Source organism: Stenotrophomonas sp. YJH_SMC_32, assembly GCF_059369975.1.
On sequence record NZ_JCAFTE010000007.1, the window covers coordinates 1 to 115,343 of the forward strand.

93 protein-coding genes, 1 tRNA gene and 2 pseudogenes (1 of these 96 running past the window's edge) are annotated in these 115,343 nt (G+C 67.0%); 30 read left to right on the forward strand and 66 right to left on the reverse strand.

The annotated features are described in order from the left end of the window. Window positions 1–115 (forward strand): annotated as a pseudogene (locus tag AC5P7S_RS10960) (IS110-like element ISStma4 family transposase); the annotation flags it as partial. Window positions 116–145: 30 nt separating this feature from the next. On the opposite strand, the gene AC5P7S_RS10965 reads toward AC5P7S_RS10960, so the two are convergent. Next, window positions 146–1,696, reverse strand: a complete 1,551-nt coding sequence (locus tag AC5P7S_RS10965; RefSeq protein ID WP_005416395.1) for a BCCT family transporter — start codon at window positions 1,694–1,696, stop codon at window positions 146–148. Between the two features lie 170 nt (window positions 1,697–1,866). Between AC5P7S_RS10965 and betI the strand changes: the two genes are divergently transcribed. The 5 genes from betI to AC5P7S_RS10990 all read left to right on the forward strand — a co-directional run bounded on the left by betI (window position 1,867) and on the right by AC5P7S_RS10990 (window position 8,686). Further along, window positions 1,867–2,457: a transcriptional regulator BetI gene (betI, locus tag AC5P7S_RS10970; RefSeq protein WP_005416394.1), complete on the forward strand. Its 591-nt coding sequence runs from the start codon at window positions 1,867–1,869 to the stop codon at window positions 2,455–2,457. A gap of 38 nt (window positions 2,458–2,495) precedes the next feature. Next, the gene (betB, locus tag AC5P7S_RS10975; RefSeq protein ID WP_095378851.1) at window positions 2,496–3,968 is read left to right on the forward strand and encodes a betaine-aldehyde dehydrogenase; all 1,473 of its coding nucleotides are present in this window, start codon (window positions 2,496–2,498) and stop codon (window positions 3,966–3,968) included. 101 nt (window positions 3,969–4,069) lie between these two features. Continuing rightward, a complete protein-coding gene (gene betA / locus AC5P7S_RS10980; protein WP_061479282.1) occupies window positions 4,070–5,752 on the forward strand; it encodes a choline dehydrogenase in 1,683 nt (560 codons plus the stop codon). Window positions 5,753–5,975: 223 nt separating this feature from the next. Next, a complete protein-coding gene (locus AC5P7S_RS10985; RefSeq protein ID WP_095378849.1) occupies window positions 5,976–7,652 on the forward strand; it encodes a long-chain fatty acid--CoA ligase in 1,677 nt (558 codons plus the stop codon). 161 nt (window positions 7,653–7,813) lie between these two features. After that, window positions 7,814–8,686: a crotonase/enoyl-CoA hydratase family protein gene (locus AC5P7S_RS10990; RefSeq protein ID WP_095378847.1), complete on the forward strand. Its 873-nt coding sequence runs from the start codon at window positions 7,814–7,816 to the stop codon at window positions 8,684–8,686. Between the two features lie 70 nt (window positions 8,687–8,756). On the opposite strand, the gene AC5P7S_RS10995 is transcribed toward AC5P7S_RS10990, so the two are convergent. From AC5P7S_RS10995 to recJ, 9 genes are all read right to left on the reverse strand, one after another. Then, window positions 8,757–10,931, reverse strand: coding sequence for a response regulator (locus AC5P7S_RS10995; RefSeq protein ID WP_053499435.1), 2,175 nt, complete (start codon window positions 10,929–10,931; stop codon window positions 8,757–8,759). Beyond that, the gene (rpfG, locus tag AC5P7S_RS11000) at window positions 10,928–12,073 is read right to left on the reverse strand and encodes a cyclic di-GMP phosphodiesterase response regulator RpfG (protein ID WP_032954148.1); all 1,146 of its coding nucleotides are present in this window, start codon (window positions 12,071–12,073) and stop codon (window positions 10,928–10,930) included. The genes AC5P7S_RS10995 and rpfG overlap by 4 nt, the downstream gene beginning before the upstream one ends. 204 nt (window positions 12,074–12,277) lie before the next feature. Beyond that, window positions 12,278–13,789 carry a lysine--tRNA ligase gene (gene lysS, locus AC5P7S_RS11005; RefSeq protein WP_053499438.1) on the reverse strand — a complete coding sequence of 504 codons (1,512 nt, stop codon included), beginning with the start codon at window positions 13,787–13,789 and terminating at the stop codon, window positions 12,278–12,280. Window positions 13,790–13,949: 160 nt separating this feature from the next. Then, window positions 13,950–15,590, reverse strand: a complete 1,641-nt coding sequence (locus AC5P7S_RS11010; RefSeq protein WP_095378844.1) for an acetolactate synthase large subunit — start codon at window positions 15,588–15,590, stop codon at window positions 13,950–13,952. Between the two features lie 63 nt (window positions 15,591–15,653). After that, the gene (locus AC5P7S_RS11015; protein ID WP_005416385.1) at window positions 15,654–17,039 is read right to left on the reverse strand and encodes an NAD-dependent succinate-semialdehyde dehydrogenase; all 1,386 of its coding nucleotides are present in this window, start codon (window positions 17,037–17,039) and stop codon (window positions 15,654–15,656) included. Between the two features lie 727 nt (window positions 17,040–17,766). Continuing rightward, window positions 17,767–18,549 carry a helix-turn-helix transcriptional regulator gene (locus tag AC5P7S_RS11020; RefSeq protein ID WP_065177619.1) on the reverse strand — a complete coding sequence of 261 codons (783 nt, stop codon included), beginning with the start codon at window positions 18,547–18,549 and terminating at the stop codon, window positions 17,767–17,769. Window positions 18,550–18,594: 45 nt separating this feature from the next. Beyond that, a protein-coding gene (gene prfB / locus AC5P7S_RS11025) for a peptide chain release factor 2 (protein ID WP_111008336.1) occupies window positions 18,595–19,720 on the reverse strand; the annotation gives its coding sequence in 2 pieces (ribosomal slippage) (window positions 18,595–19,644 and window positions 19,646–19,720; 1,125 coding nt in all). 252 nt (window positions 19,721–19,972) lie between these two features. Then, window positions 19,973–22,885, reverse strand: a complete 2,913-nt coding sequence (locus AC5P7S_RS11030; protein WP_095378839.1) for a DUF2135 domain-containing protein — start codon at window positions 22,883–22,885, stop codon at window positions 19,973–19,975. A gap of 143 nt (window positions 22,886–23,028) precedes the next feature. Beyond that, window positions 23,029–24,786: a single-stranded-DNA-specific exonuclease RecJ gene (gene recJ, locus AC5P7S_RS11035; RefSeq protein ID WP_095378836.1), complete on the reverse strand. Its 1,758-nt coding sequence runs from the start codon at window positions 24,784–24,786 to the stop codon at window positions 23,029–23,031. A 158-nt stretch (window positions 24,787–24,944) separates the two neighbouring features. Here recJ and AC5P7S_RS11040 point away from each other — a divergent pair, with 158 nt between their 5' ends. After that, window positions 24,945–25,985, forward strand: a complete 1,041-nt coding sequence (locus AC5P7S_RS11040) for a DUF1176 domain-containing protein (protein WP_095378833.1) — start codon at window positions 24,945–24,947, stop codon at window positions 25,983–25,985. A 424-nt stretch (window positions 25,986–26,409) separates the two neighbouring features. Here AC5P7S_RS11040 and AC5P7S_RS11045 read toward each other — a convergent pair whose 3' ends face one another. The 5 genes from AC5P7S_RS11045 to dapB all read right to left on the reverse strand — a co-directional run bounded on the left by AC5P7S_RS11045 (window position 26,410) and on the right by dapB (window position 33,378). Further along, the gene (locus AC5P7S_RS11045; RefSeq protein WP_095378830.1) at window positions 26,410–27,327 is read right to left on the reverse strand and encodes a phosphoglycerate mutase; all 918 of its coding nucleotides are present in this window, start codon (window positions 27,325–27,327) and stop codon (window positions 26,410–26,412) included. 4 nt (window positions 27,328–27,331) lie between these two features. Beyond that, window positions 27,332–27,796, reverse strand: a complete 465-nt coding sequence (gene greA, locus AC5P7S_RS11050) for a transcription elongation factor GreA (protein WP_026347191.1) — start codon at window positions 27,794–27,796, stop codon at window positions 27,332–27,334. A gap of 8 nt (window positions 27,797–27,804) precedes the next feature. Further along, the gene (carB, locus tag AC5P7S_RS11055) at window positions 27,805–31,047 is read right to left on the reverse strand and encodes a carbamoyl-phosphate synthase large subunit (RefSeq protein WP_065177614.1); all 3,243 of its coding nucleotides are present in this window, start codon (window positions 31,045–31,047) and stop codon (window positions 27,805–27,807) included. A 148-nt stretch (window positions 31,048–31,195) separates the two neighbouring features. Beyond that, window positions 31,196–32,323: a glutamine-hydrolyzing carbamoyl-phosphate synthase small subunit gene (carA, locus tag AC5P7S_RS11060; protein WP_095378827.1), complete on the reverse strand. Its 1,128-nt coding sequence runs from the start codon at window positions 32,321–32,323 to the stop codon at window positions 31,196–31,198. A 335-nt stretch (window positions 32,324–32,658) separates the two neighbouring features. Further along, window positions 32,659–33,378, reverse strand: a complete 720-nt coding sequence (gene dapB / locus AC5P7S_RS11065) for a 4-hydroxy-tetrahydrodipicolinate reductase (RefSeq protein ID WP_080375120.1) — start codon at window positions 33,376–33,378, stop codon at window positions 32,659–32,661. Window positions 33,379–33,522: 144 nt separating this feature from the next. Between dapB and AC5P7S_RS11070 the strand changes: the two genes are divergently transcribed. Next, entirely contained in the window at window positions 33,523–33,984 is a 462-nt protein-coding gene (locus AC5P7S_RS11070) for a DUF4304 domain-containing protein (RefSeq protein WP_065177640.1), read from the forward strand. 85 nt (window positions 33,985–34,069) lie between these two features. Here AC5P7S_RS11070 and AC5P7S_RS11075 read toward each other — a convergent pair whose 3' ends face one another. The 3 genes from AC5P7S_RS11075 to AC5P7S_RS11085 are packed head-to-tail and all read right to left on the reverse strand — an operon-like array spanning window position 34,070 to window position 36,431. Beyond that, a complete protein-coding gene (locus AC5P7S_RS11075) occupies window positions 34,070–34,315 on the reverse strand; it encodes a DUF6587 family protein (RefSeq protein ID WP_065177612.1) in 246 nt (81 codons plus the stop codon). Further along, window positions 34,315–36,180: a ferrous iron transport protein B gene (gene feoB / locus AC5P7S_RS11080; protein ID WP_095378825.1), complete on the reverse strand. Its 1,866-nt coding sequence runs from the start codon at window positions 36,178–36,180 to the stop codon at window positions 34,315–34,317. Before feoB ends, AC5P7S_RS11075 begins: the two co-directional genes overlap by 1 nt. After that, window positions 36,177–36,431 carry a FeoA family protein gene (locus tag AC5P7S_RS11085; protein ID WP_005416370.1) on the reverse strand — a complete coding sequence of 85 codons (255 nt, stop codon included), beginning with the start codon at window positions 36,429–36,431 and terminating at the stop codon, window positions 36,177–36,179. The genes feoB and AC5P7S_RS11085 overlap by 4 nt, the downstream gene beginning before the upstream one ends. A gap of 119 nt (window positions 36,432–36,550) precedes the next feature. On the opposite strand from AC5P7S_RS11085, the gene AC5P7S_RS11090 reads away from it, so the two are divergent. The 5 genes from AC5P7S_RS11090 (at window position 36,551) to yeiP (ending at window position 40,123) form a co-directional block, all read left to right on the forward strand. Then, window positions 36,551–37,339, forward strand: coding sequence for an enoyl-CoA hydratase/isomerase family protein (locus AC5P7S_RS11090; protein WP_005416369.1), 789 nt, complete (start codon window positions 36,551–36,553; stop codon window positions 37,337–37,339). A gap of 2 nt (window positions 37,340–37,341) precedes the next feature. Next, window positions 37,342–37,743: a VOC family protein gene (locus AC5P7S_RS11095; RefSeq protein WP_095378822.1), complete on the forward strand. Its 402-nt coding sequence runs from the start codon at window positions 37,342–37,344 to the stop codon at window positions 37,741–37,743. Beyond that, the gene (locus AC5P7S_RS11100) at window positions 37,740–38,636 is read left to right on the forward strand and encodes a hydroxymethylglutaryl-CoA lyase (RefSeq protein WP_095378819.1); all 897 of its coding nucleotides are present in this window, start codon (window positions 37,740–37,742) and stop codon (window positions 38,634–38,636) included. Before AC5P7S_RS11095 ends, AC5P7S_RS11100 begins: the two co-directional genes overlap by 4 nt. Window positions 38,637–38,737: 101 nt before the next feature. Beyond that, entirely contained in the window at window positions 38,738–39,508 is a 771-nt protein-coding gene (locus AC5P7S_RS11105) for an SDR family oxidoreductase (protein ID WP_049396115.1), read from the forward strand. Window positions 39,509–39,556: 48 nt separating this feature from the next. Further along, window positions 39,557–40,123, forward strand: coding sequence for an elongation factor P-like protein YeiP (yeiP, locus tag AC5P7S_RS11110; RefSeq protein WP_005409468.1), 567 nt, complete (start codon window positions 39,557–39,559; stop codon window positions 40,121–40,123). A gap of 162 nt (window positions 40,124–40,285) precedes the next feature. Here yeiP and AC5P7S_RS11115 read toward each other — a convergent pair whose 3' ends face one another. From AC5P7S_RS11115 to AC5P7S_RS11130, 4 genes are all read right to left on the reverse strand, one after another. Then, a complete protein-coding gene (locus tag AC5P7S_RS11115) occupies window positions 40,286–40,978 on the reverse strand; it encodes a COG3650 family protein (RefSeq protein ID WP_005416365.1) in 693 nt (230 codons plus the stop codon). 83 nt (window positions 40,979–41,061) lie between these two features. Further along, window positions 41,062–41,454, reverse strand: a complete 393-nt coding sequence (locus tag AC5P7S_RS11120; protein ID WP_095378816.1) for a nuclear transport factor 2 family protein — start codon at window positions 41,452–41,454, stop codon at window positions 41,062–41,064. Then, entirely contained in the window at window positions 41,435–44,584 is a 3,150-nt protein-coding gene (locus AC5P7S_RS11125; protein ID WP_495213631.1) for a multidrug efflux RND transporter permease subunit, read from the reverse strand. Before AC5P7S_RS11125 ends, AC5P7S_RS11120 begins: the two co-directional genes overlap by 20 nt. A gap of 36 nt (window positions 44,585–44,620) precedes the next feature. After that, window positions 44,621–45,769 carry an efflux RND transporter periplasmic adaptor subunit gene (locus AC5P7S_RS11130; protein WP_032954143.1) on the reverse strand — a complete coding sequence of 383 codons (1,149 nt, stop codon included), beginning with the start codon at window positions 45,767–45,769 and terminating at the stop codon, window positions 44,621–44,623. A 129-nt stretch (window positions 45,770–45,898) separates the two neighbouring features. On the opposite strand from AC5P7S_RS11130, the gene AC5P7S_RS11135 reads away from it, so the two are divergent. After that, the gene (locus tag AC5P7S_RS11135) at window positions 45,899–46,615 is read left to right on the forward strand and encodes a response regulator (RefSeq protein ID WP_005416361.1); all 717 of its coding nucleotides are present in this window, start codon (window positions 45,899–45,901) and stop codon (window positions 46,613–46,615) included. Then, the gene (locus tag AC5P7S_RS11140) at window positions 46,615–47,691 is read left to right on the forward strand and encodes an ATP-binding protein (RefSeq protein WP_095378810.1); all 1,077 of its coding nucleotides are present in this window, start codon (window positions 46,615–46,617) and stop codon (window positions 47,689–47,691) included. Before AC5P7S_RS11135 ends, AC5P7S_RS11140 begins: the two co-directional genes overlap by 1 nt. On the opposite strand, the gene AC5P7S_RS11145 is transcribed toward AC5P7S_RS11140, so the two are convergent. The 3 genes from AC5P7S_RS11145 to AC5P7S_RS11155 all read right to left on the reverse strand — a co-directional run bounded on the left by AC5P7S_RS11145 (window position 47,669) and on the right by AC5P7S_RS11155 (window position 51,255). Continuing rightward, a complete protein-coding gene (locus tag AC5P7S_RS11145) occupies window positions 47,669–49,465 on the reverse strand; it encodes a DUF7844 domain-containing protein (RefSeq protein ID WP_095378808.1) in 1,797 nt (598 codons plus the stop codon). The two genes, AC5P7S_RS11140 and AC5P7S_RS11145, sit on opposite strands and share 23 nt — an antisense overlap. A gap of 39 nt (window positions 49,466–49,504) precedes the next feature. Next, complete coding sequence (locus AC5P7S_RS11150; protein WP_095378805.1) at window positions 49,505–49,804, reverse strand: DUF2388 domain-containing protein; 300 nt, start codon at window positions 49,802–49,804, stop codon at window positions 49,505–49,507. 62 nt (window positions 49,805–49,866) lie between these two features. Beyond that, window positions 49,867–51,255 carry an FAD-binding oxidoreductase gene (locus AC5P7S_RS11155; protein ID WP_005416357.1) on the reverse strand — a complete coding sequence of 463 codons (1,389 nt, stop codon included), beginning with the start codon at window positions 51,253–51,255 and terminating at the stop codon, window positions 49,867–49,869. 169 nt (window positions 51,256–51,424) lie between these two features. On the opposite strand from AC5P7S_RS11155, the gene serA reads away from it, so the two are divergent. After that, a complete protein-coding gene (gene serA / locus AC5P7S_RS11160; protein ID WP_005416356.1) occupies window positions 51,425–52,666 on the forward strand; it encodes a phosphoglycerate dehydrogenase in 1,242 nt (413 codons plus the stop codon). 68 nt (window positions 52,667–52,734) lie between these two features. Here serA and AC5P7S_RS11165 read toward each other — a convergent pair whose 3' ends face one another. Beyond that, a complete protein-coding gene (locus AC5P7S_RS11165; protein ID WP_095378802.1) occupies window positions 52,735–53,349 on the reverse strand; it encodes an NUDIX hydrolase in 615 nt (204 codons plus the stop codon). A gap of 132 nt (window positions 53,350–53,481) precedes the next feature. Here AC5P7S_RS11165 and AC5P7S_RS11170 point away from each other — a divergent pair, with 132 nt between their 5' ends. The 5 genes from AC5P7S_RS11170 (at window position 53,482) to mtnC (ending at window position 59,014) form a co-directional block, all read left to right on the forward strand. Next, on the forward strand, window positions 53,482–54,957 hold the full coding sequence (locus AC5P7S_RS11170) for an amino acid permease (RefSeq protein ID WP_005416354.1): 1,476 nt from the start codon (window positions 53,482–53,484) through the stop codon (window positions 54,955–54,957). Window positions 54,958–55,040: 83 nt separating this feature from the next. Beyond that, window positions 55,041–56,468: an amino acid permease gene (locus tag AC5P7S_RS11175; RefSeq protein WP_095378800.1), complete on the forward strand. Its 1,428-nt coding sequence runs from the start codon at window positions 55,041–55,043 to the stop codon at window positions 56,466–56,468. A 555-nt stretch (window positions 56,469–57,023) separates the two neighbouring features. Further along, entirely contained in the window at window positions 57,024–57,665 is a 642-nt protein-coding gene (locus tag AC5P7S_RS11180) for a methylthioribulose 1-phosphate dehydratase (protein WP_005416352.1), read from the forward strand. A 92-nt stretch (window positions 57,666–57,757) separates the two neighbouring features. After that, on the forward strand, window positions 57,758–58,315 hold the full coding sequence (locus AC5P7S_RS11185) for a 1,2-dihydroxy-3-keto-5-methylthiopentene dioxygenase (RefSeq protein ID WP_049402829.1): 558 nt from the start codon (window positions 57,758–57,760) through the stop codon (window positions 58,313–58,315). Between the two features lie 3 nt (window positions 58,316–58,318). Beyond that, window positions 58,319–59,014 (forward strand): acireductone synthase, encoded by a 696-nt coding sequence (gene mtnC / locus AC5P7S_RS11190; protein ID WP_005416350.1) that lies wholly within the window; start codon window positions 58,319–58,321, stop codon window positions 59,012–59,014. Window positions 59,015–59,137: 123 nt separating this feature from the next. Here the strand turns inward: mtnC and AC5P7S_RS11195 are convergent, their stop codons facing one another. From AC5P7S_RS11195 to AC5P7S_RS11220, 6 genes are all read right to left on the reverse strand, one after another. Further along, a complete protein-coding gene (locus AC5P7S_RS11195) occupies window positions 59,138–61,756 on the reverse strand; it encodes a beta-mannosidase (protein WP_095377672.1) in 2,619 nt (872 codons plus the stop codon). Between the two features lie 90 nt (window positions 61,757–61,846). Further along, window positions 61,847–63,073 carry an AGE family epimerase/isomerase gene (locus tag AC5P7S_RS11200; protein WP_005416348.1) on the reverse strand — a complete coding sequence of 409 codons (1,227 nt, stop codon included), beginning with the start codon at window positions 63,071–63,073 and terminating at the stop codon, window positions 61,847–61,849. Further along, window positions 63,070–64,065, reverse strand: a complete 996-nt coding sequence (locus AC5P7S_RS11205) for a carbohydrate kinase family protein (protein ID WP_095377673.1) — start codon at window positions 64,063–64,065, stop codon at window positions 63,070–63,072. The genes AC5P7S_RS11200 and AC5P7S_RS11205 overlap by 4 nt, the downstream gene beginning before the upstream one ends. A 7-nt stretch (window positions 64,066–64,072) precedes the next feature. Continuing rightward, entirely contained in the window at window positions 64,073–65,386 is a 1,314-nt protein-coding gene (gene fucP / locus AC5P7S_RS11210; protein WP_005416346.1) for an L-fucose:H+ symporter permease, read from the reverse strand. 60 nt (window positions 65,387–65,446) lie between these two features. Beyond that, window positions 65,447–66,496, reverse strand: a complete 1,050-nt coding sequence (locus AC5P7S_RS11215; RefSeq protein ID WP_005416345.1) for a LacI family DNA-binding transcriptional regulator — start codon at window positions 66,494–66,496, stop codon at window positions 65,447–65,449. A gap of 96 nt (window positions 66,497–66,592) precedes the next feature. Continuing rightward, window positions 66,593–69,058 (reverse strand): GH92 family glycosyl hydrolase, encoded by a 2,466-nt coding sequence (locus AC5P7S_RS11220; protein ID WP_069138655.1) that lies wholly within the window; start codon window positions 69,056–69,058, stop codon window positions 66,593–66,595. A gap of 1,083 nt (window positions 69,059–70,141) precedes the next feature. Here AC5P7S_RS11220 and AC5P7S_RS11225 point away from each other — a divergent pair. Together AC5P7S_RS11225 and AC5P7S_RS11230 are read left to right on the forward strand one after the other, a co-directional pair. Beyond that, window positions 70,142–73,216 carry a TonB-dependent receptor gene (locus AC5P7S_RS11225; protein WP_053500459.1) on the forward strand — a complete coding sequence of 1,025 codons (3,075 nt, stop codon included), beginning with the start codon at window positions 70,142–70,144 and terminating at the stop codon, window positions 73,214–73,216. A 187-nt stretch (window positions 73,217–73,403) separates the two neighbouring features. After that, entirely contained in the window at window positions 73,404–73,598 is a 195-nt protein-coding gene (locus AC5P7S_RS11230; RefSeq protein WP_095377675.1) for a heavy-metal-associated domain-containing protein, read from the forward strand. An 80-nt stretch (window positions 73,599–73,678) separates the two neighbouring features. Here the strand turns inward: AC5P7S_RS11230 and cueR are convergent, their stop codons facing one another. From cueR to hisS, 19 genes are all read right to left on the reverse strand, one after another. Continuing rightward, the gene (cueR, locus tag AC5P7S_RS11235) at window positions 73,679–74,134 is read right to left on the reverse strand and encodes a Cu(I)-responsive transcriptional regulator (protein WP_065177589.1); all 456 of its coding nucleotides are present in this window, start codon (window positions 74,132–74,134) and stop codon (window positions 73,679–73,681) included. A gap of 11 nt (window positions 74,135–74,145) precedes the next feature. Then, window positions 74,146–76,647 (reverse strand): heavy metal translocating P-type ATPase, encoded by a 2,502-nt coding sequence (locus AC5P7S_RS11240; protein ID WP_262232898.1) that lies wholly within the window; start codon window positions 76,645–76,647, stop codon window positions 74,146–74,148. Window positions 76,648–76,808: 161 nt separating this feature from the next. Then, on the reverse strand, window positions 76,809–79,766 hold the full coding sequence (locus AC5P7S_RS11245; protein ID WP_095377677.1) for a TonB-dependent receptor plug domain-containing protein: 2,958 nt from the start codon (window positions 79,764–79,766) through the stop codon (window positions 76,809–76,811). A gap of 295 nt (window positions 79,767–80,061) precedes the next feature. Beyond that, a complete protein-coding gene (locus tag AC5P7S_RS11250; protein ID WP_095377678.1) occupies window positions 80,062–80,604 on the reverse strand; it encodes a hypothetical protein in 543 nt (180 codons plus the stop codon). Window positions 80,605–80,855: 251 nt separating this feature from the next. Further along, window positions 80,856–81,593, reverse strand: a complete 738-nt coding sequence (locus AC5P7S_RS11255) for a copper homeostasis protein CutC (protein WP_095377679.1) — start codon at window positions 81,591–81,593, stop codon at window positions 80,856–80,858. Then, entirely contained in the window at window positions 81,590–82,588 is a 999-nt protein-coding gene (locus tag AC5P7S_RS11260; protein WP_095377680.1) for a glycosylasparaginase, read from the reverse strand. The genes AC5P7S_RS11255 and AC5P7S_RS11260 overlap by 4 nt, the downstream gene beginning before the upstream one ends. A gap of 51 nt (window positions 82,589–82,639) precedes the next feature. Continuing rightward, entirely contained in the window at window positions 82,640–83,662 is a 1,023-nt protein-coding gene (locus tag AC5P7S_RS11265) for a glucokinase (RefSeq protein WP_095377681.1), read from the reverse strand. An 84-nt stretch (window positions 83,663–83,746) separates the two neighbouring features. After that, window positions 83,747–84,031 carry a hypothetical protein gene (locus AC5P7S_RS11270; RefSeq protein WP_005409434.1) on the reverse strand — a complete coding sequence of 95 codons (285 nt, stop codon included), beginning with the start codon at window positions 84,029–84,031 and terminating at the stop codon, window positions 83,747–83,749. Window positions 84,032–84,066: 35 nt separating this feature from the next. Then, complete coding sequence (locus AC5P7S_RS11275; RefSeq protein WP_095377682.1) at window positions 84,067–85,656, reverse strand: calcineurin-like phosphoesterase C-terminal domain-containing protein; 1,590 nt, start codon at window positions 85,654–85,656, stop codon at window positions 84,067–84,069. Between the two features lie 77 nt (window positions 85,657–85,733). Next, window positions 85,734–86,354 carry a bifunctional phosphoribosyl-AMP cyclohydrolase/phosphoribosyl-ATP diphosphatase HisIE gene (gene hisIE / locus AC5P7S_RS11280; protein ID WP_095377683.1) on the reverse strand — a complete coding sequence of 207 codons (621 nt, stop codon included), beginning with the start codon at window positions 86,352–86,354 and terminating at the stop codon, window positions 85,734–85,736. Further along, window positions 86,344–87,120, reverse strand: a complete 777-nt coding sequence (hisF, locus tag AC5P7S_RS11285) for an imidazole glycerol phosphate synthase subunit HisF (RefSeq protein WP_053499875.1) — start codon at window positions 87,118–87,120, stop codon at window positions 86,344–86,346. Before hisF ends, hisIE begins: the two co-directional genes overlap by 11 nt. Further along, on the reverse strand, window positions 87,114–87,848 hold the full coding sequence (gene hisA, locus AC5P7S_RS11290) for a 1-(5-phosphoribosyl)-5-[(5-phosphoribosylamino)methylideneamino]imidazole-4-carboxamide isomerase (protein WP_095377684.1): 735 nt from the start codon (window positions 87,846–87,848) through the stop codon (window positions 87,114–87,116). The genes hisF and hisA overlap by 7 nt, the downstream gene beginning before the upstream one ends. Continuing rightward, window positions 87,845–88,447, reverse strand: a complete 603-nt coding sequence (hisH, locus tag AC5P7S_RS11295; protein WP_005416331.1) for an imidazole glycerol phosphate synthase subunit HisH — start codon at window positions 88,445–88,447, stop codon at window positions 87,845–87,847. The genes hisA and hisH overlap by 4 nt, the downstream gene beginning before the upstream one ends. Beyond that, complete coding sequence (hisB, locus tag AC5P7S_RS11300) at window positions 88,444–89,517, reverse strand: bifunctional histidinol-phosphatase/imidazoleglycerol-phosphate dehydratase HisB (RefSeq protein WP_065197009.1); 1,074 nt, start codon at window positions 89,515–89,517, stop codon at window positions 88,444–88,446. The genes hisH and hisB overlap by 4 nt, the downstream gene beginning before the upstream one ends. After that, a complete protein-coding gene (hisC, locus tag AC5P7S_RS11305; protein ID WP_095377685.1) occupies window positions 89,514–90,608 on the reverse strand; it encodes a histidinol-phosphate transaminase in 1,095 nt (364 codons plus the stop codon). The genes hisB and hisC overlap by 4 nt, the downstream gene beginning before the upstream one ends. Continuing rightward, entirely contained in the window at window positions 90,605–91,900 is a 1,296-nt protein-coding gene (hisD, locus tag AC5P7S_RS11310) for a histidinol dehydrogenase (RefSeq protein ID WP_095377686.1), read from the reverse strand. Before hisD ends, hisC begins: the two co-directional genes overlap by 4 nt. Beyond that, complete coding sequence (hisG, locus tag AC5P7S_RS11315) at window positions 91,897–92,808, reverse strand: ATP phosphoribosyltransferase (protein WP_053499888.1); 912 nt, start codon at window positions 92,806–92,808, stop codon at window positions 91,897–91,899. The genes hisD and hisG overlap by 4 nt, the downstream gene beginning before the upstream one ends. Before the next feature lie 34 nt (window positions 92,809–92,842). Further along, window positions 92,843–93,151 carry a YerC/YecD family TrpR-related protein gene (locus AC5P7S_RS11320; RefSeq protein ID WP_005416326.1) on the reverse strand — a complete coding sequence of 103 codons (309 nt, stop codon included), beginning with the start codon at window positions 93,149–93,151 and terminating at the stop codon, window positions 92,843–92,845. Window positions 93,152–93,555: 404 nt separating this feature from the next. After that, a complete protein-coding gene (gene hisS, locus AC5P7S_RS11325) occupies window positions 93,556–94,950 on the reverse strand; it encodes a histidine--tRNA ligase (RefSeq protein ID WP_005416325.1) in 1,395 nt (464 codons plus the stop codon). 127 nt (window positions 94,951–95,077) lie between these two features. Here hisS and AC5P7S_RS11330 point away from each other — a divergent pair, with 127 nt between their 5' ends. Further along, complete coding sequence (locus tag AC5P7S_RS11330; protein ID WP_095377687.1) at window positions 95,078–95,830, forward strand: Crp/Fnr family transcriptional regulator; 753 nt, start codon at window positions 95,078–95,080, stop codon at window positions 95,828–95,830. A 100-nt stretch (window positions 95,831–95,930) separates the two neighbouring features. Here the strand turns inward: AC5P7S_RS11330 and thrC are convergent, their stop codons facing one another. From thrC to thrA, 3 genes are read right to left on the reverse strand one after another with little or no spacing between them, the layout of a single operon-like run. Beyond that, window positions 95,931–97,217: a threonine synthase gene (gene thrC, locus AC5P7S_RS11335; RefSeq protein WP_095377688.1), complete on the reverse strand. Its 1,287-nt coding sequence runs from the start codon at window positions 97,215–97,217 to the stop codon at window positions 95,931–95,933. 29 nt (window positions 97,218–97,246) lie between these two features. After that, complete coding sequence (locus AC5P7S_RS11340) at window positions 97,247–98,161, reverse strand: homoserine kinase (RefSeq protein ID WP_095377689.1); 915 nt, start codon at window positions 98,159–98,161, stop codon at window positions 97,247–97,249. Then, entirely contained in the window at window positions 98,158–100,662 is a 2,505-nt protein-coding gene (thrA, locus tag AC5P7S_RS11345; RefSeq protein ID WP_095377690.1) for a bifunctional aspartate kinase/homoserine dehydrogenase I, read from the reverse strand. Before thrA ends, AC5P7S_RS11340 begins: the two co-directional genes overlap by 4 nt. 27 nt (window positions 100,663–100,689) lie before the next feature. On the opposite strand from thrA, the gene AC5P7S_RS11350 reads away from it, so the two are divergent. After that, window positions 100,690–101,013 carry a hypothetical protein gene (locus AC5P7S_RS11350; protein WP_170944910.1) on the forward strand — a complete coding sequence of 108 codons (324 nt, stop codon included), beginning with the start codon at window positions 100,690–100,692 and terminating at the stop codon, window positions 101,011–101,013. 9 nt (window positions 101,014–101,022) lie between these two features. On the opposite strand, the gene AC5P7S_RS11355 is transcribed toward AC5P7S_RS11350, so the two are convergent. Both AC5P7S_RS11355 and AC5P7S_RS11360 read right to left on the reverse strand, forming a co-directional pair. Beyond that, on the reverse strand, window positions 101,023–101,973 hold the full coding sequence (locus AC5P7S_RS11355) for a DMT family transporter (RefSeq protein ID WP_005416320.1): 951 nt from the start codon (window positions 101,971–101,973) through the stop codon (window positions 101,023–101,025). Window positions 101,974–102,140: 167 nt separating this feature from the next. Beyond that, window positions 102,141–102,836 carry a helix-turn-helix domain-containing protein gene (locus AC5P7S_RS11360; RefSeq protein WP_005416319.1) on the reverse strand — a complete coding sequence of 232 codons (696 nt, stop codon included), beginning with the start codon at window positions 102,834–102,836 and terminating at the stop codon, window positions 102,141–102,143. An 81-nt stretch (window positions 102,837–102,917) separates the two neighbouring features. Between AC5P7S_RS11360 and AC5P7S_RS11365 the strand changes: the two genes are divergently transcribed. Continuing rightward, the gene (locus AC5P7S_RS11365) at window positions 102,918–103,697 is read left to right on the forward strand and encodes a DUF6491 family protein (RefSeq protein ID WP_005416318.1); all 780 of its coding nucleotides are present in this window, start codon (window positions 102,918–102,920) and stop codon (window positions 103,695–103,697) included. On the opposite strand, the gene AC5P7S_RS11370 is transcribed toward AC5P7S_RS11365, so the two are convergent. From AC5P7S_RS11370 to AC5P7S_RS11380, 3 genes and pseudogenes are all read right to left on the reverse strand, one after another. Beyond that, entirely contained in the window at window positions 103,694–104,746 is a 1,053-nt protein-coding gene (locus tag AC5P7S_RS11370; protein WP_095377691.1) for a linear amide C-N hydrolase, read from the reverse strand. The two genes, AC5P7S_RS11365 and AC5P7S_RS11370, sit on opposite strands and share 4 nt — an antisense overlap. Before the next feature lie 43 nt (window positions 104,747–104,789). Next, window positions 104,790–105,227, reverse strand: coding sequence for a DUF6691 family protein (locus AC5P7S_RS11375; RefSeq protein WP_005416316.1), 438 nt, complete (start codon window positions 105,225–105,227; stop codon window positions 104,790–104,792). Beyond that, a pseudogene (locus tag AC5P7S_RS11380) lies at window positions 105,224–105,664 on the reverse strand (YeeE/YedE family protein); the annotation flags it as partial. The pseudogene AC5P7S_RS11380 and the gene AC5P7S_RS11375, both read right to left, overlap by 4 nt. Before the next feature lie 83 nt (window positions 105,665–105,747). Between AC5P7S_RS11380 and AC5P7S_RS11385 the strand changes: the two are divergent. After that, window positions 105,748–106,068 carry an ArsR/SmtB family transcription factor gene (locus AC5P7S_RS11385; protein ID WP_005416314.1) on the forward strand — a complete coding sequence of 107 codons (321 nt, stop codon included), beginning with the start codon at window positions 105,748–105,750 and terminating at the stop codon, window positions 106,066–106,068. A 15-nt stretch (window positions 106,069–106,083) separates the two neighbouring features. On the opposite strand, the gene AC5P7S_RS11390 is transcribed toward AC5P7S_RS11385, so the two are convergent. The 5 genes from AC5P7S_RS11390 to AC5P7S_RS11410 all read right to left on the reverse strand — a co-directional run bounded on the left by AC5P7S_RS11390 (window position 106,084) and on the right by AC5P7S_RS11410 (window position 112,229). Beyond that, on the reverse strand, window positions 106,084–106,512 hold the full coding sequence (locus AC5P7S_RS11390) for a BLUF domain-containing protein (RefSeq protein ID WP_005416313.1): 429 nt from the start codon (window positions 106,510–106,512) through the stop codon (window positions 106,084–106,086). A gap of 83 nt (window positions 106,513–106,595) precedes the next feature. Continuing rightward, window positions 106,596–107,729 carry a hybrid sensor histidine kinase/response regulator gene (locus AC5P7S_RS11395; RefSeq protein ID WP_095377692.1) on the reverse strand — a complete coding sequence of 378 codons (1,134 nt, stop codon included), beginning with the start codon at window positions 107,727–107,729 and terminating at the stop codon, window positions 106,596–106,598. Next, window positions 107,726–108,301: a chemotaxis protein CheB gene (locus AC5P7S_RS11400; protein WP_049413816.1), complete on the reverse strand. Its 576-nt coding sequence runs from the start codon at window positions 108,299–108,301 to the stop codon at window positions 107,726–107,728. The genes AC5P7S_RS11395 and AC5P7S_RS11400 overlap by 4 nt, the downstream gene beginning before the upstream one ends. Further along, on the reverse strand, window positions 108,301–109,125 hold the full coding sequence (locus AC5P7S_RS11405) for a CheR family methyltransferase (protein WP_005416310.1): 825 nt from the start codon (window positions 109,123–109,125) through the stop codon (window positions 108,301–108,303). The genes AC5P7S_RS11400 and AC5P7S_RS11405 overlap by 1 nt, the downstream gene beginning before the upstream one ends. Then, window positions 109,122–112,229, reverse strand: coding sequence for a response regulator (locus AC5P7S_RS11410; protein ID WP_095377693.1), 3,108 nt, complete (start codon window positions 112,227–112,229; stop codon window positions 109,122–109,124). The genes AC5P7S_RS11405 and AC5P7S_RS11410 overlap by 4 nt, the downstream gene beginning before the upstream one ends. Window positions 112,230–112,380: 151 nt before the next feature. Here AC5P7S_RS11410 and AC5P7S_RS11415 point away from each other — a divergent pair, with 151 nt between their 5' ends. Together AC5P7S_RS11415 and AC5P7S_RS11420 are read left to right on the forward strand one after the other, a co-directional pair. After that, the gene (locus AC5P7S_RS11415; protein ID WP_428993464.1) at window positions 112,381–113,544 is read left to right on the forward strand and encodes a two-component system sensor histidine kinase NtrB; all 1,164 of its coding nucleotides are present in this window, start codon (window positions 112,381–112,383) and stop codon (window positions 113,542–113,544) included. After that, window positions 113,534–113,893 carry a response regulator gene (locus AC5P7S_RS11420; RefSeq protein WP_049413819.1) on the forward strand — a complete coding sequence of 120 codons (360 nt, stop codon included), beginning with the start codon at window positions 113,534–113,536 and terminating at the stop codon, window positions 113,891–113,893. The genes AC5P7S_RS11415 and AC5P7S_RS11420 overlap by 11 nt, the downstream gene beginning before the upstream one ends. A gap of 26 nt (window positions 113,894–113,919) precedes the next feature. Here the strand turns inward: AC5P7S_RS11420 and AC5P7S_RS11425 are convergent, their stop codons facing one another. Together AC5P7S_RS11425 and AC5P7S_RS11430 are read right to left on the reverse strand one after the other, a co-directional pair. After that, a complete protein-coding gene (locus AC5P7S_RS11425) occupies window positions 113,920–114,384 on the reverse strand; it encodes a GNAT family N-acetyltransferase (RefSeq protein WP_095377695.1) in 465 nt (154 codons plus the stop codon). A 78-nt stretch (window positions 114,385–114,462) separates the two neighbouring features. Then, a tRNA-Arg gene (locus AC5P7S_RS11430) sits at window positions 114,463–114,539 on the reverse strand. A 183-nt stretch (window positions 114,540–114,722) separates the two neighbouring features. Here AC5P7S_RS11430 and amaB point away from each other — a divergent pair. Further along, on the forward strand, window positions 114,723–115,343 hold the start of the coding sequence (gene amaB / locus AC5P7S_RS11435; RefSeq protein ID WP_005416301.1) for an L-piperidine-6-carboxylate dehydrogenase. The gene runs 912 nt beyond the window's last position; the window shows 621 of its 1,533 coding nt (coding positions 1–621); it begins with the start codon at window positions 114,723–114,725; its stop codon lies beyond the right edge, outside the window.

A 115,343-nucleotide genomic window follows, 5' to 3' on the forward strand; every position in this document is an offset into this window, starting at 1 on the left:
GAAAGGAAAGCCCTTCAAGGTCGTCATGTGTGCGGTGATGCGCAAGCTCATCCATCTGGTTTGGGGCGTACTGAAAAGCGGCCGCCCATTTGAGCCTGACGGCGCCCTTGCCTAGGCAAGGGCAACACGGTATCTACAGAAGCGCTCACCGGCGCGGCGCATCCGGGTCGGTGCGCAGGGCCTTCAACAGGCCCCACATGTAGAACGCCAGGGTGAACGAGAACGGCAGGCCGCACAGCACCACCGCCGTCTGCATCGCGCTGAAGTTGCCGGCCAGCAGCAGGCCGACGCTGGCCACGGTGATGCCGGCGGCCCAGAACACGCGCAGCCAGATCGGCGCGTCATGGCCATCTTCCACGCCATCGTCAACGCGACGGGTGCACAGGTTGGCGATCATCAGCGTGCCCGAGTCGACCGGGGTCAGGAACAGCACGAAGCCGATCACCACCGCAGCACCGGCCACGTACGGCGCCGCAGGCAGGTATTCCAGCAGCTTGAACAAGGTCATCGCTGCATCATGCTGGGCCACGTCACCCAGGATCGCCTGGCCATGGTTGAGCACCAGGTCGATGGCGGTATTGCCGAAGATCGACAGCCAGGCCAGGGTGAAGCCGAGCGGAATCAGCAGCACGCCCATGATCACTTCGCGGATGGTGCGGCCACGCGAGATGCGCGCCACGAAAAGTCCGACGAACGGCGCCCAGGCGATCCACCACGCCCAGTAGAACAGCGTCCACGAACCCATCCACTCACGGCCCTTGGGGTCGTTGAGGTACATGTCGAAGCTCTTGCGCACGAACGCGCCGAGGTAATCGCCGGTGTTCTGGATCAGGCCATCGAACAGGTGCAGGGTCGGGCCGGTGACCAGCACGAACAGCAGCAGGCCACACAGCAGGCGCACGTTGAGGTTGGACAGCCAGGCAATGCCCTTTTCCACGCCGGCCACCACGCCGATGGTGGCCACGACCATCATCACCAGCACGATCACCACCAGCACCTGCGGCGTATCCGGGATGTGGAACAGGTAGACCAGGCCGGACTGTACCACCAGGGCGCCGATGCCGAGGTTGGTCACCATCGAGATCAGCGTGGCCAGGATGCCGAAGCCATCGACCATGTCGCCGATGCGGCCGTGGATGCGCTCACCGAAGACCGGGTACAACGCAGAGCGCAGCGCCAGCGGCAGGTCCCGGCGATAGGCGAAATAGCCCAGTGCCACGCCGACCAGCGCATACAGCGCCCAGCCATGCAGGCCCCAGTGCAGGAAGGTCAGCACCATCGCTTCACGGCCGGCGGCCACGGTGCCGCCGGGCTGCCCGGGTGGATTGAGGAAATGATCCAGCGGCTCGTAGGCGCCGTAGTACAGCAGCGCGATGCCGATCCCGGCCGAGAACAGCATCGAAACCCAGGCGACATAGCCGAAGGCCGGTGATTCCTCGTTGTGGCCCAGGCGGATGCGGCCGTACGGCGAGAACGCCAGCCACAGCACGAAGCCCAGGCACAGCACGATCAGCAGCATGTACCACCAGCCGAACGCGGCCGACACTTCGGCCTGCGCCCATTGCAGCCAGTGCTCGCTGCCTTCGGGATAGAGAACGGTGAGCAGCCCGAGGATGCCGATCGACACCGAGGAGCTGAGGAAGACAAAACGGTTCAAGCGCAGGGGCGAACGCTTGGGATGAGCCAGGGAAGACATGGGGTCGTCTCATCAAGTCCGAGGGAGCACATGGGCGGGGCCGGACCGGTAAACCGGGCCCATGGCGTGGGGCGCGAGCGCATCCTAGGGTTTATTGATTGAACGTTCAATCAATAAAAAGCATAATGGCGGGCAGCCCGATCCTTCGGGTCGCAAACCGTGGAGAGACAATGCCGAAGAAAGGCGTGGAACCGGTACGGCGCGAACAGCTGATCCGGGCCACTTTCCAGACCATCGACGAGATCGGCATGGCCGATGCCACTGTCGCCACCATCGCGAAGAAGGCGGGCTTGTCCAGCGGCATCGTCGCCCACTACTTCGGCGACAAGGACGGCCTGCTCAATGCTGCAATGCGGCAGATCCTGCGCGAACTGAAGGACGCCGTCGCCCGCTACCGCGCAGACGCCGGCGACGATCCGCGCGAGCAGCTGCGCGCCATCGTCGATGGCAACTTCGACGACAGCCAGATCAACGGCACCGCGATGCGCGTCTGGCTCACCTTCTGGGCCGCCAGCATGCACCAGCCGGAACTGGCCCGGCTGCAGCGCGCCAACGACCAGCGCTTGTTCTCCAACCTGTGCCACCAGTTCAACCGCCTGCTGCCCCACCCGCAGGCCCGCCTGGCTGCCCGCGGCCTGGCCGCGATGATCGATGGCCTGTGGCTGCGCGGCAGCCTGGTCGGCGGCCAGTTCAACGCCGAGAAGTCCCGGCGCATCGCTTACGGCTACATCGACTTCCAGTTGCAGGCTGTCGCGCTATAAGCGCTCCAGCACCCGCCCCCTTCCAAGGAGTACGCCCCATGACCACCCTGCCCGTCCAACAGCTCTACATCCACGGCCAGCGCGTCGATGCCACCAGCGGCAAGACCTTCAAGACCGTCAACCCGGCCACCGGCGAGGTGATCGCCGAGGTGCAGGTCGCCAGCCAGGCCGACGTCGAACGTGCCGTGCAGAGCGCAGCCGAAGGCCAGAAGGTGTGGGCCGCGATGACCGCCATGGAGCGCTCGCGCATCCTGCGCCGCGCCGTCGAGCTCCTGCGCGAGCGCAACGACGAACTGGCCCACCTGGAAACCCTGGACACCGGCAAGGCGCTGGCCGAGACCACCACCGTGGACATCGTCACCGGTGCCGACGTGGTCGAGTACTACGCCGGCCTGGCCACCGCCATCGAAGGCATCCAGCTGCCGCTGCGCGAATCGAGCTTCTTCTACACCCGTCGCGAGCCGCTGGGCGTGGTCGCCGGCATCGGCGCATGGAACTACCCGATCCAGATCGCCATGTGGAAGTCGGCACCGGCGCTGGCCGCGGGCAACGCGATGGTGTTCAAGCCGTCCGAAGTGACCCCGCTGACCGCGATCCGGCTGGCCGAAATCTACACCGAAGCCGGCGTGCCGGCCGGCGTGTTCAACGTCGTGCAGGGCCCGGGCCGCGAGATCGGCCAGTGGCTGACCGAGCACCCGGTGATCGAAAAGATCTCCTTCACCGGTGGCGTCGCCACTGGCAAGAAGGTCATGGCCAGCGCGGCGTCCTCGTCGCTGAAGGAAGTGACCATGGAACTGGGCGGCAAGTCGCCGCTGGTGATCTGCGACGACGCCGACCTGGACCGCGCCGCCGACATTGCGGTGATGGCCAACTTCTTCAGCTCCGGCCAGGTCTGCACCAACGGCACCCGCGTGTTCGTGCCGCGCAGCATGCTGGCCGCATTCGAGGCGGCCGTCGTCGAGCGCGTCAAGCGCATCCGCATCGGCGACCCGATGGCCGCCGACACCAACTTCGGCCCGCTGACCAGCTTCCCGCACATGGAAAACGTGCTGCGCTACATCGAGAGTGGCAAGGCCGAAGGTGCCCGCCTGCTGACGGGTGGCGGCCGTGCCACCGAAGGTGCGCTGGCCCAGGGCGCCTACGTGCTGCCGACCGTGTTCTCCGACTGCCGCGATGACATGACCATCGTCAAGGAAGAGATCTTCGGGCCGGTGATGAGCATCCTCGCCTATGACGACGAAGACGAAGTGGTGCGTCGTGCCAACGACACTACCTTCGGCCTCGCTGCCGGCGTGGTCAGCAAGGACATCAGCCGCGCCCACCGCATCATCCATCGCTTGGAAGCCGGCATCTGCTGGATCAACACCTGGGGTGAATCGCCGGCCGAAATGCCGGTCGGTGGCTACAAGGAATCCGGCGTCGGCCGCGAGAACGGTATCTCCACCCTCGGCCACTACACCCGCATCAAGTCGGTGCAGGTCGAGCTGGGCGACTACGCCAGCGTGTTCTGACCGGCGCGCCCCGAGCACGCCCCATCGTCCGGCCACCGCGCCGATCCGACATTCCGCCGGGACGCCTGCATGCAGCGCGCCCCGGCCTGCAGGAGACACCCATGAGCACCCATAACGAGTACGACTACATCATCATCGGCGCCGGTTCAGCCGGCAACGTGCTGGCCACCCGCCTCACCGAAGATGCCGATGTCAGCGTGCTGCTGCTGGAAGCCGGTGGCCCGGACTACCGGCTCGACTTCCGTACCCAGATGCCGGCTGCACTGGCCTTCCCGCTGCAGGGCAAGCGCTACAACTGGGCGTACAAGACCGATCCGGAGCCCTTCATGAACAACCGCCGCATGGACTGCGGCCGCGGCAAGGGCCTGGGTGGCTCGTCGCTGATCAACGGCATGTGCTACATCCGTGGCAACGCGATGGACTACGACAACTGGGCCAGCATGCCGGGCCTGGAAGACTGGACCTACCTCGACTGCCTGCCCTACTTCCGCAAGGCCGAAACCCGCGACATCGGCCCCAACGACTACCACGGTGGCGACGGCCCGCTGCGCGTGACCACGCCCAAGGCCGGCAACAACGAACTGTTCGCTGCGATGGTCGAAGCCGGCGTGCAGGCCGGCTACCCGCGCACCGACGACCTCAACGGCTACCAGCAGGAAGGCTTCGGCCCGATGGACCGCACGGTGACCCCGAAGGGCCGTCGCTCCAGCACCGCCCGCGGCTACCTGGACCTGGCCAAGCCACGCCCGAACCTGACCATCGTCACCCACGCGCTGACCGACCGCATCCTGTTCTCGGGCAAGCGCGCGGTGGGCGTGCAGTGGCTGCACCACGACCAGCCGCAGCGTGCCACCGCCCGCCGCGAGGTGCTGCTGTGCGGCGGCGCCATCGCCTCGCCGCAGATCCTGCAGCGCTCGGGCGTCGGCCCGGCCGACCTGCTGCGCAGCCTCGACATCGACCTGGTGCACCACCTGCCCGGCGTCGGCGCCAACCTGCAGGATCACCTTGAGATGTACCTGCAGTACGAATGCAAGAAGCCGGTGTCGCTGGCGCCGGCGCTGAAGCTGTACAACCAGCCGGCGATCGGTGCCGAGTGGCTGTTCCTGGGCACCGGCATCGGCGCCAGCAACCAGTTCGAGGCCGGTGGCTTCATCCGCAGCGATGCCGAATTCGACTGGCCGAACCTGCAGTACCACTTCCTGCCGGTGGCGATCAACTACAACGGCTCCAACCCGATCAAGGCGCACAGCTTCCAGATGCACGTCGGCTCGATGCGCTCGCCCAGCCGTGGCCGCATCCATGTGCGCTCGAAGGACCCGCGCGAACATCCGAGCATCCTGTTCAACTACATGTCGCACGAGCAGGACTGGCGCGAATTCCGCGCGGCGATCCGCATCACCCGCGAGATCTTCGCGCAGCCGGCGCTGGCCCCGTACAGCGGCCGCGAGATCTCGCCGGGCAGTGCACTGCAGACCGACGCGCAGATCGATGCATTCGTGCGCGAGCATGCCGAAACCGCCTACCACCCGTCGTGCTCGAACAAGATGGGCCATGCCGATGACCCGATGGCGGTGGTCGATGGCCAGGGTCGCGTGCACGGCCTGGAAGGCCTGCGCATCGTCGATGCCTCGATCATGCCGCAGGTGGTGACCGGCAACCTCAACGCGCCGACCATCATGATGGCCGAGAAGCTGGCCGACGTGATCCGCGGCCGCACCCCGCTGGCCCGCAGCACTGCGCCGTACTACAAGGCCAACGGCGCACCGGTACGCAAGCAAGGCTGACGCAAGCGGCCCGCCTGTGGGGTGCGGTAGTGCCGGCCGCTGGCCGGCATCCGCTGGATCGCCTATCGAGCGCAGATGCCGGCCAGCGGCCGGCACTACCCAGCAAAGAGGCCCTTCGGGGCCTCTTCGCGTTTTCCCTACGGCGGGGTATGCTGCAATGACCGGCCATTGTCGATACGCTCAGGGCCGGAACCTAATACATCACGATTCCTGGAGGGGGAATATGAGTCTGGATCGTCCCTGGCTGCAGAGCTATCCGAAAGGCGTTCCCGCCGAGATCGACGTCAACGAGTTCCATTCGGTAGCTTCGGTCTTCGACGCTTCCGTCGCGAAATTCCGCGACCGTCCCGCCTACTCCAGCTTCGGCAAGGTCCTCACCTATGGCGAGACCGACGCGCTGGTCAATCAGTTCGCGGCCTACCTGCTGGGAGAGCTCAAGCTCAAGAAGGGTGACCGCGTCGCCCTGATGATGCCCAACTGCCTGCAGTACCCGGTGGCCACCTTCGGCGTGCTGCGCGCCGGCCTGACCGTGGTCAATGTCAATCCGTTGTACACCGCGCGCGAGCTCAAGCACCAGCTGATCGATGCCGGCGTGACCGCACTGGTGGTGGTCGACAACTTCGGCGACACCGTCGAGCAGGTCATCGCCGATACTCCGGTCAAGCACGTGGTCACCACCGGCCTGGGCGACCTGCTTGGCGCCAAGGGCGTGATCGTCAACTTCGTGCTGAAGTACATCAAGAAGATGGTGCCCAACTACCATCTCAAGGGCGCGGTGCGCTTCCGCCAGGCGCTCAAGATCGGCAGCCGCCACAGCCTGCCCCAGGTCGAGATCGACCACGACGACATTGCGTTCCTGCAGTACACCGGCGGCACCACCGGCGTGGCCAAGGGCGCGATGCTGACCAACCGCAACCTGATCGCCAACATGCAGCAGGCCTCGGCCTGGATCAGTGCGTCGGGCATCGAGATGGGCAAGGAGTGGATCATCACCGCCCTGCCGCTGTACCACATCTTCGCACTGACCGCGAACGGGCTGGTCTTCATGAAGTTCGGTGGCTGCAACCACCTGATCACCAATCCGCGTGACATGAAGGGCTTCGTCAAGGAGCTCAAGTCGGTGCGCTTCACCGCCATCACCGGCGTCAACACGCTGTTCAATGGCCTGCTCAACACCCCCGGCTTCGACACGGTCGACTTTTCCTCGCTGAAGGTCACCCTGGGCGGCGGCATGGCGGTGCAGCGCGCCGTGGCCGAGCGTTGGAAGAAGGTCACCGGCGTAACCCTGGTCGAGGCCTATGGCCTGACCGAAACCTCGCCGGCGGCCTGCATCAACCCCCTCACCCTGACCGAGTACAACGGCTCGATCGGCCTGCCGATCCCGTCCACCGATGCCTGCATCAAGGACGACAACAGCGCCATCCTGCCGCTGGGCGAGGTCGGCGAGCTCTGCATCAAGGGCCCGCAGGTGATGAAGGGCTACTGGCAGCGCCCGGAGGAAACCGCCAAGGCGATCGATGCCGACGGCTGGCTGCATACCGGCGACATGGCGAAGATGGACGAACACGGCTTCTTCTACATCGTCGACCGCAAGAAGGACATGATCCTGGTGTCCGGCTTCAACGTGTACCCGAATGAAGTCGAGGACGTGATCGCGATGATGCCGGGCGTGCTGGAAGTGGCCGCGGTCGGCGTGCCGGACGAAAAGTCCGGGGAAGTGGTCAAGGTGGTCATCGTGAAGAAGGACCCGAACCTGACCGCCGAAATGGTCAAGGAGCATGCCCGGGCCAACCTGACCGGCTACAAGCACCCCAAAATCGTTGAATTCCGAAAGGAGCTGCCGAAGACCAATGTCGGCAAGATCCTCCGCCGCGAACTCCGCGATACGCCCGCCCAGTAAGGGTTTGCGGCAATTTGAACGATGCAGGGCCCGGGGCGGAAACGTCCCGGGCCCTTTCGCATGCGACGCCCCTGGGGCGGTGTAGCATCGCCGCGTGTGTGGACCGTTCGGCCCGCCGGCCACCCACCTGACACTGCGGGCCGCATGCCGAGGACCCTTCCATGAGTACCATCGAAAAGCTGCCTTCAAGCGGCTCACCGTTCGCCACCATCCGCACCGAAGACAGCGCCGACGGCGCTGCCCACTGGCTGTTCATGCACGCCGATGCCGCCACTGGGATCCGCCCCTGCTGCCGCAAGGACATGCTCGACGAGATGTGGAGCTACATGGCGGCCATCACCCGCAGCCCTGCCGAACGCCACAGCGGAACATTGCGGCATTTCGTGCTGGCCTCCGATGCCGTCGCCTACAACCTGGGCGGCGACCTGGACCTGTTCACCCGCCTGATCCGCGAAGGCAACCGCGACCTCCTGTTGAGCTACGCCCAGCGCTGCGTTGAGGGCGTGCACCACCTGCATACCGGGTTCGGCGGCGATGTCCGTTCGATCGCCCTGATCCAGGGCGACGCCCTGGGCGGTGGCCTGGAAATGGCCCTGGCCTGCCACACCATCGTCGCCGAGGAAGGCAGCGGCCTCGGCCTGCCCGAAGTTCTGTTCGGCCTGTTCCCGGGTATGGGCGCCTACTCCTTCCTGTGCCGCCGGGTGTCACCACACCTGGCCGAGAAGATCATCCTCGACGGCCGGGTCTACAGCGCCGAGGAAATGCATGCGATAGGCGTGGTCGACGTGCTGGTGAAGAAGGGCGAAGGCCGGGCGGCCGTCGAGGAACTGATCCGCCAGCAGCAGCGCACCCCGCAGTCCTACCTGGCAATGAACGCCGCACGCAGCATTGCCCAGCCTGTCAGCTATGACGAACTGTTGGAGATCACCAAGGTATGGGTCGATTCCGCCCTGGCCCTCGGCGACCGCTCTCTGCGCACCATGGATCGCCTGATCAAGGCCCAGACCCGTCGCGCCAGTCTCGACGCGGCCTGATTCATCCCTCCCCCAGGATGGGTTCAAGCCCGGTTGGCCACCGGGCTTTTTTTATGGGCCTTGCCGTGGTTCAGCGCGCCTCGCCATCGTCAGCAGCGCCACGCAGGCGGCGTTCGGCCCGCGCCTCCAGTGCACGCCGGCCTTCCTTGATCGCTTCCTGCAGGATGCCCAGGCGCTGGCGCCATTCGGTCTTGAGCTGCCAGTCAGCCATCCGCATCAGCTCGCCGGCACGGTTCGACGCGCGCATCAGGCCAAGGTTGCTGGCCACACCCTTGATCGCATGGGATTGTTCGCGGAACACATCCCACTGCGTGGCCTCGCCGGCCTGCTCGGCCTTGCCCATGCAGCTCGCCACGTCCTCCAGGCACTGGCGGATGAACTCACGTTCGAAGCCCTCGCCCATCCCCAGCGAGGCCAGCTCGTCCAGCACGCTGCTGTCGAGCACCCCATCCTGCAGCGCCATCGGTCGCACCACCGGTGCGGCCATGGTCTTCAGCTGGGCGTTGCTGGCGATCTCGGCCAGGGTATCGAGCAGGCGCACCGCCACCACGGGCTTGGCCAGGAAAGCATGCGCCCCGGCCTGGGTGCAGCGCTGGATCGCCTCGGGCGTAACATCGGCGCTGAGCACCAGCACCGGCGTGCGCGGACCGCCGCCGGCCTGCATCACCCGCAACTCCTTCAGCATGTCCAGCCCACTCATGCCCGGCATGTGCAGGTCGACGATGACCGCATCGAATTCACTGTCGGCCAGCGCATCCAGCACTGCCTCACCGCCGTCCACGCACAGCACGCGATGCCCGGCCTTCTGCAGCAGGCGCTGCAGGACCATGCGGTTGGCCTCGTGGTCGTCGGCCACCAGGATCTGCATGCTGCGCACGCGGGCGCGATGGCGCAGGAACGGGTCGGCAAATGCGATCACGTTGCCACCCGGCCCCGCGTCGTCGTCGCCGGTCAGGCTCGGTACCGCACCCGGCACCTGCGGTTGCGGCGGCGCGAACGGCAGCTCGACCCAGAAATGGCTGCCGCGCGGCGGGTTTTCCAGATAACCGATATCGCCGTCCATTGCTTCGACCAGGCCCTTGGCGATGGTCGTGCCCAGCCCGGTGCCCTCGTGGCGACGCGCCATGCTGACGTCAGCCTGCTCGAAGGCATCGAACAGCCGCGCACGCATGGCCGGCGCTACACCGATGCCGGTGTCGAGGATGTCGAAGCGCAGCCGCACCGCGCCACTGGTATCGGCCTGCACCACGCTGACACGGATTTCGACCCGGCCGTGATCGGTGAACTTGACCGCGTTGCCGGCCAGGTTCAGCAGGATCTGCCGCAGGTGCCCGACGTCTCCGCGCACGCGGGGCGGCACACCATCGGCGACCTTCACCCGGTAATCCAGGCGCTTGGCCTTGGCCTGCGGCAACAGGATCAGCCCGATCGCCTGGATCACGTCGGCCACGGCGAAGTCTTCGGCCACCACGCGCAGCTTGCCGGCCTCGATGGCCGAGATGTCCAGCACTTCCTCCACCAGCGCCAGCAGGCTGCGCGACGACGCCTGGATGGTGTTGAGGCACTCGCGCTGCTCATCGTCCAGGCGCGTGGTCGCCAGCACTTCGGTCATGCCGTTGAGGCCGTTCAACGGCGTGCGGAACTCGTGGCTCATGTTGGCCAGGAAACGGCTCTTGGCCTCGCTGGCACGGCGCGCCTCGGCCATCGCTTCGGTCAGCTGCCGCAGCAGTGTCGAGAAGTACAGCGGCACCGCCGCCAGGCCGAGCCAGAGGCCGATGGCCAGACGGAAATTCTGTTGCCAGTAAGGCGTCAGCAGCACCGTGCAACCGAAGCTCACCATCGCCATCGCCACCGCCACGTACAGGTAGTGGTTGCCGAAGCGCATGCCGTTGCCGACCGTCACCCACATCACCACGATGTAGACCCAGGCCAGGGGCTCGCCCATCTGCACCATGCCGGCAGCGATCAGGCCATAGTCGGCAAGCATGCCCAGCACGCGGCGGGGATCGGAACGCGCCGGCCGCCACAGCAGCCAGCCGAACAGCAGCAGCGACAGGCTCAGGCCGGTCAAGACGATCGCCAGCACGCCCACGTACTGCGTGTGCGGCAGATCGTGGCGCGGCGCCGGCAACAGCACGTAGGCCAGGATCAGGCTGATCAGGACAATACGGACGATCTGCTGGCCGTGTTCGCTGTCCTGGCGCTGGGACAGGCGCAGCCGCAGCTGCGACAACAGCCGTTTCACGCGCCCAGCCCCGGGCGCGCGGACGCCATCGAATGCTCGGCGCAGATCTGGTCCAGCTGTTCGCGGCCGCGCAGCAGCGCGTCCACGCATCGGGGATCGAACAGCCGGCCACGCTGGGCGTAGAGATAAGCTAGGGTGGCTTCCATGGTCCATGCTTCCTTGTACGGACGGGGCGAAATCAGGGCGTCGAAGACATCGGCGACAGCCACGATGCGCGCTTCCAGCGGAATCGCATCGCCGACCAGCCCATCGGGATAGCCGCTGCCATCGTAGCGCTCATGATGACGCAGTGCGATCAAGGCGCCAACCTGGATGAAACGATTCTGGCTGCCGCTCAGCAGTTCATGGCCAATCCGCGGGTGCCGGCGCATGATCGCAAGCTCCTCCTCGTTGAGCTTGCCCTGCTTGAGCAGCACCGCATCGGGAATGGCAATCTTGCCCATGTCATGCAGCGGCGCAGCCATTTCGATCAGGCGCACGTCCTCCTCGGGCAGCCCGAGCTGGTCGGCGATCAGGCCGGCCACGCGCGCCATGCGCTCCAGATAGGCACTGGTGCCTGCATCACGGAACTCGATCGCCCGCGCCAGCCGCGACAGCGTTTCGCGCTCCCGCTCTTCGACCTCATGCATGCTGGCCAGCAGGCGCTGCTCCAGCGACAGCGCCCGTTGCTTCACGTTCTCGGTCTGTTGGCGCAGCTGCAGCAGGTTGTAGCAGCGCGCACGCAGTTCGCGCGGGCGGATCGGCTTGACCAGGAAGTCGATGACCCCTGCTTCCAGTGCCGCCTGCCGGATCGGCTCGTCACCGACCACGGTGATCAGAATCACCGGAATGTCGCGGTGCTTGGGCAGCCGACGGAAACGGCGAGCGAATTCCAGCCCGTCCATCTCCGGCATGCGGTAATCGAGCAGCAGCAGGTCGACCGGATGGGCTTCACACCAGGCCAATGCGGTCAGCGGATCGCCGAAGTCATACACGCTCAGTTCCGGCGCGATGTCTTCGATGACGTGACGCAGCATCGTCCGGGCGGAAGTCTGGTCATCAACGATGACGATATTCAACGCGTACTCTGCCTGGTTTTTCGACCACGCTGGATCATCAGCAGGCGAGGATACTCTGCCGCTGCGAACGCTCGCACCCTGCATCGGCCTGACTCCCGTGTCGTGCATCCCGATTCATGATCGTCATCACAATGTGAAGCGGACTCCCCACACCGTGCCCTCCCCTAACGCCGATCAAGCCATAGCAGGCGTCAAGGTAGTGCAATTACGATACGCCGAGTGCGGGACGCGTCAATCGCGCCGTCTCGTTTCGGGACGGCGCGCACAATCGGGAGTCAAAAAGGTGACTTACTGCTCCGGACGCATGTACGGGAACAGCAGCACATCGCGGATCGAGCTGCTGCCGGTCAGCAGCATCACCAGACGATCGACGCCGATGCCCAGGCCGCCGGTCGGGGCCATGCCGTACTCCAGCGCACGGATGTAGTCGGCGTCGTAGTGCATGGCCTCGTCGTCGCCACCTTCCTTCGCGGCCACCTGGGCCTGGAAGCGCTGGGCCTGGTCTTCCGGGTCGTTCAACTCGGAGAAGCCATTGGCCAGCTCCTTGCCGTTGACGAACAGCTCGAAGCGGTCGGTGTAGCCCGGATCATTGTCGTTGGCACGGGCCAGCGGCGAGACTTCCACCGGATGGTCGGTGATGAAGGTCGGCTGGATCAGGGTGTGCTCGACGGTGGCCTCGAAGATCTCAAGCAGCAGCTTGCCCCAGCCGTAGGACGGCTTGACGCGGATGTTCAAGCGCTCGCAATGGCGCAGCAGCGCGTCACGGTCGGTGCAGTCGGCAACCGAGATTTCCGGGTTGTGGTGGCGCACGGCTTCGTCCATGCGCCAGCGGCGGAACGCCGGGCCCAGGTCGATCTTCGCCCCGTCCCACTCGACCTCGGTGCTGCCGTTGACCGTCCTGGCCACGTCACGGATCACGCCTTCGGTCAGGTCCATGATCTCGTTGTACGTGGCATAGGCCTCGTACAGCTCCATCATGGTGAATTCCGGATTGTGGCGGGTGCTGACGCCTTCGTTGCGGAAGTTGCGGTTGATCTCGTACACGCGCTCCAGGCCGCCCACGGTCAGGCGCTTGAGGTACAGCTCCGGCGCCACGCGCAGGTACAGGTCCAGGTCCAGCGCGTTGTGGTGGGTGGTGAACGGCTTGGCCGCCGCGCCGCCGGGGATGTAATGCATCATCGGCGTCTCGACTTCCAGGAAGTCGCGGTTGTCCAGCCACGCACGCATGGCGCGGATGATCTTCGAGCGCTTGATGAAGACCGCGCGCGACTCCGGGGTGACGATCAGGTCGACGTAACGCTGGCGGTAACGCTGCTCGACGTCGGCCAGGCCATGCCACTTGTCCGGCAACGGACGCAGCGACTTGGTCAGCAGGCGGATCGACTCGGCCTTGACCGACAGCTCGCCGGTCTTGGTGCGGGTCAGGCCACCTTCTACGGCGATGATGTCGCCCACGTCCCAGCCCTTGAACGCGGTGTAGGCATCGCCCAGCACGGCCCCCTGCAGGAACAGCTGGATGCGGCCGGACTCGTCCTGGATCTGCGCGAAGCTCGCCTTGCCCATGATGCGCTTGGCCATCAGGCGGCCGGCCATCTTCACCTGGCGGCCGTTGCCTTCCAGCGCCTCGGCGGTCCACTGTTCGGCATCGGCGAATTCGTCCTGCAGGCGGCCGGCGAAGTCCTCACGACGGAAATCGTTCGGGTACGCGATGCCCTGCCCACGCAGCGCTTTGAGTTTCTCACGGCGCTCGGCGATCAACTTGTTCTCGTCGACGGGGGGGGTATCGGTAGCTTCGCTCATGGATCTGCGGGAATCGTGTAGTGAGGGGGGATGCTGCGCCCGGCACAGCCGGTTGCCCAGCATACCAAAACCGCCCTGCCCAAGCCGGGAGAGGGGTCAGATCCCTTTGCGCAGCAAAGGGATCTGACCCCATCCGGGACCCTACCTGGCCCCTGGATATCTACCTGTTCCCGGGGAACGCCTGGCGCAGCTCGTCCACCAGCACCCGCTGGTTTTCCGAGTAATCGATCGGCACCGACACCAGGTGCACCCCGCCCTCGTTGAAGGCCGCCTGCAGGGTCGGGATGAACTGCTCGATGGCGGTCACCTCATGCCCCTTGCAGCCATAGGCCTCGGCATACTTCACGAAGTCGGGGTTGCTGAAGGTCATGCCGTAGTCGGTGAAGCCATCCACCGCTTGCTTCCAGCGGATCATGCCGTAGGCGCCGTCATTGAGGATCAGCACCACCAGGTTGAGTCCCAGCCGGCGCGCTGTCTCCAGCTCCTGGCTGTTCATCATGAAGCCACCATCACCACACACCGCCAGCACCCGCCGCTGTGGATACAGGATCGAGGCCATGATCGCCGATGGCAGGCCCGCGCCCATGGTCGCCAGCGCGTTGTCCAGCAGCAATGTGTTGGCGACCTGGGTACGGTAGTTGCGGGCGAACCAGATCTTGTACATGCCGTTGTCCAGCGCCACGATGCCGTCCGGCGGCATCACCTGGCGCACGTCGTGCACCAGCCGCTGCGGTGTGAACCCGGCCTCTTCGGCGCGGTCGGCCAGATGCTCGAGGATGGTCGCGCGCAGCGGCAGCAAAGCATCGGCGTTCGGCACCGCGCCTTCGATGCGGTCGGCCAGTTGGGTGAGCGAACGGCCGATGTCGCCGATCACCTCCACCTGCGGGAAGTACACCTGTTCCACCGCCGCCTGCGAGTAGCCGATATGGATCACGGTCGGGCCACCCGGGCGCATCACGAACGGCGGCTTTTCGGTCACCTCGTGGCCGATGGTCACGATCACGTCAGCCTGGTCGATCGCCATGTGCACGTAGTCACGCTCGCTCAGCGCGGCGGTGCCCATGTACAGGCCCGAACCTCCGGCCACCGCGCCCTTGCCCATCTGCGTGGTGAAGAACGGGATGCCGGCGCGCAACACAAAGGCCGACAGCGCTTCACTGGACTGCGGTCGCGACGCCGCCGATGCGATCATCAACAACGGCCGCTTGGCATTGCGGATGATCTCAGCCGCCCGATCCAGCGCCTCCGGGCTGGCAATGGGACGGTCCACCGCATGCGGCGGAATCAGCGCCACGCCCTCGACCTCATCGGCCGCGATGTCTTCGGGCAGCTCCAGCAGCACCGGGCCCGGGCGCTCCTCCTGAGCGACACGGAACGCCTCGCGGACGATGGTCGGGATCGTGCGCGCCGAGACGATCTGCCGCGCCTGCTTGGTCAGCGGCTTCATCGTGCCGACGATGTCGACAATCTGGAAGCGCGCCTGCTTGCTGGCGACGATGCCCTTCTGGCCGGTGATCATGATCACCGGCCACGCACCCAGCAGCGCATAGGCGGCGCCGGTGGTGAAATTCAGCGCGCCGGGGCCGAGCGTGGCCAGGCACACGCCGGGCTTGCCGGTCAGGCGGCCATAGGTTGCAGCCATGAACACCGCTGCCTGTTCGTGGCGGGTGATGACCAGCTCGATGCTGGAATGACGAAGCGACTCGACCACGTCGAGGTTCTCTTCGCCGGGAATACCGAAAATGCGCTCGACGCCTTCGTTCTCAAGCGCGGCGACAAGCAGATCTGAACCCTTGGACATTGGAATACCGTCCTTTTCGCTGGACTGATGGTGGATCGTTGCAGGAGGGAGGGAAGCTGCGCGTCAACGCTTGTCGAACCACACCGTCTGCGCGTTGACGAATTCGCGGATGCCGAAGTGCGAGAGCTCACGACCGAAGCCACTCTTTTTCACGCCGCCGATCGGCACGCGCGGGTCTGAAGCGGAGAAGCCGTTGACGAACACGCCGCCGGTCTGCAGCCGGCGCGCCAGCTGCATGGCCCGTGCGCGGTCGCCGGTCCACAGGTTGCCGCTCAGGCCGAATTCGCTCTGGTTGGCCAGTTCCACCGCATGGTCGGCGTCGCGGGCGCGACTGATCGAGGCCACCGGCCCGAAGGTCTCGGTATCGAAGGCCTGCATGCCAGGCTCTACGTCGGCCAGCACGGTGGGTGCATAGAAGGCTCCAGGGCGATCCAGCGGGTGGCCGCCAACCAGCAGCCGCGCACCGGCCTCCACCGAAGCCCGTACCTGCGCATCAAGCTGCTCCAGCAGGTCCTGGCGCGCCATCGGGCCGATGCGGTTGGCCGGGTCGCGGCCATCGCCGATGGTCAGTGCCTGCACCTTCTGGCAGAACTGCGCCACGAAACGATCGTAGACCGCGTCCTCGACGATGATGCGCTTTCCGGCGATGCAGACCTGCCCGGTGTTCTGGAAGCGCGAGGCCACCGCCGCATCAACGGCGGCGTCCAGATCGGCGTCGGCCAGCACGATGAATGGATCCGAGCCACCCAGCTCCAGCACCACCTTCTTCAGCGCCTGCCCGGCCTGGGCGGCGATGCTGCGGCCTGCGGCCACGCTGCCGGTCAGGGTCACTGCGGCGATGCGATCATCGGCGATCGCGCGGCTGGTGCCCTCGCGGCTGATGTTGGCGGCGATGAAGGTGCCTTCCGGCAGCCCGGCATCGCGCCAGGCCGCGTCGAGCAGCTGCGCGGTACCGACGATGTTCTCGGCCGGCTTCAGCAGGAAGCCGTTGCCGCCCATCAGGATCGGCACTGCCGCACGCATCACCTGCCAGTACGGGAAGTTCCACGGCATGATGCCCAGCACCACGCCCAGCGGCAGGTAGGACACGTAAGCCTTGTCGTCGGGCACCTGGGTCGGTTCGTCGCGCAGGAACTGCGCGCCGTGGTCGGCGTACCAGTCGCACAGCACGGCACACTTCTCGATTTCGGCCAGCGATTCGGCCTGCACCTTGCCCATTTCGGCAGTGGCCAGCGCGGCCAGCTTTTCACGGTCACGCCGCAGTACGGCGGCCATCGCACGCAGTACGTCTGCGCGCTGTTCGAGGCTCTTGACGCTCCAGGCCGCAAAGCCGACCTGGCCGCGATCGAGGATGGCTTCCAGTTCGGCGTCGGTAGCGAAGGGGTGGCTGGCGATCTGCTGGCCGGTGGCCGGATCGCGGGAAATGGCGGTGGTGGGGGCAGCGGACATGCAGGGCTCCTGTTGTCTCGGCAACGGGCAGCGGCCCGTCTTCTGCACAGGAATGTGGACCCGATTGGCGGAGGCAACAAGGCGTCTGCTTATCCTGTGACCTGCACTTACCTGTCTGAATGGGTGGGTTGTCCTGGCAGGGCTGCGCCCTGCACCCGCAGAGGCCAGGGCAACGTCAAGGTCAAAGGCCTGCATTCCGTGGGATGGCGGGGTGGGTCCGGTTGCGGGGGACGGCGTGAATCCCCCTCCGGGGTCCGGCCCAGCCGCCGGCGGCTGGGCGTTCGGGCGCTTGCGAAGCAGTGCTTCGCAAGCAAAGCGCCCTCACCCATGTAGCCTCGGTCGCGCCATCCATGGCGCTCACGCCCCCGCAACCGGACCCACCCCGCCTTCGACAGTTTTCCGCGATCTGTTGGAAATACTCTTGGGGTCAGATCCGTTTTCCATGGGAAAACGGATCTGACCCCGGAATTTCTTTCGATATCTGACAGATGTGTCGACCAAGGTCGACACCTGCCAACAGCCGCGGGAAATTGTCAGAGGTGGGGCGGTGTGGGTTGGCAGGACCGTTGGCGCCATGGATGGCGCCATCGAGCCCCCATGGACGGGTTTACGGCGTGTCCTGCCAACCCACACCGCCCCGCCATCCAACGGAATGCCCGCTGTTGCTGTTGCTGTTGCTGTTGCTCGGCCTCTGCGGGTGCAGGGCTGCAAGCCCTGCCGAACACCCCTACTTCCGCGGCAGGTAAGTCACCAGGGAAAGGTCGTGCCGGCTCTCCGGCACCAGCGCCACGTACTGCAGGTCCAGCAATCCCCGCGTGGGATGGTTGAGCTTCTTCGCACCTTCATCGAACCGCCGCACGTCGTGCTCCGGCCACCACCGCCGGAACGCCTCGCTGTGCGCGGCGATGTCCTCCACCAGCGCCAGGAACGGCGCCTTGTCCGGCGCCTGCGCCATCGCCGCGCGGAAGCCGGCCAGCAGGCCGCGGGTCATTTCTTCCCAGTTGAGGATCAGCGTGCGGTACGGCGGGTACAGGAACATCAGCCGCAGCGTGTTGCGCTCATGCGGCGCCAGCTGGCTGTAGTCCACGAACAGATCGGCGATGGCCGGGTTCCAGGCCAGGATATCGAACCGGGTGTTGCGCACATAGGCCGGGATCGGCTGCATCGCTTCGACCAGCTGGCGCAGGCCGTCGGTTACGCTCTCGTCCGGCGATTCCAGCGGTACGCCATAGCCGGACAGCGCGAATGCATAGGCGCGTTCGTCGTCGCTCATGCGCAGCACCTTGGCCAGGCGCTCGAGCACTTCGGGCGAGGCACGCACTTCGCGGCCCTGCTCGATCCAGGTGTACCAGCTGACACTGACCCCGATGGCCAGCGCCACTTCCTCGCGCTTCAGGCCCGGGGTGCGCCGCCGCCCGGCCGGGAGGCCGAGCGTGGCGGGGTCGACACGGGCGCGGCAGGCCTTCAGGAAGCTACCGAGTTCCTTGCGTTCACTTTCGCTGCGCATCATCGCCCTCCGTTGCGGAAGGCGATGATATCCGCGCAGGCGCGTCGATCAGGCATCGGCGCGCTTGGAGCCCACGGCCAAACCGGCCTTCAGGCTGGCCTCGACGAACTCGTCCAGGTCGCCGTCCAGCACCTTCTGCGTATCCGAACGTTCGATGCCGGTACGCAGGTCCTTGATACGGCTCTGGTCCAGCACGTAGTTGCGGATCTGGCTGCCCCAGCCGATGTCGGACTTGGTGGCTTCCACCGCGTCCTTTTCGGCGTTGCGCTTCTGGATCTCCAGCTCGTACAGCTTGGCGGCCAGCATCTTCATCGCGTTGTCGCGGTTCTGGTGCTGGCTGCGGCCGGTCTGGCACGCCACAACGATGTTGGTCGGGATGTGGGTGATACGCACCGCCGACTCGGTCTTGTTCACGTGCTGGCCACCGGCACCGGACGAGCGGTACACGTCGGTACGCAGGTCGGCCGGGTTGATGGTGATGTCGATGTTGTCGTCGATTTCCGGCGACACGAACACCGAGGTGAAGCTGGTGTGGCGGCGGTTGTCCGAGTCGAACGGCGACTTGCGCACCAGACGGTGCACGCCGGTCTCGGTCTTCAGCCAGCCATAGGCATAGTCGCCTTCCACGCGCAGCGTGGCCGACTTGATGCCGGCGACGTCGCCACCGGACACTTCCATCAGTTCGGTCTTCCAGCCGCGCGACTCGCACCAGCGCAGGTACATACGCAGCAGGATCTCGGCCCAGTCCTGGGCTTCGGTACCACCGGCACCGGCCTGGATGTCGACGAACGCCGCCGCATTGTCCATTTCGCCGGAGAACATGCGCTGGAATTCCAGCTTCTCCACGTGCGCCTGGTGCTTGTCGAGGTCGGCGACCACCGCCAGTGCGGTCTCCTCGTCCTGCTCGGACTCGGCCAGCTCCAGCAGTTCAGTGGCGTCGTTCAGGCCATCGAGCACCGAGGCGATCCCGCCCACGGTCTTTTCCAGGCTGGAACGCTCGCGGCCCAGGTTCTGGGCGTACTCGGCGTTGTTCCAGACGTCGGGGCTTTCCAGCTCCCGCGTTACTTCTTCAAGACGCTCTTTCTTGGCGTCGTAGTCAAAGATACCCCCGAAGCGACAGCACGCGATCGGTCAGATCGGTGATGCGCTGGCGGACAGGATTCAGTTCGATCATGTCGGCGGTTATGCATTCAAAAGATGACTGGTAATGATACCGCAGGCCGTGGGCGCCCGGAATGAGGGCCTGGCCTGCGCCGGGGAGGCTCGAGCGTGATGCGTCGGCGCTGCATTCAGGCAGGCGGTACCCGCCTTGGCGCGGGGAGCCAGCCAGGCTGCAGCCGACCCCACACAGGGCCTCCTTGCCCCAGAGCGGCGTCGACGAGGGTCTTCCTTGGCCCACCCTCGGACGGCCACTTGGGGCAGTTGACTATTTAACCTCGAACTCGCCCACCAGCACGGTCTCGGCACGGTCCTTCAGTCGCATCGTCACCATCTGATCCTTCTGCTTGGCCGTGCCCCAATGAGTGGTCAGACGCAGCATCAGTGTCGTCGCGCCGGTGACCAGTTGCTGGCGGCTGCCAAAGTAGTTCGCCTCCACCTTGTACTTGCCCGGCTTGGCGTTGCGCAGCGAGAACTGTTCGGGGCCATAGCCGCCGGTGAAGTCCTGCGACATCTGCCCGCCCTGGTAGGTCAGCCGGTTGCCGTAGTAGGCGCGCTCGCCGTTCGGGTCGGTTACCCACAGGTCCATGTCGCTGTTGTCGGCGTCCCACGACAGCACCACGCGCAGGTCCAGCGGCATCGCCTGCAACAGGCGCGGGTCGATGCCGGTGGTATCCAGCCGGGGCGTGCTGCCGGCCACCAGGTTGGTCAGCTCATCCAGCGCGATCAGGGCGATGCCATCGAAGCGGCTGTCCCACGGCCGCACCACCACCTGGTACAGCGGCGCCAGTGCCTGCTGTGGCTTGCCGGCCGCTGCCAGCGCCAGGCCCAGGTCGCGGAAGCTCTGCGGTTCTTCCTGGCCCATCGCCAGCACCTGCTCGAACACCGGCACCGCCAGTGCGGGAGCATCGGCCTGCATCAGTCGGTAACCGAGCACGCGCAGCAGGTGGCGGTTGTCCAGATCCATTTCGGCCAGGTTCGACAGCACCCGCAGTGCCAGCTCGCGCTGGCCCTGCTCCAGCAGCAGGTCGGCCACATCGAGGAAGAAGGCGCTGCTGTCGGCGTGGGCATCGCGCTCGGCCAGATAGCGGTCATAGAGCTGCGACGGCGGGCCCTGGCGCAGGCGCCGGGCGATGGCCGAGTCCGGCTGCCAGGCCGCCAGCTGGATGCCGAGCTGGCCATCGTTGGCGACCGCAGCGGCATCGACCGTGCCGCCGGTGACCACAATCGCATCCAGTGCATTCTCCGACGCGGGCGCCGGACGACGCGCGCGTGCGCTGGCGGCCTGCATACGCTGCTCGGCCGCTGCTGCCGTCGGTGCAGGGGCGGGCGGAGCAGCAGGTGCAGGGGCTGCCAGCATCGCCACGGGTGCGGATTCGGCTGCGTAGTCTGCGGATGCAACGTCCAGCGCCATTTCCTTGGCCTGCGGCGGCGCATCCTTCGGCCAGCTACGGTTCCACCACTGCTGGCGCTCCTTCCAGCGGGCGGCCACTTCATCCAGGCGCTGGCGATCCCCAGCGGCGCGATCCCTGACCTGCACTGCAAACCTGGCGTCGTACTCCGCGCGCAGCGTGCCAGAAGGACGGATCGCATAGCGCAGGTAGTCGTCCAACGTCTCCAGCACGATCAGCGAGGTATCCGGCCCCACCAGGCCAAACCGTTGTGACAGGCGCTGCATCGCCTCGCGGTTGCCACGACGGTCGGCGGCCAGCTGCTGCAGGCGCGCCTGCGCCCACAAACCGGCCAGCAGTTCACCGTCCTTGCTCTTCTGCGTCGCTGGCAGCGCTTCCCACTCGCCGTCGCCCACGCGCACCCGCATCGGCACACCGTCGGCTGCCAGTCGTGCGTGCAGCCACAGCCAGCCGTGGGCTTCACTGCGCCGATCGATCACTACATCCTGCACGCCGCGTCCCGCATCGACCTGCACATCCATCGGGGACGCCAGCAACGCGTGCGCCGCCGCATCGACATCCTTCCCCAGCGCGATGAAGCGACCGCCATGCGCCTCACTCCAACCACGCAGTCGCACGGCATCGGTGCGTGCACCGGCACTGCTGACCGCAAACAGGCGCTGATCGGGTGCCATCGCCGGTAGCTGTTCCGGGCCATAGGTCAACAGGCCATCGCTGACCAGCAGGTATTCCTTCACGCCCGGCTGCGGCTGCCACTGTGCCAGCGCGCTGGCACCGTCCGGGCGCACGGCCTGCAGGGCTGCGCGCAGTTCACTCCAGTTGCCGGCGCGGATGCGGAAGCGACGCACCGGCTCGGCGCGATCGCGCAGCACGGTCAAGGCCACGGTGCCGTCGCGCAGCGCAGCGAAATAGCGATCCAGCAGGGCGAACTCACGTGTGTGATCGCGCTGGCCCGCCGAACCGGAGCCATCCCACAGCAGGCCGATTTCGCTCGGCAGTTTGCGCGGCGTGCTGCTGGCGGCCACCGGCAGCTGCGCCAGCAGATAGTGGCCATCCTGCCAGGGCGCCACCTGCACCTGTGCCTGGCGGGTCGCCGGCAGATCCCACTGCAGCTGCTTCGGCAGCTGCGCCCCCTTGCCCTGCCACTGCAGCTGGCCCGCGCTGATGCGGAATGGCGCCGTACCTGCGGTGGTCGTGCCAGGTGCCTGCAGTTTCAGTTCAACCGATGCTGCACCGGCGGCAAACTGCAGCGGCAGCGTCCACTGCCAGCCTTGGCCGGCGAAGGCCAATGGCTCGCGGATCACCAGCTGCACGCGCCGGCTGCCGCCGGCCGGCAGCGGATAGATGCGCAGGCGGAACTGGTTGCCGGCGGTCTGTTCCAGCAGGCCCGGGTCAACGCCGCGGCGGGCAATCTCCTCGAACACCTGGCGGCCGCGGTCCTTCGGCACCGGCACCGCGTCACGCATCTCGCCGTTGATATCCAGCGCAAAGCCGCTGATCTGCTGGCCATTGGCCAGGGGGAACTGCAGCTCACCCTCCAGCACGCGCCGGTTCGGGTTGTGGAATTCCAGGATGATCCGGGTCTGGGCGATGCCCGCCTGGACCCCGCCCTCGATGCGGGCGTGTCGCAGTTGGACCGCCTGCTCAGCCGCCGGTGCGATCAGCAGCGGCGTGGCGGCCTGCGGCCGGGAGATCGGCGGCGACTGCGCGCCAGCGGGCAAGGCCGCAAGGGCCAGCAACAACACAATGCAGCAACGGGCGAAGACCATGACCGGACTCCAGTGGGATCGTGGACCCTTGAACGCACCAGCAGCCGTAACGGGGTTGGGAGACCCAAAAAGGGGACGGAGGGGATTAAGTCGCTTATGCCCTGTTTGCCAGTTGCGACTTAATCCCCTCCGTCCCCTTTTTCTCAGGCGGGCAGGCAGTGCTCCACGATCAGCTGGATGGCGCTGCCGCCGCGATAGTCGTCGCAGGCCAGCCGGTAGGCGAGGTGCACGTGTCGGCCGGGCGCATTGCCGTGCCAGCCGCCGAAGTGGATCGCGTTGATCGTGCCAGGCACGCCCGGCAGGCGCAGTTCCAGCTTCAGATGGCGCTCCTTCAGCACGCGCCAGTTGGCCACTTCGAAGTGGCCGTCGAACAGGGGTTCGGGGAAGCCCTGGCCCCATGGGCCGGCCAACCGCAGCGCATCGGCGTGGCGATGATCGAGCTCGTCCGCGGCCAGTTCGCCGTCGCTGAGCACCTGCTGCTGCAGTGCCGCCGGGTCGAGCATTTCCAGCACCACGGCGACGAAGGCGGCCTTGAAGTCATCAACGTGGTCAAGCCGCAGGCTGAGGCCGGCCGCCATGGCGTGACCGCCGAAGCGGTCGATCAGGCCCGGATGGCGCGCATCGACCAGCGCCAGCGCGTCACGGATGTGCAGCCCGGGAATCGAGCGCGCAGAGCCACGCAGCGTGTCGGCGCCCGGTTCGGCCGGAGCGAAGGCAATTACCGGGCGATGCAGGCGATCCTTCATCTTCGAAGCGACCAGGCCGACCACACCGGGATGCCAGTCGGCATCAAACAGGCAGGCGGCCACCGGCCGTTGCCCGGCCATGTCCAGCACCACGCGGGTCAGGGCCTGCTCGGCATCGTCGGTCATCGACTGCTGCACGGCGCGGCGTTCCGCGTTGATCTGCTCCAGCGTCTGCGCGATCTCGCGCGCCTGGCGCGGATCTTCGGTGAGCAGCAGCGCGATGCCCAGCGCCATGTCTTCCAGCCGGCCCGCCGCGTTCAGGCGCGGGCCGAGTGCGAAGCCGATGTCGGTGGCGGTCAGTCGCGCGGCATCCCGGCCACTGGCTTCGATCAGTGCACGCAGGCCGACACAGCCCTGCCCTGCGCGCAGACGGCGCAGGCCTGCGCTGACCAGCGCACGGTTGTTCGGGTCCAGCGCTACCAGGTCCGCAACGGTGCCCACCGCCACCAGATCCAGCAGCGTGGTCAGGTCCGGCCCCTTGCCATCTGCGAAGACGCCGGCCTCGCGCATATGCCGGCGCAGCGCCATCAGCACATAGAAGATCACACCAACACCGGCCAGCGATTTGCTGGGGAAGGCATCGCCATCCAGGTTGGGATCGACGATCACGTCGGCCGGCGGCAGCTGCGGCCCCGGCAGATGGTGGTCGGTGACCAGCACCTGCCAGCCGCGCGCCTTGGCCGCGGTGACACCGGCATGGCAGGCAATACCGTGGTCGACCGTGACCAGCAGGTCCGGCTGCAGCGCGGCCAACTCTTCCACCAGCGACGGTGACAGGCCATAGCCATGCACCATGCGGTTCGGCACCGCGTGGAAGACGCGTTGCGCGCCGAGCATGCGCAGGCCACGCACGCCGACCGCACAGGCGGTGGCGCCATCGCAATCGAAATCGCCGACCACCAGGATGCGCTTGTCGTTGGCGATGGCTTCGATCAGCAGGCCCACTGCATCATCGATACCGGTCAGCAGCTCGGGCGCGTGTAGGCTGCCCAGTTTCGGCAGCGCCAGCTCTGGCGTTCCCGCACCACGGCTGGCATAGAGTCGGGCCAGCAATGGCAGCGTGCCCTCTGGCCAGCTGCCGGGCACGACCGCATCGCGGCGGCGGATCAGCGGTGTATCAGAGGGCGGCTGCGCAGCATCGGCGGCAAGGGACATCGGCATCGCCGGTTACGAAAGACCCGCACATCATAACGTGCACCGCTCCCCCGGTCGGCTGCCGCTGCTGACGAGGCAACCTGGCTCTTCGGCCAGCAGCATTTGGATTTCACGACCGCATCTTCCATGCTTGCCTGCCCTGGAACGGACTTCCATCCATGACCCGCACCCTGCTGACCGCGCTGATGGCACTCACCGTGGCCCCGGCCGCCCACTCCGCGACGCCTGAGCCCAGGCCCGGGGTCGAATTCGAACACAACGACTGGTCGCTGGCCTGTGACAACACCCGCACCTGCCGCGCCGCCGGCTACAGTCCGGAAGAACCCGGCAACCTGCTCAGCCTGATGCTTGAGCGCGCCGGCGGCCCGGGTGCGAAGGTGATCGCGCGGCTGCGCAATGGCGAGGATGGCGAAAGCCCGACGCCGACCGGGGCACTGCGCCTGCGCCTGAACGGCAAGGACCTGGGCCCGGTGCGCGACACCGGCGACGGGGACAAAGTGTTGTTGCAGCAGGCACAGACCGATGCACTGGTCGCCGCACTGCCGCGCCAGGCACGCATCGAGATCATCGACGGCAAGGGCAAGGCCTGGCCGATCTCCGACCGCGGTGCAGCGGCCGTACTGCTGAAGATGGACGAGGCACAGGGCCGGCTGGGCACCCCCGGTGCGCTGGTGCGGCGTGGCGACAAGCCCGACGCAAGCGTGCCTGCGGCGTTGCCGGTGCCAGTGATCGTGCGCGGCACGCTGGTGGCACCGCGCGCCTCGGACGCGGCACTGGCGAAAGCACCGGGCCTGCGCAAGGCACTGATCGCCAGCCTGCCCAAGCCGGATGAGTGCGGCCGCCTGAGCGAGGGCGGGACAGATGAAATCGAGATCCAGCGACTGGACGCCCAACATGTGCTGGCAAGCACCAGCTGCTTCGTGGGTGCCTACAACATGAGCAACGCCTACTGGGTGGTGCGAGACAAATCGCCGTACCAGGCGACTTTTGTCACCAACCTCGCCGAAGATTTTGACCGCGATGACGCTACGTTGCGAGGCCGTTACCGAGGCCGCGGTGTCGGCGATTGCATCTCTGCCAATGACTGGGTGTGGGACGGCGAGCGCTTCGTCAAGAGCAGCGATTTCACGACGGGCCAGTGTCGCAATATGCTCGGCGGGCACTGGACGCTGCCCACGGTGGTCAGCGAGGTCCGTTGAGGCGCCGCTTCCTGCGGTAGTGCCGGCCGCTGGCCGGCAACCCCGGCAAACATCGGGGTCAGAGCGATTTTTCGATGGAAAACGGATCCGACCCAGCTCGGTCGCCTCCATCGGGCACTGGACGCTGCCGACGGTGGTCAGCGAGCTTCGTTGAGGCGCCGCTTCCTGCGGTAGTGCCGGCCGCTGGCCGGCAACCCCGGCAAACCCTGGGGGTCAGAGCCGTTTTCCGATGGAAAACGGATCCGACCCCGATCGGTCGCCGCCATCGGGCACTGGACGCTGCCGACGGTGGTCAGCGAGGTCCGTTGAGGCGCCGCTTCCTGCGGTAGTGCCGGCAGCTGGCCGGCAACCCCGGCATACCCTGGGGGATCAGAGCCGTTCTCCGATGGAAAACGGATCCGACCCCGCTCGGCCGAGGCCCCGCTCAATCGTGCAGCTGGCGCGGCTTCTTCCAGAACTGCCAGCGCTGGCCACGGTCCAGCTGGAACTGCAGGCCGTCCTCGAAGTCCAGTACCAGCCGCTGCAGTTCGCCACGCTTGAGCGCGGCCAGCAGCGGCCGGATCGCATCATTGCCGAGCTGCTGCAAAGAGCGCAGCTGGCGCAGGTCGACCAGCGCATCCACCGCCTGCTCGCCATCCACGGCCACACCAGCCGCCAGGGCCAGGCCCTGCAGCAGCGCGTCCCGGCTGCGCACCTGCGCGTGCGGCGTGCTGACCGACACCGGCATCACGCCACCGCCCCAGAACCACAGCGAATTGATCGGCTGTTGTCCCTGTGCGGCACGCTGCTGGTTCCAGGAATGGTTGTGCAGCAGCACCTGCGCCTCGGTCATCAGCGCCCGCCAGCGACGACCGCCCTCGCCTTCGGGCAGATGCGAGAACAGGTCATCGCCGAGGACCTCGTCGGGGCTGTCGAAGTCCGGCAGCTCGCTGTTGATCGGCAGCCGCAGGTACCAGCGCGAGGGATCGGGTGCGTCGAGCACGAAGCCGGCATCGGCGAACAATGGCTGCAGCACCGGCAGCAACGCGAGGCTGTCGGCCAGCGTCGGCCGCAGTGTTTCGCCGTAGGCCATCATCCGCGCGCCGTGCATGTCCGGCACCATGCAGGCCGGATCGGCACGCAGCCAGCTGGCGCCGGCGGCATCGCCGACGTCGCGCTGGCGGGTCAACGCGGCCACCGGCCAGTGCGGCGCGGCAACCGAGAAATGGCGTGTCAGCTGCGCGCGCTCGCCCGGCACGACCTGCACCGTCGTGGCACGGCCGAGCGCGCGTGCCACATCGTCCGGCAGCGCAGCCGCGGCAAAGCGGCTGCGTGCAGGCAACAGCAGGGTCGCCGTCGCCACGCGGTCAGTCCACGTAGCTGACGCTGACGATCTCGTACTCGCGCTGGCCGGCCGGGGCGTCGATCACGATCGAATCGCCTTCCAGCTTGCCGATCATCGCCCGCGCCACCGGCGAGGAAATCGCGATCAGGCCCAGCTTGATGTCCGCTTCCAGGTCACCGACGATCTGGTACTTCTTCTCTTCGTCGGTTTCCACGTCGGCCAGCGTCACGCTGGCGCCGAACACCACCTTGGAGCCGGCATTGAGCTTGCTCACGTCGATGATCTCGGCGTGCGACAGCTCGCCCTCCAGCTGCTTGATGCGGCCTTCGATGAAGCCCTGTTCCTCGCGCGCGGCGTGGTACTCGGCATTCTCCTTCAGGTCACCGTGCTCACGCGCTTCGGCAATGGCGGCGATGACCTTCGGGCGCTTGACCGACTTCAGGTGATCCAGTTCGTCGCGCAGCTTCTGCGCGCCCTTCATGGTGATGGGGGCTCTCATGCATTCAACTCCTTGTGCAGCTCCTGCAGCGACCAGACGGGGCCGGTGCCGCGGAATTCCAGTGAATCCACCAGCGCCTTGGCGCCGGCAATGGTGGTCGAGTAGGTGACGCGATGCTGCAGCGCCTCGCGGCGGATCGAGAACGAGTCGTTGATCGCCGAACGACCTTCGGTCGTGTTGACGATGTAGACGATCTCGCCGTTCTTGATCGAGTCGACGATGTGCGGACGGCCTTCGACCACCTTGTTGATGATCTCGCAGTCCATGCCGTGCTGCTGCAGCCACGCGGCGGTGCCACGGGTGGCGACCAGGCTGTAGCCACGCGCCAGCAGCGCCTTGGCCACCGGCAGCACGCGCTTCTTGTCCGGGTCGCGGACCGAGACGAAGGCCTTGCCGACCGGCGGTGCCTTGATGCCACCGGCTTCCTGCGCACGCGCAAAGGCGGCGTTGAAGGTGCGGCCGACGCCCATCACCTCGCCGGTGGAGCGCATCTCCGGCCCGAGGATCGGATCGACGCCCTGGAACTTGGCGAACGGGAAGATCGCTTCCTTCACCGAGTAGTAGTCCGGCACGATTTCCTTGGTCGCGCCCTGCTCGGCCAGGCTCTTGCCAGCCATGCAACGGGCGGCGATCTTCGCCAGCGCCATGCCGGTGGCCTTGGACACGAACGGCACGGTGCGCGAGGCACGCGGGTTCACTTCCAGCAGGTAGATGGTGTCGGCACCCTCGTCGCTGGTCTGGATCGCGAACTGGGTGTTCATCAGGCCGACCACGTTCAGGGCCTTGGCCAGCTCCACCACCTGGCGGCGCAGTTCGGCCTGGGTTTCAGCCGACAGCGAATACGGCGGCAGCGAGCACGAGGAATCGCCCGAGTGCACGCCAGCTTCTTCGATGTGCTCCATCACGCCACCGATCAGGACGTTGCCATCCTTGTCGGCAATGATGTCGACGTCGCACTCGACAGCATTGTCGAGGAAGCGGTCCAGCAGCACCGGCGAATCGTTGGACACCTTCACAGCGTCGCGCACGTAACGGGCCAGGTCGGCTTCGCCGTAGACGATTTCCATGGCACGGCCGCCCAGCACGTAGCTCGGGCGCACCACCAGCGGGTAGCCGATCTCGCGGGCCAGCAGCAGGGCTTCCTGATCATTGCGGGCGATGCGGTTCGGCGGCTGCTTCAGGCCCAGCTTGTCCACCAGCTGCTGGAAGCGCTCGCGGTCTTCGGCCAGGTCGATCGAGTCCGGGCTGGTGCCAATCACCGGCACGCCGTTGGCTTCCAGCGCGCGCGCCAGCTTCAGCGGGGTCTGGCCGCCGTACTGCACGATCACGCCCTTCGGCTGTTCCAGTTCGACGATTTCCAGCACGTCTTCCAGGGTCAGCGGCTCGAAGTACAGGCGGTCGGAGGTGTCGTAGTCGGTCGACACGGTTTCCGGGTTGCAGTTGACCATGATGGTTTCATAGCCATCCTCGCGCAGCGCCAGTGCCGCGTGCACGCAGCAGTAGTCGAACTCGATGCCCTGGCCGATGCGGTTCGGGCCACCGCCCAGGATCATGATCTTGTCGCGGTTGCTCGGCGCGGCCTCGCACTCGTCCTCGTAGGTCGAGTACAGGTAGGCGGTACCGGTGGAGAACTCACCGGCACAGGAGTCCACGCGCTTGTAGACCGGGCGCACCTTGTGCGCACGACGCAGCGCGCGGATGGCGGCTTCGTTGGTGCCGGTCAGCTGCGCCAGGCGCGCGTCGGAGAAGCCAGCGCGCTTCAGCTTGCGCAGGCGTGCGGCATCCAGCGCATCGATGCCGCCGGCAGCGACTTCGGCTTCGGCCGCGATGATTTCCTCGATCTGGTCCAGGAACCAGTGATCGATGAACGACAGTGCGTAGATCTCTTCCACGCTCATGCCGGCGCGGAACGCATCGGCCACATAGAACAGGCGCTCCGGGCCCGGCGCCTTCAGCTCGCGACGCAGGGTCTGCAGGTCGTCTTCGTTGCCCAGGTCCAGGCCGGTCGGGTCGAAGCCGACCTTGCCGGTTTCCAGGCCACGCAGGGCCTTCTGCACCGACTCCTGGAAGGTGCGGCCCATCGCCATCACCTCGCCCACCGACTTCATCTGGGTGGTCAGGCGGGCATCGGCGGCCGGGAACTTCTCGAAGGCGAAGCGCGGGATCTTGGTGACGACGTAGTCGATGGACGGCTCGAACGAGGCTGGGGTCAGGCCGCCGGTGATTTCGTTCTTCAGTTCGTCCAGGGTGTAGCCCACGGCCAGCTTGGCGGCGACCTTGGCGATCGGGAAGCCGGTGGCCTTGGAAGCCAGCGCCGAGGAACGCGACACGCGCGGGTTCATCTCGATGACGACCACGCGGCCGGTCTTCGGGTTGATGCCGAACTGCACGTTCGAGCCACCGGTATCGACGCCGATCTTGCGCAGCACGGCGATGGAGGCATCGCGCAGGCGCTGGTATTCCTTGTCGGTCAGGGTCTGGGCCGGGGCCACGGTGATCGAGTCACCGGTGTGCACGCCCATCGGGTCCAGGTTTTCGATCGAGCAGACGATGATGCAGTTGTCCGCGGTATCGCGGACCACTTCCATCTCGAATTCCTTCCAGCCCAGCACCGACTCTTCCACCAGCACTTCGGTGGTCGGCGACAGTTCCAGGCCGCGGCTGACGATCTCGACCAGCTCTTCGCGGTTGTAGGCAATGCCGCCACCGCTGCCGCCCAGGGTGAAGCTGGGGCGGATGATGGTCGGATAGCCGACGCGGGTCTGGATTTCCAGCGCTTCGTCCAGGGTGTGGGCGACGGCGGCAGTCGGGCACTCCAGGCCGATCTCACCCATGGCCACGCGGAACAGCTCGCGGTCTTCGGCCATGCGGATCGCTTCGCGCTTGGCGCCGATCAGTTCGACGTTGTACTTCTCCAGCACGCCGTGGTCGGCCAGGTCCAGCGCGCAGTTCAGCGCGGTCTGGCCACCCATGGTCGGCAGCAGCGCATCGGGCTTTTCCTTGGCGATGATCTTCTCGACCGTCTGCCAGTTGATCGGCTCGATGTAGACGGCGTCGGCCATCTCCGGGTCGGTCATGATCGTGGCCGGGTTGCTGTTGACCAGCACCACGCGGTAACCCTCGTCACGCAGGGCCTTGCAGGCCTGGGCACCGGAGTAGTCGAACTCGCAGGCCTGGCCGATGACGATCGGGCCAGCACCGATGATGAGGATGGTCTTGAGGTCAGTGCGCTTGGGCATTTTCTTCTCTAAGTCAGTACAGCGTGACAAGGGGGGTGATCGCACGCTGTCGATAAGGAATCTTGATCCGCAGCGCCGCGCCGGGGGCAGCAGCGATGCGGGGTTTACGGTCCATCGCGACGCCACCGGCAGGCCGGCGGCGTACTGATCACGCCTTGGCCTGCTCCATCAGCACCACGAAGCGGTCGAACAGCGGGCCGACGTCGTGCGGGCCGGGCGACGCTTCCGGATGGCCCTGGAACGAGAACGCCGGCACGTCGGTGCGGGCGACGCCCTGGTTGGTGCCGTCGAACAGCGAACGGTGGGTCACGCGCAGGGTCGGCGGCAGGGTTGCTTCATCGATCGCGAAACCGTGGTTCTGCGAGGTGATCATCACCCGGCCGCTGTCCACGTCCTGCACGGGATGGTTGGCACCGTGGTGGCCGTGGCCCATCTTCATGGTCTGCGCGCCCGAGGCCAGGCCGAGCAGCTGGTGGCCCAGGCAGATGCCGAAGGTCGGGATCTTCACGTCGATGAAGGTCTTGATCGCTTCGATGGCGTAGTCGCACGGTTCCGGGTCACCCGGGCCGTTGGACAGGAACACGCCGTCCGGCTTCAGTGCCAGCACCTCGGCGGCCGGGGTCTGCGCCGGCACCACGGTCACTTCGCAACCGCGCTCGGCCAGCATGCGCAGGATGTTGGTCTTCACGCCGAAGTCGTAGGCCACGACCTTGTACTTGGCCGGCACGCTGACGAAGGCGTTGGCATCCAGGTCCAGCTGGCCCTCGGTCCAGGTGTAGGTCTTCTCGGTAGTGACGACCTTGGCCAGATCCATGCCCTTCAGCCCCGGGAACTTGCGGGCGGCTTCCAGTGCCTTTTCCACGTCGATGTCGCCGGCCATCAGCGCACCGTTCTGCGCACCCTTCTCGCGCAGGATGCGGGTCAGCTTGCGGGTGTCGATGCCGGCGATGGCGACCACGCCACGCTGGATCAGCCAGTCCTGCAGCGACACCTGGCTGCGCCAGTTGCTGGGGCGGCGCGGAACGTCGCGCACGATCAGGCCGGCCGACCACACCTTGGACGCTTCGTCGTCCTGGTCGGTCATGCCGGTGTTGCCGATATGCGGATAGGTCAGCGTGACCATCTGCCGGGCGTAGGACGGGTCGGTCAACACTTCCTGATAGCCGGTCATGGCGGTGTTGAACACCACTTCACCGACGGACAGGCCGGGCGCGCCTACGGATTCGCCCTCGAATACGGTGCCGTCTTCGAGGACGAGGATTGCGGCTTGGGTCACGGGAATCTCACTTTGGCTACCGAGGGGGCTGCCGAAGTCACGCCTGCGCTTCACGGAAATCCGGTTGCAAAAAAGCGCGGACGTACGGTCTGGGACCGGTCCGGCTTTCGTGATTCGGCGAGTGCGAATTGTAGCGCTGCCGGGGCGCTCACGCCAGCGGTTATCGCGCATTGTGAACAGGCGATTGCGCATTCATTTCAATCCGGCGGTGTATGCGGGCCGGAGGCGGGGTCGGATCCATTCCCGAATGGGAAAGGCTCTGACCCCAGGCGCCCTCGGATGGGGTCAGAGCCCTCTCCGCTGGAAAGGGATCCAGCCCCAGGAATCAGCCCGCCTTACTGCAGCAGGTCCCGCACGCGGTAGCTGCCCGGGGCCCGGCCCTGCAGCTGGCGGGCGGCAAACAGGGCGCCGCGGGCGAAGATGTCGCGATTGGTGGCCCGGTGTACCAGCTCGATGCGCTCGCCCAGCCCGGTGAACTGCACCAGATGCTCGCCTACGATGTCGCCGGCGCGCAGGCTGGCGTAGTGCGGCTCCGCCCCGCCCCGCTGCGCGGCCGCGCCCAGGGTCAATGCAGTGCCCGATGGCGCGTCCTTCTTCTGGGTGTGGTGCGATTCGACGATGTCGCAGTCCCAGCCGGCCAGCGCCTGCGCCGCGCGCTCCACCAGTTCGTCCAGTACCGCCACGCCCAGGCTGAAGTTCGAGGCCCATACCAGCGGGATCTTCGCCGCTGCCGCATCCAACGCCTGGCGCTGCGTGCTGGAAATGCCGGTGGTACCCGACACCAGCCCTGCCCCGCGATCCACGCACAGCGCCAGCAGCGGGTCGAAGCCCTCCGGCAGGCTGAAGTCAATGGCCACGTCGAACACCGGCGCACCGGGCAGTTCGCTGGCCGCGAAGAACGGCACACCGTCGACTACGCGCTGGGCCGGCGCGCGACCGGTCACGGCGGCCACGATCTGCAGGGTTTCGGAATGTTCGGCGGCCAGCCGCAGCAGGGCTTGGCCCATGCGCCCGGAGGCACCGTGAATGAGCAATCGCAGGGGAGTCTGGTTCATGCCTGCAGGCTAGCGGCAGCACGCCCGCTCCGGCAAGCGCCATCGCTGCGATGCTGCATGCCCCTGCGGTGACGGGTTTGCCACTGGACGCGGCAACGCTCCCCTTCAAGTCTGTGGCCCTTCCCTCAGCCCGGGCAAAACCCCATGAAATCCTCGACCGTCTTCAGCAAATGCGCCAGGAAGACCGGTTATGCCGGGACGTCGACCACGCGCTACCGCTTGCTGGATGCCGCCCTGCTTGTCGTTAATCACCAGCGCGCCAGCGAAAGCCGGGGCTTCTATGTGAATGCTGGACTCTACTTTCCAGAGCTGCTCGCGTATCCCCTCGCGCCTGACGATCTTGAAACGGCTTTCCGGTACCGCTCCAGCATTCCCACGCCCCATGTCGACTGGCGGATCGAAGAAACGCCGGGCCTGCGCCGGACCTTCATCCAGCAGGATCTTGATGACCTGCTGGAGGCCGGCAACCGCGACGCGCTGAAGGCCCTGCTGCTCGATGCCCTGGCCGACGTGGCGGGTTTCGCAGCAGCCCATGGAAACCGGGAATCGGTGCGGCGATTGAATCAGGGCGGGAACTTCCGCGCGATCATCCGCAGAGAGGTCTGAACCCCGGCGCGTGCGAACCAAGCTTCGCATCGACAGGTCGAAAGTTCGCGACCTCCGGACAGCCGCGGTTGAGCATGGCTGGACGCTACTTCTTGGTCGGCCCGCAGCTGTCGCACCCCCCACAGGCACCGCCACCCCCACTGGCCGGCGGCGCGATCTTCCGCCCCAGCGCCTGCAGCCAGGCCGCGCGACCCGGCTTCAGCAGGGCCAGCGCCAAGGCCCCGCGCAGCGTGCGCACGGTACCCGGGAACTGCTTCTTCAGTACCACCCAGGCACTGACCAGCACGGCCACCGCGATGATCAGGTACTGGATCAGCAGCCCGGTATCCATCAGCCGCCTCCCAGCGCCTTGGTCACCTGGTAGGTGATCAGCGCGGCCACGTAAGCCGCGGCAAACAGGTAGAACGCGGCAAAGCCCATCTGCTTCCACGAGTTGGTCTCGCGCTTGATGGTCGCCAGCGTCGAGATGCACATCGGGGCGTAGATGTACCAGACCAGCAGCGACAGCGCGGTCGCCAGCGACCAGCCATCGCTGATCAGCGGGGTCAGCGCCTGGCTGGCGGCATCGTCATCGGCGGCCGACAGCGCATACACGGTGGCCAGCGAAGATACCGCCACCTCACGCGCGGCCAGGCCCGGGATCAGCGCGATGCAGATCTGCCAGTTGAAGCCCAGCGGCGCGAAGAACACCGCCATCGCATGGCCGATCTGGCCGGCGTAGCTGTAGTCGATGGCTGGCATCGTGGCATCGGCCGGTGCCGCCGGGAACGACAGCAGCACCCACAGCAGGATGGTCAGCGCCAGGATGATGCCGCCGACGCGCTTTAGGAAGATCATGCCGCGCTCATACAGGCCGACCGCCAGGTCACGCACATGTGGCAGGCGGTACGACGGCAGCTCCAGCATCAGCGGATGCTCGCTCTTGTCGCGGCGCCACTTCTTCATGATCCAGGACATCGCCAGCGCACTGAGGATGCCGGCGGCGTACAGGCCGAACAGGACCAGGCCCTGCTGGTTGAACACCCCCCACACCGTCTTCTGCGGAATGAACGCACCGATCAGCAGGGCGTACACCGGCAGGCGCGCCGAGCAGGTCATCAGCGGTGCGACCAGGATGGTGGCCAGGCGGTCACGCGGGTCCTGGATGCTGCGCGTGGACATGATGCCCGGCACCGCGCAGGCGAAGCTGGACAGCAGCGGGATGAACGAGCGGCCGGACAGGCCGGCGGCGGCCATCATGCGGTCGAGCAGGAACGCCGCACGTGGCAGGTAGCCAGATTCCTCCAGCACCAGGATGAAGAAGAAGAGGATCAGGATCTGGGGCAGGAACACCACCACGCCACCGACGCCGGCGATGATGCCATCGGTCAGCAGGCTGGCCAGCGGACCCTCTGGCAACACGCTGCCAACGAGAGCACTGAGCCAGGCGAAGCCAGCCTCGATGCCATCCATCAACGGCGTCGCCCAGGCGTACACCGCCTGGAAGATCAGGAACATCACCACTGCAAGGCTGATCAGCCCGAACACCGGGTGCAGTAGCCAGCGGTCCAGCGCGTCGTCGATCTTCGCGGTCCGCGCCGGCATCCGCACGGCGACCGACAGGATCTCGCGCACCTTGGCGTGGTAGTCGATGCCACCTTCCGGGCCCGGCACCGGTGCATCCAGGTGCGGCACCATCGCATCGAGGCGTTCGACCAGGGCCTTGGCACCCTGCTTGCGCACCGCTACGGTCTCCACCACCGGTACGCCCAGCTCGCGCTCCAGCGCGGCCACGTCCACCTGGATGCCACGGCGCTGGGCCGCATCGACCATGTTCAGGGCGACCACCATCGGCTTGCCCAGCTCACGCAGCTCCAGCGCGAAGCGCAGGTGCAGGCGCAGGTTGGTGGCGTCGATCACGCACAGCAGCACGTTCGGCGCAGCTTCGCCCGGGTAGAAGCCCCGGCACAGGTCACGGGTGATCGCCTCATCCAGGCTGGCCGGATGCAGGCTGTAGGCACCCGGCAGGTCGAGCACGGCGAATTCGCGGCCGGACGGCGCGCGCAGGCGACCTTCCTTGCGCTCTACGGTGACGCCGGTGTAGTTGGCGACCTTCTGCCGGCTGCCGGTCAGCTGGTTGAACAGCGCGGTCTTGCCGCTGTTGGGGTTCCCGACCAGCGCGATGCGCAGCGGTGAGGCGGAGACAGTGGCGGTCATGCACGTCGTTCCTGGCTGGCAGCGTCGACCACGACGCGCTTGGCTTCACTGATCCGCAGCGCGAACCGGGTGAACCCGACCTGCACCAGCAGCGGCTCGCCCCCCACCGGGCCCTTGGCCACCAAGCGTACTTCCTCGCCATTCACGAAACCCAGCTCGCGCAGGCGACGGGCAATGGCATCGTTGGCATGCAGGTCCTGCACGGACTCGACCACGGCCGAGGTGTGCAGCGGCAGTTCGGACAGCGTCATCTAGCGTGTTCTCTGCTGGATGTAAATGGTTCTCGATTCTAACATTCCCGCGTCGCGTCATGGCCCATGACCAATGGCCCGCTATGATCCATACAGGTATGGAGTGACCCTGGAATCCCATGAACGATGCTTTGCAGATCGAGCGCCGTGGCGCTGTCCTCACCCTCTGGCTGAACCGGCCGGAGCTGCACAACGCCTTTGACGCCAGCCTGATCGCCCGGCTGACTGCCGCACTGGAAGCCGCCGGCGGCGATGATTCGGTCCGGGCCGTGGTGGTCGCCGGTCACGGCGCTTCCTTCTCGGCCGGTGCCGACATGCAGTGGATGCGCGGCATGGCCGCCGCCAGCGAGGCCGACAACCGCGAGGACTCGCTGGCCCTGGCGCGGCTGATGCGCACCCTGGACGAGCTGCCCAAGCCGACCCTGGCCCGGGTCCATGGCGCCGCCTTCGGGGGCGGCGTCGGCCTGGTCGCCTGCTGCGACATCGCCATCGCCAGCACCTCGGCCCGCTTCGGCCTGACCGAAAGCCGCCTCGGCCTGCTGCCGGCGGTGATCTCGCCCTACGTGATCGAGGCCATCGGCCCGCGCCAGGCGCGGCGCTGGTTCGCCACCGGCGAGCACTTCGATGCCGACACCGCGCTGCGCATCGGCCTGGTCCACCAGCTGGTCGAGCCCGAACGCCTGGACGAAGCCCTGGAACGCCAGCTGGCCCTGCTCGACAAGGCCGGCCCGATCGCCTCGTCCACCGCCAAGCAGCTGGTGCGGCAGGTCCGCGACAGCCATGACCGCGACGCGCTGGATCGGGATAATGCCGCCCTGATCGCGCGCCTGCGGGTGTCCGCCGAGGGCCAGGAAGGCCTGGGCGCCTTCCTCGACAAGCGCGCCCCCCACTGGGTCACGGAAGCCTGAACATGCTCGATCATCTTGGTTTGACCAGCGCCGACCTGGCGCGCAGCAGGACCTTCTTCCTGCAGGCACTGGCGCCGCTGCAGATCGACGTCGTGATGGAAGTGAGCGCCGAAGAAACCGGTGACCACGACCACATCGGCTTCGGCAGCGACGGCAAGCCGTTCTTCTGGCTCGGCAATGGCGGCACCACCAGTCACGGCGTGCACGTGGCCTTTGCCTGCACCCGCCGCGCGCAGGTGGACGCCTTCCACGCCGCCGCTCTCGCCGCCGGTGGCCGCGACAACGGCGCCCCGGGCCTGCGCCCGTGGTACCACCCGGATTACTACGCCGCCTTCGTGCTCGACCCGGACGGCAACAACATCGAAGCGGTCTGCCACCGTCCGTCCGATGGGGCAGCCGCATGAGCGATTACGTCCGCATCGTCGAGGTCGGCCCGCGTGATGGGCTGCAGAACGAAAAGCAGTCGGTGTCCACCGCCGACAAGATCGAACTGATCAACCGCCTGTCGGCCACCGGCCTGCGCAGCATCGAGGCGACCAGTTTCGTCAGCCCGAAGTGGATCCCGCAACTGGCCGACGCCGCCGAGGTCTATGCCGGCATCCAGCGCCGGCCGGGCGTGCACTACCCGGTACTGGTGCCGAACGAACAGGGCTACGACCGCGCCCGTGCGGTGGGCGTGGAGGAAGTGGCGGTGTTCACCGCCGCCTCCGAGGCCTTCAACCGTACCAATACCAATGCCGGCATCGACGAATCGCTGGCCCGGTTCGAGCCGATCCTGCGCCGCGCCGCCGCCGATGGCGTGCGCGTGCGCGGCTATGTCTCCACCGCACTCGGCTGCCCCTACCAGGGCGAGGTGCCGCTGGCCGACGTGGTGCGGGTGGCGCGCGCCCTGCACCAGATGGGTTGTTACGAAATCTCACTGGGCGACACCATCGGCGTCGGCACCCCGCGCAAGGCACGGGCGATGCTGCAGGCGGTTGCCGCCGAGATTCCGATGACGGCACTGGCCGTGCACTTCCACGACACCTACGGCCAGGCCATCGCCAACATCGCCACCTGCCTGGAAGAAGGCGTGCGCGTGGTCGACAGCGCGGTCTCCGGCGCCGGTGGCTGCCCGTATGCCAAGGGCGCCAGCGGCAACGTCGCCAGCGAGGATGTGGTCTATCTGCTGCAGGGCCTGGGCCTGGACAGCGGCGTGGACCTGCCGGCACTGGCCGAGACCGGCCGCTGGCTGGCCGGCCTGCTCGGCCGTGCCACCGCCAGCCGCACCGGACAGGCGCTCGCAGCGGCCGGCTGAGCACCCCGCTGCGCCGCTCCTGCCGGGGCGGCGCAGTGCACAACGGCGACGGTCGCCGCTTCCGTTAGAATCGGCGGTTCTCGAACCTGCAGGACCGTTCAATGCAGCTGTCTTCCGTACGTGCCGTGATCACTGGCGGCGTCTCCGGCCTCGGCCTGGCCGTGGCCCAGCACCTCGTCGCCCAGGGCGGCAAGGTGGCCCTGTTCGACCTCAACGATGACAAGGGCGCTGCCGCCGTCGCCGGACTGGGTGCCGACAAGGCCCGCTATTTCAACGTCAACGTCAGCGATGAAGCGGCGGTTGCAACGGCCATCGACCAGGCCCACGAATTCCTCGGCGGCCTGAACGTGGCGATGAACTGTGCCGGCATCCTCGGCGCCGGCCGCGTGCTGGGCAAGGAAGGCCCAATGCCGCTGGCCGGCTTCCAGGGCACGGTGATGGTCAACCTGGTCGGCAGCTTCAACGTGGCCAAGGCCGCGGCCAACCGCATGCAGCACAACGAGGCCGGCACCGACGGCGAGCGCGGCGTCATCATCAACACCGCCAGCATCGCTGCCTATGAAGGCCAGATCGGCCAGGCCGCCTATGCCGCCAGCAAGGGCGGCGTGGTCTCGATGACGCTGCCGATGGCGCGCGAACTGTCGCGCTTCGGCATCCGCGTCAATACGATTGCTCCCGGCGTGTTCTGGACGCCAATGGTGGACGGCATGCCCGAAGCCGTGCAGCAGTCGCTGGCCGCCTCGATCCCGTTCCCGTCGCGCCTGGGCAAGCCGGAAGACTTCGCCAGCCTGGTCGGCTTCATCCTTGGCAACACCTACCTCAACGGCGAGACCATCCGCCTGGACGGCGCTACCCGCCTCGCTCCGAAGTGATTCCCCCGGGCGCCGGGACGGCGCCCTCCCCCAACGACCTAGATCACCATGAAAGCCAACGACATCAAGAAGGGCAACGTCGTCGAGTACAACAACGGCGTGTACCAGATCCGCGACATCGAGCGCAGCTCGCCTCAGGGTCGCGGCGGCAACGTCCGCTTCCGCTTCATCATGTACAGCGTGCCGGGCGGCAACAAGCTCGACGCCAGCTTCGATGCCGACGACAACCTGGTCGAGGTCGAACTGCTGCGCCGCCAGTCCACCTATTCGTACAAGGACGGCGATGCCTTCGTGTTCCTGGATGACGAGGACTACACCCCGTACACCCTGGATGCGGACGTGATCGGCGATGACGCCGGTTACATCACCGACGGCCTGACCGGCATCTACGTGCAGGTGATCGACGAGCAGCCGGTGGCGATCCAGCTGCCGGCCTCCGTGGTGCTGGAAGTGATCGAGACGCCGCCGGAACTGAAGGGTGGCACCGCCACCAAGCGCCCGAAGCCGGCCAAGCTCAACACCGGCATCGAGATCATGGTGCCGGAGTACATCGTCAACGGCGAGCGCGTGCTGGTGAACACCGCCACCGGCGAATTCGCCGGCCGTGCCGACTGAGCACCCTGCGCCGATCGCCTGCCGATCGCTGCCTGCGGCAAGTTCGCCGCAGGCAGCAAGCAGCGCATCGCTGACAGTAGTTGTGTAGAGCCGAGCCCGTGCTCGGCTGCGGTGGGTTGGACAGGTACTGCAGCCGAGCGTGGGCTCGGCTCTACAGGTAACTTACGGCTGCTTCGCGCCGAAATTGCCGCAGCCGTGGTACTGGCGGGTACCGACGGTCAGCATCACCTTCGCCTCGAACGCCTCCCCGCTCATATCGTCCTGGCAGGTAGTGCGCTGGAAACTTAGCTTGACGTCGGTACCATCGGACGCCTTGCCGCTCCAGCCGTCGGCACCCTTGGTTGGCTTGGCCACGTCAAAGCGGCGCTCGCCATAGTCAACTTCCACCTGCAGGCCCGGCATATCGCCATCGACGACTGCAAGCCATCCCGGTTCATTGCCGGTGGCACGGAACGCGGCATTGCCGGCGCTGCCATCGCCTTCGCCAGCTTCCACCGCATGGCACTCGCGATCCGGCTCGCCCTTCAGGCTCAGCAGGCCATCATCGCTGCCCTTGGTCCAGAAGCTGTTGCCAAGGCCATCGCTGTACTTGGCGCCGGATGCCGCGCGCTCGGAGGTCATGGCGAAGCTACGCTCGCCGATCACCACCGTGGCAGCATCCTCGCCATTGAAGGTCGCGCGCACGCTCAGATCACCACACTGGTAGGCGGTCTCGCTGCCACCTTCCGTGTTGGCGCTCGGCTTCGGCGTGGCAGGCGAGGGGTCATTGCTGCCCGCCGCGGGTGCCTGGGCCGGCTGGCACGCGGCCAGGACCAACCCCAGGGAGGCTGCCAACAGACTGGGAACTACACGCATGGCTCGACTCCTTGTCGACACTACAGGAATGCTCGACCCTACCACCTCGCGGTGAGCAGGGCCTGAAAACGGCCTGACCGCACTCATGCGGCCAGCACCGCCATCGACAGCAGCTGCGCGCCACTGCCGCCGGAACTGCAGGTCCAGACCCGCAACAGGCGCAGCTTCAGTTCACGCTCCCGGCCCTGCCGCCACACCGACATCCGCACGTCGCTGGACAGCAACGCCAGACGGCCACACAGCAGCGTTTCCACCGCGTGCAGCTGCAGGCTTCGTACCTGCAGGTCACCGGCCAACCAATCACCCAGCCACGGCAGATCGAGCATGCGGCCACCGTGGCCGTCCATCAGGAACAGGGCCGGCGATACCAGCGCGTTCAACGCATCGTGATTGTTATCCAGCAGCGCTGCGCACAGGCGCTGCTCCAGCGCCATCAACTGCTGCTCATGCAGATCTTCAACGATGTTCCGTTCCATCCACGGTTCCTCCCGGCATCGGCCGGCGCCTGCGCAGGCGCTGCGCGATCCACTGCCGCGCGCCCTGCACCACTACATAGAAGACCGGCACGAAGAACACCGCCAGCACGGTCGCACTGACCATGCCGCCGAACACGCCGGTTCCAATTGCCTGCTGGGTTTCCTTCGACGCGCCCTGCGCCAGCATCAGTGGCACCACGCCCAGCGCGAACGCCAGCGAGGTCATCACGATCGGACGCAGGCGCAGCCGCGCCGCCTCCAGCGCTGCTTCAACCAGGCCGCGCCCCTGCTGCTGCAGCTGCCGCGCGAATTCGACGATGAGGATCGCGTTCTTCGCCGACAGCCCGATCACGGTGATCATGCCGACCTTGAAGAACACGTCGTTGGGCATGCCGCGCAACAGCACCGCGGCGACCGCGCCAAGCAGGCCCAGGGGCACCACCAGCAGCACCGCCAACGGAATCGACCAGCTCTCGTACAGCGCGGCAAGCACCAGGAACACCACCAGCATCGACAACAGCAGCAGCCACGGCGCCTGCGCCCCCGACTCACGCTCCTGCAGCGACTGGCTGGTCCATTGCAGGGCGAAGCCGGACGGCAGCTTTTCGGCCAACCGCTCCATCTCCGCCATGGCCTGGCCGGTCGACACGCCAGAGGCCGGGGCGCCGGACAGGTTCAGCGCCGGGAAACCAAGATAGCGTTGCAGCTGCAACGGCGCCTCGGTCCAGTGCGGGGTGACCAGCTCGGACAACGCCACCATGCCGCCCTCGCTGTTGCGCACGTACAGCTTCAGCACGTCTTCCAGCTCCATCCGGTGCGGCGCATCGGCCTGCAGGATCACCTGCTGCAGCCGTCCCTTGTTGGGGAAGTCGTTGACGTACTGCGAGCCCATGGCCGCCGACAGCGTGCTGCTGATGTGCTCGAAGCCCACGCCCATCGCCTCGGCCTTGGCGCGGTCGATCTCCAGCCGCACGCTGGTGCCGGCTGGCAGGCCATCGGCATGCACCTCCGACAGCAACGGGCTGGCTTCGGCCAGCTTCAGCAGCTGCTGCAGGGCTGCGCGCAGTTCGGCCTGGCCCTGCCCGGTACGCGCCTGCAGGGCCAGTGAGAAGCCGGAGGAACGACCCAGGCTGTCGATGGCCGGCGGCATCACGCTCATCACCTCACCCTCGGCAACCGTGGCCATCGCCTGCTGCGCGGCCTCCACCTCACCGGCCGCGGTTGCGCCTGCGCGCTCACCCCAGTCCTTCAGCATGGTGTAGGTCAGCGCCGCACTCGGGCCGGAACCGGAAAAGCTGTAGCCGAGGATCGACTGGTTGGAGCCGATGCCCGGACGCGAGGCCACGTGCCGTTCGTAGGCTTCGACCACGGCCAGCGTACGCTCGGCCGTCGCCTCGGCCGGCAGCTGGATCGAGGTCATGAAATAGCCCTGGTCTTCTTCCGGCAGGAATGCACCCGGCAGCCAGTGCAGTCCCAGCAGCAACGCCGCCACCAGCGCGGCGAACACGCCCATCACCCGCCCGCTCCGCTGCAGCACCGACGCCACACCACGCTGGTAACGCCCGGTCATCCGCTCGAAGCCCCGGTTGAAGGCGCCGAACAGCCCGCCGCGACCGTGATGGCCGTGGGTGGCCTGGCGCAGCAGGGTCGCGCACAGCGCCGGCGTCACGCTCAGGGCCAGCAGCGCAGAGAACAGGATCGACACCGCCATCGCCACGGTGAACTGGCGGTAGATCGCGCCCACCGAACCGCTGGCCAGCGCCATCGGGATGAACACCGCAGTCAGCACCAGGGTAATGCCGATCACTGCGCCGGTCAGTTCACGCATCGCCTTGATGGTGGCCTCGCGCGGCGGCAGGCCCTCCTCGGCCATGATCCGTTCCACGCCCTCGACCACCACGATCGCGTCGTCGACGATGATGCCGATGGCCAGCACCATGCCGAACATGGTAAGTACGTTGATCGAGAAGCCCAGCGCCAGCATCACCGCGAACGTACCCAGCAGCGCGATCGGTGCGACCAACGCCGGGATCAGCGTGTAACGCCAGTTCTGCAGGAACAGGTACATCACCGCGAACACCAGCAGCATCGCCTCCAGCAGGGTCTGCACCACCTTCTGAATCGAGATCTTCACGAACGGCGCGGTGTCGAACGGGATGCTCGCTTCCACCCCGCGCGGCAGCAGGGGCGCCAGCTCAGCAATGCGCTCACGCACCGCCGCAGCGGTACGCACCGCGTTCGCGCCCGGGCGCAGCTGCACGCCGGCGGCGGTGGCTGGATGGCCGTCCTCGCGGGTGCCCCAGGCATAGCTCTGCGCGCCCAGCTCGACGCGGGCGACATCACCCAGCACCACCCGTGAACCGTCGGCGCCGGCACGCAGTACGATCGCCGCGAACTGTTCGGGCGTGGACAACTGGCCGTCGGCACTGAGCGGCACGGTGATGCGCTGGCCTGGAACACCCGGCGAATCACCAATGCGTCCTGGCGAAATCTCCAGATTCTGCTGCTCGATCGCGGTTGCCACATCGCCCATTGTCAGGCCGTAGCCGGTCAACCGGGTCGGGTCCAGCCACACGCGCATCGCCTGCTCGGCACCGAACAACTGCACGCGGCCGACGCCATCGATACGGCGCAGCTCTTCGATGATGTTGCGCGCCATGAAATCGCCCAGCGCGGCCTCGCTGACGCTGGCATCGGGCGAACGCAGGCCGACCAGCATCAGGAAGCCGGAATCAGCGGCCTCCACGAACAGGCCGTTCTGGCGCACGCTGCGCGGCAGCCGTGGTTCGATCGCCTTGATCCGGTTCTGCACGTCCACCTGCGCCAGCTCCGGATTGGTGCCGGGCTTGAAGGTGGCAGTGATCGACGCTTCGCCGGACGTGTCCACCGACGACTCAAAGTACAGCAGGTGCTTGACGCTGGACAGCTCGCGCTCGATCAGGCCAACCACGGCATCATTCAGCGTCTGCGGGCTGGCACCCGGGTAGCTGGCATAGATGCTGACGCTGGGCGGGGCGACTGCTGGATAGCGCTCCACCGCCAGCCGCGGGATCGCCAGCACGCCGGCCAGGATGATGAAGATCGCCAGCACCCAGGCGAACACCGGGCGATCGATGAAGAAACGTGCCATGTTGGATTTTCCTGGAGGGACCGGCCCGGAACAGGCTCAGCCCTTGCTGCCGGCCTGTACTGCACCGGCGCTGGCAACCGGCATCTGCCAGTCGCGCGCATCGACCACCACGCCTTCCTGCAGGCGTTCCTGGCCTTCGACCACCACCTTTTCGCCCGCCTTCAGGCCCGTGCGCACCAGCCATTGGCGATCGACACTACCGTCCACTTCCAGCGTGCGGATCACCGCCTTGCCATCGCCACCGATCACCCAGGCATAGGCCTGGCCACCGGCACTGCGCAGCACGGCCTGCTGCGGCACGGTCAATGCACTGGCGGGCGCGCCACGTGGCACCCTCGCGCGCACGTACATGCCGGGCAGCAGCTGCCGCTGCGGGTTGTCGACCAGGATGCGCAGGATGACATCACCGGTTCGCGCATCGACATTGATGCCGGAGAACAGCAGCTGGCCGCGTTCGGGCAGTGGCTTGCCGCTGGCACCGATGATCGTCACCGGCAGCTCGCCATCACCGGCGGCACTGCGCTGCAGCGACTCCAGCTGCGCCGCCGGTTGGCGCACATCAACGTAGACCTGGTCGATCTGCTGCACCACCGCCATCGGCTCGGCATCAGCCACGCCGACCAGCGCACCTTCGGTCACCAGCGCCTGGTCGATACGGCCGGCAATGGGTGCACTGACCGTCGCGTAACGCAGATCGAGCTGGCGACGGGACAGGATCGCGCGCGCTTCGTTCACTGCGGCACGGGCCTGCTCGTATTCGGCGCTGGCATCGTCGCGATGCTGTTGGCTGACCGCCTGTGCGGCGGCCAGCGCATGCAGGCGCTGCGATTGCACGCGGCTGCGGCCCAGCGCGGCCTCGCTGCGCTGCAGGGCAGCCAGTGCCGAATCGACGTCGGCCCGGAACGCGGCCGGGTCGATCTGGAACAGGGCCTGGCCGGCGCTCACTTCGGCCCCCTGGTCGAACAGCCGGCGCTGCACGATGCCGCCCACCTGCGCGCGGATCTGCGCGGTGCGCACGGCGGCCACGCGGCCGGGCAGTTCGTCGTCACGCTGCACCACCTGTGGGCCGACGGTGATCACGCTGACACGCGGTGCGGCTTCGGGAGTGGCTTCGGGGGTTGAGCAGGCCGTCATGGCCAGGGCGAGGGCCGCGATCAACGCGACCGGTGTCCTGAAGGTTCTCATTGCTGTGCACAATGCCGCGCAGGCGGCGGATAGGTTCTGAAGCGCGCAGTGTGCGTGGCAATGATGGGGTTTCGATGGAGGAACTGTGGAGATACGATGGAGGCAAGCACCTTACGGCCCCGCCCCTGCATGCATGCCTCCCCCGCCCTCGCCGCTCTCGTCCTGATCGTCGAGGATGAGGCCGAGATCGCCGATATTCTCAGCGCCTACCTGGAACGCGAAGGACTGCGCACGCTGCGCGCGGCCGATGGCCATAGCGCACTGGACCTGCATCGCAGCGCCCGCCCCGACCTGGTCCTGCTCGATGTACAGCTGCCACGCCTGGATGGCTGGAGCGTGCTGACCCAGTTGCGCCAGCGTGGTGAGACGCCGGTGATCATGCTGACCGCGCTGGACCAGGACCTCGACAAGCTGACCGCGCTGCGCATGGGTGCCGACGACTACGTGGTCAAGCCGTTCAACCCGGCCGAGGTAGCGGCGCGCGTGCGCGCGGTGCTGCGGCGTACGCTGCGCGCCTCGCGCGTGGACGCGCCCACTGCGCTGCGCGTCGGCCCGCTGCTGATCGACTCGGCCACCCACGCCGTGCACGTGGAGGGCGAAGGCTACAGTCACGAAGTGCTGCTCACGCTCACCGAGTTCAAGCTGCTGCACTGCATGGCGCTGGCACCGACCCGCATCTTCAGCCGCAGCGAGCTGATGCACGAATGCCTGCCGGAAAGCGAAGCGCTGGAGCGCACTGTCGACAGCCATGTCAGCAAGCTGCGCCGCAAGCTGGACGAAGTGGGCATGGTCAATGTTCCGGCCAGTGTGCGCGGCGTCGGCTACCGGTTGATGGCTGACCGCTGATGGCCCGACTGCGCCGTTCCGGGCTCAGCCGCCACATCATCGTCTCGATGTCGCTGATGGTGATCGGCGTCATCGTGATGATGATCCTGTCGTCGTGGCTGCTGTACGCGGTGCTGGTCGAGTTCTTCCCCGGAAGTACCGAAGAGCCGGAAAGCTGGTTGCCGACCGGGCCGGAGCTTGCATGGATGGTGGGCGTGATCCTGACCGGCCTGGCGCTGGCCATCGCCGCCTCGTTCCGCCTCGCCCACCGCATCCTGTCGCCGTTGAATTCGCTGGTGGACAGCGTGCGTGCCCTCGCCAGCGGTGACCTCGGGGCCCGCGCCAGCGTCGAGGAGAATTCGCCGGGCGAAGTGGCGACCCTGGTTGAAGACTTCAATGCGATGGCGCGCCGCCTGCAGCACATGGAGAGCGAGCGCGCGATGTGGCATGCGGCCATCGCACATGAGCTGCGTACTCCGGTGACGATCCTGCGCGGCCGCCTGCAGGGACTGGCCGAGGGCGTGTTCCATCCGGACGAGTCGCAGTTCCGCAGCCTGCTCGCCCAGGTCGAAGGGCTGTCCCGCCTGATTGAAGATCTGCGCGTACTGAGCCTGTCCGACAACGCACGGCTGGACGTGCGTCGCGCACGCACCGACGTGGTGGCCGAGGTGCATTCGGTGATGACGCTGGTCGACCCGCAGTTCCGCGCTGCGGGCTTCGTGCTGGAGCTGGAAACCAGCCGCGAGGAACACAACGCGCACTGTGATCCCACGCGCCTGCGCCAGGCGCTGCTGGCGCTGCTGGAAAACGCCCGTCGCTATGCCAGTTCAGGCAAGGTGCGGATCGCTGTCCATGACACGCCGGGCCATGTGCAGGTGGCCATCGAGGATGAAGGCCCGGGCATTGATCCGGGACTGCATGCCGACATCTTCACTCCGTTCATGCGCGCCGACGGCTCACGTTCGCGCCAGGGCGGTGGCAGCGGGCTCGGCCTGGCGGTGGTCAAGGCCATCGCCGATGCACATGGCGGCCATGCCTACTGCACGCCCGGCAGCTGCGGCGGCAGCCGTTTCGTCATCGAACTGCCGCGCCAGTAGCCGGACCAGCGGCCTGCGTGCGCAGGTGTGCCCCCAGCGCGGCCAGATTGGCGTCGATCGCATCCATTTCCTCACGCTGCCGCGCCGGCAACTGCTGGCGAAGCTGCACACGCAATGCCTGCCATGCCGGTACCGCCTGCGCACTGGCAGTGGCCACGGCCGCAGACAGCAGTACCTGCTCGTCGCCCAGAGGCAACCCATAGCCGCCGTCCTGCAGCAGCGTCCCTGGGCGCAACCACTGCCCACTCTGCGCCAGCAGGCCGCGCAGGCTGCGGGTTTCCGCGCTGTCCGCAGCAGCAAGCAGCTGCCGCTTGAGCACATCGCGTGCCCGCAGCTCGGCACGCCGCTGTGCGGCCTGTTCCAGCAACAGCAGGCCGGCACTGGCGCGCAGGTCGCCCTTCAGCAGCCACGGTGCCCGTTGTTCCGCCGGCAGCTTCAACCAGCCGCGCACATCGCGGGCGGGCAGGCTCAGCTGGGTCGCCGCCACTGTGAACAACTGCTGGTAGTGGTCGCGCGCGGAAGCGAAGTAATAGCCCTGTGCCTGCGCGGCGTTGCGGTCCGTGAGTACCCGCTCGTCGAGCATGCCCAGCCGCGCCAGCCGGCGCTTGAGACCGCGCGGACTCAGCTGGGCCAGCCCGGCCTCGCCCAGCCGCGGCACTCCGGCCTGCAGCAGCTTGGCGGTCTCCACCGCACAGTTGTTGCTGACGAAGTAATAGCGCCCGTCATAGCTCCAGTGCACCTGGGCGGTGCGCTCGAGCAGGCTGGCGATCTCATCGCGCTGCAGCCGCAATGGCAGCGACTGCAGGCCGCGCAGTTCGACCTTGGTGTACTCGTCCACCACCTGCTGCAGCGGCAGCACGAACAGCCGCGACGGGTAGCCGCCGGTCAAGCCGCGCCAGTTGGATATCTGCACGTCGCCCACGAACGCGCGGAAGGACAGCACGCGGTGGAGTTCAAGATCCAGCCTGCAGTCCGGCCCCGGTGCGCGCCCGGGCCTGCAGATCACCAATCGCAGCATGCTGTGGCCCCAGCGGCTCATTGGCTGCGCGCTGCCTTCGGCGAACAGGTAATCCACGGCGTAGACACGCGCGGGGTCGAGCTGCAGCAGCGATGCCGCCCCCTCTTCCGATTCGGCCTGCAGCAATGGCAACGCGGTCGCGCAGCGCGACTGCGGCAGCGATGGCGGAGTTCCGAAATGGGCCTGGTACCAGCGCGCCAGTGCCGGGCGCCGGCAGGCGAACTCGCTGTCGAGCACGAAATGCTCGGCGTTCACTGCCAGGTACTCGGCCGGGTCCTTCAGTTCATACGCATCGGGGCTGCGGTCACGGAAGTCGTTGTCGCCACGGCCGAGATGCCAGGGCTTGCGCTGCCAACCCGCGAGGTCACGCCATCGCATGCTCTGCGACCAGTTCGCACCGCCACGGTCGGCGACGTGCGTCAGTTCGTGTACCAGCGCGCTGCGGCGTGCGCGCCGGGCGCCCGGCGCACTGTCGCCCAGCAGACTCCGGCGCAGCGCGATACGGCCAGCGAAGGTGCGGCCATGCACATCGGCCGGCAGGTCATCCGTCCAGCGCACCCGCACCTGCGCCGGCAACGCAGCCAGCAGGCCGTCCGGCAATAGTGACTGCACGTCGGCCAGGGTCTGGCTGGCGAGCCGCTGCTGTGCCGGATCGAGACCGGACGGATCAAGCTGCAGGCGATCAGCTGCAGGCGCGACGTGGGCGGTCAGCAGTAGAGCCACGCCAAGCGTGGCGGCGTTCCGTGCAGATGTCATGCAGTTGCCGGCCAGCGGCCGGCATACCCGAAGGCCGGATCAACGGGCCAGCAGCGCGCGGGCCAGTTCCAGGTCGCTCTGCAGCTGTGCGCTGGCGCTCTGCTCACGCAGGTGGACCAGCGCGGCCTGCAGGCGGGCGCCACGGATCTGGCCGTCGCTGGCAACGAACGCAGCGGCATCGTCGCGCGCGGCCAGCACCACCTTGTCATCACCCGAGCTGCTGCCCGAGGAGCCGGAGGAAGCGCCGGTGGCCGAACCGGCCGAGGTGCCGGCGAAGCTGGAAGCGAAGCCGGCCAGCGGCAGGGACAGCAGGGCGAGCAGCAGAAGCTTACGGGTCATCGGTTCGAAGCCGGTTGTGAGGATGCGTGGAGCGTAACGGGTGCGTGAAGGATTTGCCCGGCTCAGGCGTCGAACAGCTTGCCGGGATTCAGCCGCGCTTGAGGATCGAACGCGCGTTTGACCGCCTTCATCAGCGCGATTTCGGCCGGGCCGCGGGTGCTGTCCAGGTAGCCCTTCTTGACCAGGCCGATGCCATGCTCGGCCGAGATGCTGCCATCGAAACGCGCCAGCACCTGCGCCAGCAGCTTGGTGACGTGCTCGCACTGCGCCACGAAATCGGCGTCACTGGTGTCGTCGGGCTTGAGCACGTTGATGTGCAGGTTGCCGTCGCCGATGTGGCCGAACCAGACCACGTCGAAGTGCGGGTAGGCTTGCCCGATCAGTGCCTGGGTCTCTGCCAGGAACGCCGGCATCGCCGAGATCCGTACCGAGACGTCGTTCTTGTAGGGTTTGTAGCGCGCCAGCGATTCGGTGATGCCTTCGCGCAGGCGCCACAGCTGGGCGGCCTGGGCGTCGCTGGCACTGATCACCCCGTCGCTGACCCAGCCGTTGCCCATGCAGTCCTCGAAGGCCGCCATCGCCGCCGCTTCCTGCGCTTCGTCGTTGGCGGCGAACTCGGTGACCACGTAGTACGGGTGCACCTCGTCGAACGGCGCCTGCGCGCCGTGCGCCAGCACATGCTCCAGCGCGCGGTCGGTGAAGAACTCGAAGGCCTGCAGCTGCAGGCGCGCGCGGAACGCGGCGAACACCTGCATCAGCACTTCGAAGCTGGGTACGGCCAGCAGCATCACGTTGCTGGCCGGCGGCGGATCGGTCAGCTTCACCGTCGCCTCGACGATCACCCCCAACGTACCTTCCGAACCAATCAGCAGCTGGCGGAAGTCATAGCCGCTGGAGTTCTTGATCAGGCCCTTGTTGAGCTCGAGCAGTTCGCCACTGGCGGTGACCACCTTCAGCCCGGCGATCCACTCGCGGGTGTTGCCGTAGCGGATCACTCGGATGCCGCCGGCATTGGTGGCAATGTTGCCGCCGATCGTGCACGAGCCGCGCGCGGCGAAATCCACCGGGTAGATCAGGCCGTGGTCCAGCGCGGCGTTGTGCACGGCCTCCAGCGGCATGCCGGCCTGCACCACCAGTGTGCGATCGACCGCGTCGTAGTCCAGCGCCCTGTTCATCCTCTCCAGGCTGAGCACCAGCTCGCCGTTGGCCGCCACCGCGCCACCCGAGAGGCCGGTGCGGCCGCCCGACGGCACCACCGCCACGCCCTCGGCGGCACTCCAGCGCATCACCGCCTGTACCTCCTCGACCGTGGCCGGCAGTGCGATCGCCAGCGGCGCCGGCGTCCAGCGCCGGGTCCAGTCGCGCCCGTAATGCTCCAGGTCGGCCGGGTCGGTCTTCAGCTTCAGGCCGGGACAGGCCTGCTGCAGCGAGGCAATGCGGGAATCGGTCATGACGGTCCAGCGCGGGGCGTGAAGAACGGGCAAGCGTGCCAGCGGCACGCGCCAGCGTCCAGCCCTGCAGACAGGCAGATAGCTACGGATGCAACCAATTGCGCACTGCACCATGAGCGCCGTGATCTGGCATAGTGGTTGGCCCCTGTCCCACTGGCCGTGTTGCCCCATGTCGCCGAAGAAGACCTCGTTCCCGAAGCAGGATATCCGCGTGCTGTTGCTGGAGGGGGTCAGCCAGACCGCCGTGGAGGTGTTCAGCGCCGCCGGCTACAGCCAGATCGAGGCACACACCAAGGCGCTGCCCGAGGACGAATTGAAGGCGCGCATCGCCGAGGCACATATTGTCGGCATCCGTTCGCGCACCCAGCTCAGCGCCGAGGTGCTGGCCGAGGCGAAGCGCCTGATCGCGGTGGGCTGCTTCTGCATCGGCACCAACCAGGTCGACCTGGATGCGGCCGAACTGGCCGGCATCCCGGTGTTCAATGCGCCCTATTCCAATACCCGCAGCGTGGCCGAGCTGGTGATCGCCGAGGCGATCATGCTGACCCGCGGCATCCCGCAGAAGAACGCCGAATGCCATCGCGGCGGCTGGTCGAAGTCGGCCAGCGGCAGCCATGAAGTGCGTGGCAAGACGCTGGGCATCATCGGTTATGGCCACATCGGCACCCAGGTCGGCGTGCTGGCCGAATCGCTGGGCATGCAGGTGATCTTCCACGACGTGGAAACCAAGCTGGCGCTGGGCAATGCGCGTGCCGCGGCCAGCCTGGACGACCTGCTGGCGCGCGCCGACATCGTCACCCTGCACGTGCCGGAGACGCCGGCCACGCAGTGGATGATCGGCAGCACCGAGCTGGCGAAGATGCGCAAGGGTGCGCACCTGATCAACGCCGCGCGCGGCACCGTGGTCGACATCGATGCGCTGGATGCTGCGCTGGCCAGCGGCCACGTCGGCGGTGCCGCACTGGACGTGTTCCCGGTCGAACCGAAGGGCAACGGCGATATCTTCGAGTCGCCGCTGACCCGCCACGACAACGTGATCCTGACCCCGCACGTGGGCGGCAGCACGCTGGAAGCGCAGGACAACATCGGCGTGGAAGTGGCAGCCAAGCTGGTGCGCTACAGCGACAACGGCAGCACCCTGTCGGCGGTCAACTTCCCGGAAGTGACCCTGCCCGAACACGAAGACAGCCTGCGCCTGCTGCACATCCACCAGAACGTGCCGGGCGTGCTGTCCAGGGTCAACGAGATCTTCTCGCGCCACAACGTCAACATCGACGGCCAGTTCCTGCGTACCGACCCGAAGGTGGGCTACGTGGTGATCGACATCACCGCCAGCGAGGCACAGGCCGCCGCCGTGCGCGACGAGCTGGCCGCGATTCCGGGCACGCTGCGGACGCGCATCCTGTACTAGGTAAAAAGGGGACGGAGGGGATTAAGTCGTTTATGCATTAACGACTTAATCCCCTCCGTCCCCTTTTTTCAACGTGCCAGCCAGCGGCGCGCCATGCGCTGCATGGATTCATCCGATTCGGGGTCGGCCGCGACTTCGGTCACCGGCCGCCAGGCCAGGTCCAGCGATTCCTCGCTGAGCACGAAGGCCTCGCCACCCAGCGCCCGGATCACGAAACGCACGTCGTAGTGCCAGTGCCCCGGCACGTCCTTGCGCTCCGGAATCCAATGCTTGTCCAGATCGAAGATGGCCGGGTCTTCCAGTACCAGGCCGCTCAGCCCGGACTCCTCCTCGGCTTCCTTCAGCGCCACCTGCGCCAGATCACGGTCGCCGTCGGCGTGACCGCCCAGCTGCAGCCAGCGCTGCAGCTTTCCGTGATGGGTGAGCAGCAGGCGCTGGCCGTCGGCACTGACCAGCCAGCAGCTGGCGGTGAAATGCCCGGCCAGCCGTTCGCGACGGAACGGATCTTCTGGATCGTCCAGCAATGTGCCGAATTCGGCAGCCAGTGCGTCGTGGGAGGGCTCGCGGCGGGCATAGTCCCGCAACAGGCCGCGCAGGCGATCGTCAAGCACGGCAAGGGTTTCGGCGGTCTGGCGCATGAATGGGGGCGGTTCGGAAAAATACTGCTCATTATCGCCGTTCATTGTTGCGATTGCGCTTGTGCGTTGGCTTCAGCTTTGGCTAAGGTACAGCGGGCCGTTCGCACGGCCTTCACCATTCAAGGTTGCCGGCAACGTATCGGCGGCCCACCCCATCCGATCATTAGGAAGTACTGCATGCTGAAAGCTCTGTTGAGGGTCAAGCCGGTCCAGCCGGCCGGGCACGTCGATGCCGGCGAACCCATCGAAGGCAGCCTGGACGGCGAAGCCACGTTGAAACGGACCCTCACGGCTAAACACCTCATCCTGCTGGGCGTGGGTGCGGTGATCGGCGCTGGTATCTTCGTGCTGACCGGCCAGGCCGCGGCCAACCACGCCGGCCCGGCGGTGATGCTGTCCTTCGTGCTGGCCGGTTTCGCCTGTGCCCTGGCGGGCCTGTGCTACGCCGAGTTCGCGGCGATGATGCCGGTCTCCGGCAGTGCCTACTCCTACTCCTACGCCACCCTCGGCGAGGGCATGGCCTGGTTCATCGGCTGGTGCCTGGTGCTGGAGTACCTGTTCGCCTCGGCGTCGGTCGCGGTGGGTTGGTCGGCCTACCTGATCAGCTTCATCACCACCACGCTGCACATGCCCTTCCCGGACCTGCTCAGCGCCGCGCCCATCGCCTGGACCGGCAGCGAGTTCGTCTCTTCCGGCAAGCTGTTCAACCTGCCGGCGGTGCTGATCGTGGCGGCGGTGTCCGGCCTGCTGTACGTGGGCGTGACCCAGTCGGCGTTCGTCAACGCCATCATCGTGGCGATCAAGGTCACCGTCATCTGCCTGTTCATCGGCATCGGCGCGGCCCACATCGATCCGGCCAACTGGCAGCCCTTCATTCCGGAAAACACCGGCGTGCCGGGTGAGTTCGGCTGGAGCGGCATCTTCCGCGCGGCCACCATCGTGTTCTTCGCCTACATCGGCTTCGACGCGGTTTCCACCGCCGCCGGCGAAACCAAGGATCCCCAGCGCAACATGCCGATCGGCCTGCTCGGCTCGCTGGCCGTGTGCACCATCGTCTACATCATCGTCTGCGCGGTGCTGACCGGCATGATGCCGTACCACCTGCTGGGCACCGACAAGCCGGTGGCCACCGCGCTGGAGCCCTACCCGACCCTGTCCTGGCTGAAGACCCTGGTCGAGATCGGCGCCATCGCCGGCCTGTCCTCGGTGGTGCTGGTGATGATGATGGGCCAGACCCGCATCGCCTACACCATTTCCCGCGACGGCCTGCTGCCGAAGTTCTTCGGCAAGGTCCACGCTCGTTTCCGCACCCCCTATTGGGCCACGATCGTGGTCGGCGTGATCGCCGCCGCACTGGCCGGCCTGGTGCCGCTGAACGTGCTGGGCGAACTGGTGTCGATGGGCACCCTGTTGGCCTTCGCCACGGTCTGCATCGGCGTGCTGGTGCTGCGCTATACCAAGCCGGAGATCCACCGCCCGTTCCGCGTGCCGGCGGTGTGGATCATCTGCCCGCTTGGCGCTGCGGCCTGCCTGTTCCTGTTCTGGCAGGCGTTCGTGGTGCACTGGCACCTGTTCGTCGGCTGGACCGTGCTGGGCATGCTGATCTATCTCGGCTATGGCATGCGCAACAGCAAGCTGGCCAAGTCACCCTGATCCGCCTACGGGCCGGCCCTGTGCCGGCCCGTCCGTTTTCCCCCGCGCGCCAGACACGGCGCGCTTCGACAAGACCACCACACATGTTCAAGCAACTGTGGGCCACCAAGCACCCGCATGCCGCCCATGAAGACGCCAACGGCCTGAGCCTGCGCCGCCACCTCGGCCCCTGGGGCCTGACCGCCCTCGGCATCGGTGCCGTGATCGGCGGCGGCATCTTCGTCATCACCGGCCAGGCCGCCGCCAATCACGCCGGCCCCGCGATCATGCTGTCGTTCGTGCTGGCCGCCATCTGCTGCGCCTTCTGCGCGCTGGCCTACGCCGAGTTCGCCTCGATGGTGCCGGTTTCCGGCAGCGCCTATACCTATACCTACGCCACCTTCGGCGAACTGTCGGCCTGGTTCATCGGCTGGATGCTGGTGCTCGAATACGGCGTCTCTGCGTCGGCGGTGGCGGTCAGCTGGACCGGCTACTTCCTCAGCCTGCTCAGCCAGTTCGACATCCATCTGCCAGCGGCGCTGGTCAGTGCGCCACTGGACGCACAGCTGCGCCCCACCGGTGCTATCGCCAACCTGCCGGCCGCTGCGCTGGTACTGCTGCTGACCTGGCTGTGCTACGTCGGCATCAGCAAGTCATCGGCAATGAACATGGCGATGGTCGTGCTCAAGACCGGCCTCATCCTGCTGGTCATCGTGGTCGGCTGGAAGTACGTGGACACCAGCAACTGGACGCCGTTCATCCCCGCCAACGAAGGCCCCGGCAAGTACGGCATGGAAGGCGTGCTGCGTGGCGCGGCGATGGTGTTCTTCGCCTACATCGGCTTCGAGGCGGTCTCGGTGGCGGCGCAGGAATCCAAGAACCCGCAGCGCGACATGCCGATCGGCATGATGCTGTCGCTGGTGGTCTGCACCGTGCTCTACATCGCGATGGCCGCGGTGATGACCGGCCTGGTGCCGTTCCAGCTGCTGGGCACCGACGAACCGGTGGTGACCGCGGTGGCCGCGCATCCGCAGCTGGGTTGGCTGCGCTGGGTGGTCGAGGTCGGCGCGCTGGTCGGCCTGTCCTCGGTGGTACTGGTGATGATCATCGGCCAGCCGCGCATCTTCATGATCATGGGGCGCGACGGCCTGCTGCCGCCGGTGTTCACCAGGATCCACCCGAAGTACCGCACCCCGCACATCAACACGGTGATCACCGGCATCGGCATCGCGCTGCTGGCGGCGCTGTTCCCACTGGACATCCTTGGCGAACTGACCTCGATGGGCACGCTGATCGCGTTCGCGGCGGTGTGTGCCGGCGTGCTGATCCTGCGCCGCACCCAGCCGGACCTGCCGCGCCCGTTCCGCATGCCGATGGCCTGGCTGATCTGCAGCCTGGGCGTGCTGAGTTGCCTTGCCCTGCTGTCGGCGATGACGATGCACAACTGGATGCTGATGGGCGTCTGGACCTTCGTCGGTTTCGTGATCTATTTCTGCTACGGCTTCAGGCACAGCCGCCTGCGGGGTAGGTAAGGTTTTGCATTGCAGGGCCTGCGGCCCTGCACCAGCCTTTTAAGCCGGAGCAACGGCAACGGCAACAGCTGGGTTGAGGGTTTGGCGGGGCGGGTTGGGTTCGCGGGGGACGCCGTTAACCCGTCCCTGGGGGCTTGGCCGCGGCATCCATGCCGCGGACACCCCCGCGAACCCAACCCGCCCCACCTCGGACAGTCCACTTGCGCGTCCAGTAGATCCACGCCATGCGTGGATGAAGCGTTCCCGGAAACGAATGTATCGGGACGGATCTGTTGTAGAGCCGAGCCATGCTCGGCTCCGAGCAAGCGCAGCGCCGCGACCCGCTTTTCGCTTTTCCTTCTTCACTCCGTGGCCGGCCGTACACCGGAACCTGTCAGAGGCGGGGCGGGTGGGCCGTGTAGGGGCGCTGGCGCCATGGATGGCGCCATCGAGCTTACAGGGACGTACTTGCAGCGTCCCCTGCACGGCCCACCTGCCCCGCCCCGCCCATGAACCGCTCTATACGACCAGCCACGAGGGGCTCAGCCGTTGGCCGAATCCAGTAAAATCGCCGGCATGAACGCCCCCACCTTCCCCTACGACACCGCGCGCCTGAGCGAACTGGCCCAGCTGCTGATCGACAACGTCCGCGAACTGGCCCACGCCGGCTGGACCCCGGCCACCAGCAGCAACTTCTCCCACCGCCTGGACGATCGCCACGCCGCGATCACGGTGTCCGGCAAGGACAAGGGCCGCCTGATCGAGGACGACATCATGGTGGTGGACTTCGACGGCCAGGCCGTCGGCCGTCCGCTGCGCCCGTCCGCCGAGACCCTGCTGCACACCCAGTTGTACCGCCGCTTCCCGGACGTCGGCTGCGTGCTGCATACGCACTCGCCGGTGCAGACCATCGCCTCGCGCCTGTACGCGCCGCAGGGTCATGTCCGCCTGGAAGGCTACGAGCTGTTGAAGGCCTTCGCCGGCAACAGTACCCATGAAATGGCCATCGATGTGCCGGTATTCGCCAACACCCAGGACATGAACGTGCTGTCGAAGCAGGTCGATGACCTGCTCGACCGGCAGAACCTGTGGGGCTATCTGATCGATGGCCACGGCCTGTACGCCTGGGGCCGCGACATGGCCGAGGCGCGCCGTCACCTCGAAGCCTTCGAATTCCTGTTCCACTGCGAACTGGAACTGCGCAGGCTGCGCGGCTGAACCGGCGCACAGGTGCAGATGCCGATCCGGAATCTGCATCCTGCGCCCACCCTGCTACCCTGTCCTCCCCCCGAGACGTTCAAGCTGCCGCCATGAGCCGACTGCGCATCTACGACGACATCCGCCCCGAATCGCCGCTGCTGGACACCCAGGACGGCGCGGTCATCGCTGCCGAGCTGCAGAAGATCGGCGTCACCTTCGAGCGCTGGCAGGCCACCGCGCCGGTCGCACCGGGCGCCAGCCAGGAGGAAGTGTTCGCCGCGTACCGCGCCGACATCGACCGCCTGGTGGCCGAGCGCGGTTTCAAGAGCGTGGACGTGGCCTCGATCGCCCCGGACAACCCGAACCGCGCCGAGCTTCGGAAAAAGTTCCTCGACGAGCACTTCCACAAGGAAGACGAGGTGCGCTTTTTCGTCGCCGGCTCCGGCCTGTTCACCCTGCACGTGGGTGACAAGGTCTATGAGATCGAGTGCGTGAAGGACGACCTGATCGCCGTGCCCGATGGCACCACCCACTGGTTCGACATGGGCGAGGAACCCAGCTTCGTGGCGATCCGCTTCTTCACCGAGCCGGACGGCTGGGTCGGCCATTTCACCGGCACCGACATCGCGCAGAAGTTCCCTCGTTACGTACCCACCCAGGCGTCCTGATCCATGCAAGCCCGCGTCATCCTGACCGACATCGAAGGCACCACCAGCAGCATCTCGTTCGTCAAGAACGTGCTGTTCCCCTATGCGCGCAAGGCGTTGCCCGCGTTTGTCGCCGAGCATGGCCAGCAGCCTGAAGTCCGCCGCTGGCTGGACGCGGTGGCTACCGAGATCGGCGGTGCCTGCCAGGACAATCTGGTGGCCGAGACGCTGCAGGGCTGGATCGACCAGGACCGCAAGCACACCGCCCTGAAGGCGCTGCAGGGGCTGATCTGGGACGAAGGATACCGCCGTGGCGACTACACCGCGCACTTCTACCCGGAAGTGGCGCCGGTGCTGAAGGGCTGGCACGCTTCCGGCCTGCCGCTGTACGTGTACTCCTCCGGTTCGGTGCCGGCGCAGAAGCTGTTCTTCGGTTTCAGCGACGCCGGCGACCTCAGCCCGCTGGTGTCGGGCTGGTTCGATACCGAAGTCGGCGGCAAGCGCGAGGCCGACAGCTACCGCCGCATCGTGCAGGCCATCGGCGTACCGGCCGGCGAGATCCTGTTCCTGTCTGATGTGGTGGAAGAACTGGATGCCGCCCGCGAAGCCGGGTTGCAGACCCGCCTGATCGATCGCCTGGATGATTACCCGATGCCGCGTACCGGCCAGGCCGCCAACGGCCACGAACGGGTCGAGAATTTCCAGCAGATCCAACTGTAAAAAGAAAGGTGTGCGGACCAACGGTCCGCACCTACCCGGCTCCGCTTCTGGTAGGTGCCAACCTTGGTTGGCATGCTGCTGGTGTGCCAACCAAGGTTGGCACCTACCAAAGCGGGAAACCCCTCAACGGTCGTTGAGGGTCTTCACCTTCAGCGCTTCGCGCAGGGTAACCAGATCCACCGGGCCGCGCACCGCGATATCACGTGTTTCGCCCGGCAGCAGGTCCAGCAGGTTGTCTTCGACCTGCACATCCAGCGCGCCGAAGTCGATCCACGCCGCGCGCACGTACGCCGCGCTTTCCAGCCGCAGACGATAGTGGTCCCCTTCGATGGACAACGTGGCCTTGAGTTTCTGCCGCGGCAACAGCTGGTCCTTGGCCTCAACGAAACCGACCACCTGCCGCGCGCTCACGTCGCCGTGCTGCAGCAACTCGAACACCGCCACCGTACGCGTGGGGTCGGCACCGGCCAGCAGCTCTGCATCGCTGAAATCGCCCATCGAGGTGACACCCGCCGCCACCAACGTCACCGTTTCCTCGCGACGACGCAGCACCTTCCCCTCCACGTCCATCACCCGCAGACGCCAGCGCGCTTCCAGTGAGGCGCCATCATTGATCAGGCGCACCCGCGTGCTGCCCTCGTCGCGCAGCGCTGCCACCGTCACTGGCGCGAAGAAACGCCGCGCGGCGAAGTGCAGCGCCTTCCAGCGGCCGAAATAGTCCACGCTGGACCACGAGGCGCCGGGCCAGACATCGTTGAGCTGCCAGTACAGCGAACCCATCGTGTATGGCCGCGAGGCGCGATGATGCAGCGCCGCCAGTGCGATGCCATCGGCCTGCATCACTTGGCTGAGATAGACGAAGTCCTCGAAGTCCTTCGGCGTGCCGTAACCCAGTTCGATGTAGTGCAGCAGGCGGCTGTTGCCCTCGCCGGCCATGAATTTCTGGTGCGCGCGGATCACCGGGCTGTCGATGCGCTGTTCGGCGCGGGTGGCGATCTGGTCCACTGTCGCCACCGACGGCCACGCCTGCAGCCCGTACTCGGACATGAAGCGCGGCGTCTCGCGCAGGTAGGCCTGCACCGGCAACGCCGGATTACCCCAGACCTGCCAGTAGTGCTTGTCGCCACGCGTTGAATCGTTGGCCTTCTCGACAAGGTCGTTGCTCGGTGAGCTGGACCAGTACGGCACACCCAGCCCCTCCTCGCCCACTACTTGGCGCAGGTCGTTGCCGAACAGGTCGACGTAGCCCTGCCAGACCTTCGCCGCAAATGCCGGGTTGGCCGCCTTCAGGTCGCGGCCGTGGCCCCAGTCCTTCCATGCGGTTTCTTCCTCGTTGTTGCCACACCACAGCACGATGCTGGGGTGATGGCGCAGACGGCGCACGTTGTCGCGTGCTTCGGCCACCACGTTGGCACGAAACGCCGGATCGTAGCCCGGCTGCATGCCGCCGCCGAACATGAAGTCCTGCCAGACCAGCAGGCCCAGTTCGTCGGCGATGTCGAAGAACGCGTCGTCCTCGTAGTAGCCACCGCCCCAGTTGCGCAGCATGTTCATGTTGGCGTCGCGCGCGGCCGTCAGCACTTGGCGCAGGCGTGCGGCATCGACGCGAGCGGGAAAGGCATCGAACGGAATGACGTTGGCGCCCTTGGCGAAGATCTCCACGCCGTTGATGACGAAGGCAAAGCCCTGCCCGCCCTTGCGGTCTTCCTCGCGGCGCAGTTCGACCGTGCGCAGCCCGATGCGCTGCTCGCGCGCCAGCTCCGGCGTGCCACCTTGGTCCAGGCGGGCCTGCACCGTGTAGCGGTCCTGCGCGCCGTGGCCGACTGGCCACCAGCGCCTTGGATCGGCCAGTTCAACCGGAACCTCGATGCTGTTCTGGCCGGGCTTCAGCAGCACCGTGCGCTGCACCTGGGCCACGTTGCGGCCCTGCGGATCGCGCACATCCACATTCACCACGGCCGAGCCCGCCGCCGCGCCCTGCTCCACTTGCAGCAGCACGGCCAGCTTCGCCTGCTCCGCGCTCAATGCATCTGTACGCACCGCAAGATCGGTCAGGCGGTGAGCCTCCCAGGCCTGCAGGTCAACCCCGCGCCAGACGCCGGCGGTGACATAGCGAGGCCCCCAGTCCCAGCCAAAGTGGTAGGCCGGCTTGCGCACGAAGTTGCCGACCATCGCGTCCTTCGGCTCATCGCCATACGGCGACGGGTAGTTGCCAGCGATCTTGTGCGGCATTGCCTGCACGCCCGGCAGCAGGGTGCGGATAGGCGAACGGAACACGATCTGCAGTTCATTGTCCCTGGCCCGCAGGCGCCCATTCACGCGCGCGCGCCAGGTCCGGTGCGCGTTGTCCGCGCGCAGCAGCGGCTTGCCGTTGAGGCTGACGTCGGCGTAGGTATCCAGACCGTCGAAGCGCAGCTCGGCATTGGGCTTGGCCAGCGTCGCCGCATCCACGTCGAAGCGGGCGCGGTACTCCCAGGCGGCCAGGCCAATCCATTGCAGTTCGGCCTCTGGTGCGCCGACATACGGATCACGGATCAGTTCGTGAGCCAGCAGGTCGGTGTGCACGCTGCCCGGCACCGTCGCCGCCCGCCATTGCTGCAGACCTGGATGAGCGGCGCCCTGCGCGTCGCCGGGCAGCATACGGAACTCCCACTGTGCCTGCAGCGGCGTGGCAGCGACCGGGAAGGCGGACGCCGCGATCAGCAGCAGGAGCAGGCGGACAACGAGGGGAAGGCGATGCACGGGATGCTCCTGTCTTTCCGCCGGGCATGGTCCGGCGCTATCTGCAAGTCCAGTTCACGGCAGCGCCGGGCCATGCCCGGCGCGCCAACCTCAACGCACCACGTTCAACACTTCGTAGCACGCACCCATGGTGTGGTAATCCACCTTGCCGGCCGGGCTCTTCTCGTCGCTGTACTTGCGATTGTCGGCATCGAGGATGCGGAACCAGGCGCCGTACCGGTGATCGACGAAGTGTTCCCACGAATACGCCCAGATACGCTCGTACCACTGCCAATAGCGGTCATCGCCGGTACGCTTGGCCATCAGTGCGGCGGTCGCAAGCGTCTCCGCCTGCACCCAGAAATACTTGTCGTCGTCGCAGACGAAACTGTCGCCACCGATCGGGGCGCCATCCATGCCCGGCTGCCGGCGCGACTCCGGCGCGAAACCGTAGTACAGGCCACCCCGCGTCTCGTCCCAGCTGCGCGCCACGGCCACGTCGAACAGGTGCTGCGCGGTCGGCACCAGCCAGTCGACCTGCACATGGCGGTCCAGGATCAACAACAGCTTGGCCCATTCGGTCTGGTGGCCCGGCTGGAAGCCCCACGGGCGGAACAGGTGCTTGGGGTCGTCCAGGTTGTAGTCCCAGTCGATCTCCCAGTTGGAATCGTAGTGCTCCCACACCAGGCCACCGGCCTTGGCGGCCTGGCGACGGGTCATGTTGTCGGCCAGCTGCAGCGCGCGCTCCACATAGCGCTGTTCGCCGCTGGCCTCGAAGGCGGCCAGCATCGCCTCGCACATGTGCATGTTGGCGTTCTGGCCACGGTAGCCGGTGAAGTTCCACTGCCCATCGGCTTCGTCCTTGTAGAGGCCGTGCTGGGGCTCCCAGAAGCGCGCTTCCAGCAGCTGCCAGGTCTCGTCCATCCATGCGCGGGCCTGTTCGAGACCGGCCTTCAGTGCGCAGCTGTAGGCCAACAGCACGAACGCCACGCCGTAGCAGTGGTTCATGTCGTCCTCGACCTTGCCGTCGCGCAGGGTCCAGGCGTAACCGCCGGTGGCCGGGTTGCGGTGCACCTCGCGCAGGTAGCGCACGCCGTGCTCGACCGCCTCACGGTACTCGGCGTTGCCGAATTCGCGGTAGGCCATCGCGTAGTTGAAGACGAAACGCGTGCTGCTCACCAGATGGCGATGGTTGGCGTCGTAGATGCTGCCGTCGTCACGGAAGTAGTGGAAGAAGCCACCGTTCGGGTCGATGCAGCGCGGGTGGTAGAACGCCATCGTGTCGGCGATATGCGCGCGCAGGAACGCGGGCGAACGGAAGTCGGGGGAGGTGCTCATGCGGTAATGTCCTGGGCCTGCAGCAGCTGCTGCACTTCATCGAGCGAGGGCATCGCGGCGAACGCGCCCTTGCGGGTAACAGCCAGCGCACCGACCGCAGCACCGAAGCGCAGCGTGGCGGTGATCGCCTCCGGGTCCTGGCAGAAGGCGGCAAAACCGGCACCGGCGCCGCCGCGCTCCAGCAGCCCAACCAGCACGCCACCGACGAAAGCATCGCCAGCCGCCGTGGTGTCGACGGTAGCCACGCGGAAGCTTGTGACCGTGCCGTGGTTGTCGCGCGTGTACCAGTGCAGCGTGGCCGCACCGTCGGTGACGATCACCCAGCGCGCGCGCGCAGCGAGCAGGCGCCGCAGTACCGCTGCCTCGCCATCGGCACCCAGCCGCGCGGCCAGGTAGTCCAGTTCCTCGCGCGACAGCTTGACCAGGTCGGCGCGTTCCAGCGCCTGCCACAGGCGCGGTGTCGGGTCCTCGTTCGCCGGCCACAGCGCCGGACGCAGATTGAGGTCGAGGCTGACCACCGCACCAGCCGCACGCGCGCGATCCATGCCGGCGAAGGTCGCCTCGGCGATGGCCGCTTCGGTCAGGCTGTTGGAACAGACATGGAAGCACTGTGCGCTGTCGAAGCACGCCGCCTGGAAGTCGCTGTCACGGAACAGCAGGTCGGCTGCCGGCGGGCGATAGAAGCTGAAGCTGCGCTCGCCGCTGGCATCCAGTGCGACGAAGGCCAGTGCGGTCTTGGCCGCATCGGTACGCACGATGTAATCCGTGCCCACGCCGTGCTCGACCAGGCTGTCGGCCAGGAAGTCGCCGAACATGTCGCGGCCCAGCGTGCCGACGAACTGCGTCTTCGCACCCAACCGTGCGGCCGCAACGGCAACGTTGGCCGGTGCACCACCGGCGTACTGCAGGAAGGCGCGCGGCGTGTCGGCCGAGGCCGGCGGCTGCGCTAGTAGATCGATCAAAATTTCGCCGAAGCAAACGATGGCACCCATTCCGGACTCAGCCTCCCTGCGTTGCGGAGGCCGGCGTACGCGCGCCGACCAGTCCGTAGAAAATGATGTAGCCGTAGCACAGCAGCGGCAGGATGAAGCTGGCCTGCACACCGATGTGGTCGGCCAGGACGCCCTGCAGGTACGGCACCACGGCACCGCCGACGATGGCCATGATCAGCAGGCTGGAGCCCTTGTTGGTCAGCGGCCCCAGGCGCTCGATGCTCAGCGCGAAGATGGTCGGGAACATGATCGAGTTGAACAGGCCGATCGCCACCACCGAGTACAGCGCGATGTTGCCGGAGCTCAGCATGGTCGTGACCAGCAGCGCCACGTTGACCAGCGCGAAGATCGCCAGCAGGCGGCTGGGCGAGAAGCGCGCCAGCAGCGCTGAGCCCGCGAAGCGGCCGATCATCGCCATCGTCCAGTAGGCCGACACGTAGTGCGTGGCTTCCTGTTCGCTGAAGCCACCGATGTTGGGCATCGACAGGTAGTTGACCAGGAAGCTGCCGATCGACACCTCAGCGCCGACGTAGAAGAAGATGCCCAGCACGCCCAGCAGCAGGTGGCGCTTGCGCAGCGCATCCAGGTAGCTGTGGTGGTGGCCCTGATCGGCCTGCTCGGTGGCGTCGCTCAGCGCCGGCAGGCGGAACAGGAACACGAACAGCGCCAGCAGCACCAGCGCCACGGCCAGGCCCACGTACGGTCCCTGCACGGCCTGCGCCTCGGCGGCACGGTAGGCCAGCTGCTCGGCGGCCGGCAGCGCCGCGATGTCGTCAGCGCTCTTGACCGTGTTGGACAGGATCAGCATGCCGCCGAAGATCGGCGCGATGGCCGTGCCCAGCGAGTTCAGCGCCTGCGCCAGGGTCAGGCGGCTGGAACTGGTCTGTTCCGGGCCCAGCAGCGCGACGTACGGGTTGGCGGCGACCTGCAGCACGGTAATGCCCGTGGCCAGTACGAACAACGCACCGAGGAAGGCGCCGTACACGCGCAGTTCGGCCGCCGGCCAGAAGCCCAGCGCGCCAATGCCGGCGATCACCAGTCCAGCCACGATGCCCTTCTTGTAGCCCAGCGCTGCCACCAGGCGGCCCGCCGGCAGCGACATCAGGAAGTAAGTACCGAAGAAGGTGAACTGCACCAGCATCGCCTTGGCGTAGTTCAGTTCGAACACCGCCTTCAGGTGCGGGATCAGGATGTCATTGAGGCAGGTCAGGAAGCCCCACATGAAGAAGATCGTGGTCACGACAGCCAACGCCTTGCCGTTGGTGACGGCGGGTGCGTTGCCCGAAGAACCCGATGGACGGGGCGTTGCGGAGATCGGCATGCGGTACGCGCCTCGATGCGCGGAAGGTCGTTGTTGCGTGGAAGGGGTATGCGGAAGGAATCAGTTCGGTCGTGCGGCACTGCTTTCGCGGATGCGCAACTGCACCGGCGCGACCGTGCGCCGAGGCGGCGCGTCGGGTTCGTCCAGCCGCTGCAGCAGCAGCGCCGCAGCCTGGCGGCCACGCTCGCGCGGGTCGGCGGTGAGCGTGGTCAACGGCGGTACGGCCACCGCCGCCTCGGAAATATCATCGAAGCCGGTGACGGCGAAATCGCCGCCCGGACGGATGCCGCGCGAGTTCAAGCCCAGCATCAGGCCCAGCGCGACGGTGTCGTTGTAGCAGACCGCCGCACTCGGCCGATGACCGTCGGCGAAGAGTTCGTCGGTGCGCGCTGCCGCTTCCAGGCGGTTCGGGGCCGACTCGATCATCCAGCCCGGCGGCAGCGAAAGACCGGCCTCGGCCAGCGCCTGCTGGAAACCCGCGCGGCGCTGATGGCAGGAACTGGATGCGGCGTGGCCCCCGAAGAACGCGATCTGGCGGTGGCCGCGCTCGATCAGGTGGCGCGTGGCCAGATAGGCGCCGTGCTGGTTGTCCAGGGTCAGGAAGTCCCAGTCGGCCCCGGCCAGTTCGCGGTTGAACAGCAGCACGTTGGCATTGGCACCCAGTGCCTGCCGCAGCTGTGCGGTATCGCTGCCCTCGGCCGGCGACAGGATCAGGCCGGCCGGGGTGTGCTCCATCAGCGTGGACAGCACCGCCTGCTGCCGCTCCGGCGATTCACCCGTGCTGCCGAGCAGGGTCACGTAGCCACGCCCGCCCAACGCCTCGTCCACACCCGATGCGAACTCGGCGAAGAACGGGTTGGAGAGATCGTTGATCACCAGCGCGATGCTCGACGAGGTACGACGGCGCAGGTTGGCCGCCGCGCGGTTGTAGACGTAACGCTGGCGGCGCAGTTCGGCCTCGACCTTGGCGCGGGTATCGACGTTGACCAGCGGGCTGCCACGCAGCACCAGCGACACGGTTGCCCGTGACACGCCGATCGCGCGCGCGATGTCGGTCACCGTCACCGCCTTGCCGGCGCGCTTGCTGGGACTGTTGCCGTTGTCGTTCATCGTCTTCCCGGACTCCGCTGGAGGCTCAAGCCTAATGGATCAGGGCCGTGTCGTGCCGTGCCGTTCGCTGGGTCAGCGCGAACGGCACAGTCCGGCTCAGCGCAGCTGGCTGCCCGGTGCCGCGCACCAGGACACCGGCAGGTCCTTCACCGCGGTGCCCCAGCCCTGCTCCGGCGCCTTCGCGTCGAGCGCGAACTGCAGGCGCGGGCCCTGCTGCAGGCGGTCCCAGTCCAGCCACACTGGTGCATGCGCCTGGCCGTCGACCCGCACACCCTGCACGTATTGCAGGCGGCGGCCATCGGCACCCGGCGCGTCGATGCGCAGGGTTCGGCCATTGCCCATATCCACTTCGACCTTGCTGAAGCGCGGCGTGTGCAGCAGGAACTGGCCGCTGCCCGGCACCGCCGGGTACACGCCGATGGCGCTGAACAGGTACCAGGCCGACATCGTGCCGAGGTCATCGTTGCCGGTCACGCCATTGGGGGCATTGGTGAACAACTGCTGCGCGGCACGCACCACGGCGGCGGTCTTCCACGGCTGGCCGATCAGCGTGTACAGCCACGGCGAGTGCAGGTCCGGCTCGTTGTTCGGGTTGTAGCGGAACTGGTTGTAGTAGCTGTACGGCCCCACCACCCACGCCTTGCGGGCGGCATTGAGCGGATCGGCCTGCAGCGCGTCCATCGCGAAGAACGCATCCAGGCGGCGACCGGCCTGTTCGCGGCCGTCCATCGCTTCGACCAGGCCCGGCACGTCCTGCTGCGCCAGCCACTGATACTGCCACGCCGTGCCCTCATGGAAACCGTGGTGCGAACGCGGGCTGTAGTGGCCATCGGCCGGCGTGTACCACTGGCCATCCTCGGTGCGCGGGCGCGGGAAGCCGGTGAAACCCGTCTCGGCATCCCGCACCTGCGGGTCCCACACCTTGCGCCAGTTGCGGCCACGCTCACGCAGCGTCGCCGCATCCTGCGCATGGCCCAGGCCATCGGCCATCTGCGAGAGCGCGCAGTCGGCCAACGCATATTCCAGCGTGGCCGAACCACCATGGTGTGGATCGACATCCATGCCCTTGGACGGGAACGCGCGGTCGTAGGCCACATAGCCCTTGTCCAGGTAGGTCGGGTTGCCGGAGCGTCCGGCCATGCGCGAGTTCAGTGGCGGCGTGCCGAAGGCATTGCGGCGCAGTGCATCCCAGGCCTGCGATTCACGGCCCTTGAGCGCGCCGAAGCGCCACAGGTCGACCATGAACGGCGTGACCGGATCGCCGGTCATGATGTTGGTCTCGAAGTTGGCATAACCCCAGCGCGGCAGCCAACCGACCTGTTCGTCGATCGCCAGCAGGGTACGACCGATGTCGCGCGCCACGTCCGGGCGGGTCAGCGCCAGCCACTGGTTCTGCGCGCGGTAGGTATCCCACAGCGAGAAGTACTCGTAATACGTCCAGCCATCGGCGCGGTGGATACCGTCGTCATAACCGCGGTAGCGGCCGTCGGCGTCGTTGCCGGTCATCGGCTGCAGCAGTGCGTGATAGACCGCGCTGTAGAACACCGCGCGGTCGTCGGCAGTGCCGCCCTGAACACGCACCCGGCCCAGCTGCTCGCGCCAGGACTGCTGGGACAGCGCACGCATGCGGTCGAAGCCGAGCAGCACCCCATTCTGCATGCCTTCTGCGCGCAGGTTGGTGCGCGCGCCTTCGGCATCCACGTGCGAGATCGCGCTGACCGCCGTCACCGACTGGCCCTTGGCCAGGTCGAAGCTGAGCCAGGCGCCGTTCGGCTTCTGCTCGCCTTCCATGCTGTGGCGCGCGCCCGGCAGGCCACCGCCCTCACCCCAGGTGCCATGCGCCTTGAACGGACGGTCAAACTCGATGCGGAACCAGGTGGTGTACTGGTGGCCGCCACAGAAGCTCTTGGTGACCAGTTTGCCTTCCACCACACGATCGCCGACCACATCGACCACGCTGCCGATCACCGAATGGCGCTCGTTGGCCTGGCCGACATTGACGAGCACGTGGCCATCGCCGCTGCGCTGGCTGAAGGTGTAGCGCTCGGCGGCGGCACGGGTGCGCGCGGTGGCTTCCGCATCGATGCCGCCGTAGCTGGTCAGGCGCACCTTGTAGTAGCCAGCCTGGCCGACCTCGCCATCGTGGGTGTAGGTCGATGCGTAGGCCTTGTGGTCGAACTGCTTGGCATTGCCGGTATCGAAATCGCCGCCAGGACCGATCGAACCGGTCACCGGCAGCACCGACACCTGGCCACCCTGCTCCCAGCAGCCGGCGCCGGAAATGAACGAATGACCGAAGCCACGGATCTTCTCGTCGTCGTAGCGCCAGCCCGAATAGTGGCTGCCGATCGGGCTGACCTGGATCAGGCCGAACGGCGCCGACGCGCCCGGGAACGTATTGCCGTCGTCCTTGCTGCCGATGAAGGTATTGACCTCGCGTTCCAGCGCGGCCGGTGCGGCCTGCAGCAGCACCGGCACTGACGACAGCGCGAGCAGGCAGGCCAGGCGCACCAGCGGGCGCGAAGACAATGGGACGGCGGGAGCGGACGGCACTGGACGCATGTCGGGTTCCTGTAGTCGATGACGCGGAGGCAGACGGCCGGGGCCGTCCGGCACCGTTCCGCTGAGCCCTGCCCTGACCTGCAGAGAGCTCCCCCTGGAATGACGCCCGACCCACCAGACCGTGAATTTAGATCGATTCAAGTAGAGCATGCAGGTTCAGCCGAATGCATTCTGCGGCGCAGCATGAGATGGGGTGTTCGGCAGGGCTGCGCCCTGCACCTGCTACGAGCTGGAGCAACAGCAACCGCAACAGCAGAAGCAACAGCAGAAGCCGGTTTCCTGTGGGGAGTCGGGGTGGGTCCGGTTGCGGGGGACGCCGTAAACCCATCCCTGGGGGCTTGGCCGCGGCATCCATGCCGCGGACACCCCCGCAACCGGACCCACCCCGCCTTCGACAGATTTCCCGCGATCTGTGGATCCACGCCATGCGTGGATGAATCTCTGTCGGATAACGAAATCAATCGGGGTCAGATCCGTTTTCCAACGGAAAACGGATCTGACCCCATGCCGTTCCACATTCCGTCGCCAGGACAATCCAACCGTCACCGGGAAACTGTCGAAGGTGGGGCGGTGTCGGATTGCGGGGTGTCCGCGGCATGGATGCCGCGGCCAAGCCCCCATGGACGGGTTTACGGCGTCCCCGCAATCCGACACCGCCCCGCCAAGCCACAGACAACCCAGAGCCGCCTTGGCTTTGGCTTTGGCTTTGGCTTTGGCTGTTGCCGGCCAGCGGCCGGCACTACCGCAGGTGCAGGGCGCAGCCCTGCCAACTCCCCCTCCCCTGCGCACGAAAACGATTTCACTGATTTCAGCAAACCGTCATCCCTTCGCCACGCCAGTACCATATTGCGCAGCAGCATGCGCCTGCGGGCGACCCGTGCTAAAAATCGCCCGCCCATCGCTTAGATCGATCCAAGACGACGCTGCGATGGCCGGGAGTTGGGGGAGCAGCAACAGGACGTACCAGGCCACGCGCGCGGCGCCACTGGCAGTTGCTTGGCGACAGCGACAAAGTCACTTCAAATTAGATCGATTCAAGTTGTCCGTGCCACGTCACCGGATCAATCCATGAGAGAGGGAGAGATGGGAATGAAGCATTCAACACGTACGCATGGCCAGGACGCATTGTCGTTGGCCATCGCGCTGGCCTTGGCCGCCGCCGTCATTCCGGGTGGCGCCGCCGCGCAACAGGCCGCTTCCACCGGCTCGCAGGACGCCACCACCCTGGACAGCGTCCAGGTCACCGGCTACCGCTACGCCATTGAAAAGAGCCTCGAGCAGAAGCGCGACGCCAACGCGGTGGTCGAGGTGATCACCGCCGAGGACGTCGGCAAGTTCCCCGACAAGAACGTGGCCGACGCACTGCAGCGCGTGCCCGGCGTGGTCATCACCCGCAGCGGTGGCGAAGGCAAGAGTGTCAGTGTGCGCGGCCTCGCGCCGGACCTGACCCTGACCCAGTTGAACGGCAACTTCGTCGCCTCGTCAGAGACCAACAACGAAGCGACGCGCTCCTTCAACTACACCCTGCTGCCATCGAACATGTTGTCCAGCGCGGAGCTGTTCAAGTCGCCGGAAGCACGCATCGACGAAGGCGGCATCGGCGGCACGGTCATCCTGCATACCCGCCGCCCGCTGGACATGGAATCCAACTCCGGCTACGTGAACCTGGAGGGCACCACCTCCGATACCAGCCACGATGTCGATCCGCAGGCGTCCGCGCTGTACTCGTGGCACAGCAAGGATGAGCGCTTCGGCGTCCTCGTCGGCGTGACCCAGCAGAAGCGCACCACCCGCACCATGGAAGCCAGCACCGAGGACTACCAGTGGTACGGCAATGGCACCACGGCCCGCGATGCCAACGGCAACCTGCTGGAGCAGGATGGCATCCACTACTGGTGGGGCCAGTCCGGCTTCAACAACCAGGCTGGCAAGAACTACAGCGAATTCTTCATGCCGACCTCGGTGAACTTCGCGGTGAAGGAAGAAAAGCGCGAGCGCAAGGGCGGCCAGCTGACCTTCCAGTTCAAGCCGGTCGACAACGTCACGATGACCGCGAACTACTTCCGCTTCGAGCTGCAGGGTGACTACACCCAGAACATGCTGAAGGTGCCGGAGTGGAACCTGGCCCGCTACAACCAGGACGGCAACTGGGCCGGCGGCCGCCTGCTCAACGGCCTGGATTTCGACCCGAGTGGCAGCATCGTCACGGGTGCGCAGTACCAGAAGCTGGCCGGAAAGACCTATTACTGCAGTGAGGAAGAAGCAGCGGCAGCCGGCCTGGAACCCGGTGGCTGGGGCCCGGACGACTGCACCATCCCCACTCCGCAGCTCACCGGTGGATACAGCAAGGAAAAGGCACTGTCGCAGACCGCCGACCTGACCATCGACTGGGATATCAGCCCGCTGTGGAAGGCCTCGTTCACTGGCGGCCGCACCTGGTCCGAAGGTGGTCCGTCGATGAATTTCCGCATGTCGGCCAAGCCGCGCCGCAAGGTTGGCAACCAGTGGCAGTCCGGCAACCAGTACACCGCCTGGGACCTGACCGGCACGCCGTCGGTGCAGTTCTCGCCGGACCTGCAGCAGCAGTTGATGGCGGGCGTGGCCGAAGTCGATACCGGCTCGACCGATTCGTCGTGGATGCAGACCGAGGTCAAGCAGAACTACTTCCAGGCCGACGTCACCAAGCTGTTCGAGGCCGGCTGGCTGGATTCGATCCAGTTCGGCGCCAAGTACCGCGATGGCAAGGTCCACCGCAACACCGGCAACACCTATTGGGTGTGCCCGGGCCTGGATCCGTCCGACTATGACAACAACCGCTACCAGGCCGGTTGCGATCCGACCGCAGGCGATGCGCAGCCGGGCTTCTTCCTGTCCAACCCGATCAGCAACATCACCGGCGCGTTCAACGCCAACGTGTTCCCGGGCATCAACTACCCGGCCTACATCGACTACCTGAACAAGACCTACGGTGGCTCGCACAACCGCACCGAAGAAGACTTCGTCTACGACGTCAACGAGAAGATTTATTCCGGCTACTTCCAGGCCAACTTCCGCACTGAGCGGGTACGCGGCAACATCGGCGTGCGCGTGGTGCGGACCAAGCAGTTCGCCCAGTCCAGCGATTCGGTCGAGCGCTTCAACGACTATTTCGTCGACAACGCCAGCGGCGCGCCGATGAGCTGCGATGATCCGGCCGCCGACCCGAACCTGCGCTGCCAGGGTGGCTTCGTCCGCCTGCCCGACCCGCAGGTGCGCGACAAGGTGTATGCCCTGTCGTCGCTGGAAAAGACCTATACCGACGTGCTGCCCAGCTTCAACATTGCCTGGGACATCACCGACAACCTGGTGCTGCGTGGCGCGGCGTCGAAGGTGGTCGCGCGCCCGAGCTACACCAGCATCGCCTATCCCGGTGGCCTGCGCTACATCAGCGAAGAGTACGCCAACGACCGCCGCGTCACCGGCGGCACCGACACGCCCGGCTGGTACGGCTCGGGCAGCAACAAGGCGCTGGAACCGTTCAAGGCGGTCCAGTTCGACCTGGGCCTGGAGTGGTACTTCAAGCCGGGCGCGGTCGCAGGTGTTTCGCTGTTCCGCAAGAACGTGGATAACTTCACCGTGCCGGTGGTGCGCGACCAGCAGATGAACGTCGGCGGGCAGTCGGTCACCGTGCAGAAGTACGAGACCCAGGCCAATGGCCGCGATGGCGTGTCGCAGGGCGTGGAACTGTATGGCCAGTACACGTTCGACTTCGGACTGGGCGTGCAGGCCAACTACACCTACAACGACACCAACCTGGCCTCGATCGTGCTGGATGGCGAGGAAATCGGCTCCTCGCCGCTGGTCGGCAGTGCCAAGAACCAGGCCAACGTTACGGTGTTCTACGAGAACGACAAGTTCCTGGCGCGCGCCTCGTACAACCGTCGTGGTGAAGTGGTCGGCGGCCTGAACAATGGCATGACCACCTACACCAAGCCTTACAGCCAGCTTGACCTGAACGTGGCCTACAACCTCACCCCGGACTGGACGGTGACCGCGGCCGTACTGAACGCCACCAAGTCCGAGCTGCGCAGCTACATCGGCAACGACAGCCAGGCCCGCCTGCTGTCCAATCTGTACGCCGGGCGCCAGCTGTATTTCGGCGTGAACTGGAAGTTCTGAGGCAGCGCCGGGCCTGGCCCGGCGCAGTCTTGCCCGCCCCGGCGGGAATGGTCCTCCACGGCAGCCGCGCTGGTACAGGCGGCTGCCGTTTTCATTTGCCTGCACCGCCGTTCAGCCACCTGCTTGACCCTGCCATCGTTGGAAGGTGCACACTGGTTTCACCTCACGAGCACCGAAGGAGCTACAGATGGAATTCCATGTTGACGGCATGACCTGCGGCGGCTGCGCGCGCAGCGTGACCCGCGCGATCCAGCAGATCGATCCCAGCGCCAGTGTGGTGGCCGATCCGCCGACCGGCCTGGTCAAGGTGCAGACCACCGCATCACAGGAGCAGCTGTTCGCCGCGCTGAACGATGCGGGGTTCCCGCCGCGCACTGCCTGATCCCCTGCTTTCTGCCACAGCGGAGCCCGCCCCCTGCACTGTCACTGGGCGGGCTTTTCAGTGCATGCGAACATGAAAACTCAGTGCTTGCGTGCGCGGCGGCGCACCGCGCCGGTCTTGGCCGCTTCCACCGGCAGCGGAGCCTCATCGTCTTCACCCAGCCGCTGCAGGATCGGGCATTCCGGGCGCTCATCGCCGGCACAGCAGCGGATCAGCGATTTCAGCGTGTCGGCCATCTGCCGCATGTGCTCGATGCGCTGTTCCAGGTCGGCGATATGCTGCTCGGCCAGCTGCTTGACGTCGGCACTGTGGCGCGACGTGTCGTTCCACAGGCCCAGCAGGTCGCCGATCTCGGCCACCTGGAAGCCGAGATCGCGCGCGCGGCGGATGAAGCGCAGGCGATGGATGTCGGCCTGCGAATACGCCCGATAGCCCGACTCCGTTCTATCCGCCGCAGGAATCAGGCCGATCTGTTCGTAGTAGCGGATCATTTTCGCCGACACGCTGGAGGCCTTGGCGGCGTCACCGATATTCATGCGATTCTCCTTCAGTGGGTCGCAACGGCGGCATCCGCCATTGGCGGCTGGAAGCGGCGCAGGCGCAGTGCGTTGCCCAGCACGAACACACTGGACAGTGCCATCGCACCGGCCGCGAACACCGGCGACAGCAGCACGCCCCAGGCCGGGTACAGCACGCCGGCGGCCACCGGAATCAACGCGGTGTTGTAGGCGAAGGCCCAGAACAGGTTCTGCCGGATGTTGCCCAACGTCGCCTTCGATAGCGCAATGGCGTTCGGTACGCCCTGCAGGTTGCCCGACATCAGCACCACGTCGGCCGATTCCACCGCGATATCGGTGCCGGTGCCGATGGCCAGGCCGACATCGGCCTCGGCCAGTGCTGGCGCATCGTTGATGCCGTCACCAACGAAGGCGACGTGGCCGTGCGTGGCCTTCAGCCGGCGCACTGCCTCGACCTTGCCTTCCGGCAGCACCTCGGCCACCACTTCATCGATGCCGAGCTGACGCGCGATCGCCTGCGCGGTCCCGGCGTTGTCGCCGGTGATCATCGCCACCTTCAGGCCCAACCGATGCAGTGCCGCGATCGCTGCCGGGGTGCTCGGCTTGATCGGATCGGATATCGCGATGATCGCGGCCAGGCGACCGTCGATGGCGGCATACAGCGGCGACTTGCCCTGCGTGCCGAGTTCCGCCGCCAATGCTGCGAATGCAGTGATGTCCACGCCCAGGTCGCGCATGAAGCGATCGGCACCGACCTCCACGCGTGCACCCTCGACACTGGCCCGCACGCCCATGCCGGTGACCGATTCGAAGTCGACCATGCCCGGCAACGCGATGCCCTGCCCGGTCGCGGCATCAACAATCGCGCGGGCGATGGGATGCTCCGAGCGCGACTCCACCGCGGCCACTGCCGCCAGAACCCTGTTGCGATCGAAGCCGGCAGCAATCTCCAGGTCGGTCAGGCGCGGGCGGCCTTCGGTGAGCGTGCCGGTCTTGTCCACCGCCACCACCTGCGCGTCCTTCAGCAGCTGCAGTGCTTCGCCCTTGCGGAACAGCACGCCCATTTCGGCGCCACGACCGGTTCCGACCATGATCGAGGTCGGCGTGGCCAGGCCCATCGCGCACGGGCAGGCAATGATCAGCACCGCCACCGCATTGACCAGTGCGAAGCTCAGTGCCGGCGATGGACCGAAGATCAACCAGACCGCGAAGGTCGCCAGCGCGGCCAGCATCACCGCCGGCACGAACCACAACGTGACCTTGTCGACCACCGCCTGGATCGGCAGCTTCGAGCCCTGCGCCTGTTCGACCATGCGGATGATCTGCGCCAGCAGGGTCTGCGCGCCCACGGCCGTGGCCCGCACCGTCAGTGCGCCCTTCTGGTTGACCGTGCCACCCACCACGCTGCTGCCCGGCAGCTTCTCGACCGGAATCGGCTCGCCGCTGATCATCGATTCATCGATGTAGCTGCGGCCTTCAACCACCTCGCCATCCACCGGCACGCGCTCACCCGGGCGCACTTCCACCAGGTCGCCGCTCTGCACTTCATTGATCGGGATGTCGACCGCGCGGCCGTCACGGATCACATGGGCCACCTTGGCCTGCAGGTTGACCAGGCGCTTGATCGCTTCAGAGGTGCGGCCCTTGGCCCGGGCCTCCAGGAAGCGGCCGAGCAGGATCAGCGCGACGATCACCGCCGCCGCTTCGTAGTAGACGTTCACCGTGCCCGGCGGCAGCAGCCGCGGTGCAAAGGTCGCTACCACCGAATAGCCGAACGCCGCGGCGGTGCCCACCGCCACCAGCGAATTCATGTCCGGCGCCAACCGCAGCAGCGCCGGGAACCCCTTCTGGTAGAAACGGCGGCCCGGAATGGCCAGCACCAGCGCGGTCAGCACGAACTGCAGGTACCAGCTGGCCTGCATGCCGAGGGTGGACATCACCCATGCGTGCATGCCGGGAATCAGGTGCGAGCCCATTTCCAGTACGAACACCGGCAGTGCCAGCGCGGCCGCCACGATCAGGTCGCGCTTCAGTTCGGCGCGCTCGGCATCCTTCTTTTCCGCAGCCTGGTCATCGGACTGCACACCCGCCTCGATCACACGTGCGTCATAGCCGGCCTTGTCGATCGCGGCGACCAGCGCAGCCACGTCCGCCATGCCACGCACCGTGGCGCGCTCGGTGGCCAGGTTGACGCTGGCCTGGCTGACGCCGGGCACGGCCAACAGCGCGCGTTCGACACGGCCCACGCAGGAAGCGCAGGTCATGCCTTCAACCGCCAGTTCGGTGGTCGCTGCGGGCACGTCATAGCCCACCCGCTCCACTGCCTGGACAAGCGCCGCGCGATCCACCGGGCCCGACGGACGAATATCCGCCCGCTCGGTGGCCAGGTTCACCGAGACACTGCCCACGCCCTCGACCTTGGACAGTGCTGCCTCGACCCGGCCTACGCAGCTGGCGCAGGTCATGCCCTCGATGGGCAGGCTGATGGTGGAGGGGCTGGCGGGGGCGGCAGCGGCGCGCGGCGTGCTCATGATCGGATTCCCGGGTTTCCTTCTGGATGCGGACAGGCTAAACCTTGCCATCGTGGGAAGGTCAAATCCAGCCTGTCCGCATGCCTGAAGGGGGCGCCGCCCCCGGTGTTCCGTTTCCGCATCCACGCATGGCGTGGATCTACCGGCGGAGGCCGGTCTCCTCAGAAGGTGAACACATACTCCAATGCGAACTCGCGGCCGACCGCGCTCAGCAACCGGGTCGGGGCGAAGTCATAGTCCAGCTTGTACGGGTCCTTGTGGTTCCAGCTGGCCGAATTGAACACGTTGTTGACGTAGACATTGACCTTGGCGTGCTCGGTCACCTGGTAACCCACGTTGACGTTCCAGGTGATGAACGGCCCGACCCGGCCGAAGTAGCGCGAGGTCTGCTGGCCCGCGTTGGGGTTAGGGTTCACCGAGCCATCCGGCAGCTGTGCCGGTTCCAGGCAGTTCAGCGACGGACTGTCACTGGGCACGTAGCCGTCGGCGAACGGCAGGCAACCGCCGGGATTGTCCAGGCGATCGGTGCCCCAGTGATAGCGCACGCCCGGCACCGAACCCACGCGGTCGGCATAGACGTTGGCGTTCCAGTTGCCGCGCTGCCAGGCCAGGCTCGCGCGCAGCTTGCTGCGCAGGTCCCGGTCGCGCCGTTCCGGGTTCGGGTCGTTGGCGTAGCGCTGTTCCTTGGTCGAGATCTGGTTGGTGTAGTTCAGGCCCAGCTGGAAGCTGCCCCACTGCGCGGTTTCCAGGCGATAGCGTGCAGTCAGGTCGATACCCCGCACTTCCCGGCTGGCCAGGTTGAACGGGCCGCGCTCGATCGACACCAGCCGGCCGCTGCTGTCACGGTTCACGCGGGCCAGAATGCCGGCGCAATAATCGCCACCGGCCGGATTGGCCCACGGCGTGCCATCGATGTTCTTGCCGGTCAGGCAGCCGGCCTCGCTGGCCAGCACCTCGTCGGCGCCGACGTCGACGATCATGTCTTCCAGCTTGATCGCCCAGTAGTCGGCGCTGACCGACAGGTTCGGCATCACGTCCCAGACGAAGCCGACCGTCCACGAATCGCCGGTTTCCGAACGCAGCAGCGGCGTGCCACGCCGGTTCACGTCGAAGGTGTACCAGACATCGGTGTTGCCCACGCCACAGTTGTTGACCAGGTAGGCACCGCTCTGGATGCAGCGCAGGCGGTCATAGGTCTGCACTTCGGAACTGCTCGGCTGGCCCAGCAGATAGTGCATGTCTGGCGCGTGGAAACTGGTGGCGTACGAGCCACGTACCAGCAGCGATTCGACCGGGCGCCATTCCAGGCCGACGTTCCAGGTGGTCTCCTTCTGGCTGCCGATATCCAGCGTTTCATTGCTGTCATCGGCCTTGTAGTTGCCATAGCGGTCGTAGCGGGCGGCCGCGGTGGCCGTCACGCTGTCCAGCAGCGGAATCTTGAACTCGACGCCGGCCGAGTAACGGGTGCGCTCGCCGCCACCGCGATCGACGTTCTGCAGATCGAAGTCGATGCCGGCGCGCGGGTCCGGGCTGAGGTGATAGCCCTGCTGCGCGACTTCGGCCACGGCGGCGAACGAGATCGGGCCGGCCCAGCCCCGGAACAGCTCGCCGGTGATGTCCGCCGAGGCCTGGTTGACCCACGATGACGCGCGGTTCCTGGCCACCGTGCCCATCTGCCAGTACTGGTCCGGCGTGAGCGGATTCCACCAGCGCGATTCGTTCAACGCGTAGATCGCCTCGCCATCGGCGGTGGTACCCAGGCGCGGGCCGAGGAAGTAGTCGTACGATTTCTGCTCGTCCACCACGTTCTGCCGTTCTTCCACGCGATAGTAGGAACGGCCCACCGTGGCGCTCCAGTCGAAGCGGTCGGCAAGGCGTCCACGCAGGCCCGCGCTCCAGTCCCATGACAGCTCGCGGTTGGTGTTGCGCAGGGTGTCCAGGCCGCCGACTTCGTTCGGGGTGAACTGGCGCACGCCCAGGATCGGGCGGTTGCGGTTGGCATCCCAGTAGTAGCCGTTGTCATCGTCGATCAGCGAGACGCTGGGTGGATTGGTGCCCCAGATCGCTTCGGAGCGGTACACCGCCAGGTTGGTCCAGGCCTGCAGGTCGCTGCTGAAATCGAAGGTGGCATACAGGTTGCCGGACACGTTCTCGGCACCACCGGTCAGCAGCCAGTTGGCGTAGTCGGCGCTCATGCCGCACAGGCGGCCGGTGTTGGTGATGCGGTTGGCGGCGTAGTTGTAGACCAGTCGATCGGCCGTGTAGTACTCACCGTCGAACTTCTCGCAGGTACCGGTGGGCGGCGCCAGGCGCTGGCCCGTCGTCGGATCGATCAGCGCCAGCCCGGCCGTGGGACGGAAGCCGACCTTGCGCTGCTCCATGTTCCAGGACGCATACGGCGCATCATCGGCATCGTCCATCTGCGGGCGGTCGCGGCCGAACAACGGATCGCGCTTGGTGTACTGCAACGCATAGGTCACGCTCCAGTTGTCACCCGTTTTGCCGCCGGCCCATGACAGGTCCCAGGTGTCGCGCCCGCCTTCGGTGGAGGTGCCGCCGCGCACGCGCACTTCGTCGCCGTCGTAGTTGGTTTTGAGGATGACGTTGACCACGCCGGCGATCGCGTCCGAACCATAGATGGCCGAGGCGCCGCCGGTCAGTACTTCGATGCGTTCCACCGCTGCGGCCGGAATGTTGCCGTAGTTGGAGAAATTGGTTTCACCGCCATACGGCAGCGGGTAATCGGCCACGCGACGGCCGTTGACCAACAGCAGCGAGCGGTTCGGGCCCATCCCGCGCAAGTTCAGCCCGCTGGCATTTGGCGTGTGCGAACCCCACTGCGAGGCGGCTTCGACGGTACCGGTCGCTTCGGTGAGCGTCTTCAGCGCGTCGTACACGCTGACGAAGCCCTCTTTCTGGATCTGCTGCGCGGTGATCACGTTGACCGGGGCCGGACCTTCGACCGCGGCGCGCTTGATGCGCGAACCGGTAACGGTGACCGCGTCCAAGTCCTTGGTGGACGAACTGGCCGCTTCCTGTGCACCAGCGGCCAGGGGAAACAGGACCAGGACCAGGGCCTGGGACAGCAGGTGACGACGCTTGCGAACGGACTGAGCCATGGGTGGTTGCTCTTGGAAAGTGTGGACGCACGGACGGTGGTGGCGTAGCACGACGGCTGATCCGGGTACCGGGATCGGTTCACGACCGTCCCAGCCCCTCCCCTGTGGATCGATCCAAACTAAAGCACAGCTGAACCGCGCCGGGCATGCGGCGATGCAGCAACCGCTGGCGGAATGCCGCTATCGGCTGCCGGTATCCAGAACAATCAAAGGGTTGCGCAACATCGCTGAGAGAACAGCGCACACGTCAATGACACGATCGCGACAACCGCGCGCGGAACGGTTTTGTCCGCCCTCAGCGATTCCCCTCACCCGGTTGAGTCGGGACGAAGTGGTCATTTCGGAGCGCGTAGTGGCTCGACGTATCGCCTCCGGGTCCGATACCCCACCACTCGATGGAGAACCCGTCCCCCTGCCAGATGACCGAGGAAAAGTCGGATTCACTGTTGGATCGCCCTGAGTTCTGGCTCACCAGAGACAGGGTTTCAAGGCAGCTGCTGATCAACACCCTGCCGCGCTCAATGGGCTTCGGCGGGGTCAATTCGTAGACGAACAGATGGATCTCGCGCCCAGCGCCGCAAAGGCCCATCGGGCTATCCGCGTTGGAATCGAATACCTGATACAGCGCGCGAAAACGCCTCGCCCCGATTCGATGTGCACGCGTGTCGAGGAACGCGCCCCGCGCGGTTGGCTCAAGCCTCACACCAACCATTTCGGGGTCAACCTGCAGGTCCTTGTCGGCAGCCACCTCCCGCACCCACTCCGGTGCCTGCCCTTCACGTGCGCCGATTGCAATGGCTGGCACCGCGCAGACAAGCAGCAGGAACGGTCGAAACATGCGGGAATTCGTTGGCGAACGACGTTATGAACCACTATCGGCAATCACCGACTGCGCCGCCATGCGACGGCGCACCAGCGTATCCATTTCAACGACTTGGCCTGCCGCTCTAGCCGTTCGAACGTGCTGTAAGCGTCACTTCTTCGGCCGCAACGATGGGCAGGCCCGGGGTCGGAGCCCTTCTGCGAAGGGATCCGACCCCGGGCCCAAAGAGCAGCCGAGCGTGGGCTCGGCTCTACAGGAGAAGCGGGTTACCTTGCGCCGTCCAGCGCCTGCCGCAGTGCGGCCACGGTTGCGGTGGCGGTCTGGCTCCAGTCCGGGTCCAGGCCGCGCAGCGCCGGGTTCTGGAACTGCATGGCCGAGCGCCGCAGGCCCTTGGCCGAGGCGTGCAGTTCGGTGCAGCCGCTCCGTCGCGCAACGGCCGCGATGTTGGCCGGTCCCAGCCCGGCGCCGGCCATCACCGTGATACGTCCCGCCGCCTGGGTGACCAGACCCGCCAGCACATCCGCGCCGGCCTCGGCGCTGAACTGGCCGCCCGAGGTCAGCACGCGCTGGCAACCCAGCTCAACCACCTGCTCAAGTGCCGCAGGCAGATCGCGGGCAGCATCGAAGGCGCGATGGAAGGTCACCTGCAGCGGCCCGGCGGCCTGCACCAGTTCACGGCACAGCGCCAGATCGATCCCGCCCTGCACATCCAACGCACCGATCACCACGCCATCGCAGCCGAGCGCGCGGCACTGCGCGATGTCACGCAGCATCAGTTCGGTTTCCAGTGCGTCGTAGTGGAAGTCCCCCGGGCGCGGGCGCACCAGTACGAACAGCGGAATGGACAGGCGTTCGCGGGCGATCGCGATGCTGGCGAACGACGGCGTGGTGCCGCCCTCGGCCAGGTTGTCGAACAGTTCGATGCGATCGGCGCCGCCGGCCTGGGCGGCCAGCGCCGAGGCCAGCGAGTTGCTGGCGATCTCCAGGGTCAGCCGTGTGCTCACGCCTGGGTGCTCGTGTAGATCGACGGCGAATCACGCAGGTCATCCTGGCGCTGCGCATCGCACACGGCGTAGACGAAGCCGCGGTGCAACGCGTAGGCACCCACCTCGCCCTGCTTGTTCATGGCCAGGAAGCACACCTGCAGCGTCTTGCTCGCTTCGGGGCGCTTGCGCACCACGCGATCGATCGCTTCGCGGCAGGCCTGCGCCGGCGAGCGCCCCTGGCGCATCAGCTCGACCACCAGGAACGAGGCCGCATTGCGGATCATCTCCTCGCCCACGCCCGAGGCAGTGGCCGCGCCCACTTCGTTGTCGACATACAGGCCGGCACCGATGATCGGGCTGTCGCCGACCCGGCCGTGCAGCTTCCAGGCCATGCCGCTGGTGGTGCAGGCGCCGGCCAGCTTACCGCGGGCATCCAGCGCCAGCATGCCGATGGTGTCGTGGTTGTCGCTGTTGCCAGGAATACTACGACGCTCGGCATTGATCTGCGGCTGGTACTTCTCGGTCTTCAGCCACTCGCGCCAGGCCGCTTCGGCCTGCGGCGTGAGCAGGTGCCTGCGTTCAAAACCCTGCTGCACCGCGAACTGCTGCGCGCCCTCGCCCACCAGCAGCACGTGCGGGCTGTTTTCCATCACTTTGCGGGCCACCGACACCGGATGCAGGATGTCCACCAGCGCGGCCACTGCGCCACAACGGCCATCACCATCCATGATGCTCGCGTCCAGGCTCAGCACGCCGTCGCGATCCGGGTTACCGCAATGGCCGACGGTGGGGTTGCACAGCTCGCTCTCGGCCCAGCGTGCACCGGCTTCAACTGCATCCAGTGCGCTGCCACCCTGCGCCAGCACCTCCCATGCGGCCTGGTTGGCCGGCACGCCGAAGTCCCAGGTCGAAACCACCTTGGCCCCACCCTGCGTGCGCGCCTGCACGCCCGGCAAGGCCACCATGCCTGCAGCCAGTGCGCCGGCCTGCAGGAACTGCCTGCGATCCACCATCTTCCCCTCCCAGTCTGCAATGCACGGCCGGCCCGATGCCGGCCACGCCGATCAGTCGTGCGTGGGCTGCCGTGCGGCGTACCAGACCGCTGCGCCGAGAACGCCCAGCTGGCCATGCTCCACGCGCCATACCGGCACCTGGCGCAGTACCTCGGTCAGCACGCCCTTGTTGAGGAAGCGCTCACGGAAGCGGCCATCGGCCAGGAAATCCTGCACATGCGCGGAAATGCCCCCGGCCAGGTACACCGAACGCGCACCCACCGCGATCGCTGCGTCGCCGGCCAGGCTGCCCAGCCAGGCACAGAACACCTGCAGCGTTTCCACGGCCAGCGCATCCTCGCCGCTGCGCGCGGCGCCGATCAGTGCCTCGGTGCTGCCCCACACCGGGGTGACACCGCGCAGTTCGCACAGGCACGGATACAGGTTCATCAGGCCACTGCCGGACAGCACGCGCTCGTTGTCCACGTGCGTCCAGCGCTGCAGCAGCTTGCCCAGCACCTGCAGTTCCAGCGCGTTGCCGGCGCCGAGCGCGGCATGGCCGATCTCGCTGGCCAGCACCGGACGCTCGCCGTCGGCGAAGCGCAATGCTGCACCCAGGCCGGTACCGGCGCCCAGCACCAGCGCCGGGAACGCCTGCGCCGGGTCAGCATCGCCATTGAGCGGCACCAGGGTGTCAGGCTGCAGGTAAGGAATGGCCAACGCCACCGCTTCAAAATCATTGATCAGCTGCAGCTCATGCAGCCCGGACTGCACCCGCGTGGCCGACAGCGAGACCGTCCATGGCAGGTTGGAATTGATCAGCACATCGCCATCGAGCAGGCCGGCGATGGCGACCACGGCGGCCTCTACCGGCTGGCCGAGGCCTGCGGTGAAATCAGCAAGGATCGCTGACAGGCTCGGATGCTCGGCGCAGGCATAGGTGCGATGGCTGCCCAGCAGTGGTGCCTGGCCGGCTTGCGTTTCAGCCAGCGCCAAACGGGCGAAGGTGCCGCCGACATCGGCGACAACGAGACTGCGCGGAAGACCGCCGCGGGCGGAGTCGGTGGAAACCGGGGACGCTGCTGCGATGGTCACGCTGGCCTGCTTGGATCGATTGAATCGCCCCGATTCTCAGGCATCGGAGCAGCTTTGCCTAGCGCGCCGGCGGTTCAGGTTGGCCTACATGCCTTCCTGTTCGGCCACCTGCACGCCATCCACCAGCACGCGCAGGCGCTGCGGGCGGAAGCCGGCGAACAACAGCGGCCGGGTGCGCTCGACCAGCACCTCATGGCCGGCGATGTGGCGCAGCCACGACTGTACCAGCGAGAACGAGAAGTGGGTGCCCGGATGCAGCGGATGCTGCACCCAGACCTTCTCGGTGGCGCTCTGCAGCAGCATCGCGCCGGTGAACCAGTGGCGGCTGAGGGTGACTGGCGTGGTGCCGGCCATGAAGCGGATATCCATGCGGGGTCCTTTCGCTGGAGCGGAGATGCGGGGGATCAGGGCTGGGCCGTCTGCAGGCTGTAGCGGGTGGTGGCGGTGAACACTGCACCATCAGGCTGGGTAGAGCGTACTTCGACCTTGTGGCTGCCCACGGCCAGGTCGGTCGGCAGCGCGCCACGCCACAGGTGCGGCGACGCGGTGGCCTCCGGCGAACGGTCGTAACCGCGCAGGCTGTCAGCCAGATCGTCAGCCACGTTCTCCACCATCAGGCGCGGATCGGGCTGACTGACCTGCTTCATCGGCTGCCAGGCACCGCCATCGACGCGGTACTCGACCACGCTGGCGTCCTCGCCCATGTAGACGTTGGCGTAGACACCCCACGCCGGATAGGCCCCCTGGCGCAGCACCTTCGGTGCATGCAGGCCGATCTGCTCGCTGGCCGGCTTGCCGGCCACGCGGTACTGCAGTTTGTAGCTGCCATTGCCGGCGACGTCCAGCAACGCATAGCCCTTTGGCGTGCCATCACTCATGGCGCTGTCCGGCACGCCGGCGGCATCCTTCACCCCGGACCAGAATGCGCCGCAGTTGGCACCGACGTTGTATTCGTGCAGCGGCTTGTCACCGTTCCAGCCGTCGGCCTTGCCGTGGTAGACGTGCTGCTGGGTGTGGCTGTGCCCGCTGAGCACCAGCACGTTGCGGAAGTCCTTCAGCAGATCGAACAGGCGCTGGCGGTCAGCATGACGGAAGGTCTCGCGCCCCGGCGCGGCGTCGAACAGCGGGATGTGCATGCCCAGCACCAGCAGGCGGTCCTTGTGCAGGCCTTTCAGGTAGCTGGCAAGGAAAGCGAACTGGTCTTCGCGCAGGCCACCGACATACTTCGGCCTTGCGTTGGGGTCATACACCACGTCGTCGAGGAACACGAAACTGGCACCGCCCTCTTCCACCGCGTAGGTGTCCGGGCCGTAGATGTTGCGCCAGCTGTCCAGCGAATGCTCGTCGCTGGCTGCATCGAAATCGAGGTCGTGATTGCCCGGCACATGGAACCACGGCACGCCCAGCGACGTGGTGATCTTGTTGATTGCCGGATACAGGGTCAGATCGTCGTTGACGATGTCACCCAGAGTGGTGCCCATGCGCGCCTTGGTCTGGCCGACCAGCGGCGACACGATCGACTGCTGGTAGTAGCCGATGTCCTTCAGGCTGGCGGTCTGGGAGTCGGTGAAGACCAGCATCTGGAAGCCGCGACGGCTGTCATGGCGATCCGACTGCAGCGCGAAATCCCAGTTGCGGGTGACATCGCTGGTGGCGGCGATGCCGCCGTACTTCAGCGCCGGCGAGCCGTTCGGGCGGAAGTGGCGCCAGAACGAAGGCAGGCCGTCTGTCGCCTTCGGGAACGAATACGCATCGGGCTTGATCACGAACACGGTCTGGCCGTCACGCACCGGAAGGCTGTAGCTGCCATCGGCGGCGGTCTTGACGATCGTCTCGCCGTTGGAGACCTGCACCCCGGCCAGGCCCGGATCGGTCGCACCGCGGCCCGGCTTGCCGTCACGCTCCAGATAGACCTTGCCGGTGACCACGGTGTCCGCAGCCCAGGCCGGCGAGGTCAGCAACAGGCAGCACAGCCAGGCGGCAGGCAGTTTCATGGGAGGCATCCGGCAGAAAGAGACGCGGTATTGTAGAGCCGAGCCACGCTCGGCTGCATTGCCGGCACTACCACGCTTCAACGATGGCGTTTTTCCAGCACCGCCCGCGCATCGTCCAGCGACAGACCGCGCGCGCGCAGCAGTACCAGCAGGTGGTACAGCAGGTCCGAAGCCTCACCGAGCAGCGCCTCGTCATCCTGCGCAACCGCAGCCAGAGCGGTCTCCACCCCCTCCTCACCCACCTTCTGTGCGATGCGGCGGATGCCGCCCTCGAACAGGCGGGTCGTATAGCTGCCCTGCGGGCGCTGCGCCTCACGCATCGCGACCAACTGGTCCAGCCCGCCCAGGAAGTCCTTCGGCGCCTGGTCGAAACAGCTCTCCGCACCCGTGTGGCAGGTTGGTCCCGCCGGGCGTGCCATCACCAGCAGCGTGTCGGCATCGCAGTCGACGCTGATCGATTGCACCGCCAGGACGTTGCCGGACTGCTCGCCCTTGGTCCACAACCGCTGCTTGCTGCGGCTGAAGAAGGTCATGTGGCCGATGGCCAGCGTGGCGGCCAGCGATTCGGCGCTGACATAGCCCAGCATCAGCACCTGCAGGGTATCGGCATCCTGCACCACGGCCGGCAGCAGGCCGTCGCCCTTGCCCCAGTCCAGCGCCTGCAGCGCATCCAGCGATGGCCTGACTTCAATAGACATCCCGCACCTCGATCTGCTGTGCGCGCAGGTAGCGCTTCAATTCCGGAATGGCGATGGCACCGCTGTGGAACACGCTGGCTGCCAACGCGCCGTCGACGTCGGCCTGGTCAAAGGCTTCGGCGAAGTGCTCCATCGCACCGGCGCCACCGGAGGCGATCAGCGGCACCTGGCACAGGGCCCGCGCCTGCTGCAGCTGCACGACATCGTAGCCACGGCGCACGCCGTCGCTGTCCATGCAGTTCAGCACGATCTCGCCAGCGCCACGCCGTTGCGCCTCGACAATCCAGTCCAGGGTACGCAGCGGTACCGCCTGGGTCTTGTCCGGGTCGCCACTGAAACGGCGCACCCGCCACTGGCCGTCCGCTTCACGTACCGAGTCGACACCGACCACCACGCACTGCACGCCGAACTCGTCGGCCAGTTCAGTGATCAGTTCCGGGCGGCCCAGCGCGGGGGAGTTGATCGACACCTTGTCGGCACCGGCGAACAACACGCGACGCGCGGCTTCCACGCTGTCGATGCCACCGGCCACGCAGAACGGAATGTCGATCAGGCGCGCGATGCGCTCGATCCACGCCACGTCCACCGAACGCGCCTCGGGGCTGGCGCCGATGTCATAGAACACCAGCTCGTCGGCACCCTGGTCGCGGTAGCGCTGCGCCAGCTCGGCGATGTCGCCCATGTCGACGTGATCGCGGAAGCGCACGCCCTTCACCACGCGGCCATCGCGCACGTCAAGGCAGGGAATGATGCGGCGGCTCAACATGCCAACGCCTCCGCCAGGTCCATGCGCTGCTCCAGCAGTGCCTTGCCGAGAATCGCACCACCGCAGCCAGCGGCACGCGCCTCGGCCACATCGGCCACGTCACGGATGCCGCCGGACGCCTGCACCGCCACCCCCGGCAGCAAGGCCGACAGGTGCTGGTAGAGGCCGATATTGGGCCCGGCCAGCATGCCGTCGCGGGCGATGTCGGTGCACAAGAGGTGGCGCATGCCGGCGCGCGCATAGCGCTGGGCCAGGTCATCCAGGGTCACCCCGGCGTTCTCGGTCCAGCCGTGCACCGGCAGCTGCCACTGCCCATGTGCGTCCTGGCGCGCGTCCAGCGCAATCGTGATGCGCTCGGCGCCAAATTCCTCCAGCCAGCCGACCACTTCATCGGGGCGGCGCACCGCCAGCGAGCCGACCACCACGCGGCCGGCGCCAGCATCAAGCATGCGCGCCACATCGTCGCGGCCACGCACGCCACCACCGGTCTGCACCTGCAGCGGCGTCTGCGCGCGGATCGCCGCCAGCAGCGGTGCCAGCGTATAGCCACCGGCGCGTGCGGCATCCAGGTCGACCAGATGCATCCACTGCGCGCCCTGCGCGGCGAAGGCCTGCGCGCGCGGCAGCGGATCGTCGCCGTAGGAGGTTTCCTGCGCGTAGTCGCCCTGGCGCAGCCGCACCACGCGGCCATCGCGGATATCCAGCGCGGGGTAGACGATGAAACTCATGCAGCAGTGCCCTCAAGGAAGTTGCGCAGCATCAGCGAGCCGGTCTCGCCGGAGCGCTCGGGATGGAACTGAGCGCCGTAGTAGCGCCCCTGCTCCACCACGGCAGTGAACAGCCCACCGTGGTCGCACGCCGCGACGGTGTGGGTATTCAAGGGTGCCGCATAGCTGTGTACGAAGTAGGCGCTGGCGCGTTCCGGCACACCCTGCAACAGCACCGACTCACGTAGCGGCAGCAGGCGGTTCCAGCCCATGTGCGGCACGCGGATGCCACAGGCCGGCACCAGCTTGCGCACCACGCCCGGAATCAGTCCCAGTGTCTCCACACCCGCTTCCTCGGAGCGTTCGAACAGCAGCTGCATGCCAAGGCAGATGCCCATCAGCGGCACCTCCAGCCGCTGCAACGGCTCCACCAGGCCCTGCGCGTGCAGGCGCTGCATGCCGGGACCGGCGGCGCCGACGCCGGGCAGGATCACCCGCTGCGCACCCGCCAGGCCGTCCGCATCGCGCACCAGCCGCACTGTCGCGCCCAGCCGCTCCAGTGCGTAGCGCACCGAGCCCAGGTTGGCACCGCCGGCATCGATCAGCGCGACGTCGCTCACAATGCCCCCTTGGTGCTCGGCAGTGCCGTGCCCTGCCGGGCCAGCGCCGGGCGCAGTGCGCGCGCCAGCGCCTTGAAGCAGGCCTCCACCTTGTGGTGATCGTTGTCGCCGCGTACCTGCAGGTTGAGGTTCAGGCCACTGGCATCGCACAGCGAACGGAAGAAGTGCGGCACCAGCTCGGTCGGCATGTCACCCACCCGCTCGCGCTTGAACTCGCCCTCGAACACGAAGTACGGGCGTCCGCTGAAGTCCAGCGCGGCGCTGGCCAGGGTCTCGTCCATCGGCAGGGTGAAACCGTAGCGGCCGATGCCGCGCTTGTCGCCCAGCGCCTCGCGCAGGGCCTGGCCCAGGGCCAGCCCGGTGTCCTCGATGGTGTGGTGCTCATCGATGTGCAGGTCACCCTCGGCCTGGATATCGAGGGCGAAGCCGCCGTGCTTGCCGATCTGTTCGAGCATGTGGTCGAAGAACGGCAGGCCGGTGGAGATGCGCGCATCACCGGCGCGATCCAGGTCCAGCTCAACGCGGATCTTCGTTTCTTTGGTGTTGCGCTGGACCACGGCGGTGCGTGGCGCGTCGGCCAGCGCGTGGGCGATGCCCGGCCAGTCCCACTCGCCCCCGAACTGCGCGGTGCGCAGCTGGAAGCCACGTATGTTGAGGTTGTCGGCGAACTGCAGGTCGGTGATGCGGTCGCCAACCATGCCCGAACGCGCCCAGTCGATGCTGCGGTCCTGCAGGTAGGCGGTCATCAGGCCGATGCCCGGCTTGCGCGTGGGCGCGTTGTCCTGCGGCCAACTGCAGTCGATCAGCACGTCACGGAAGGTGATGCCCTGGCTCTCGAAGATCTGCAGCATCAGGTCGTTGGGGCCATCGAAGCTGGCGCGTGGGTAGCTGTCGCTGCCCAGGCCATCCTGGTTGGTGACGATCACGAACTGGTAGCCGGCATCACGCAGCTTCAGCAGCGCCGGGATCACCTGCGGCACGAAGCGCAGCTTCTCGTAGGCGTCGATCTGGAAGTCGGACGGCTCCTCGATGAGGGTACCGTCGCGGTCGATGAACAGGATCGGGGTCATGCTGCGGCCCTCCGCGCCGACAGGGCCGCAAGCACGCGGTCGTTCTCTTCGGGACTGCCGATACTGATGCGCAGTGCATCACCCAACTGCGGCGCGGCGCGCTGGTCGCGCACCACCACGCCCGCAGCCAGCAGCGTATCGAACGCGGCCTGGGCATCGGCGAAGCGGACCAGCAGGTAGTTGCCGGATGAGCGGTAGACGCGACGCACGCCGGGCAGGCCCGGCAGCGCCTCGCGCAGGCGTTCGCGCTCGGCAATCACCGTGGCTACGCGCTCGGCGGTGATGGTCAGCGCGGCGGGTTGCAGCGCCTGCACCGCCAGTTCCGTGCATGGCGTCGGCACCGGGTACGGCGCCTGGCAGCGGCGCAGCACGGCAATCAGCTCCGGGGCGGCGATCAGGGTGCCAACGCGGGCGGCGGCAAGAGCGTGCGCCTTCGACAGCGTGCGCAGCACCGCCAGATTCGGGTTCGCGGCCAGCAGCGTGGTCGCCGACGGACGCTGCGCGTACTCGACATAGGCCTCGTCCACCACCACCAGTGCTTGCCCGCGCAGCGCAACCACCACCCGCTCGACTTCGTCCAGGGCGATGTCACTGCCGGCCGGGTTCGACGGGGCGCACAGGAACACCAGCTTGGCACCTTGCGCCTTGGCCGCGTCGATCACCGCATCCAGATCGGCGCGCAGGCCATCCTCGCTGTCCACCAGCGGCACTTCAATCAATGCGGCACCCTGCAGGCGCGCGCAGACGGCGTACATGCCGAACACCGGCGGCGTGACCAGCACGCCATCGCGACCCGGCACGCACAGCGCGCGTACCAGCAGATCAATGGCCTCGTCGCTGCCGCGGCCGACCAGCAGCTGCTGCGGCGTCACGCCGTACAGCGCCGCCAAGCCTTCGCGCAACGCCAACGGTTGCGGCTCCGGATAGCGCCGGCTGCTGCCAGCCGCATCGGCCGGATTGGCCCAGGCCGACTCGTTGGCATTCAACCAGACCTCGCCCTGCACCACCGCACTGCGCGCCGAGCTGTAGCCGGCGAAGGCCTGCAGATCCGGGCGCACCAGTGCCAGCACGTCATCAATGGCGGCGCTCATGCGGCGGCCTCCATGCGCAATGCAACCGCACGCTCGTGGGCATCCAGGCCTTCGGCGCTGGCGATGATGCGCGCGCAGCCGCCGATCGCGGCCAGGCCGGCGGCACTGGCGCTCTGCACGCTGATCAGGTTCTGGAAGCTGGCAACGCTCACGCCGCTGTAAGCACGTGCGGCACCGGCGGTGGGCAGTACGTGGTTGGTGCCGCTGCAGTAGTCACCCAGTGCTTCGGGGGTGTAGTCGCCGAGGAACACCGAGCCGGCCGCCTGCACCTTGTCCAGCCAATCGCGCGGTTCACGCAGCGCCAGGATCAGGTGTTCGGGCGCATAGCGGTTGCTGATCGCGAAGGCCTCGTCCAACGAATCAACCTGGATCAGGCGCGACGCTGACAGCGCCTGCCGCGCAATCTGCTGGCGCGGCAGCAGGGCCACCTGGCGCTCGACCTCCGCCTCGACCGCGGCCAGCATCGCGGCATCGTCGGTCAACAGCAGCACCTGCGAATCCGGGCCGTGCTCGGCCTGCGACAGCAGGTCGGCGGCCACGAACGCCGGATTGGCGCCAGCATCGGCAATCACCAGCACTTCGGAGGGACCGGCCGGCATATCGATGGCGGCGGCGCCATCCTGCGCGACCTGCTGCTTGGCTTCGGTGACGAAGCTGTTGCCGGGCCCGAACAGCTTGTCGCAGGCCGGAACGCTGGCGGTGCCATAGGCCATCGCGGCGATCGCCTGCGCGCCGCCCAACTTGAACACGCGCTGCACGCCGGTCAGGCGCGCGGCTACCAGCACTGCCGGATCGGCGCTGCCGTCGGCGCGCGGCGGCGTGCACAGCACCACCTGCGGGCAACCGGCCAACTGCGCCGGAACGCCCAGCATCAACGCGGTGGACGGCAATGGCGCGCTGCCAGCAGGTACGTACAGGCCCACCCGGCCGATCGGGCGCAGCATGCGTTCGCAGACCACGCCCGGCGCGGTTTCAACTGCATAGCCTTTACCCATGCCGGCGGCGTGGAAGCGCGCGATGCGCTCGGCGGCGTCCACCATCGCCTGGCGCAGTGGGGCGGGCACGGCCGCTTCAGCAGCGGCGAATTCGGCTTCGGAGACTTCAAACGAGGCCAGCTCGACACCATCGAAGCGCGCGGTGATCGCACGCAGCGCATCGTCGCCCTGTGCACGCACCTGCGCGATCAGGGCCGTCACGGCATCGCGGGTCTGCTGCGCCACGGTCTGCACCGGGCGGGTCAATGCCGCGCTGCGCGCGGCCTCATCAAGTTGGGACCAGATCAGACGGTTCATGCCAGCGACCGCTCCACGCTCAGTACCATGAGGCCCTGCGCACCCGCGCGCTCGAGTTCTTCCATGCGCTGCCAGCTCAGCGGGCCGGGGCACATGGTCTGCAGGCGCAGCGCACCGCCATCGGCCGGCAACCGCACCAGCGGCTCGGCATCTGCCAGCAACTGCGCCAGCGCGTCGACGCGATCCTCGCTGGCGCGGAACATCAGCAGCTTGCGGTCCTGGCGCTGCACCACGCCATCGAGGCGGCGCAGCAGCATCGCGCGCAGCGATGCACGTGCATCATCGGGCACCCGTACTGCACCGGCCAGCACCGCCTCGCTGTCGAGCAGGTTGTGCACCGGGGTCAGCTGATTGGCGCGCAGGGTGGCGCCGCTGGACACCAGATCGCAGATCAGGTCGGCGGTGCCCAGGCGCGGGGCGATTTCCACCGAACCGGACAGCTCGACCACCTGTGCGTCCACCCCCTGCTCGGCCAGCCACTGCGTGAGGATGGCCGGGTAGCTGGTGGCGATGCGGGTGCCGGCCAGTTGCGCCGGACCCTGCCACTGCCATTCCTCCGGCACCGCCAGCATCAGCCGGCACTGGCCGAAGCCCAGCCCGCGCAGCGCCTGATAGGCGTCCGGCAGGCCGACCTGGCGGCGTGCCGCGGCCTGTTCGTCCAGCTCGTTGCGGCCGACGATGCCGAGGTCGCAGACGCCGTCGGCGATCAGGCCCGGGATGTCGTCGTCACGCACCAGCAGCAGGTCCACCGGCAGCGATTCGCCGTAGCAGAACAGCTTGTCGCGGCTCTCGCGCCAGCTCAGGCCACAGGCACTGAGCAGGTTGCGGGCGGGCTCGGCCAGCCGGCCACTCTTCTGGATGGCGATACGCAGCCGGTCTCGTGCCGGCGCTGCCTGGGTTGCACTCATGGGGGAGGTCTCGAAGTTCGGAACGGGGCGCGGATCAGCGCGAAGCAAGGCGGTCGATGGCGGCGGCATAGCCTCGATGGCCATGCTCGAGCGTTCGCGCCACCCGTCCGGTGGTGGTCACGCTGACCCCGGTGCGCTCGTGGATCTCGCGATACGGCACGCCCTGCTGCAGCAGCGGCACCACCTTCCAGCGGTCGGCCATGGCTTCCAGTTCGGCCGGAGTGCACAGGTCGCGCAGGAAGGCTTCCACCTGCTCCGGCTCGCGCAGGGCGGCAAAGGCCCGGGCCAAGGCTTCAAGGTCGGCCTTAGGGTCTTTGGCGGCAATTTCGGGGCGGGCTTTCACGGGGTCGTTTCCATGCATCAATGTAATAGCGCGTTAGTACATTAGCGCACTCTTGCGCAGTGCGTCAAATCTGGGGGGATTTGTGGGCAGGGCTGCGCCCTGCACCCGCTAGATGCCGAAGCGACGTCAAATGCTGGATGGCTGAGGGTTGGCGGGGTGGGTCCGGTGGCAGGGGACGCCGTAAACCCGTCCATGGGGGCTTGGCCGCGGCATCCATGCCGCGGACACCCCTGCCTCCGGACCCACCCCGCCGTCGACAGTTTCCTGCGAGCTGTTGGAACAGCAAGGGGTCGGATCCGTTTTCTGAAGGAAAACGGCTCTGACCCCGGAACGCGGCCCGGAAACGAAAACGCCCACCGGGTGGTGGGCGTTTCGTGGCGTGTCGGCGTGCGGCCAACCGGCAGTTACATCACCTTCGACTGCTCCAGCTCGACCTGCAGGGTGCTGGCCAGCTCGTCGCGGGAGACTTCGAACTGCTGCTCGCGCACCAGGTCCTTCACCGCCACCACGCCGCGCGCCAGCTCGTCCTCACCGGCCAGCACCACGAAGCGGATGCCCGCCTTGGCCGCGTACTGGAACTGCTTGCCGATCTTCTTCGGCTCCATCTGCACTTCGGTATTGATGCCACCGGCGCGCAGGCGGCGCGCGATGTCCAGCGACTGCGGCATGCCCTGCTCGTCCATCAGCGCCACCAGCGCCTGCACGCTGCTGGCCTCGATGCCATCGATCAGGCCGGCCTCGCGCAGCTGCCAGAACAGGCGCGACAGGCCGATGGAAATGCCCACGCCCGGCAACTTGGACTTGCTGTAGTGGCTGGCCAGGTCTTCGTAGCGGCCGCCCGAGCAGATCGAGCCGATCTGCGGGTGGTCGGTCAACGTTGTCTCGTAGACGGTGCCGGTGTAGTAGTCCAGGCCGCGCGCAATGGAGAAGTTCAGGCAGTACGCGGTTTCCGGCACGCCCAGCGCCTGCACCAGCTGCAGCACTTCGCGCAGTTCGGCCACGCCGGTACGCAGTATCTCCGAAGAACCGGCGTCGGCTTCAAGCGTTGCCAGCTGCGCCAGCGCATCGGCATGGCCCTGCGAACGCACGGCCACAAAGGCCAGGATCTTCTCGACCTGCTCGCCCGGGATGTTGAAGCCCTCGCCCACCAGCGTCTCGCGCACGTAATCGGCGCCGCGCTTGTCCAGCTTATCCACTTCACGCAGCACCGCCAGCTGGCGCTCGCCTTCGGCCACGCCCAGGCTTTCGAAGAAGCCGCGCATGAGCTTGCGGTTGTTCAGCTGGATGCTGAAGTCGCCGATGCGCAGCTCCGAGAACACGGCGTGGATGACCGCCAGAACTTCGGCATCATAGCGAACGCTCAGGCTGTCCTTGCCGATCACGTCGATGTCGCACTGGTAGAACTCGCGGAAACGGCCGCGCTGGGCACGCTCGCCGCGGTACACGCGCTGCATCTGGTAGCGACGGAACGGGAAGGTGAGTTCGTGTTCGTGCTCGGCCACGTAGCGTGCCAGCGGCACGGTCAGGTCGAAGCGCAGCGCCATTTCCGGCAGCGAACGGTCGCCCGATTCGGCCGCATTGGCCAGCGCACCGGTGGATTGCACGAAGTACACCTGGCGCTCGGTCTCGCCGCCGGACTTGGTCAGCAGCACGTCGGACAGCTCGAACACCGGCGTCTCCACCGGCAGGAACCCGAAGCGCTCGTAGTTGCGGCGGATCACGTCCAGCATGCGCTGGAACGCAATCTGCTCGCGCGGCAGCAGTTCAAGGGTGCCGGGCGGGGTACGGGGCTTGATCACGGGCGGAACTCCTGCTGGAACGGGACGTGGGAGGGGGCGACATTCTAGCGCCCCCGCCTCGGGCAGGGTCGAACGGCCGCTTGAAGTATCATAAGGCCCTCCCCCGCCCGCGATACGCCCCCGCAACATGTCACGGCCTTCCGGCGCTCCGCCCGCCACCAACGATCCCGCCTCGCCGTCCTGCACCACGCTGGACTGCCTGCACTGCTCGGTTCGCCACCTTGCGGTGTGCTCGGCGCTGTCGCCCGATGAAGTGCAGGCGCTGGAACAGGTCACCGTTTCGCAGCAGGTCAACATGGGCAGCACGCTGGCCCGCACGGGTGAAGAACGCGACCATGTCTATACATTGACTGCCGGCGCACTGCGCCTGGTACGCACCCTGGCCGACGGCCGCCGCCAGATCAACGGCTTCGTGCTGCCCGGCGACTACCTGGGCCTGAGCGGCAGCGACCATCACCGCTACGACATCGAAGCCATCGCCGACAGCCGTGTCTGCCGCGTCGCGCTGCCACAGATGAAGGCGCTCCGCAGCCGCTTCCCGCACCTGGAGCGCAAGCTGCTGCAGCGTGCCTGCCAGGAACTGGATGCCGCGCAGGACGCTGCACTGGCGCTGGCACGCCTGCAGCCGGCCGAGAAGCTGGCCGATTTCCTGCTGCGCCTGGCCGCGCGCGAGGCCAAGCTGGGCGGCGACGGCCTGCGCGTGTCGCTGCCGATGGGCCGAGGCGACATCGCCGACCATCTGGGCCTGACCATGGAAACGGTCAGCCGCACCTTCACCAAGCTGCGCCAGCAAGGGCTGATTGCCCTGCCCCACCTGAACGTAGTGGAGATCCTCGACGAGGACGGGCTGCGCGCACTGGCCGGTGAAGGGTTGATCTGACCGCATCACGGTTCATGGGGTTGCCGGCCAGCGGCCGGCACTACCAGCGTAATGCAGCACGGGTAGTGCCGGCCGCTGGCCGGCAACCAGGCATTCTCGGTCAGCGCAGCAACACCTCACGCAACGCCGCGTAATCGGCGGCCAACGGTTCGGCGTGCGCCGCCCGTTGCAACAACGCATCCAATGCCGGCGGCACGGCCACAGGTTCGCCGATCAACGGCTCGACCACGGCCTCGAACTTGGCCGGATGCGCGGTGGCCACCACTGCCCAGTCGCCCTTGGCACCACGGGCGCGCAGGTCCTGCAGCACCTTCACCGCCGTAGCCGTATGCGGGCAGAACAGCTCGCCCCTGCTGGCATGCGCGGCGGCAATGGTGGCCCGGATGGTCACGTCATCCACCGCAAACGCCCGGAAGGCAGCACGCAGTTCGGCATCGTCGCCCTGGTAGAGCCAGCGCAGGCGCTCGAAGTTGCTGGGCGCCCCCACATCCATGGCATTGGCCACGGTCGCCACGCTGGCCTGCGGGTGGTACTCGCCACCGTTGAAGTACGCCGGCAATACGGCGTTGGCATTGGTGGCCAGCACGATCTGTCCGATCGGCACGCCCAGCGCGCGCGCCAGCACTGCGGCCATCGCGTTGCCAAGGTTGCCGGTCGGCACCACCAGGTTGAGCCGGCGACGATGCAACGCGTAGTGGCTCAGTGCCGTATGTGCGTAGTAACTCATCTGCGGCAGCAGGCGACCGAGGCTGATGCTGTTGGCCGAGCTCAGCGGCACCTGTGCCTGCAGTTCGCGGTCGGCCAGCGCCTGCTTGACCATGGCCTGGCAGTCATCGAAGGCACCGGCCACGCGCAGCGCCAGGATGTTGTCACCAAAGCAGCCGAGCTGGTGCGCCTGGCGCGGTGACACGCGACCATCCGGATACAGCACCACCACGCGTACGCCTGGCTGGCGATGGAAGGCCGCAGCAACGGCCGCGCCGGTATCGCCGGAGGTGGCGACGACGATGGTCAGGTCACGGTCCTTGCCGGCCTGCAGCTGCGACAGCGTACCGGCCAGGAAACGCGCACCAATGTCCTTGAACGCCGCCGTCGGCCCATGGAACAGTTCCAGCACGTGGTTACCGTCGCCGAGCGCACGCAGCGGCACCGGGAAGTCGAACGCCTCGCGGCAGATCGACGGTAATCCGGCCTCCAGCGCATCCCCGGCGAAGAACGGTGCCAGCAGGTCTGCAGCGGTATCGGCCAGGGTCGCACCGGCTTCCAGCTCACGTGGCGCCGGCAGTGCCTGGGGCACGTACAGGCCACCATCGGGTGCCAAGCCTGCAGCAATGGCCGCGCTGAGGCCAACGGCCGGGGACCGGCCGCGGGTCGAAACGAATTGCATGGGTTCAGTATCCAAAGAGGGAGAAGGATTCAGCACAGCCGGGCTCCCGGCGCATCCAGCGGCGACACCCAGGCATCGCTGTCGAAGCCGGTAGCAGCGAATGCTGCCTGCACCGGCGCCGCGGCAGCGTGGGCCTGGTCGGCATCTTCGAACCAGGCGAATACGCTGGGGCCGGCACCGGAGATGCCCGCGCCCATTGCACGGGCTGACAACGCCGCATCGCGAGCCACCTCGAAGCCGCCGATCAGACCCGCCCGTCGCGGCTCCACCAGCACATCGCGCAGGCCAGCGCGCACCAACGCCGCGTCGCTGCGATGGCAGCCGCTGAGCACCAGCGCAAGATTCGCACTCTGCGCCACGAATTCACCCAGCGCATAGCTGCCTTGCAGCGCCTGGCGTGCCAGACGGGTTTCCAGCACCGCGTGCGGGTGCACCAGCAGGCTGTGCCAACTGGCTGGCACAGGGATCGGCAGCAGGCGGTCGGCCGTGCACAACGCCAGCCCGCCGAGCAGCAGCGGCCCCACGTTGTCACCATGGCGGCCCCCACTGGCCACGGCCTCGCCATCCAGCGCAAACGGGTACAGCGCCTCGCGCGCGAGTGGCGCATCCAGCAATGCGTTGGCAGCAACCAGCGCAGCGACGCACGACGCTGCCGAGCCGCCCATGCCGGAGCCGAATGGAATGCCCTTGTCGATCTCCACCGCGAAGCCGAAGTCCAGGCCCAGCCCTGCGCGCAGCGACATCAACGCCGCACCTGCGGTGTTTCCGGCCGCATCCAGCGGAAGTTCGACCGCACTGCCACGGATCGCCTCGATGCGCACCACCGGCTCATCGATACGCCGCACGCTCACCGTATCGCCAACGCCTGCGATGGCATGCCCCAGAATATCGAAGCCCACCGCCACATTGGCCACCGTGGCGGGCGCAAATGCACGTGCGATCACAGGCGTGCCCCCTCGCCAGCGGCTACCCGCAGCAGGTCGGCGAATACGCCCGCCGCCGTCACTTCCGGTCCAGCGCCCGGCCCCTGCACCACCAGCGGGTTGTCGCAGTAGCGGCGGGTACGGAACTGCACCACGTTGTCGGTCAGCCGCAGGTTGGCGAAGGCATGGTCGGCCGGCAGTTCCTGCAGGCCCACCGAGGCGCCGTCGGTGCCCAGCCGTGCCACGTAGCGCAGCACCGCGCCACGCGCCCGCGCATCCTGCAGTCGCTGCAGCAGGCTGGCGTCGGACTCGCCCAGCCGCGCCATGAAGTCATCCACGCTGCCGTCGCGTAGCAGTGCCGGCACCAGGCTTTCCACCTGTACCTGTTCCAGGCTGAGCGCGTGACCGGCCTCGCGTGCAAGGATCACCAGCTTGCGTGCCACGTCCACACCGGACAGATCATCGCGCGGGTCCGGCTCGGTATAGCCCATCGACCGCGCCTGCGCGACCAGCTGCGAGAACGGCTGGCTGCCATCGAAGCGGTTGAACAGCCAGGCCAGCGTGCCGGAGAAGATGCCCTCGATGGTCAGCACCTCGTCACCGGTATCGACCAGATCGCGCAGCGTGGTGATCACCGGCAGGCCCGCGCCCACCGTGGCCTCGTAGCGGAAGCGCGCACCACTGGCCGCTGCGGCGGCGCGGATGCGCTGGTAGCGCGGCAGCGGCCCGGCACCCGCCTGTTTGTTCGGGGTGACCACATGGATGCCCGCCGCCAGCCAGCCCTCGTAGCGCTCGGCCACCTCGGCACTGCCACTGCAGTCGATCACCACCGCATGCGGCAGGTGCGCAGCCAGCAGGTGCTCGGTGAAACGATCAAGATCGCTGGAATCACCCGCATCCCGCAGGGCCTCGCGCCAGTCCGCGTGCAGGCCGTCCACTTCCAGGCGCATGCGCGAACGCGAGGCCAGCGCACGCAGGCGAAGATCCACATTGGCCTTGGCCAGCAGCTGCGGGCGCGCGGCCAGCAACTGGTCCAGCAGTGCGGCGCCAACGTTGCCGGGCCCGATCACACCGACCGCGAAGGTCTGCGGCGACAGCCAGAAGCCTGCATGCGCCGCGCGCAGCGCACGGGTGGCATCGGCGCTATCCACGGCGACCGAGATGTTGCGCTCGGACGAGCCCTGCGCAATCGCCAGGATGTTCACCTGCGCACGCCCCAGTGCCTCGAACAGGCGCGCCGCCACACCTGGCTGCCCGGCCATGCCGTCACCGACCGCGGCCAGTACGCTGACGCCCTCACTGACCTGTACGCGCTGCACCTGTCCCGCTGACAACTCGTGCGCAAATGCGTGCAGCAGTGCATCACGGCCACGGCCGGCTTCGGCAGCACGCACCACGCAGCAGATTGAATGTTCCGAGGAACCCTGCGAGATCATCACCACCGACACCTGCGCCTGGCGCAGCGCGGCAAACACGCGCTCGGCGGTACCCGGCACGCCGATCAGGCCGGTGCCTTCCAGGTTCAGCAGGGCCAGCCCGGGACTCAGGGTCAGGCCCTTCACCGGCCCGCGCGGCGAGCGCTCGGCGCTGATCCGCGTACCCGGATGCGCCGGCTGGAACGTATTGCGGATGAAGATCGGCAGGCCAAGGCGGATCGCCGGCGACATGGTCTGCGGGTGCACCACCTTGGCGCCGAAGTACGCCAGTTCGCAGGCCTCGTCGTAGCTCAGCGCTTCCAGCTGCACCGCCTCGGGCACCAGCCGTGGGTCCGCCGACAGCACGCCGTCGACATCGGTCCAGATGTGCAGCTCGTCAGCGTTGAACAGCGCGGCAAAGATCGCACCGGAATAGTCGCTGCCGTTGCGGCCGAGGGTGGTGATGCGGTCATCGCGATCGCGTGCGACGAATCCGGTGGCAACCAGGCGCGACTGCGGATGCTGCAGGCGCCACTTGGCCAGGCGGTCGGCACTGGCTTCCCAGTCGACATCCACGCCGAGTTCGCCATGCCCGACCACCAGCACATCGCGCGCGTCGAGTACCGCGCAGTCTTCGCCCAGCGCGCGCAGATGTGTGCCGAGCAGCTGTGCGGAAAACACTTCGCCCAAGCCCTGCACACGGTCCAGCACCTCGCGCGGCAGCTCGCCGATCACCGCCAGCGCGGCCAGCACTTCGGCCAACTGATCGAAGCGGGCGTCGATCCATTCGACCGTCTCGCCCACCTGCTCGCCCAGCAGCGCCACGGCAGCGCCGCGATGGCGTGCGCGCAGGGCATGCCAGGCCTCACGCCAGCCTTGATCGCCCTTGGCCGCCAGCTGGGCCAGTTCGATCAGCGCGTCGGTGACGCCCTTCATCGCCGAGACGACGGTGACCTGCAACGATTCGGGACGGGCCAGCAGCAGGCCGCCCACATGGCGATAGCGTTCGGCATCGGCCACCGAGGTGCCGCCGAACTTGTGCACGACGGTGGACGGTGCAGCCAGGTCGGCCGGGGCAACGGAATGAGCGGGAGCGTGGGAAGACATGCAGACCTCGGTAGGAGGCCCCGTCGCATGCAGGTGTCGAGTTTCCCCGCCACCTGTAGGGTGCGGGGCCGTGGTTTTCGGGAGTTACACGAAGACGACGGGCCGCACCAGGGCAGTGGTGACGGTGGTGGTGGTAATGGTGGTGATGGTCGCGACCGGCGCAGTCGAACGGCCCGCAATGGCGGGGGCGATCAGGCTGGCGTGGGCGGCATCAAGGACCATGGCGCACAGAAAACACTGTGCGCCCTGCCGCTGTCAAGTGCTGCGATGCAAAAAACCGATGCAGCGATCATCGGCCAACGTGCCGACATTTGGTTGCAACTGAGACAAAGCCGGTATCAGCACGCTTGACGACTGCATTCAGCCGGCATGTTCGGCGATCGCCCGTGGTGTGCGATGCGCATGCGCGCACAGCATCACGCCAGCCACCAGGAACACGATTGCCAGCGCTTCCAGCAGCGAGGGCCAGCGCTGCTGCCATGCAAAGGCGTACAGCAGCGCGAACAGGGTCTCGAACACGATCATCTGGCCAGTCAGGGTCAGTGGCAGCAGGCGGCTGGCACGGTTCCAGAATGCGTTGCCGAGGATCGAGGCCACCACTGCCACGCCGGCGCTGATCGCCCAGAACCCGCTCCATTGCGCCGCCGTATGGCTGCCGGTGTGCCCGATGAAGGCCATCGGCACCAGCAGCAGGGCCAGGCCGCCGGTGGTGACGCCGGTCAGCAGCGACCAGTCATGGCTGGACAGGTCCGGCCTGCGCGCCAGCCAGCGGCTGTTGCCGATCGAATACAGCGCCCACGAGAACAGCGCACCGAACGCGCACAGCAGCCCGATCAGGCGCTGCCGCCACGGGGTGGCCAGGTGCTCGGACATCAGCGCTTCCCAACCCACCAGAGCGACCCCCAGCACGCACAGCCCCAGTGCTGGTAGCAGCTGTTTCAGTGGTACAGCGCCCTGCTCGCGCACGCCAACGAGGGTGACCACCACCGGAATCAGGCCAACGATCAGCGATGCCGCAGCGCCACCGGCCCACTGCACGGCGGTCGCCAGCAGCAGGAAATACACCAGGTTGCCTGCCAGGCTCAGCCACAGCAGGCCGATCCATTCGGCACGGCCCAGCCGCGGTGCCAGCCGCTTCCATCGCGGCAGCAGCAGGGCGACTGCCATCAGGCCATAGACCAGGTAGCGGCCGGCGGACAGTTGCAACGCATTGAACGACTGAAGCACGGCAGGCGCGAGAAAGACCACGCCCCACAGTGCGCCAGCGGCCACGCCATTGGCGATGCCCACGGCCATCGGGTTGTTGCGCATTCGGGTTGTCCGGGCGGATGGAACGGGCCGCGCAGTGTAAGCGCTGGCCGCTGGGCGCTCTTGACCCAGGCTGCTGCCTTGTCACCTCTGTAGAGCCGAGCCAATGCTCGGCTGCGATTCACCGTTGTGCAGATAAGGGCAGCCCAGCATGGGCTCGGCTCTACAGATCAGCCGGCACCCCTGCGCCACGCAGCGGGGGTCTGGCCACATTCGCGGCGCAGCGCACGGGTCAGTGCACTCTGTTCGGAATAGCCTGCGGCCAGTGCGATATCGCTGATCGGCGCGGCGGTGGTGCGCAGCTGATGCTTGGCCCAACGCAAGCGGCACGCGCTGAGCCAGGCCTGCGGGCTCAGCCCGAACTCGCGCTGGAACAATGTGTGCAACCGGCTCTCGCTGACACCGACAACTCCGGCCATCCGGGAAACCGGCCAGGCCCGGCCGGGATCGGCCTGCACCGCCGCGCACAGGCCCTGCATGCGCGCGCCACTGCCCGCCGGTGCAAATACCTGCAGCAACTGCGGCAGCAACGCCGGCATCGGCTGCCCTGCCTGCACGGCGGCCAGGCGCTGCCGCAACGCCAGCGGCAGATGCAGCCAGCGCTGGCGGCACAGATGCTCCTGCGTGCCGTCATCCAGCACGCCTGGAGGACAATCAACGATCACGAAACCATTGGGGCCGTCCGCCATCTGGTCATGTGCTTCGCCGGCGGCGACAAATGCCCCCTGCAGCAGGTCCAGCCGGCCGCCGCGCCCTTCCATCTCGAACTGCAGTTCCCCCTGCAGCGGCAGCACCCACTGCGCGTAGTCATGGCGGTCCAGGCCGGTGGCCTGCCCGTAGTGCCGCAGATGGAAGATGGCGCCCATCCGGGCAGTGTGCGCGTGTAACAACGGCCGTGCAAACCGCTGCTATAGTCGATCCGTCATCCAACGCAGGGAGTGCAGGTCATGACCCATCAGCAGCTGTCCCTGGTGCTTGCCACCAGCCTCGGCCTGGCGCTCACCGCCTCGGCCTCCGCGCAGGAACGTACGCCACCGGCCCCGCACTGCATGGACGCGGTCGGCGTCCAGGAAGTGGAGCAGGCTTCATCGCGTTCAATCGCTCTGCGAGCCGCCTCGGGCCAGGCCTATCGGATCGACTTCAGCGAAGAGTGCCCCGGCGTCCGCGGTGCCACCACGCTGAAACTTGAAGCACCCGCCGGCTGGGCCTGCGGTCGCCCCAGCGAGCGCGTGGTGGTCGATGGCCGCAGCTGCGCGATCAGCGCGGTGACCCCCGTGCAGGATCGCGACTACGCCAGCGTGGCCCGCGACAGCGACCGCCTGCGCATGGCCACCCTGCCCGCCCTGACCATCCGCGAGCGCAGGGACATCCGCCGCAGTTTCGGTGGTTCGCCGTCGTACTGCTTTGCCACGCGCAACGTGCGCGCGTGGTCGTCCGACCCGCAGGGCATGCTGGTGGAGACCAATCCGCATCGCAATGGGGGGCACCGCTACTATCGCGTGGAGCTTGGCAGCCACTGCCGCCAGCTCGACCGTGCGCCACAGCTGAGCTTCCACTCCGGCATGCAGAACGGCCTGATCTGTGGCAATCCGGGCGATCGCATCCTCACCGCCGGATTCGAGAATGGTGACCTGCGCAACGACGCGCTGGCGCCGCTGCCGCAGTACACCCGCGGCGGCTGCACGATCCAGGCGGTCTATCCGGCTTCCAGCCAGGCGTCGAACTAACCGTCGACGCCGAGGAACGCGAACGGTGCGCTGGGCACGAAGTGGCCCAGCGCGTCGCCGGAAAAGGTATTGCGCTGGTCCGGACCGAGATCGAGCTTGAGCACCTTGCCGCCGAAATCCACCTTGTTGAGGTCGACCCAGAACGTGTTCGGGGTCAATGCCGATTCGAAGAAGTACAAGCGCCGCTTGTGATCGGCCACGGTACGCCAGCGCGTGGAGGAGATGTTCGGCTCGCCCGGCGTGGTAATGCCGTAGGGCACCGACGTATTGCGGATCACGCTGAACACGCTGGCCAGCGCCACCACCGGGTCTTCGGACTTGGGAATGGCGTTGATGTAGAACGAGGCGCGCGCGAAACGGTCGGCTGAGCGGTTGGTACCCGGCAGCATCACCGTGCCGCCGATCTGCTGCCAGTAGGTGTTGAGTGCCAGCTGCTGCTCGAAGATCGGTGAATTGGTCATCACCTGGTAGCGCCGGTCATGGTGGATCACCTGGCGACCGCCGATGTATTCGACGATGGCACTGTCGCCACTGGCATCTGACAGCGACAGGTGCAGCGTGGCCTGGCGGTCTTCGCCCGGCACCTTGTCGGTGACGATCGAGTACGGCTCGCGCTGCAGCGCCGCGACCGCTTCGTCTACGGTGGCGAAGTTGTCCAGCACATACTGCGCCCATAGTGAGATGGCCAGGCCCGGCTTGTTGCCGCGCTGCTTCGGATACTCCGATTCGACCAGCCACAGCAGGTTGGCCACCAGGCCCTTCTCGTTCATGCCATCGGTGGTCGATACGTCATAACCGGTGGCCACCACCGAGCCGTAGCGCGCCGTCCAGGCCAGCGACTTCGGCCCGGCCTGGCCAGTGCGCGCGATGCCGCGCGGCAGCACGTAGAGGTTGGTCGCCACATCGACCTTCCAGTCCATCGAGCGCGCGGTGATCACATCACCGTTGTCGCCCAGGTAGACCGCGCGCGTGCAGGCCAGCGCGGGTGCCACTGCGGCGGCCAGCGCGACCGCCAGCAGTGCCCTTTCCTTCCACTTCATCCGTGCCATGTCGTTGCGCTCCTTTCCCCGTGATCCGTGGATATGACCCGATTCAGGGTGACACAGCGGTGAAGCCCCGGCGAACCAGGCGATCGTGCAGCCAGAAACCTGCAAGCATGGCCGGCACGAACCAAAGCGCTTCGCGCGATCCCACCGCCAGCCCGGCGATGGCAGGGCCCGGGCAATAGCCTGCCCAACCCCAACCCATTCCGAACAATGCCGCGCCCAGCACCAGGCGTACATCGACACCGCGCGCAGCGGGCAGTTGGAAGCGCGTTGCGCATGACGGCCGCGGGCGCCGCAGCACCCAGCGCTGGCCGACCGCGCTGACCAGCAGTGCCGAGGCCAGCACCCAGGCCAAGGTGGGATCGAAATCGCCGGCGATGTCGAGGAAACCGAGGATGCGGCGCGGATCGGTCATGCCGGCCAGCGCCAGGCCCGCGCCGAACAGCGCCCCTGCCGCGCCGGCGGCCACCATCATGCGGCTCATGCGAAGCCCCCGCCATGACGGATCAGGAATGTAGTCAGCATTGCGCAGGCCATGAATACCAGCACCGCCAGCAGCGACCGCATTGAGCCGCGGGCCATGCCGCACACTCCATGACCACTGGTGCAGCCGTTGCCCAACCGCGTACCGAATCCGACCAGCAGGCCGGCGCCAACCAGCTGCCACGCCGGCAAGGCGTCACGCAACAGGTCGCGGGGCGCTTGATCTGGCACGGCCTGCCAGCACAGCACACCCCCTGCAGCGGCAAGCAGGCCGAGCAGGAATGCCCAGCGCCAGCCTCGATCGCCGGGCGTTGCGCGCACGCTGCCAGCGGCGATGCCGCTGATGCCGGCTACCCGGCCCGTGGTTGCCAGCAAGACCACCGCCGCCGCACCGATCAACGCGCCCCCCGCGACGGCGGCCCACGGCACGGTCATGACCTGCCTCCAGTTGTCGCGTTCATTCGCTTGCCTTTTGAATTAGCTTTTTCTAAATTAGCGTCTTCTAAAGCAAAAGGTCAACCATGGCCCGAATCGAGCTCGACAGTGCCGCGATGGCCGAGCATGCCGCCCAGGCCGCGGCGCTGCTCAAAAGCCTGGCCCATCCTGCACGGCTGCGCGTGCTGTGCCGGCTGGTCGAAGGCGAGGCGCCAGTACCGGAACTGCAGGCACTGACCGGGCTCAGCGCATCAGCGCTGTCCCAGCATCTGGCGGTGCTGCGCGGACTTGGCATCGTCTCGACCCGGCGCGAAGCGCAGTCGATCCACTACCGGGTAGTGGAAGGGCCGGCGCTGGGCGTATTGCAGGCGTTGCACGCGGCGTACTGCGGAAGTGCAGCGCGCTGAACCTTCCACGCAGGTTCAACCTGCGTGCAGCACCGGTTGCACGACCTGATCGAGCAGATCCACCGGGGTCGGCGCCGACAGGTCACCATGCAACGCGCGGGTGAAACCTGACCAGTCGCTGGAAGACAGTTGCCGCAGCAGCGCCTCCTCCACCGGCAACGCGCGCATCGACCAGTACGGAAACTGGCGCTGGCCAAGGCGGCCACGCGCCAGTTCGATGATGTCGATATGGCTACCGGCCTGCAGGATCCGTTCGTACACCGAATCGATACCATCCGGCGGCCCTTCGATGTACTGCAGGAATCGCCCGCCGTCATGCAGCAGCACACCGGTCACGCCCGCCATCTTGTTGAAACGGGCTGCATCGTCGACCAGCGCCCGCAGCCGTTCAGCGGAAAGATCCGGCAGCGCCTGGCTGACGTAGGCGATGGCACGCAGTGGCATGGCGCTTCCTTGACAAGATGTACACCCACGGTAGCAGCTGCGGACGAGTCCGTCTCAGTGCCCGCAGGTGTTCCCTGAAGAATTCAGGTAGCGGCCGCCGGCAGCCCCTCTGTGCGCCTCGGCAACCGGGCTTCGAACACCACCTGACCGGCTTCATTGCGCGCTGCGATGTGCCCGCCGTGTGCGCGCACGAACTGATCGACGATATACAGGCCCAACCCCAGGCCATTGCTGGGATGGAAGCTGGCCTTGAACGGCTCGAACAGGCGCGGCAGCAGCGCGTCGTCGATCCGTCCCGCGTTGCTCACCCGCAGCAGCACGCTGCGCGGATCACGGCCGTCCACCTCCACCCTCGCCTCACTGCCATGGGTGAGCGCATTGCCGATCAGGTTGGCGGCAACCTGTCCCAGCCGATCCAGATCACCCTGCAGGCGGGTATCGCCCAGCATATCCAGATGCACCCGTGCGTGGCCGTGGGCGCTGCCCGCTTCGGCCACCACCGCACGCGTGACCTCGGCAAGATCACAGGCGCTGGCCTGCAGGCGCAGCCCGCCGCTGCGGATCCGCGAAAAGTCCAGCAGCTGCTCGACCATGCGCGCCATGCGCAGCGTGCTGGCTTCCAGGTGCTTCAGGGTCTGCTGCGCGCCGTCATTGCCCGCAGGAAGCTCCAGCGCCAGCTTGTCGGCACACAGCAGGATCGCCGACAGCGGCGTGCGCAGATCATGGGTGAGCACCGCCGCCATCGTCTCGTTGAGCTTGAGCGAGCGCTCCAGCGCCTCGTTGCGCGCCTTCAGCAGCTGCCGCTGCTGGTACAGCTCGATGAAGACATTGACCTTGCTCAGGATCACCTGCGGCGCCACCGGCTTGTGCAGGAAGTCGACCGCGCCGGTTTCGTAGCCCTTGAACGCGCGCAGCGGGTCGTCCGGCGAGGCGGTCAGGAAGATGATCGGCACATCCCGGCTGCGGTGTGATCCGCGCATCAGCTCGGCCAGGGTGAAGCCATCGATCTCCGGCATGTGCACGTCCAGCAGGGCCAGCGCCACCTCATGCTCGAGCAGCAGTTCCAGCGCCTGCGCGCCCGAGCCCGCCAGCAGCAGGTTCACGCCTTCGCGCTGCAGCAGCGCCTGCATGGCCACCAGGTTCTGCGGCACGTCATCGACGATCAGCAGGTTGACCGGGGTCTGCGACTGCGCAGGGTCCGGTGGCAGCAGGTTCATGCAAACAGCTCCTTCAGGCGACGGCACATCAGTTCGAGGGGCAGCACGGCATCGGCGCCGGCGTGCTGCAGGGCGGAGGCCGGCATCATCGATGCCTCGGCCTCCTCGGGACATTGCAGCCAGGCGCGGCCACCGGCGGCGCGCACTGCGGCCACCCCTTCACTACCATCGCTGCTGGCACCGGTCAGCAGCAGGGCCAGCACCTGCGCGCCGAACACGGCCGCAGCCGACTCGAACAATGGATCGATGGCCGGGCGCGAAAACAGCACCGGCGCGTCCACCGACAACGCCAGCGAACCGGCGTCTTCCACCAGCAGGTGATAGTCCGGTGGCGCAAAGGTCACCGTGCCTGGCTGCAGCGGCTGCTTGTCTTCGGCCTCGCGCACCGGCAGCGCGCAGTACGGCGCCAGCACTTCGGCGATGCGGCTGCTGCGGTCGCGCGGAAGGTGCAGCACGGCCAGCACCGGCGCCGGTAGAGCCGCGGGCAGCGCGCCGAGCACCGCCTGCAGCGCCGCAACCCCACCCGCAGAGGCCCCGATCACCAGCACGGCCGGTCGTGTCGGCAGTGCCATCAGGCAACCTTCCGGTACAGGCGATGCTCCCGCGAGCAGGTCTCGAACGCGCCGTGGTGGCGCCCGAACTGCAGCGACTCCTTGCTGCCCAGGCCAAGGAAGCCGCGATGCACCAGCGCTTCACGGAACAGGCCCACCGCGCGGTCCTGCAGATCGCGGTTGAAATAGATCAGCACATTGCGGCACGACACCAGATGCACCTCGGAGAACACGGTGTCGGTGGCCAGGCTGTGGTCGGCGAACACCACGTTGCGGCGCAGCTGGCGATCGAACACCGCGCCATCGTAGGCCGTGGCGTAGTAGTCGGACAGCGAGGCGGTGCCACCGGCCGCCAGGTAGTTCCGGCTGAACTGGGCCATCCGGTCGATGCCATAGGCGCCGGCCTCGGCGGTGGCCAGGGCTGCCGGATTGATGTCGGTGGCGTAGACGATGCTGCGCTCCAGCAGGCCTTCCTCGTGCAACAGGATCGCCAGCGACCACACTTCCTCGCCGGTACTGCAACCGGCCACCCACAGCTTCACCGACGGGTAGGTGCGCAGCACCGGCACCACCTGCTCGCGCAGCTCGCGGAAATAGGCCGGGTCACGGAACATCTCCGAGACCTGCACGGTGAAGAACTGCATCGCTTGCGCGAACAGGTCCGGCTCGTGCAGCAGGCGGTGCTGCAGGTCGGCCAGCCGCTCGCACTCATAGCGCTGCATGGCCTGGCGGATCCGCCGGCGCAGCGACGACACCGCATAACTGCGGAAATCGTAGTGGTAGCGCTGGTAAAGCGCTTCCAGCAGCACCTTCAGCTCCAGGTCGAACAGGGCCTGCTCGTTCATTGCCGCGAGCACCAGACCCGGCACAGCGAGACCAGCTTGTCGACGTCGATGGGTTTGGCGATGTAGTCGTTGGCGCCGGCCTGCAGGCAGCGCTCACGGTCGTCCGGCATGGCCTTGGCGGTCAGCGCGATGATCGGCAGGTCCTGCAGGTGGCGCTGCGCGCGGATTTCGCGCATCGCAGCAAGGCCATCCTTCTCCGGCATCATGATGTCCATCAGCACCAGGTCGACCTCGCGCTCGGCCAGCCGATCCACCGCTTCCTGGCCATTGCGCGCGATCTCCAGCGTGACGCCGAGGGGTTCGAGCACGCTGGACAGTGCGAAGATGTTGCGCACGTCGTCCTCGGCCAGCAGCACCGTCCGACCGTCGAGCACGGTGTCGCGACGGCGGGCCTCGCGCAGCAGGCGCTGCTGGTCGCTGGGCAGGCTGGCCTCCACGCTGTGCAGGAACAGGGTCACCTCGTCCAGCAGGCGCTCGGGCGAACGTGCGCCCTTGATGATGATGCTCTTGGAATAGCGGCGCAGGCGCTGCTCTTCCTCGCGACTGAGTGCGCGGCCGGTATAGACGATCACCGGCGGGAAACCGACATCGTCGTTGCCGGCCATGTGCTCGAGCAGGTCGTAGCCGCTCCCGTCGGGCAGCGACAGGTCCATCACCATGCAGTCGAACGTGACCGTACTGAGCTGTTCCAGTGCGCTAGCCAGGGTGCCTACAGCGACGATCTGCAGCTGGTCGCGGCCCAGCAACAGTTCCAGGTTGTGGCGCAGCTCGTTGTCGTCTTCCACGATCAGCAGCCGCCGCATGTCGCGCTGGCTGGTCTGTTCCAGCTGTTCGATCGCCGTCACCAGCCGCTCGCGCGTGGTCGGCTTGATCGCGAAACCGATCGCGCCCAGCTCGCGCGCCACCTGGCTGCGGTCCGTGGCCGAGACCACATGCACCGGGATGTGGCGGGTGTCCGGGTTGCGCTTCAGGCGTTCCAGCACGCTCAGGCCCGACACGTCCGGCAGGCCGATATCGAGCAGGATGCCGTTCGGGCGCAGTTCACTGGCCAGGGCCAGCGCCTCTTCCGCCGTGCCCGCTACCACGCAGTCGAAGTCCAGTTCATGGGCCAGCGCCACCAGTGCTTCGGCGAACGTGGCATCGTCCTCGACCGCCAGGATCAGGCGCCCGGCGCGCTGGCGGCGACCGCGGTCGTCGGCTACGCCGGCCATCGCAGTAACCGGCGCTGCCGCGGTCGCAGCGCGTACGGGCGCGGCCGGCAGCACGGCCGGCGCCGTCGGCGGCGCTGCCACGGGGACATCGGCAGCGACGGCTGCGCTCGCCGCGGGCGCTCCCTGCAGCGGCAGCTCCAGGATGAAGCAGCTGCCGCGCCCGGGCTCACTGTCGACCTGGATGCCGCCGCCCATGCGCTCGGCCAGATCGCGCGAGATCGACAGGCCCAGGCCGGTACCGCCGTAGCGACGGCGGGTGCTGCCATCGGCCTGGCGGAACGCTTCGAAGATGACATCCAGCTGCTCGCGGGCAATGCCGATGCCGGTGTCACAGACCTCGAACCGGATGCGGCCGTTGCCGCCGGCACGCACGTGCAGGCTGACCTTGCCATGCTCGGTGAACTTCACCGCGTTGGCCAGCAGGTTCTTCAGGATCTGCTGCAGCCGCTGGCTGTCAACCACCATCTGGGTCGGTGCCAGGGCGTCGGCTTCGATCTGCAGGGCCAGGCCCTTCTGCCGCGCCATCGGCTCGAAGGTCTCGCGCAGGCGCTGCAGCGCGCTCTCGACCACCACCACTTCATCGGACAGTTCGACATGGCCGGCCTCGATGCGCGACAGGTCGAGGATGTCGTTGATCAGCGCCAGCAGGTCGTTGTTGGACGACAGGATCGCTCGCGCGTACTTCACCTGTTCCTCGGTCAGCGTGCCGTCCTTGTTGTCGGCCAGCAGCTTGGCCAGGATCAGCGAGCTGTTGAGCGGCGTGCGCAGCTCATGCGACATGTTGGCCAGGAACTCGGACTTGTAGCGCGAGGTCGCCGCCAGCTCGTTGCTGTTGCGCACCAGCTGGCTCTGCGCAACCAGCAGTGCCTGCTTCTGCGCCTCCAGCTCGTGGGTGCGCTCTTCCAGCTGCACGTTGCTCTGTTCCAGCTCAGCCTGCTGTTCTTCCAGGTGGCTCTGCGACTGCAACAGGCTGCGGCTCTGCTCTTCCAGTTCCTCGTTGGCCACGCGCAGCTCTTCCTGCTGGGCCTGCAGCTCCTCGCCCTGGCGCTGCGACTCTTCCAGCAGCACCACCAGCTGCGCACGCAGCAGCGATGCGCGCAGTGCCATGCCGATGGTGTCGGCGCAGCGCTCCAGCAGCTCGCGATCCAGGTCACGCTGTTCACCCGCCCGCGCGCGGCCCAGCTCGATGACACCGACCACCGCACCATCGCTGCTGATCGGCGCCAGGATGCGCTCGCGCACCGGCAGCCGGCCCAGGCTGGTCTGCAGTTCGAGCACGGCAGCATCTTCGCCGTGCAGGTGGCGGATGCGTTCGTCCCGGGCAACCTGCCCGGCCAGTCCTTCGTGCAGGGCCAGCGAGGCCGGCGTCCCAGAGGGCAGCGCCACGCCACCGGTCAGCTGCAGCCGGCCGCCGTCCAGGCGATAGACCGCACCGACCTCTGCATCCAGCTGCCCGGCCAGGCTTGCTGCTGCCGCCTCGGCGATCTGCTCCGGCCCGAGGTCACCGCGCAGGCTCATCGCCACCGCGTTCTCGGCCTCCTGCAGCCAGAGCGCGCGCATCGCCTGGCGCCGGGCCTGGATCGCGCGCGAGACGATCAGTGCGATCATCAGGAAGGCGCAGCCACCGACGGTACGGTTGACAAGCGAGAAGGACGAATTGTTGCTGGCTGGCGCAACGTTGAAGCCGATCACCAGCAGGACACAGGCGATCATCGCGACCACGAACGGCGCGCGTGCACTGCGCTGGAACACCGTCACGCCGACCGCGAGGAAGTAGGCCAGCCATACCGCATAGCCGAGCGGGACGACCAGTTCCAACACGATGGTCGCGGCCAGCAGCACGGCGGACGTCATCCAGATCCAGCGGTCACGCGTAGTCGCACCAGGACGCATGCAGGTCGGTTCCAGAAGGCAAAGGGTGGAAGATGGTACTCCGTGTCGCATTCAGCCGCACAGGACAAATGGCACGTGTCAGGTGTGCACGCATCCTTCACACTTGAGTGCCTAGCTTCACGTCCCTCACAGGGGTAACACTTATTTACACGTGGACGCAGCCGCTTCTACGACGTCCGTGCTGACGGACCCTTCCCGACAACTGCGACTGTTGATTGACAGCGTGCGCGACCATGCGCTGTACCTGCTTGATCCTGAAGGCATCGTGTGCAGCTGGAACCCGGGCGCTGAACGTATCAAAGGCTATTCAGCCGATGAAGTGGTGGGATCGCACTTCAGCCGCTTCTACCTGCCCGCCGACCGCGAGACCGGCGAACCGCAGCGCCTGCTTCGCGTCGCAGCGCAGCAGGGCCATGTCGCCAGTGAGGGCTGGCGCGTTCGCCGCGATGGCTCGTCGTTCCGCGCAAGCGTGGTCATCGAGCCGGTCGTCGAAGCCGGCGAACTGCTCGGCTTCGTCAAGATCACCCGTGACATCACCGAGCACTGGCAGGCGCAGCGGCTGCTGCGCGATGCCCAGCGTGCGCTGCGCAATACGCAGCAGTTCGAGACGGTCGGCCGGCTCAGTCGCGGCCTCTCACATGAGTTCAACAACCTGCTGACCACCATCGGCAACGCCCTTGACCTGCTGTCGCTGCGTGTCAGCAGTGACGATGCACGCGCAGCCGAGCTGCTGGATGCCGCGCAGGCAGCCACCGACCGCGGCGCGCTGCTGACCCGCCAGCTGCTGGCCTTCAGCACCGGCCAGACCCTGATCCGGGAATCGGTGGACATCAATGCGCTGGTACGGCAGTGGCTGCCGGACCTGCAACGCGCCTGCCCGCCCACGGCGGTACTGGAAGCCCATCTCACCCCGGGCCTGCCGCTGGTGAGCACCGATGCGATGCAGCTCCAGACCGCCCTGGCGAACCTGGTGGCCAATGCCGTGGAGGCCACCGCCGATGGCGGCCGCATCCTGATCGGCACCGCGTTGGAACATCGCCTCGACCCGGATGCGGACACCACGCTGCAACGCGGCTATGTCACCCTCAGCGTCTGCGACGAAGGCCACGGCATGGCCGCCGACATCGCCGAGCGGGCCAGCGAGCCCTTCTTCACCACCAAGGACATCGGCAAGGGCAGCGGCCTGGGCCTGAGCCAGGTGTTCGGATTCACTACCCAGAGCGGCGGCTTCGTCGACGTGTCCACCACGCCCGGTGTCGGCACCACGGTCAGCCTGCTGCTACCCGCAACCGAGGAATTTACCCATGACCGATGACCCGATCCGCGTACTGATGGTGGAGGACCAGAACGATCTGCGCGAGATGATCGGCATGGCCCTGCGCGATTTCGGCATCGAGGTGTCCACCACCGCCGACGGGCATGAAGCCGCTGCGTTGCTGAAGGGCGACGCACGCTTCGATGTGGTGTTCAGCGATGTCAGCATGCCCAACGGCATGTCCGGCATCGAACTCAGCGAGCACGTCGCGCGTGAGCAGCCGCATGCACGCATGATCCTGTCCTCCGGCTATGCGCGTTCGCAGCTGCCGCCGCTTCCGGAGCAGGTGGAGTTCCTGCCCAAGCCCTATCGCTTGCGCCAGCTGGTTGAACTGCTCAAGCAGGACTGAAGGCGTACCGGCCTGCGTGGCCAGGCTCAGCGCCGGGCCCGCTGCATGAACAGCAGCGCCGGCGTGGATGCAGTGTCCACCGGCTCGAAGCCGAGGGTCCGGTACAACGCAACTGCGGCGGCATTGTCCCGATAGACCCGCAAGGTCAGCCGTTCAGCGGCATCAGACTGGAACGCCTGCTCGATCAGCGCGTGTACCAACCTCCGCCCGAGACCGCAGCCCCGCGCCTGCGGGGCAACCAGCAGACGGCCCAGATGCATCGTACCCGGCTGGGTGCGCCAGGCCTGGCCGAAACCCACGCGCATGCCGTTTTCTGCCAGCAGCAGCCATCCCGGGCGTTCGCGCAGCTGCAATACGTTCTCGAACTGATCGGGTGGCAGTGGATAGGGCACGCCCGGCCCGGCCCAGCGCAACGTGGCTGCGGCCGAATCCAGCCACCCGGCGATGAGCGCGTAGTCGTGGGGTTGCACGGGCTGCAGGCGGTGGTCCATGGCGGCCGGATCGCAGGGTGAGGCGCCAGCATATACGAGTGGCCTCGCGGGCAGCGCGCGGACGTGGCGCCGCGAACATGGTGACCCCGGCCCGATTCGAACGGGCGACCTTCCCCTTAGGAGGGGGACGCTCTATCCAGCTGAGCTACGGGGCCATGCAGCCGGGAAGTTTACAGCCAACGTGCCCTGCCCTCCAAGCATTCATGTTCCACCCGGTTCCCCTGGCGCGTTGCACCATGGCCGGACGGGACGCTCTGCTACCATCGGCGATTCAGTTCATCGCGTCCCCCACCTGCCCGCGATGGCGCCAAACAACGTAACGAAACACAGGAGTCTGCATGTCTTCCGAGCTGCTCAAGTCCCTTGGCCTGGACGCGATCAACGCTGGCACGTACCTGGGCAACGGGGAGTGGTCGAGCGCGACCAGCGGTGAGCTGATCACCCCGGTCAACCCGACCACCGGCGAGCCGATCGCGCAGGTCCGCGCCACCACTGAGGCCGAGTACGAGACCGTCGTCGCCCGCGCCCAGGAAGCCTTCAAGGTCTGGCGTACCACGCCGGCGCCGCGCCGCGGTGAAGCCGTGCGCCTGTGCGGCGAAGCGCTGCGCAGGCACAAGGACGCTCTGGGTTCGCTGGTTGCCCTGGAAATGGGCAAGAGCAAGCCGGAAGGCGATGGCGAGGTGCAGGAGATGATCGACATCGCCGATTTCGCCGTGGGCCAGAGCCGCATGCTGTACGGCTACACCATGCATTCCGAGCGCCCCGGCCACCGCATGTACGAGCAGTACCACCCGCTGGGCCTGGTCGGCATCATCTCGGCCTTCAACTTCCCGGTCGCGGTGTGGAGCTGGAACTCGTTCCTGGCGGCGATCTGTGGCGACGTGTGCATCTGGAAGCCGTCCAACAAGACGCCGCTGACCGCCATCGCCTCGCTGAAGATCTGCAACGATGCCCTGCGC

Bases quoted from the DNA above. Each gene is read 5' to 3' on its own strand.
- AC5P7S_RS10965 (WP_005416395.1), bottom strand. From the start codon at position 1,696: ATGTCTTCCCTGGCTCATCCCAAGCGTTCGCCCCTGCGCTTGAACCGT.
- betI (WP_005416394.1), top strand. From the start codon at position 1,867: ATGCCGAAGAAAGGCGTGGAACCGGTACGGCGCGAACAGCTGATCCGG.
- betB (WP_095378851.1), top strand. From the start codon at position 2,496: ATGACCACCCTGCCCGTCCAACAGCTCTACATCCACGGCCAGCGCGTC.
- betA (WP_061479282.1), top strand. From the start codon at position 4,070: ATGAGCACCCATAACGAGTACGACTACATCATCATCGGCGCCGGTTCA.
- AC5P7S_RS10985 (WP_095378849.1), top strand. From the start codon at position 5,976: ATGAGTCTGGATCGTCCCTGGCTGCAGAGCTATCCGAAAGGCGTTCCC.
- AC5P7S_RS10990 (WP_095378847.1), top strand. From the start codon at position 7,814: ATGAGTACCATCGAAAAGCTGCCTTCAAGCGGCTCACCGTTCGCCACC.
- rpfG (WP_032954148.1), bottom strand. From the start codon at position 12,073: ATGCAGGGTGCGAGCGTTCGCAGCGGCAGAGTATCCTCGCCTGCTGAT.
- lysS (WP_053499438.1), bottom strand. From the start codon at position 13,789: ATGAGCGAAGCTACCGATACCCCCCCCGTCGACGAGAACAAGTTGATC.
- AC5P7S_RS11010 (WP_095378844.1), bottom strand. From the start codon at position 15,590: ATGTCCAAGGGTTCAGATCTGCTTGTCGCCGCGCTTGAGAACGAAGGC.
- AC5P7S_RS11015 (WP_005416385.1), bottom strand. From the start codon at position 17,039: ATGTCCGCTGCCCCCACCACCGCCATTTCCCGCGATCCGGCCACCGGC.
- AC5P7S_RS11020 (WP_065177619.1), bottom strand. From the start codon at position 18,549: ATGATGCGCAGCGAAAGTGAACGCAAGGAACTCGGTAGCTTCCTGAAG.
- AC5P7S_RS11030 (WP_095378839.1), bottom strand. From the start codon at position 22,885: ATGGTCTTCGCCCGTTGCTGCATTGTGTTGTTGCTGGCCCTTGCGGCC.
- recJ (WP_095378836.1), bottom strand. From the start codon at position 24,786: ATGTCCCTTGCCGCCGATGCTGCGCAGCCGCCCTCTGATACACCGCTG.
- AC5P7S_RS11040 (WP_095378833.1), top strand. From the start codon at position 24,945: ATGACCCGCACCCTGCTGACCGCGCTGATGGCACTCACCGTGGCCCCG.
- carB (WP_065177614.1), bottom strand. From the start codon at position 31,047: ATGCCCAAGCGCACTGACCTCAAGACCATCCTCATCATCGGTGCTGGC.
- dapB (WP_080375120.1), bottom strand. From the start codon at position 33,378: ATGAACCAGACTCCCCTGCGATTGCTCATTCACGGTGCCTCCGGGCGC.
- AC5P7S_RS11070 (WP_065177640.1), top strand. From the start codon at position 33,523: ATGAAATCCTCGACCGTCTTCAGCAAATGCGCCAGGAAGACCGGTTAT.
- AC5P7S_RS11075 (WP_065177612.1), bottom strand. From the start codon at position 34,315: ATGGATACCGGGCTGCTGATCCAGTACCTGATCATCGCGGTGGCCGTG.
- feoB (WP_095378825.1), bottom strand. From the start codon at position 36,180: ATGACCGCCACTGTCTCCGCCTCACCGCTGCGCATCGCGCTGGTCGGG.
- AC5P7S_RS11085 (WP_005416370.1), bottom strand. From the start codon at position 36,431: ATGACGCTGTCCGAACTGCCGCTGCACACCTCGGCCGTGGTCGAGTCC.
- AC5P7S_RS11090 (WP_005416369.1), top strand. From the start codon at position 36,551: ATGAACGATGCTTTGCAGATCGAGCGCCGTGGCGCTGTCCTCACCCTC.
- AC5P7S_RS11095 (WP_095378822.1), top strand. From the start codon at position 37,342: ATGCTCGATCATCTTGGTTTGACCAGCGCCGACCTGGCGCGCAGCAGG.
- AC5P7S_RS11100 (WP_095378819.1), top strand. From the start codon at position 37,740: ATGAGCGATTACGTCCGCATCGTCGAGGTCGGCCCGCGTGATGGGCTG.
- AC5P7S_RS11105 (WP_049396115.1), top strand. From the start codon at position 38,738: ATGCAGCTGTCTTCCGTACGTGCCGTGATCACTGGCGGCGTCTCCGGC.
- yeiP (WP_005409468.1), top strand. From the start codon at position 39,557: ATGAAAGCCAACGACATCAAGAAGGGCAACGTCGTCGAGTACAACAAC.
- AC5P7S_RS11115 (WP_005416365.1), bottom strand. From the start codon at position 40,978: ATGCGTGTAGTTCCCAGTCTGTTGGCAGCCTCCCTGGGGTTGGTCCTG.
- AC5P7S_RS11120 (WP_095378816.1), bottom strand. From the start codon at position 41,454: ATGGAACGGAACATCGTTGAAGATCTGCATGAGCAGCAGTTGATGGCG.
- AC5P7S_RS11125 (WP_495213631.1), bottom strand. From the start codon at position 44,584: ATGGCACGTTTCTTCATCGATCGCCCGGTGTTCGCCTGGGTGCTGGCG.
- AC5P7S_RS11130 (WP_032954143.1), bottom strand. From the start codon at position 45,769: ATGAGAACCTTCAGGACACCGGTCGCGTTGATCGCGGCCCTCGCCCTG.
- AC5P7S_RS11135 (WP_005416361.1), top strand. From the start codon at position 45,899: ATGCATGCCTCCCCCGCCCTCGCCGCTCTCGTCCTGATCGTCGAGGAT.
- AC5P7S_RS11140 (WP_095378810.1), top strand. From the start codon at position 46,615: ATGGCCCGACTGCGCCGTTCCGGGCTCAGCCGCCACATCATCGTCTCG.
- AC5P7S_RS11145 (WP_095378808.1), bottom strand. From the start codon at position 49,465: ATGACATCTGCACGGAACGCCGCCACGCTTGGCGTGGCTCTACTGCTG.
- AC5P7S_RS11150 (WP_095378805.1), bottom strand. From the start codon at position 49,804: ATGACCCGTAAGCTTCTGCTGCTCGCCCTGCTGTCCCTGCCGCTGGCC.
- AC5P7S_RS11155 (WP_005416357.1), bottom strand. From the start codon at position 51,255: ATGACCGATTCCCGCATTGCCTCGCTGCAGCAGGCCTGTCCCGGCCTG.
- serA (WP_005416356.1), top strand. From the start codon at position 51,425: ATGTCGCCGAAGAAGACCTCGTTCCCGAAGCAGGATATCCGCGTGCTG.
- AC5P7S_RS11165 (WP_095378802.1), bottom strand. From the start codon at position 53,349: ATGAACGGCGATAATGAGCAGTATTTTTCCGAACCGCCCCCATTCATG.
- AC5P7S_RS11170 (WP_005416354.1), top strand. From the start codon at position 53,482: ATGCTGAAAGCTCTGTTGAGGGTCAAGCCGGTCCAGCCGGCCGGGCAC.
- AC5P7S_RS11175 (WP_095378800.1), top strand. From the start codon at position 55,041: ATGTTCAAGCAACTGTGGGCCACCAAGCACCCGCATGCCGCCCATGAA.
- AC5P7S_RS11180 (WP_005416352.1), top strand. From the start codon at position 57,024: ATGAACGCCCCCACCTTCCCCTACGACACCGCGCGCCTGAGCGAACTG.
- AC5P7S_RS11185 (WP_049402829.1), top strand. From the start codon at position 57,758: ATGAGCCGACTGCGCATCTACGACGACATCCGCCCCGAATCGCCGCTG.
- mtnC (WP_005416350.1), top strand. From the start codon at position 58,319: ATGCAAGCCCGCGTCATCCTGACCGACATCGAAGGCACCACCAGCAGC.
- AC5P7S_RS11200 (WP_005416348.1), bottom strand. From the start codon at position 63,073: ATGAGCACCTCCCCCGACTTCCGTTCGCCCGCGTTCCTGCGCGCGCAT.
- AC5P7S_RS11205 (WP_095377673.1), bottom strand. From the start codon at position 64,065: ATGGGTGCCATCGTTTGCTTCGGCGAAATTTTGATCGATCTACTAGCG.
- fucP (WP_005416346.1), bottom strand. From the start codon at position 65,386: ATGCCGATCTCCGCAACGCCCCGTCCATCGGGTTCTTCGGGCAACGCA.
- AC5P7S_RS11215 (WP_005416345.1), bottom strand. From the start codon at position 66,496: ATGAACGACAACGGCAACAGTCCCAGCAAGCGCGCCGGCAAGGCGGTG.
- AC5P7S_RS11220 (WP_069138655.1), bottom strand. From the start codon at position 69,058: ATGCGTCCAGTGCCGTCCGCTCCCGCCGTCCCATTGTCTTCGCGCCCG.
- AC5P7S_RS11225 (WP_053500459.1), top strand. From the start codon at position 70,142: ATGGGAATGAAGCATTCAACACGTACGCATGGCCAGGACGCATTGTCG.
- AC5P7S_RS11230 (WP_095377675.1), top strand. From the start codon at position 73,404: ATGGAATTCCATGTTGACGGCATGACCTGCGGCGGCTGCGCGCGCAGC.
- cueR (WP_065177589.1), bottom strand. From the start codon at position 74,134: ATGAATATCGGTGACGCCGCCAAGGCCTCCAGCGTGTCGGCGAAAATG.
- AC5P7S_RS11240 (WP_262232898.1), bottom strand. From the start codon at position 76,647: ATGAGCACGCCGCGCGCCGCTGCCGCCCCCGCCAGCCCCTCCACCATC.
- AC5P7S_RS11245 (WP_095377677.1), bottom strand. From the start codon at position 79,766: ATGGCTCAGTCCGTTCGCAAGCGTCGTCACCTGCTGTCCCAGGCCCTG.
- AC5P7S_RS11250 (WP_095377678.1), bottom strand. From the start codon at position 80,604: ATGTTTCGACCGTTCCTGCTGCTTGTCTGCGCGGTGCCAGCCATTGCA.
- AC5P7S_RS11260 (WP_095377680.1), bottom strand. From the start codon at position 82,588: ATGGTGGATCGCAGGCAGTTCCTGCAGGCCGGCGCACTGGCTGCAGGC.
- AC5P7S_RS11270 (WP_005409434.1), bottom strand. From the start codon at position 84,031: ATGGATATCCGCTTCATGGCCGGCACCACGCCAGTCACCCTCAGCCGC.
- AC5P7S_RS11275 (WP_095377682.1), bottom strand. From the start codon at position 85,656: ATGAAACTGCCTGCCGCCTGGCTGTGCTGCCTGTTGCTGACCTCGCCG.
- hisIE (WP_095377683.1), bottom strand. From the start codon at position 86,354: ATGTCTATTGAAGTCAGGCCATCGCTGGATGCGCTGCAGGCGCTGGAC.
- hisF (WP_053499875.1), bottom strand. From the start codon at position 87,120: ATGTTGAGCCGCCGCATCATTCCCTGCCTTGACGTGCGCGATGGCCGC.
- hisA (WP_095377684.1), bottom strand. From the start codon at position 87,848: ATGAGTTTCATCGTCTACCCCGCGCTGGATATCCGCGATGGCCGCGTG.
- hisB (WP_065197009.1), bottom strand. From the start codon at position 89,517: ATGACCCCGATCCTGTTCATCGACCGCGACGGTACCCTCATCGAGGAG.
- hisC (WP_095377685.1), bottom strand. From the start codon at position 90,608: ATGAGCGCCGCCATTGATGACGTGCTGGCACTGGTGCGCCCGGATCTG.
- hisD (WP_095377686.1), bottom strand. From the start codon at position 91,900: ATGAACCGTCTGATCTGGTCCCAACTTGATGAGGCCGCGCGCAGCGCG.
- hisG (WP_053499888.1), bottom strand. From the start codon at position 92,808: ATGAGTGCAACCCAGGCAGCGCCGGCACGAGACCGGCTGCGTATCGCC.
- AC5P7S_RS11330 (WP_095377687.1), top strand. From the start codon at position 95,078: ATGTCACGGCCTTCCGGCGCTCCGCCCGCCACCAACGATCCCGCCTCG.
- thrC (WP_095377688.1), bottom strand. From the start codon at position 97,217: ATGCAATTCGTTTCGACCCGCGGCCGGTCCCCGGCCGTTGGCCTCAGC.
- thrA (WP_095377690.1), bottom strand. From the start codon at position 100,662: ATGTCTTCCCACGCTCCCGCTCATTCCGTTGCCCCGGCCGACCTGGCT.
- AC5P7S_RS11350 (WP_170944910.1), top strand. From the start codon at position 100,690: ATGCAGGTGTCGAGTTTCCCCGCCACCTGTAGGGTGCGGGGCCGTGGT.
- AC5P7S_RS11355 (WP_005416320.1), bottom strand. From the start codon at position 101,973: ATGCGCAACAACCCGATGGCCGTGGGCATCGCCAATGGCGTGGCCGCT.
- AC5P7S_RS11360 (WP_005416319.1), bottom strand. From the start codon at position 102,836: ATGGGCGCCATCTTCCATCTGCGGCACTACGGGCAGGCCACCGGCCTG.
- AC5P7S_RS11365 (WP_005416318.1), top strand. From the start codon at position 102,918: ATGACCCATCAGCAGCTGTCCCTGGTGCTTGCCACCAGCCTCGGCCTG.
- AC5P7S_RS11370 (WP_095377691.1), bottom strand. From the start codon at position 104,746: ATGGCACGGATGAAGTGGAAGGAAAGGGCACTGCTGGCGGTCGCGCTG.
- AC5P7S_RS11375 (WP_005416316.1), bottom strand. From the start codon at position 105,227: ATGAGCCGCATGATGGTGGCCGCCGGCGCGGCAGGGGCGCTGTTCGGC.
- AC5P7S_RS11385 (WP_005416314.1), top strand. From the start codon at position 105,748: ATGGCCCGAATCGAGCTCGACAGTGCCGCGATGGCCGAGCATGCCGCC.
- AC5P7S_RS11390 (WP_005416313.1), bottom strand. From the start codon at position 106,512: ATGCCACTGCGTGCCATCGCCTACGTCAGCCAGGCGCTGCCGGATCTT.
- AC5P7S_RS11395 (WP_095377692.1), bottom strand. From the start codon at position 107,729: ATGAACCTGCTGCCACCGGACCCTGCGCAGTCGCAGACCCCGGTCAAC.
- AC5P7S_RS11400 (WP_049413816.1), bottom strand. From the start codon at position 108,301: ATGGCACTGCCGACACGACCGGCCGTGCTGGTGATCGGGGCCTCTGCG.
- AC5P7S_RS11405 (WP_005416310.1), bottom strand. From the start codon at position 109,125: ATGAACGAGCAGGCCCTGTTCGACCTGGAGCTGAAGGTGCTGCTGGAA.
- AC5P7S_RS11410 (WP_095377693.1), bottom strand. From the start codon at position 112,229: ATGCGTCCTGGTGCGACTACGCGTGACCGCTGGATCTGGATGACGTCC.
- AC5P7S_RS11420 (WP_049413819.1), top strand. From the start codon at position 113,534: ATGACCGATGACCCGATCCGCGTACTGATGGTGGAGGACCAGAACGAT.
- AC5P7S_RS11425 (WP_095377695.1), bottom strand. From the start codon at position 114,384: ATGGACCACCGCCTGCAGCCCGTGCAACCCCACGACTACGCGCTCATC.